The organism is Streptomyces sp. NPDC031497 (assembly GCF_055580905.1).
This window is the reverse complement of the sequence record NZ_JBVIKO010000009.1, coordinates 1-107,910: the sequence shown is the minus strand read 5'-3', so window position 1 is coordinate 107,910 and position 107,910 is coordinate 1. Positions and strand designations below refer to the sequence as shown.

General features: G+C 70.3%; 108 protein-coding genes and 14 pseudogenes (1 of these 122 only partly in view). 65 read left to right on the top strand and 57 right to left on the bottom strand.

Features of this window, described 5'->3' with window-relative positions; translation table 11 throughout:
- The 3 genes from ACZ5K7_RS20485 to ACZ5K7_RS20475 all read right to left on the bottom strand — a co-directional run.
- Nucleotides 1-468, bottom strand: the 5' portion of a protein-coding gene (locus tag ACZ5K7_RS20485) for a hypothetical protein (RefSeq protein WP_450972548.1). 645 nt of this gene lie to the left of the window's left edge; 468 of the gene's 1,113 nt are visible here — the first part of the coding sequence; the start codon lies at nucleotides 466-468; the stop codon falls past the left edge of the window.
- Nucleotides 469-517: 49 nt separating this feature from the next.
- Nucleotides 518-919 (bottom strand): SseB family protein, encoded by a 402-nt coding sequence (locus ACZ5K7_RS20480; RefSeq protein WP_351702814.1) that lies wholly within the window; start codon nucleotides 917-919, stop codon nucleotides 518-520.
- Nucleotides 920-1,101: 182 nt separating this feature from the next.
- Nucleotides 1,102-2,577: a purine-cytosine permease family protein gene (locus ACZ5K7_RS20475; RefSeq protein WP_351702817.1), complete on the bottom strand. Its 1,476-nt coding sequence runs from the start codon at nucleotides 2,575-2,577 to the stop codon at nucleotides 1,102-1,104.
- A 252-nt stretch (nucleotides 2,578-2,829) separates the two neighbouring features.
- Between ACZ5K7_RS20475 and ACZ5K7_RS20470 the strand changes: the two genes are divergently transcribed.
- Both ACZ5K7_RS20470 and ACZ5K7_RS20465 read left to right on the top strand, forming a co-directional pair.
- Entirely contained in the window at nucleotides 2,830-3,789 is a 960-nt protein-coding gene (locus ACZ5K7_RS20470; protein ID WP_351702820.1) for an ATP-binding protein, read from the top strand.
- A gap of 64 nt (nucleotides 3,790-3,853) precedes the next feature.
- Entirely contained in the window at nucleotides 3,854-4,246 is a 393-nt protein-coding gene (locus tag ACZ5K7_RS20465) for an SCO5389 family protein (protein ID WP_468915064.1), read from the top strand.
- A gap of 238 nt (nucleotides 4,247-4,484) precedes the next feature.
- Here ACZ5K7_RS20465 and ACZ5K7_RS20460 read toward each other — a convergent pair whose 3' ends face one another.
- Nucleotides 4,485-5,453, bottom strand: coding sequence for a threo-3-hydroxy-L-aspartate ammonia-lyase (locus tag ACZ5K7_RS20460; RefSeq protein WP_468915062.1), 969 nt, complete (start codon nucleotides 5,451-5,453; stop codon nucleotides 4,485-4,487).
- A 140-nt stretch (nucleotides 5,454-5,593) separates the two neighbouring features.
- Between ACZ5K7_RS20460 and ACZ5K7_RS20455 the strand changes: the two genes are divergently transcribed.
- Nucleotides 5,594-6,271: a helix-turn-helix transcriptional regulator gene (locus ACZ5K7_RS20455; protein WP_351702829.1), complete on the top strand. Its 678-nt coding sequence runs from the start codon at nucleotides 5,594-5,596 to the stop codon at nucleotides 6,269-6,271.
- Here the strand turns inward: ACZ5K7_RS20455 and ACZ5K7_RS20450 are convergent, their stop codons facing one another.
- From ACZ5K7_RS20450 to ACZ5K7_RS20440, 3 genes are read right to left on the bottom strand one after another with little or no spacing between them, the layout of a single operon-like run.
- Nucleotides 6,272-7,513 (bottom strand): vWA domain-containing protein, encoded by a 1,242-nt coding sequence (locus tag ACZ5K7_RS20450; protein ID WP_468915060.1) that lies wholly within the window; start codon nucleotides 7,511-7,513, stop codon nucleotides 6,272-6,274.
- Complete coding sequence (locus ACZ5K7_RS20445) at nucleotides 7,510-8,727, bottom strand: AAA family ATPase (protein WP_468915058.1); 1,218 nt, start codon at nucleotides 8,725-8,727, stop codon at nucleotides 7,510-7,512. Before ACZ5K7_RS20445 ends, ACZ5K7_RS20450 begins: the two co-directional genes overlap by 4 nt.
- A gap of 41 nt (nucleotides 8,728-8,768) precedes the next feature.
- Complete coding sequence (locus ACZ5K7_RS20440; protein WP_468915057.1) at nucleotides 8,769-10,217, bottom strand: hypothetical protein; 1,449 nt, start codon at nucleotides 10,215-10,217, stop codon at nucleotides 8,769-8,771.
- A gap of 218 nt (nucleotides 10,218-10,435) precedes the next feature.
- Between ACZ5K7_RS20440 and ACZ5K7_RS20435 the strand changes: the two genes are divergently transcribed.
- The 4 genes from ACZ5K7_RS20435 to ACZ5K7_RS20420 all read left to right on the top strand — a co-directional run bounded on the left by ACZ5K7_RS20435 (nucleotide 10,436) and on the right by ACZ5K7_RS20420 (nucleotide 13,979).
- Nucleotides 10,436-10,942: a SigE family RNA polymerase sigma factor gene (locus ACZ5K7_RS20435; protein WP_351703092.1), complete on the top strand. Its 507-nt coding sequence runs from the start codon at nucleotides 10,436-10,438 to the stop codon at nucleotides 10,940-10,942.
- Between the two features lie 10 nt (nucleotides 10,943-10,952).
- Nucleotides 10,953-11,510 carry a hypothetical protein gene (locus ACZ5K7_RS20430; RefSeq protein ID WP_468915055.1) on the top strand — a complete coding sequence of 186 codons (558 nt, stop codon included), beginning with the start codon at nucleotides 10,953-10,955 and terminating at the stop codon, nucleotides 11,508-11,510.
- A gap of 85 nt (nucleotides 11,511-11,595) precedes the next feature.
- The gene (locus ACZ5K7_RS20425) at nucleotides 11,596-12,729 is read left to right on the top strand and encodes a dolichyl-phosphate beta-glucosyltransferase (protein ID WP_468915054.1); all 1,134 of its coding nucleotides are present in this window, start codon (nucleotides 11,596-11,598) and stop codon (nucleotides 12,727-12,729) included.
- Nucleotides 12,726-13,979 carry a hypothetical protein gene (locus ACZ5K7_RS20420; RefSeq protein WP_468915052.1) on the top strand — a complete coding sequence of 418 codons (1,254 nt, stop codon included), beginning with the start codon at nucleotides 12,726-12,728 and terminating at the stop codon, nucleotides 13,977-13,979. The genes ACZ5K7_RS20425 and ACZ5K7_RS20420 overlap by 4 nt, the downstream gene beginning before the upstream one ends.
- Before the next feature lie 15 nt (nucleotides 13,980-13,994).
- On the opposite strand, the gene ACZ5K7_RS20415 is transcribed toward ACZ5K7_RS20420, so the two are convergent.
- Nucleotides 13,995-14,222 (bottom strand): transposase domain-containing protein, encoded by a 228-nt coding sequence (locus ACZ5K7_RS20415; protein WP_468915050.1) that lies wholly within the window; start codon nucleotides 14,220-14,222, stop codon nucleotides 13,995-13,997.
- A gap of 371 nt (nucleotides 14,223-14,593) precedes the next feature.
- On the opposite strand from ACZ5K7_RS20415, the gene ACZ5K7_RS20410 reads away from it, so the two are divergent.
- The gene (locus tag ACZ5K7_RS20410; RefSeq protein ID WP_468915048.1) at nucleotides 14,594-14,950 is read left to right on the top strand and encodes a hypothetical protein; all 357 of its coding nucleotides are present in this window, start codon (nucleotides 14,594-14,596) and stop codon (nucleotides 14,948-14,950) included.
- Between the two features lie 364 nt (nucleotides 14,951-15,314).
- On the opposite strand, the gene ACZ5K7_RS20405 is transcribed toward ACZ5K7_RS20410, so the two are convergent.
- The 4 genes from ACZ5K7_RS20405 to ACZ5K7_RS20390 form a co-directional block, all read right to left on the bottom strand.
- Complete coding sequence (locus ACZ5K7_RS20405; RefSeq protein ID WP_351702853.1) at nucleotides 15,315-15,947, bottom strand: UbiX family flavin prenyltransferase; 633 nt, start codon at nucleotides 15,945-15,947, stop codon at nucleotides 15,315-15,317.
- A 330-nt stretch (nucleotides 15,948-16,277) separates the two neighbouring features.
- Entirely contained in the window at nucleotides 16,278-16,538 is a 261-nt protein-coding gene (locus ACZ5K7_RS20400) for a non-oxidative hydroxyarylic acid decarboxylases subunit D (protein WP_468915046.1), read from the bottom strand.
- Between the two features lie 37 nt (nucleotides 16,539-16,575).
- Nucleotides 16,576-17,997 carry a non-oxidative hydroxyarylic acid decarboxylases subunit C gene (locus ACZ5K7_RS20395; RefSeq protein WP_468915044.1) on the bottom strand — a complete coding sequence of 474 codons (1,422 nt, stop codon included), beginning with the start codon at nucleotides 17,995-17,997 and terminating at the stop codon, nucleotides 16,576-16,578.
- A 31-nt stretch (nucleotides 17,998-18,028) separates the two neighbouring features.
- Complete coding sequence (locus ACZ5K7_RS20390; RefSeq protein ID WP_468915369.1) at nucleotides 18,029-18,649, bottom strand: non-oxidative hydroxyarylic acid decarboxylases subunit B; 621 nt, start codon at nucleotides 18,647-18,649, stop codon at nucleotides 18,029-18,031.
- Nucleotides 18,650-18,742: 93 nt separating this feature from the next.
- On the opposite strand from ACZ5K7_RS20390, the gene ACZ5K7_RS20385 reads away from it, so the two are divergent.
- Nucleotides 18,743-19,633, top strand: coding sequence for a helix-turn-helix domain-containing protein (locus ACZ5K7_RS20385; RefSeq protein ID WP_468915043.1), 891 nt, complete (start codon nucleotides 18,743-18,745; stop codon nucleotides 19,631-19,633).
- A gap of 173 nt (nucleotides 19,634-19,806) precedes the next feature.
- Here ACZ5K7_RS20385 and ACZ5K7_RS20380 read toward each other — a convergent pair whose 3' ends face one another.
- A complete protein-coding gene (locus ACZ5K7_RS20380) occupies nucleotides 19,807-20,607 on the bottom strand; it encodes an SAM-dependent methyltransferase (RefSeq protein ID WP_351702865.1) in 801 nt (266 codons plus the stop codon).
- Between the two features lie 260 nt (nucleotides 20,608-20,867).
- On the opposite strand from ACZ5K7_RS20380, the gene ACZ5K7_RS20375 reads away from it, so the two are divergent.
- From ACZ5K7_RS20375 to ACZ5K7_RS20350, 6 genes are all read left to right on the top strand, one after another.
- Nucleotides 20,868-21,257, top strand: a complete 390-nt coding sequence (locus tag ACZ5K7_RS20375; RefSeq protein ID WP_351702868.1) for a cold-shock protein — start codon at nucleotides 20,868-20,870, stop codon at nucleotides 21,255-21,257.
- Between the two features lie 128 nt (nucleotides 21,258-21,385).
- Nucleotides 21,386-21,568 (top strand): hypothetical protein, encoded by a 183-nt coding sequence (locus ACZ5K7_RS20370; RefSeq protein ID WP_468915041.1) that lies wholly within the window; start codon nucleotides 21,386-21,388, stop codon nucleotides 21,566-21,568.
- Between the two features lie 620 nt (nucleotides 21,569-22,188).
- On the top strand, nucleotides 22,189-22,773 hold the full coding sequence (locus tag ACZ5K7_RS20365) for a hypothetical protein (RefSeq protein ID WP_468915040.1): 585 nt from the start codon (nucleotides 22,189-22,191) through the stop codon (nucleotides 22,771-22,773).
- 100 nt (nucleotides 22,774-22,873) lie between these two features.
- The gene (locus tag ACZ5K7_RS20360) at nucleotides 22,874-24,235 is read left to right on the top strand and encodes a carotenoid oxygenase family protein (RefSeq protein ID WP_468915039.1); all 1,362 of its coding nucleotides are present in this window, start codon (nucleotides 22,874-22,876) and stop codon (nucleotides 24,233-24,235) included.
- A 120-nt stretch (nucleotides 24,236-24,355) separates the two neighbouring features.
- The gene (locus tag ACZ5K7_RS20355) at nucleotides 24,356-25,297 is read left to right on the top strand and encodes an RNA polymerase sigma factor (RefSeq protein WP_351702879.1); all 942 of its coding nucleotides are present in this window, start codon (nucleotides 24,356-24,358) and stop codon (nucleotides 25,295-25,297) included.
- Nucleotides 25,294-26,265, top strand: coding sequence for an RNA polymerase sigma factor (locus tag ACZ5K7_RS20350; protein ID WP_468915037.1), 972 nt, complete (start codon nucleotides 25,294-25,296; stop codon nucleotides 26,263-26,265). The genes ACZ5K7_RS20355 and ACZ5K7_RS20350 overlap by 4 nt, the downstream gene beginning before the upstream one ends.
- A gap of 31 nt (nucleotides 26,266-26,296) precedes the next feature.
- Here ACZ5K7_RS20350 and ACZ5K7_RS20345 read toward each other — a convergent pair whose 3' ends face one another.
- Together ACZ5K7_RS20345 and ACZ5K7_RS20340 are read right to left on the bottom strand one after the other, a co-directional pair.
- The gene (locus ACZ5K7_RS20345; protein WP_468915036.1) at nucleotides 26,297-27,817 is read right to left on the bottom strand and encodes a UbiD family decarboxylase; all 1,521 of its coding nucleotides are present in this window, start codon (nucleotides 27,815-27,817) and stop codon (nucleotides 26,297-26,299) included.
- Nucleotides 27,817-28,416 carry a non-oxidative hydroxyarylic acid decarboxylases subunit B gene (locus tag ACZ5K7_RS20340; protein ID WP_351702888.1) on the bottom strand — a complete coding sequence of 200 codons (600 nt, stop codon included), beginning with the start codon at nucleotides 28,414-28,416 and terminating at the stop codon, nucleotides 27,817-27,819. The genes ACZ5K7_RS20345 and ACZ5K7_RS20340 overlap by 1 nt, the downstream gene beginning before the upstream one ends.
- A gap of 114 nt (nucleotides 28,417-28,530) precedes the next feature.
- Here ACZ5K7_RS20340 and ACZ5K7_RS20335 point away from each other — a divergent pair, with 114 nt between their 5' ends.
- Nucleotides 28,531-28,977: a MarR family winged helix-turn-helix transcriptional regulator gene (locus ACZ5K7_RS20335; RefSeq protein ID WP_468915034.1), complete on the top strand. Its 447-nt coding sequence runs from the start codon at nucleotides 28,531-28,533 to the stop codon at nucleotides 28,975-28,977.
- A gap of 37 nt (nucleotides 28,978-29,014) precedes the next feature.
- Here ACZ5K7_RS20335 and ACZ5K7_RS20330 read toward each other — a convergent pair whose 3' ends face one another.
- Both ACZ5K7_RS20330 and ACZ5K7_RS20325 read right to left on the bottom strand, forming a co-directional pair.
- Nucleotides 29,015-29,515 (bottom strand): MarR family winged helix-turn-helix transcriptional regulator, encoded by a 501-nt coding sequence (locus tag ACZ5K7_RS20330; RefSeq protein ID WP_351702894.1) that lies wholly within the window; start codon nucleotides 29,513-29,515, stop codon nucleotides 29,015-29,017.
- A 114-nt stretch (nucleotides 29,516-29,629) separates the two neighbouring features.
- A complete protein-coding gene (locus ACZ5K7_RS20325; RefSeq protein WP_468915032.1) occupies nucleotides 29,630-31,174 on the bottom strand; it encodes a long-chain-fatty-acid--CoA ligase in 1,545 nt (514 codons plus the stop codon).
- Between the two features lie 105 nt (nucleotides 31,175-31,279).
- Here ACZ5K7_RS20325 and ACZ5K7_RS20320 point away from each other — a divergent pair, with 105 nt between their 5' ends.
- Complete coding sequence (locus ACZ5K7_RS20320; RefSeq protein ID WP_468915030.1) at nucleotides 31,280-32,542, top strand: PucR family transcriptional regulator; 1,263 nt, start codon at nucleotides 31,280-31,282, stop codon at nucleotides 32,540-32,542.
- 26 nt (nucleotides 32,543-32,568) lie between these two features.
- On the opposite strand, the gene ACZ5K7_RS20315 is transcribed toward ACZ5K7_RS20320, so the two are convergent.
- The 3 genes from ACZ5K7_RS20315 to ACZ5K7_RS20305 all read right to left on the bottom strand — a co-directional run bounded on the left by ACZ5K7_RS20315 (nucleotide 32,569) and on the right by ACZ5K7_RS20305 (nucleotide 36,035).
- Complete coding sequence (locus ACZ5K7_RS20315; protein WP_351702903.1) at nucleotides 32,569-33,348, bottom strand: crotonase/enoyl-CoA hydratase family protein; 780 nt, start codon at nucleotides 33,346-33,348, stop codon at nucleotides 32,569-32,571.
- A gap of 68 nt (nucleotides 33,349-33,416) precedes the next feature.
- Nucleotides 33,417-34,634, bottom strand: a complete 1,218-nt coding sequence (locus ACZ5K7_RS20310) for a CaiB/BaiF CoA transferase family protein (RefSeq protein ID WP_351702906.1) — start codon at nucleotides 34,632-34,634, stop codon at nucleotides 33,417-33,419.
- 123 nt (nucleotides 34,635-34,757) lie between these two features.
- Nucleotides 34,758-36,035: an acyl-CoA dehydrogenase family protein gene (locus ACZ5K7_RS20305; protein ID WP_351702910.1), complete on the bottom strand. Its 1,278-nt coding sequence runs from the start codon at nucleotides 36,033-36,035 to the stop codon at nucleotides 34,758-34,760.
- A gap of 263 nt (nucleotides 36,036-36,298) precedes the next feature.
- Between ACZ5K7_RS20305 and ACZ5K7_RS20300 the strand changes: the two genes are divergently transcribed.
- Both ACZ5K7_RS20300 and ACZ5K7_RS20295 read left to right on the top strand, forming a co-directional pair.
- The gene (locus ACZ5K7_RS20300) at nucleotides 36,299-37,288 is read left to right on the top strand and encodes a 3-hydroxyacyl-CoA dehydrogenase NAD-binding domain-containing protein (RefSeq protein ID WP_468915027.1); all 990 of its coding nucleotides are present in this window, start codon (nucleotides 36,299-36,301) and stop codon (nucleotides 37,286-37,288) included.
- Nucleotides 37,288-38,193, top strand: a complete 906-nt coding sequence (locus tag ACZ5K7_RS20295) for a DUF5050 domain-containing protein (RefSeq protein WP_468915025.1) — start codon at nucleotides 37,288-37,290, stop codon at nucleotides 38,191-38,193. The genes ACZ5K7_RS20300 and ACZ5K7_RS20295 overlap by 1 nt, the downstream gene beginning before the upstream one ends.
- Before the next feature lie 6 nt (nucleotides 38,194-38,199).
- Here the strand turns inward: ACZ5K7_RS20295 and ACZ5K7_RS20290 are convergent, their stop codons facing one another.
- From ACZ5K7_RS20290 to ACZ5K7_RS20270, 5 genes are all read right to left on the bottom strand, one after another.
- Complete coding sequence (locus ACZ5K7_RS20290) at nucleotides 38,200-39,342, bottom strand: LLM class flavin-dependent oxidoreductase (RefSeq protein WP_351702919.1); 1,143 nt, start codon at nucleotides 39,340-39,342, stop codon at nucleotides 38,200-38,202.
- Between the two features lie 34 nt (nucleotides 39,343-39,376).
- Nucleotides 39,377-40,561 (bottom strand): SfnB family sulfur acquisition oxidoreductase, encoded by a 1,185-nt coding sequence (locus tag ACZ5K7_RS20285; RefSeq protein ID WP_468915023.1) that lies wholly within the window; start codon nucleotides 40,559-40,561, stop codon nucleotides 39,377-39,379.
- 4 nt (nucleotides 40,562-40,565) lie between these two features.
- A complete protein-coding gene (ssuE, locus tag ACZ5K7_RS20280; RefSeq protein ID WP_468915021.1) occupies nucleotides 40,566-41,120 on the bottom strand; it encodes an NADPH-dependent FMN reductase in 555 nt (184 codons plus the stop codon).
- 59 nt (nucleotides 41,121-41,179) lie between these two features.
- A complete protein-coding gene (gene sfnG, locus ACZ5K7_RS20275; RefSeq protein ID WP_468915020.1) occupies nucleotides 41,180-42,301 on the bottom strand; it encodes a dimethylsulfone monooxygenase SfnG in 1,122 nt (373 codons plus the stop codon).
- 130 nt (nucleotides 42,302-42,431) lie between these two features.
- Nucleotides 42,432-42,509: a putative leader peptide gene (locus ACZ5K7_RS20270; RefSeq protein WP_350786652.1), complete on the bottom strand. Its 78-nt coding sequence runs from the start codon at nucleotides 42,507-42,509 to the stop codon at nucleotides 42,432-42,434.
- Nucleotides 42,510-42,652: 143 nt separating this feature from the next.
- Here ACZ5K7_RS20270 and ACZ5K7_RS20265 point away from each other — a divergent pair, with 143 nt between their 5' ends.
- Entirely contained in the window at nucleotides 42,653-43,573 is a 921-nt protein-coding gene (locus ACZ5K7_RS20265; protein WP_468915367.1) for a LysR family transcriptional regulator, read from the top strand.
- A gap of 24 nt (nucleotides 43,574-43,597) precedes the next feature.
- On the opposite strand, the gene ACZ5K7_RS20260 is transcribed toward ACZ5K7_RS20265, so the two are convergent.
- A complete protein-coding gene (locus ACZ5K7_RS20260; RefSeq protein WP_351702931.1) occupies nucleotides 43,598-44,071 on the bottom strand; it encodes a MarR family winged helix-turn-helix transcriptional regulator in 474 nt (157 codons plus the stop codon).
- Between the two features lie 114 nt (nucleotides 44,072-44,185).
- On the opposite strand from ACZ5K7_RS20260, the gene ACZ5K7_RS20255 reads away from it, so the two are divergent.
- From ACZ5K7_RS20255 to ACZ5K7_RS20245, 3 genes are read left to right on the top strand one after another with little or no spacing between them, the layout of a single operon-like run.
- Nucleotides 44,186-45,235, top strand: coding sequence for an LLM class flavin-dependent oxidoreductase (locus tag ACZ5K7_RS20255; protein ID WP_351702934.1), 1,050 nt, complete (start codon nucleotides 44,186-44,188; stop codon nucleotides 45,233-45,235).
- Nucleotides 45,228-46,259: an LLM class flavin-dependent oxidoreductase gene (locus ACZ5K7_RS20250; RefSeq protein ID WP_468915017.1), complete on the top strand. Its 1,032-nt coding sequence runs from the start codon at nucleotides 45,228-45,230 to the stop codon at nucleotides 46,257-46,259. Before ACZ5K7_RS20255 ends, ACZ5K7_RS20250 begins: the two co-directional genes overlap by 8 nt.
- A 30-nt stretch (nucleotides 46,260-46,289) precedes the next feature.
- Nucleotides 46,290-47,015, top strand: a complete 726-nt coding sequence (locus ACZ5K7_RS20245; RefSeq protein WP_468915015.1) for an NADPH-dependent F420 reductase — start codon at nucleotides 46,290-46,292, stop codon at nucleotides 47,013-47,015.
- Between the two features lie 75 nt (nucleotides 47,016-47,090).
- Here ACZ5K7_RS20245 and glpK read toward each other — a convergent pair whose 3' ends face one another.
- Together glpK and ACZ5K7_RS20235 are read right to left on the bottom strand one after the other, a co-directional pair.
- Nucleotides 47,091-48,611 (bottom strand): glycerol kinase GlpK, encoded by a 1,521-nt coding sequence (gene glpK / locus ACZ5K7_RS20240; protein WP_468915013.1) that lies wholly within the window; start codon nucleotides 48,609-48,611, stop codon nucleotides 47,091-47,093.
- A 44-nt stretch (nucleotides 48,612-48,655) separates the two neighbouring features.
- Nucleotides 48,656-49,423, bottom strand: coding sequence for an IclR family transcriptional regulator (locus ACZ5K7_RS20235; RefSeq protein ID WP_351702946.1), 768 nt, complete (start codon nucleotides 49,421-49,423; stop codon nucleotides 48,656-48,658).
- Nucleotides 49,424-49,623: 200 nt separating this feature from the next.
- Between ACZ5K7_RS20235 and ACZ5K7_RS20230 the strand changes: the two genes are divergently transcribed.
- Nucleotides 49,624-50,049: an ATP-binding protein gene (locus tag ACZ5K7_RS20230; RefSeq protein ID WP_468915011.1), complete on the top strand. Its 426-nt coding sequence runs from the start codon at nucleotides 49,624-49,626 to the stop codon at nucleotides 50,047-50,049.
- A 109-nt stretch (nucleotides 50,050-50,158) separates the two neighbouring features.
- Here ACZ5K7_RS20230 and ACZ5K7_RS20225 read toward each other — a convergent pair whose 3' ends face one another.
- From ACZ5K7_RS20225 to ACZ5K7_RS20210, 4 genes are all read right to left on the bottom strand, one after another.
- Nucleotides 50,159-51,478: a PP2C family protein-serine/threonine phosphatase gene (locus ACZ5K7_RS20225; RefSeq protein WP_351702952.1), complete on the bottom strand. Its 1,320-nt coding sequence runs from the start codon at nucleotides 51,476-51,478 to the stop codon at nucleotides 50,159-50,161.
- 98 nt (nucleotides 51,479-51,576) lie between these two features.
- Complete coding sequence (locus ACZ5K7_RS20220; protein WP_468915009.1) at nucleotides 51,577-52,335, bottom strand: IclR family transcriptional regulator; 759 nt, start codon at nucleotides 52,333-52,335, stop codon at nucleotides 51,577-51,579.
- Between the two features lie 187 nt (nucleotides 52,336-52,522).
- Nucleotides 52,523-52,918 carry a nuclear transport factor 2 family protein gene (locus ACZ5K7_RS20215; protein WP_351702958.1) on the bottom strand — a complete coding sequence of 132 codons (396 nt, stop codon included), beginning with the start codon at nucleotides 52,916-52,918 and terminating at the stop codon, nucleotides 52,523-52,525.
- A gap of 76 nt (nucleotides 52,919-52,994) precedes the next feature.
- Nucleotides 52,995-53,609 (bottom strand): TetR/AcrR family transcriptional regulator, encoded by a 615-nt coding sequence (locus ACZ5K7_RS20210; RefSeq protein ID WP_468915008.1) that lies wholly within the window; start codon nucleotides 53,607-53,609, stop codon nucleotides 52,995-52,997.
- 156 nt (nucleotides 53,610-53,765) lie between these two features.
- Here ACZ5K7_RS20210 and ACZ5K7_RS20205 point away from each other — a divergent pair, with 156 nt between their 5' ends.
- Both ACZ5K7_RS20205 and ACZ5K7_RS20200 read left to right on the top strand, forming a co-directional pair.
- A complete protein-coding gene (locus ACZ5K7_RS20205) occupies nucleotides 53,766-54,719 on the top strand; it encodes an alpha/beta fold hydrolase (RefSeq protein ID WP_468915007.1) in 954 nt (317 codons plus the stop codon).
- Nucleotides 54,720-54,970: 251 nt separating this feature from the next.
- On the top strand, nucleotides 54,971-55,201 hold the full coding sequence (locus ACZ5K7_RS20200) for a DUF5133 domain-containing protein (RefSeq protein WP_351702964.1): 231 nt from the start codon (nucleotides 54,971-54,973) through the stop codon (nucleotides 55,199-55,201).
- A gap of 23 nt (nucleotides 55,202-55,224) precedes the next feature.
- Here ACZ5K7_RS20200 and ACZ5K7_RS20195 read toward each other — a convergent pair whose 3' ends face one another.
- From ACZ5K7_RS20195 to ACZ5K7_RS20180, 4 genes are all read right to left on the bottom strand, one after another.
- Nucleotides 55,225-55,896, bottom strand: a complete 672-nt coding sequence (locus tag ACZ5K7_RS20195) for an HAD family hydrolase (protein WP_468915006.1) — start codon at nucleotides 55,894-55,896, stop codon at nucleotides 55,225-55,227.
- A 19-nt stretch (nucleotides 55,897-55,915) separates the two neighbouring features.
- Nucleotides 55,916-56,881, bottom strand: a complete 966-nt coding sequence (locus tag ACZ5K7_RS20190; RefSeq protein ID WP_351702970.1) for an LLM class F420-dependent oxidoreductase — start codon at nucleotides 56,879-56,881, stop codon at nucleotides 55,916-55,918.
- 52 nt (nucleotides 56,882-56,933) lie between these two features.
- Nucleotides 56,934-57,278, bottom strand: coding sequence for a hypothetical protein (locus tag ACZ5K7_RS20185; RefSeq protein WP_351702973.1), 345 nt, complete (start codon nucleotides 57,276-57,278; stop codon nucleotides 56,934-56,936).
- 572 nt (nucleotides 57,279-57,850) lie between these two features.
- Complete coding sequence (locus ACZ5K7_RS20180; RefSeq protein ID WP_468915003.1) at nucleotides 57,851-58,213, bottom strand: helix-turn-helix transcriptional regulator; 363 nt, start codon at nucleotides 58,211-58,213, stop codon at nucleotides 57,851-57,853.
- A 131-nt stretch (nucleotides 58,214-58,344) separates the two neighbouring features.
- On the opposite strand from ACZ5K7_RS20180, the gene ACZ5K7_RS20175 reads away from it, so the two are divergent.
- The 7 genes and pseudogenes from ACZ5K7_RS20175 to ACZ5K7_RS20145 all read left to right on the top strand — a co-directional run bounded on the left by ACZ5K7_RS20175 (nucleotide 58,345) and on the right by ACZ5K7_RS20145 (nucleotide 64,152).
- Nucleotides 58,345-59,070, top strand: coding sequence for an anti-sigma factor antagonist (locus ACZ5K7_RS20175; protein WP_468915001.1), 726 nt, complete (start codon nucleotides 58,345-58,347; stop codon nucleotides 59,068-59,070).
- Between the two features lie 175 nt (nucleotides 59,071-59,245).
- Nucleotides 59,246-60,202, top strand: coding sequence for an LLM class F420-dependent oxidoreductase (locus ACZ5K7_RS20170; RefSeq protein WP_351702982.1), 957 nt, complete (start codon nucleotides 59,246-59,248; stop codon nucleotides 60,200-60,202).
- A gap of 21 nt (nucleotides 60,203-60,223) precedes the next feature.
- On the top strand, nucleotides 60,224-60,835 hold the full coding sequence (locus ACZ5K7_RS20165; RefSeq protein ID WP_468914998.1) for a cysteine hydrolase family protein: 612 nt from the start codon (nucleotides 60,224-60,226) through the stop codon (nucleotides 60,833-60,835).
- A pseudogene (locus tag ACZ5K7_RS20160) lies at nucleotides 60,832-61,017 on the top strand (hypothetical protein); the annotation flags it as partial. The gene ACZ5K7_RS20165 and the pseudogene ACZ5K7_RS20160, both read left to right, overlap by 4 nt.
- A gap of 74 nt (nucleotides 61,018-61,091) precedes the next feature.
- A complete protein-coding gene (locus ACZ5K7_RS20155) occupies nucleotides 61,092-62,894 on the top strand; it encodes a thiamine pyrophosphate-requiring protein (RefSeq protein ID WP_351702988.1) in 1,803 nt (600 codons plus the stop codon).
- Complete coding sequence (locus ACZ5K7_RS20150) at nucleotides 62,891-63,124, top strand: hypothetical protein (RefSeq protein ID WP_468914996.1); 234 nt, start codon at nucleotides 62,891-62,893, stop codon at nucleotides 63,122-63,124. The genes ACZ5K7_RS20155 and ACZ5K7_RS20150 overlap by 4 nt, the downstream gene beginning before the upstream one ends.
- A 20-nt stretch (nucleotides 63,125-63,144) precedes the next feature.
- Nucleotides 63,145-64,152, top strand: coding sequence for an SDR family oxidoreductase (locus ACZ5K7_RS20145; RefSeq protein WP_468914995.1), 1,008 nt, complete (start codon nucleotides 63,145-63,147; stop codon nucleotides 64,150-64,152).
- Nucleotides 64,153-64,859: 707 nt separating this feature from the next.
- On the opposite strand, the gene ACZ5K7_RS20140 is transcribed toward ACZ5K7_RS20145, so the two are convergent.
- Both ACZ5K7_RS20140 and ACZ5K7_RS20135 read right to left on the bottom strand, forming a co-directional pair.
- Nucleotides 64,860-65,879: an aldo/keto reductase gene (locus ACZ5K7_RS20140; RefSeq protein ID WP_468914993.1), complete on the bottom strand. Its 1,020-nt coding sequence runs from the start codon at nucleotides 65,877-65,879 to the stop codon at nucleotides 64,860-64,862.
- Between the two features lie 28 nt (nucleotides 65,880-65,907).
- A complete protein-coding gene (locus ACZ5K7_RS20135; RefSeq protein WP_351703000.1) occupies nucleotides 65,908-66,804 on the bottom strand; it encodes a helix-turn-helix transcriptional regulator in 897 nt (298 codons plus the stop codon).
- Nucleotides 66,805-67,273: 469 nt separating this feature from the next.
- Here ACZ5K7_RS20135 and ACZ5K7_RS20130 point away from each other — a divergent pair, with 469 nt between their 5' ends.
- The gene (locus ACZ5K7_RS20130; RefSeq protein ID WP_468914991.1) at nucleotides 67,274-68,146 is read left to right on the top strand and encodes an aldo/keto reductase; all 873 of its coding nucleotides are present in this window, start codon (nucleotides 67,274-67,276) and stop codon (nucleotides 68,144-68,146) included.
- A 202-nt stretch (nucleotides 68,147-68,348) separates the two neighbouring features.
- On the opposite strand, the gene ACZ5K7_RS20125 is transcribed toward ACZ5K7_RS20130, so the two are convergent.
- Nucleotides 68,349-68,549, bottom strand: a complete 201-nt coding sequence (locus ACZ5K7_RS20125) for a hypothetical protein (RefSeq protein ID WP_468914990.1) — start codon at nucleotides 68,547-68,549, stop codon at nucleotides 68,349-68,351.
- Between the two features lie 484 nt (nucleotides 68,550-69,033).
- Between ACZ5K7_RS20125 and ACZ5K7_RS20120 the strand changes: the two genes are divergently transcribed.
- From ACZ5K7_RS20120 to ACZ5K7_RS20110, 3 genes and pseudogenes are all read left to right on the top strand, one after another.
- Nucleotides 69,034-70,650 (top strand): serine/threonine-protein kinase, encoded by a 1,617-nt coding sequence (locus ACZ5K7_RS20120; RefSeq protein ID WP_468914988.1) that lies wholly within the window; start codon nucleotides 69,034-69,036, stop codon nucleotides 70,648-70,650.
- 49 nt (nucleotides 70,651-70,699) lie between these two features.
- Nucleotides 70,700-70,945 (top strand): winged helix-turn-helix transcriptional regulator, encoded by a 246-nt coding sequence (locus ACZ5K7_RS20115; protein ID WP_468915365.1) that lies wholly within the window; start codon nucleotides 70,700-70,702, stop codon nucleotides 70,943-70,945.
- A 37-nt stretch (nucleotides 70,946-70,982) separates the two neighbouring features.
- Nucleotides 70,983-71,198: pseudogene (locus ACZ5K7_RS20110) on the top strand (IS110 family transposase); the annotation flags it as partial.
- A gap of 75 nt (nucleotides 71,199-71,273) precedes the next feature.
- Here the strand turns inward: ACZ5K7_RS20110 and ACZ5K7_RS20105 are convergent.
- Nucleotides 71,274-71,648, bottom strand: coding sequence for a hypothetical protein (locus ACZ5K7_RS20105; RefSeq protein WP_351703018.1), 375 nt, complete (start codon nucleotides 71,646-71,648; stop codon nucleotides 71,274-71,276).
- Between the two features lie 837 nt (nucleotides 71,649-72,485).
- On the opposite strand from ACZ5K7_RS20105, the gene ACZ5K7_RS20100 reads away from it, so the two are divergent.
- Complete coding sequence (locus tag ACZ5K7_RS20100) at nucleotides 72,486-73,322, top strand: CAP domain-containing protein (protein ID WP_468914986.1); 837 nt, start codon at nucleotides 72,486-72,488, stop codon at nucleotides 73,320-73,322.
- A gap of 235 nt (nucleotides 73,323-73,557) precedes the next feature.
- Here ACZ5K7_RS20100 and ACZ5K7_RS20095 read toward each other — a convergent pair whose 3' ends face one another.
- Nucleotides 73,558-74,250: a TetR/AcrR family transcriptional regulator gene (locus ACZ5K7_RS20095; RefSeq protein ID WP_468914984.1), complete on the bottom strand. Its 693-nt coding sequence runs from the start codon at nucleotides 74,248-74,250 to the stop codon at nucleotides 73,558-73,560.
- A 122-nt stretch (nucleotides 74,251-74,372) separates the two neighbouring features.
- On the opposite strand from ACZ5K7_RS20095, the gene ACZ5K7_RS20090 reads away from it, so the two are divergent.
- Both ACZ5K7_RS20090 and ACZ5K7_RS20085 read left to right on the top strand, forming a co-directional pair.
- Nucleotides 74,373-74,972 (top strand): hypothetical protein, encoded by a 600-nt coding sequence (locus ACZ5K7_RS20090; protein WP_468914983.1) that lies wholly within the window; start codon nucleotides 74,373-74,375, stop codon nucleotides 74,970-74,972.
- Nucleotides 74,957-75,220: pseudogene (locus ACZ5K7_RS20085) on the top strand (XdhC family protein); the annotation flags it as partial. The gene ACZ5K7_RS20090 and the pseudogene ACZ5K7_RS20085, both read left to right, overlap by 16 nt.
- A gap of 155 nt (nucleotides 75,221-75,375) precedes the next feature.
- Here the strand turns inward: ACZ5K7_RS20085 and ACZ5K7_RS20080 are convergent.
- Entirely contained in the window at nucleotides 75,376-76,242 is an 867-nt protein-coding gene (locus ACZ5K7_RS20080) for a helix-turn-helix domain-containing protein (protein ID WP_468914981.1), read from the bottom strand.
- 216 nt (nucleotides 76,243-76,458) lie between these two features.
- Between ACZ5K7_RS20080 and ACZ5K7_RS20075 the strand changes: the two genes are divergently transcribed.
- The 3 genes and pseudogenes from ACZ5K7_RS20075 to ACZ5K7_RS20065 form a co-directional block, all read left to right on the top strand.
- On the top strand, nucleotides 76,459-77,439 hold the full coding sequence (locus ACZ5K7_RS20075) for an aldo/keto reductase (RefSeq protein ID WP_468914979.1): 981 nt from the start codon (nucleotides 76,459-76,461) through the stop codon (nucleotides 77,437-77,439).
- Nucleotides 77,440-77,480: 41 nt separating this feature from the next.
- Nucleotides 77,481-77,802 (top strand): annotated as a pseudogene (locus ACZ5K7_RS20070) (aldo/keto reductase); the annotation flags it as partial.
- Between the two features lie 80 nt (nucleotides 77,803-77,882).
- Nucleotides 77,883-78,106 (top strand): annotated as a pseudogene (locus ACZ5K7_RS20065) (SDR family NAD(P)-dependent oxidoreductase); the annotation flags it as partial.
- 246 nt (nucleotides 78,107-78,352) lie between these two features.
- Here the strand turns inward: ACZ5K7_RS20065 and ACZ5K7_RS20060 are convergent.
- Nucleotides 78,353-78,571: pseudogene (locus ACZ5K7_RS20060) on the bottom strand (oxidoreductase); the annotation flags it as partial.
- 225 nt (nucleotides 78,572-78,796) lie between these two features.
- Nucleotides 78,797-79,666 (bottom strand): helix-turn-helix domain-containing protein, encoded by an 870-nt coding sequence (locus tag ACZ5K7_RS20055; protein ID WP_468914977.1) that lies wholly within the window; start codon nucleotides 79,664-79,666, stop codon nucleotides 78,797-78,799.
- A gap of 274 nt (nucleotides 79,667-79,940) precedes the next feature.
- On the opposite strand from ACZ5K7_RS20055, the gene ACZ5K7_RS20050 reads away from it, so the two are divergent.
- Both ACZ5K7_RS20050 and ACZ5K7_RS20045 read left to right on the top strand, forming a co-directional pair.
- Nucleotides 79,941-80,786 carry an SDR family oxidoreductase gene (locus ACZ5K7_RS20050; protein ID WP_468914975.1) on the top strand — a complete coding sequence of 282 codons (846 nt, stop codon included), beginning with the start codon at nucleotides 79,941-79,943 and terminating at the stop codon, nucleotides 80,784-80,786.
- Between the two features lie 69 nt (nucleotides 80,787-80,855).
- Nucleotides 80,856-81,518, top strand: coding sequence for an SDR family oxidoreductase (locus tag ACZ5K7_RS20045; RefSeq protein ID WP_468914974.1), 663 nt, complete (start codon nucleotides 80,856-80,858; stop codon nucleotides 81,516-81,518).
- 372 nt (nucleotides 81,519-81,890) lie between these two features.
- Here the strand turns inward: ACZ5K7_RS20045 and ACZ5K7_RS20040 are convergent, their stop codons facing one another.
- Entirely contained in the window at nucleotides 81,891-82,871 is a 981-nt protein-coding gene (locus ACZ5K7_RS20040) for an NADPH:quinone reductase (RefSeq protein ID WP_468914973.1), read from the bottom strand.
- 21 nt (nucleotides 82,872-82,892) lie between these two features.
- Nucleotides 82,893-83,471, bottom strand: coding sequence for a PadR family transcriptional regulator (locus ACZ5K7_RS20035; protein WP_351703048.1), 579 nt, complete (start codon nucleotides 83,469-83,471; stop codon nucleotides 82,893-82,895).
- A 261-nt stretch (nucleotides 83,472-83,732) separates the two neighbouring features.
- On the opposite strand from ACZ5K7_RS20035, the gene ACZ5K7_RS20030 reads away from it, so the two are divergent.
- On the top strand, nucleotides 83,733-84,536 hold the full coding sequence (locus ACZ5K7_RS20030) for an alpha/beta fold hydrolase (RefSeq protein ID WP_468914971.1): 804 nt from the start codon (nucleotides 83,733-83,735) through the stop codon (nucleotides 84,534-84,536).
- Nucleotides 84,537-84,979: 443 nt separating this feature from the next.
- Nucleotides 84,980-85,429 (top strand): annotated as a pseudogene (locus ACZ5K7_RS20025) (transposase); the annotation flags it as partial.
- 303 nt (nucleotides 85,430-85,732) lie between these two features.
- Here the strand turns inward: ACZ5K7_RS20025 and ACZ5K7_RS20020 are convergent.
- Together ACZ5K7_RS20020 and ACZ5K7_RS20015 are read right to left on the bottom strand one after the other, a co-directional pair.
- A complete protein-coding gene (locus ACZ5K7_RS20020) occupies nucleotides 85,733-86,245 on the bottom strand; it encodes a hypothetical protein (RefSeq protein ID WP_351703054.1) in 513 nt (170 codons plus the stop codon).
- A 586-nt stretch (nucleotides 86,246-86,831) separates the two neighbouring features.
- A complete protein-coding gene (locus ACZ5K7_RS20015) occupies nucleotides 86,832-87,116 on the bottom strand; it encodes a hypothetical protein (protein ID WP_468914969.1) in 285 nt (94 codons plus the stop codon).
- Nucleotides 87,117-87,170: 54 nt separating this feature from the next.
- On the opposite strand from ACZ5K7_RS20015, the gene ACZ5K7_RS20010 reads away from it, so the two are divergent.
- Nucleotides 87,171-87,542 (top strand): hypothetical protein, encoded by a 372-nt coding sequence (locus tag ACZ5K7_RS20010; protein WP_468914967.1) that lies wholly within the window; start codon nucleotides 87,171-87,173, stop codon nucleotides 87,540-87,542.
- Here ACZ5K7_RS20010 and ACZ5K7_RS20005 read toward each other — a convergent pair.
- Both ACZ5K7_RS20005 and ACZ5K7_RS20000 read right to left on the bottom strand, forming a co-directional pair.
- A complete protein-coding gene (locus ACZ5K7_RS20005) occupies nucleotides 87,493-87,939 on the bottom strand; it encodes a GNAT family N-acetyltransferase (RefSeq protein ID WP_468914965.1) in 447 nt (148 codons plus the stop codon). The two genes, ACZ5K7_RS20010 and ACZ5K7_RS20005, sit on opposite strands and share 50 nt — an antisense overlap.
- Nucleotides 87,940-88,420: 481 nt before the next feature.
- Nucleotides 88,421-88,663: pseudogene (locus ACZ5K7_RS20000) on the bottom strand (3-dehydroquinate synthase); the annotation flags it as partial.
- Between the two features lie 192 nt (nucleotides 88,664-88,855).
- On the opposite strand from ACZ5K7_RS20000, the pseudogene ACZ5K7_RS19995 reads away from it, so the two are divergent.
- A pseudogene (locus ACZ5K7_RS19995) lies at nucleotides 88,856-89,122 on the top strand (DNA cytosine methyltransferase); the annotation flags it as partial.
- 1 nt (nucleotide 89,123) lies between these two features.
- Nucleotides 89,124-90,173 (top strand): annotated as a pseudogene (locus ACZ5K7_RS19990) (DnaB-like helicase N-terminal domain-containing protein).
- Nucleotides 90,174-90,331: 158 nt separating this feature from the next.
- Here ACZ5K7_RS19990 and ACZ5K7_RS19985 read toward each other — a convergent pair.
- Nucleotides 90,332-90,940 (bottom strand): TetR/AcrR family transcriptional regulator, encoded by a 609-nt coding sequence (locus ACZ5K7_RS19985; RefSeq protein WP_468914963.1) that lies wholly within the window; start codon nucleotides 90,938-90,940, stop codon nucleotides 90,332-90,334.
- Nucleotides 90,941-91,047: 107 nt separating this feature from the next.
- Here ACZ5K7_RS19985 and ACZ5K7_RS19980 point away from each other — a divergent pair, with 107 nt between their 5' ends.
- The 5 genes from ACZ5K7_RS19980 to ACZ5K7_RS19960 all read left to right on the top strand — a co-directional run bounded on the left by ACZ5K7_RS19980 (nucleotide 91,048) and on the right by ACZ5K7_RS19960 (nucleotide 94,869).
- Nucleotides 91,048-92,055 carry an alcohol dehydrogenase catalytic domain-containing protein gene (locus tag ACZ5K7_RS19980; protein WP_468914961.1) on the top strand — a complete coding sequence of 336 codons (1,008 nt, stop codon included), beginning with the start codon at nucleotides 91,048-91,050 and terminating at the stop codon, nucleotides 92,053-92,055.
- On the top strand, nucleotides 92,052-92,678 hold the full coding sequence (locus ACZ5K7_RS19975; RefSeq protein WP_468915363.1) for an NADPH-dependent F420 reductase: 627 nt from the start codon (nucleotides 92,052-92,054) through the stop codon (nucleotides 92,676-92,678). The genes ACZ5K7_RS19980 and ACZ5K7_RS19975 overlap by 4 nt, the downstream gene beginning before the upstream one ends.
- Nucleotides 92,679-92,741: 63 nt before the next feature.
- On the top strand, nucleotides 92,742-93,827 hold the full coding sequence (locus ACZ5K7_RS19970; protein ID WP_468914960.1) for an alkene reductase: 1,086 nt from the start codon (nucleotides 92,742-92,744) through the stop codon (nucleotides 93,825-93,827).
- Between the two features lie 15 nt (nucleotides 93,828-93,842).
- A complete protein-coding gene (locus ACZ5K7_RS19965) occupies nucleotides 93,843-94,190 on the top strand; it encodes a VOC family protein (RefSeq protein ID WP_450972531.1) in 348 nt (115 codons plus the stop codon).
- A gap of 259 nt (nucleotides 94,191-94,449) precedes the next feature.
- Complete coding sequence (locus ACZ5K7_RS19960) at nucleotides 94,450-94,869, top strand: SPDY domain-containing protein (RefSeq protein WP_468914958.1); 420 nt, start codon at nucleotides 94,450-94,452, stop codon at nucleotides 94,867-94,869.
- A gap of 217 nt (nucleotides 94,870-95,086) precedes the next feature.
- Here ACZ5K7_RS19960 and ACZ5K7_RS19955 read toward each other — a convergent pair whose 3' ends face one another.
- On the bottom strand, nucleotides 95,087-95,506 hold the full coding sequence (locus tag ACZ5K7_RS19955; protein ID WP_468914956.1) for a hypothetical protein: 420 nt from the start codon (nucleotides 95,504-95,506) through the stop codon (nucleotides 95,087-95,089).
- Nucleotides 95,507-95,633: 127 nt separating this feature from the next.
- Nucleotides 95,634-96,420 (bottom strand): annotated as a pseudogene (locus ACZ5K7_RS19950) (IS5 family transposase).
- Nucleotides 96,421-96,434: 14 nt separating this feature from the next.
- On the opposite strand from ACZ5K7_RS19950, the gene ACZ5K7_RS19945 reads away from it, so the two are divergent.
- From ACZ5K7_RS19945 to ACZ5K7_RS19905, 9 genes and pseudogenes are all read left to right on the top strand, one after another.
- On the top strand, nucleotides 96,435-96,722 hold the full coding sequence (locus ACZ5K7_RS19945) for an SPDY domain-containing protein (RefSeq protein ID WP_468915362.1): 288 nt from the start codon (nucleotides 96,435-96,437) through the stop codon (nucleotides 96,720-96,722).
- Nucleotides 96,644-97,190: pseudogene (locus ACZ5K7_RS19940) on the top strand (IS701 family transposase); the annotation flags it as partial. The gene ACZ5K7_RS19945 and the pseudogene ACZ5K7_RS19940, both read left to right, overlap by 79 nt.
- 129 nt (nucleotides 97,191-97,319) lie before the next feature.
- Nucleotides 97,320-97,463, top strand: a complete 144-nt coding sequence (locus tag ACZ5K7_RS19935) for a hypothetical protein (protein WP_468915374.1) — start codon at nucleotides 97,320-97,322, stop codon at nucleotides 97,461-97,463.
- A 124-nt stretch (nucleotides 97,464-97,587) separates the two neighbouring features.
- Complete coding sequence (locus tag ACZ5K7_RS19930) at nucleotides 97,588-97,755, top strand: helix-turn-helix domain-containing protein (protein ID WP_468914955.1); 168 nt, start codon at nucleotides 97,588-97,590, stop codon at nucleotides 97,753-97,755.
- Nucleotides 97,756-97,788: 33 nt separating this feature from the next.
- Nucleotides 97,789-98,022 (top strand): hypothetical protein, encoded by a 234-nt coding sequence (locus ACZ5K7_RS19925; protein WP_351713999.1) that lies wholly within the window; start codon nucleotides 97,789-97,791, stop codon nucleotides 98,020-98,022.
- Nucleotides 98,023-98,028: 6 nt separating this feature from the next.
- Nucleotides 98,029-98,415: pseudogene (locus ACZ5K7_RS19920) on the top strand (transposase); the annotation flags it as partial.
- A 252-nt stretch (nucleotides 98,416-98,667) separates the two neighbouring features.
- Nucleotides 98,668-99,369 carry an aquaporin gene (locus tag ACZ5K7_RS19915; RefSeq protein WP_468914953.1) on the top strand — a complete coding sequence of 234 codons (702 nt, stop codon included), beginning with the start codon at nucleotides 98,668-98,670 and terminating at the stop codon, nucleotides 99,367-99,369.
- 129 nt (nucleotides 99,370-99,498) lie between these two features.
- Nucleotides 99,499-100,959 (top strand): catalase, encoded by a 1,461-nt coding sequence (locus ACZ5K7_RS19910; protein WP_351712823.1) that lies wholly within the window; start codon nucleotides 99,499-99,501, stop codon nucleotides 100,957-100,959.
- Nucleotides 100,960-101,051: 92 nt separating this feature from the next.
- Nucleotides 101,052-101,321 (top strand): hypothetical protein, encoded by a 270-nt coding sequence (locus tag ACZ5K7_RS19905; RefSeq protein ID WP_351712825.1) that lies wholly within the window; start codon nucleotides 101,052-101,054, stop codon nucleotides 101,319-101,321.
- Here the strand turns inward: ACZ5K7_RS19905 and ACZ5K7_RS19900 are convergent.
- The 3 genes from ACZ5K7_RS19900 to ACZ5K7_RS19890 all read right to left on the bottom strand — a co-directional run bounded on the left by ACZ5K7_RS19900 (nucleotide 101,307) and on the right by ACZ5K7_RS19890 (nucleotide 106,352).
- Entirely contained in the window at nucleotides 101,307-103,985 is a 2,679-nt protein-coding gene (locus ACZ5K7_RS19900; protein ID WP_468914950.1) for a winged helix-turn-helix domain-containing protein, read from the bottom strand. The two genes, ACZ5K7_RS19905 and ACZ5K7_RS19900, sit on opposite strands and share 15 nt — an antisense overlap.
- Before the next feature lie 109 nt (nucleotides 103,986-104,094).
- On the bottom strand, nucleotides 104,095-105,036 hold the full coding sequence (gene hemC, locus ACZ5K7_RS19895; RefSeq protein WP_468914949.1) for a hydroxymethylbilane synthase: 942 nt from the start codon (nucleotides 105,034-105,036) through the stop codon (nucleotides 104,095-104,097).
- On the bottom strand, nucleotides 105,033-106,352 hold the full coding sequence (locus ACZ5K7_RS19890; protein ID WP_468914948.1) for a glutamyl-tRNA reductase: 1,320 nt from the start codon (nucleotides 106,350-106,352) through the stop codon (nucleotides 105,033-105,035). Before ACZ5K7_RS19890 ends, hemC begins: the two co-directional genes overlap by 4 nt.
- Nucleotides 106,353-106,489: 137 nt before the next feature.
- Between ACZ5K7_RS19890 and ACZ5K7_RS19885 the strand changes: the two are divergent.
- A pseudogene (locus tag ACZ5K7_RS19885) lies at nucleotides 106,490-106,984 on the top strand (transposase family protein); the annotation flags it as partial.
- Between the two features lie 166 nt (nucleotides 106,985-107,150).
- On the opposite strand, the gene ACZ5K7_RS19880 reads toward ACZ5K7_RS19885, so the two are convergent.
- Nucleotides 107,151-107,504 (bottom strand): PRC-barrel domain-containing protein, encoded by a 354-nt coding sequence (locus ACZ5K7_RS19880; protein WP_351712833.1) that lies wholly within the window; start codon nucleotides 107,502-107,504, stop codon nucleotides 107,151-107,153.
- Nucleotides 107,505-107,910: the final 406 nt, after the last annotated feature.

Here is a 107,910-nt window from a genome sequence, read left to right as displayed (position 1 = left end):
CTCCAGTTCGCGGCGGTTGTAGGCGGCGTACAGCGTGGGGAGGTAGGAGATCTGCAGGGCGATGAAGACGGGGCCGGTGGCGGCGGCGACGAAGTCGAGCGCGGACAGCCGCAGCCGGGCGCCGCTGGCGAACCCGAGGGTGAACAGGCTGGAGCCGGCCTCCCGGAACGCGGTGCTCCAGGACAGCGGGGAGAACGCGTACAGCAGCAGGCCGAAGCCGAGGAACGCCCCACCGAGCCAGGCGGCGAGCATGCCGACCAGCATCAGCGGGGCGAGCCAGGTCTCTGCCCGGTCGATCGCCAGGTAGCCGCGCTCGCGCGCGACGAGGCAGAGCAGCTTGCGCAGGGTCCACCACAGCCGGTACACCAGCACGGAGTACAGGCCCCGGGGGACCACGAGGGTGCGCAGGATGCTGCGCAGGACCAGGATCAGTACCAGTCCCCCGGCCACCCCGGAGATCCATTCCATGGGGCCATTCTGACCCGCACGGCGACCTCCCGGTGACCGGGACCCGTCGTCAGCCCGTCGGGCGGGCCAGCAGGGTTCGCACGCCCTCCGAGGTCAGCGTCAGCGCGTGCGCCGAGCTGCCGTCGATGGCGAGCGACAGGTTGTCCTCGGGCCACTGCTGGGCGAGTGCGCCCAGCGGCACCAGGCGGTAGCGGGAGACCGTCGGCAGCAGACCGGTCAGCTCTCCCTCCGAGGTGAACACGGGGACGACGGGGTCGCCCTCGGGCCGGTCCAGGACGGGCAGCGCGATCATCGCGGGGTCGGCCGCCTCCGCCGCGTCGTCCGGAACCGGGACCAGCACGTCGCTGTGCGCGAGCGTGTCCAGTGCGTCAGGGTCCTCGGCGTTCACGGCCAGCGTGTCGAGTGCCCGCTGGGCCGGCGTCGGAAGGTCGTCGTGTGCGGGTGTCTCCATGGCAGATCCCCAGATAGTGGTGGTACGGGCCGCAGGGACCGGTGCGTACCGGGCGGCCACGGCACGCGTACCCGATCGGGGCCGGGGCATGCGTCCGAGCTCTTGCCCCGTGCGACCGAAGCGCAGCTCCGGCCGGGTGGCGGCGGGACGGGACGAGGCGGGCAGCGGGCCGGGCCGGGTGGTCAGGCCGGCGGTGCCGGGGTGGTCTCGGCCTGGGTCTCCTGGGCGCGGACCCGGCCGCGGTCCAGCGCCAGGGTGCCGAGGAAGCCGAGCGCGAGGGCGGCCAGGACGCCCAGGTTGGCGTACGCCCAGGCGCCGGATGTGCCGCCGAGACCGAACGGGCCCAGCAGATAGCCCTGCCAGGTGAGCCAGCTCGCGGAGCTGTTGGTGACCAGGCCCCAGCCGAGGGCCGTGGCGGCCAGGGTGAGCAGCAGGGGCGGCAGCGGTACGTCGCCGTAGCGGCCGTCCGGGCGGTAGAGGCCGGCCTCGTCGTAGTCGCGACGGCGCAGGGCGAGGTCGGCGAGCATGATGCCGCACCAGGCGGCGATCGGGACGCCGAGGGTGGTGAGGAACCCCATGAACTGGCCCAGGAAGTCGTCGGCGAAGAAGACGATGTAGACCGAGCCGGCGATCATCAGGACGCCGTCGACCAGGGCGGCCAGGTAGCGCGGCACCCGCAGGCCCGCGGAGAGCAGGGCGAGGCCCGAGGAGTAGATGTCCAGAACCGCGCCGCCGACCAGGCCGAGGACCGCGACGACGGCGAAGGGGACCAGGAACCAGGTGGGCAGGATGGTCGTCAGCGCGCCGATGGGGTCGGCGGCGATCGCCTTGTCCAGGGCGTCAGAGGAGCCCGCGAGCAGCAGGCCGAAGACCAGCAGGAGGAGCGGGGCCAGAGAGCTGCCGAAGGTGGTCCAGCCGATCACGCCCCGGCCCGAGGAACTCCGGGGCAGGTAACGGGAGTAGTCGGCGGCCGCGTTGACCCAGCCGAGTCCGAAGCCGGTCATCATGAAGACCAGTGCGCCGATGAACTCCTGGGCGGAGCCGGACGGGATCGCGCGCACCGTCGTCCAGTGGACGTGGTCGGCCACCAGCCCGACGTAGCCGAGGGTGAGGACGCCGGTCACCACCGTGATCACGGTCTGGAGCCGCATGATCAGGTCGAAGCCCATCACTCCGCCGATCACGGTCAGGGCGCAGACCACGACCAGGGCGACCACCTCGGTGCCGGTGCCGCCGCCCCAGCCCAGCCGGGCGAAGACGGTCGCGGTGGCCATGGTGGCGAGGGCGATGAGGACGGTCTCCCAGCCGACGGTGAGCACCCAGGAGACAGCCGACGGCAGCCGGTTCCCGCGCACGCCGTACGCGGCCCGGCTGAGCACCATCGTGGGTGCCGAGCCGCGTTTCCCGGCGACCGCGACGAAGCCGCAGAGCAGGAAGGAGACGAGGATGCCGAGGACTCCGGCGGCCAGTGCCTGCCAGAAGGAGATGCCGAAGCCGAGCGCGAAGGCGCCGTAGCTCATCCCCAGGACGGAGACGTTCGCACCGAACCAGGGCCAGAACAGGGTGCGCGGGGTGCCCTTGCGGTCGGCGTCGCCGATCACGTCGAGGCCGTGGGTCTCCACCTGGAGCTGCCGGCCGGGTTCCCGTGCGTCCGCCATCGTCGACCCATCCGTCCAGGTGTGTTGGCTGGAGGCTAGGTCTGCCGCCGACCGGGGGTCAAGGCAGGGCGATCAGGGCGGGCGGCGCTCGGCGGGCCCGGAAGCGCGGCGGCGGCCACCGCTCGCCGGATCCGGTGCTCCGTCAACTTCCCCGGACCGCGACCCGGTTGGGTCACCCCGATTTGACACCGCCCGGCACCCTCTCCAATCTATGATCATGACTTCCATTTTCAACAGGAGAGGTGACCAGCGATGCGTGTGGCTTTCGTCGGCAAGGGCGGCAGCGGGAAGACCACCCTGTCGGCCCTCTTCACCCGTCGGCTGGCGCGGTCCGGCGTGCCGGTCGTCGCGATCGACGGCGACATCAACCAGCACCTGGCCCACGCCCTCGGGCTCGACGAGGACGAGCTGTTCACGGCGCCGCCGCTGAGCGCGCGGACCGGTGCGATCAAGGACTACCTGCGCGGCACGAACCCCCGGATCGCGTCCCCGGAGGCCATGGTCAAGACGACCCCGCCCGGGCGCGGCTCACGGCTGCTGCGTCTGCTCGGCGACGACGAGGTGCACTCCCACCATGTCCAGGAGGTCGCCGGGGTGCCGTTGATGGTCACCGGGGCGTTCGCCGAGAGCGACCTCGGGGTGGCCTGCTACCACTCCAAGCTCGGCGCGGTGGAGCTCTATCTCAACCATCTGGTGGACGGACCCGGCGAGTACGTCGTCGTCGACATGACGGCGGGCGCCGACGCCTTCGCCTCCGGTCTGTTCACCCGCTTCGACATGACGTTCCTGGTGGTCGAACCGACCCGCAAGAGCCTCTCCGTGTACCGCCAGTACCGGGACCACGCGGCCGAGTTCGGCATCCCGGTCGCCGTGGTCGGCAACAAGGTGACCGGCGCGGACGACCTCGCCTTCCTGCGGGAGCGGGTGGGCGAGGACCTGCTGGCCCACTGCGAGCTGTCGTCGTACGTCCGCGCCCAGGAGCAGGGCCGGAGCGGCGGTGATCTGGAGCCGCACAACTCCCGCGCCATGGACCGGCTGCGGGCCGCCGTGGACGCGCGGGCCAAGGACTGGGACGCCTTCCAGCGGCACGCCGTGGAGTTCCATCTGCGCAACGCCACCGCCTGGGCGAACGCGGCCACCGGCCAGGATCTGGCCGCCCAGGTCGACCCGGACTTCCGGCACGGACCGGCGGCCCTGCCCGCCTTCGCCTGAGACCGCGCTTGCCGCCCGATTCCCTTTCGAGTACCGCCCCTTGAACAGAACAGGACACAGCCCTATGTCGCTCGACGTCTCCCCGCAGCTGCTCGCCGAAGCCGAGAACGGTGCGTTGCGGGAGGAGGACTTCGTGGAAACCGTCCGTGCATCGCTGCCGTACGCCTACCAGCTCATCGCCCGGCTGACCGCCGAACTGCGCGCCGGGAACGCGGAGTTCGCCGACAACCAGACCCCGCCGCCGTCGGAGAGGGAGCGCGGGCAGCTGCTGCGGGCGCTGTCCTCCGACGCGATCCGGGCCGGCCTGGAGCGGCACTTCGGGGTCGCCCTCGCCTTCCAGAACTGCCACCGGGTGGCGGTCTTCCCGCCCGAGGCGCGGGGCGGCCGGACCCACACCCGCTTCACCTCGGCGCGATCGCAGATCCTCAACCAGTCACCGGAGTTCCGCGACTGCTGAACCGGGGCGGGTAGCAAGCGGCGGCCCGACCGCCGCGCGAACTCCGCCGTCAGGGGGGGGCCGGCGGCCCGACTCGTTCTCCTGGACCACGCGCCGCAGCGCCGTCAGCGCGGGCTCCGGGAGGACGGTCGGCAGCAGGGCGCCCTCGACGGCCGCAGGAACTTGCCGACTCCTGGCCCCGCGCCCCCGCACGAGCCCCTCCGTCAGGGGCCCTGCCTGCCCCGGCCGCCGGGGTCGCTCAGCCGGCGACGATCTCGGCGAACCGTTCGGCGCCCACATTGCCGCCGGAGAGGATGACGCCGATCCGGCGCGGCAGCGGCGTCACCCGGTGGGCGAGCAGCGCGGCCAGACCGCTGGCGCCGCTCGGCTCGACGACGGTCTTGAGCCGTTCGAAGGCGAACCGCATCGCGTCCCGGATCTGGTCGTCGCTCACCAGTGAGATGTCGTCCACCAGGCTCCGGTTGACGGAGAAGGTCAGCTCGCCGGGGATGTCGGCCGCCTGGCCGTCGGCGATGGTCCTCGGCACGGGAACGGACACCCGGTGCCCCGCCTCCAGGGACCGCTTGGTGTCGTCCCCGGCCTCGGGCTCGACCCCGACGACGCGGATCCCGGGCAGCAGCCCCTTCGCGGCGGTCGCGCTGCCGGCGATCAGCCCACCGCCCCCGACCGGTACCACAAGGGCGTCCAACTCGCCCACCTCCTCGATGAGTTCGAGAGCGGCGGTGCCCTGTCCTGCGATCACGTGCGGGTGCTCGTACGGCGGGACCAGCGCGAGTCCGCGTTCGGCGGCGAGGGCCTCGCCGATGGCGACGCGGTCGCCGGTGTAGCGGTCGTACGTCACGATCTCCGCGCCGTATCCGGCGGTCGCCTCCAGCTTGGCGCGCGGGGTGTCCTCGGGCATCACGATCACGGCGGTGGTGCCGAGTTCGCGGGCGGCGAGGGCGACGGCCTGGGCGTGGTTGCCGGAGGAGTAGGCGGCGATGCCCTTGGCCAGCTGCTCGGCGGAGAGCCGGGAGGCGGCGTTGTAGGCGCCCCGGAACTTGAAGGCGCCGATGCGCTGGAGGTTCTCGCACTTCAGGAAGACCTCGGCGCCGACCAGTTCGTCCAGGGTGCGCGAGCGCAGCACGGGGGTGCGGTGGGCCACTCCCTTGATCCGCGCGGCCGCGTCCTGCACGTCCTGCAGGGTCACGGGCGGGGTGTCGGGCATGTTCGTCCTCCGTTCTGGGCGCCGCCGGGCGCCGGATGGGCGTCGAGCAGAGCCGTTCGACGCCGACCGCATGGAATTATTGTCTATCATCTGGACGGGAAGTCCAGACCCGGTCCGGGCGGGGACACGGAGGCGAGCCGATGGCACAGGAACCGACGGGTACGGCGGGCGAGGCGGCGCGCGCCGAACAGGACGCGATCATCGCCGCACTGGCCCCGGTCGTCGACGGGATCGCGGCGACCTTCGGCGCCTTCTGCGAGGTCGTCATCCATGACTTCCGGCGTCCCGAGCGCTCCGTGGTGGCCATCGCCGGGTCCGTCACCGGCCGCCGGGTCGGCGGTTCGATGAGCGAGATCGGCATGAAGCTCCTGGCGGCCGGCGACGCGGCGGCCGACGAGCTGAACTACCTCACCCGCACCAGGGACGGAAAGCTGGTGAAGTCCTCCACGATGGTGCTGCGCGACGCGGCCGGTACGGCGTTCGGGGCGCTGTGCGTGAACCTCGACGTCACGGCCGTGACCCAAGTGCACGCCCTGGTGGGCGACCTGGCCGGGGTCACGGCCGGGCCCGAGACGCCACCGACCACGACGTTCGGCGACGACATCACCGCCGTACTGGACTCGATCGTCGACGCCCGCCAGCTGCGCGGAACCAGGCCGTGGCCCCAACTCACCCGCGAGGAACGCCTGGAGCTGTTCCGCGACCTCGACCGCCAGGGCGTCTTCGCGGTGCGCGGCGCGGTCCAGCAGATCGCCGCCCGGCTCGGCATCTCCCGCGCGTCCGCGTACAACTACCTGGCGGCGACCCGGACGGACTAGTCATCCGAGGTGCACGACCCGGGCCCAGGCGGGCGGTTCGTCCGGTACGTAGTCGGGGTCGTTCTCGTCGTACGACGTGCTCGTGTACAAGCGGGGGAACAGCCCGACCACCGTCCGGCAGGGCGGCTGGGCCTGCGGCCACGGTGTCTGGCCGTCGGTCAGGGCCACCACGACGTCCGGGGCGGGGCGGGCCCGCAGCGCTCTGGCGAACCCCGCGCGCAGATCCGTACCGCCGCCGCCCACCAGCGCGATGCCCTCCGCGCGGCACAGGGGGTGCACGGTCCGGGCCGCCGCGTCGCAGGAGACCACGCTGACCAGGTCCCGGCGGCCGCCGACGGCGCGGGCGATGGCGGCCACCTCCAGCAGGGCGCTGCCCAGTTCGGCGTCGCTGACCGAGCCGGAGGTGTCGATGACGACGGAGACGCGGGGCGGTCTGCGGCGCAGGCTGGGGAGCACCACCCCGGGCAGGCTCGCCGAACGGCGGGAGGGGCGGCCGTAGTCGTAGTCGTCGCCGGCGCCCGCCGCGGAGGTCGCCGAGCGGACGGCCGCGCCCAGCAGCTCCCGCCACGGCTGCGGCGGGTGGAAGGCCTCCTCCGCCCAGCGCCGCCAGCCGTCCGGGGTGCTGCCCGGGCGCCCGGTGATGGCCTGCGCCACCCGGAACCGCACGCCGTCCCGCTCCTGCTCGCTGAGGCCGTTCGCGCCGTCCGGCCCGAGGTCCCACTCCCGTTCGCGGCCGTCTGCGCCGCTGCCGCAGTCCAGCCAGGTGAGGTCCTGGGTCAGCGGTCCCAGCCGGAACTGCCGTAGGTAGTCCTCCATCAGCTGGCCCTCGTCCAGCTTCAGGTTGCGCGGGCGGACGGCGCCCTGGGGCCGGGCGAGTCCGTCGCCGTACGCGTCGTCGTTGATCTCCAGGTCCGCCGCGATGTTCATCCGCAGCCGCTCGCCGGCCCCGGTCAGCCCGCGCTGCCTGGCGACCCGGTCGCTGCGCCCGTGGTGGTCGCGCAGCAGATGCGACACCTCGTGCACCCAGACGCCGGCCAGGTCCTGCACCGGCATCCGGTCCACGAACGCGGGCGAGACATAGCACCGCCAGTGGGCGTCGACGGCCATGGTGGGCACCTGCCGGGACTCCACCACGTGCAGGGCGAACAGCGCGGTGGCGAGGTAGGGCCGGGCCCGGGCGGCCTGCAACCGGGCGGCGTACAGCTTCTCCAGGTCCAGTGCCCCGGCCGGTGGGGCGTTCATCGTCCGGCCTTCGCGGCGACGCGCTGGGCGGCCCGATCGGCCCGACGGGAGACGGACACGGCTCCGGCGAGGCGTTCGACGGCCTCGGGCACGTCCCAGTCCTCCTGACGGAGCGAGGCGAGAGTGGTGGCGGGCACGACCACCAGATCGGGGGCGCCGGTGTCCAGCGCGCGGACGAGCAGCGCCCAGGCCGCGTCCCAGCGGGCCCGGTCGGGCCGCTCGCGCACGGCGGCGACCACGCCGTCCAGCACGGCCTGGCGCAGATCACCGCGCTCGGGCAGCTCGGCCGCGCCCGGGTCGGCGAGCAGCGTCTCGGGGTCCGGGAGCTCCATCCGGTCCACGCTCGCCAGGAGTTCGAGCCCGGGACCGTCGCCGACCGTGCCCCGCACCAGCAGGGAGAGCACGTCCCGGGAGGATCCCGCGGCCTGCGCGAAGGCGACCAGACGCAGGGTCATGTCCCAGCTTCGGGGCGACGGCCAGGCGCCGCCCCTGCGCATCTCGCCGCTGGGCAGCCGGTGGACGAGCGTGGGCCGGGTGGCGAGCAGACCGCACACCGCGCGGCGCGCGAAGTCCACGGCGGCGGACAGCTTGTCCGGGTCGAGCCGGGGCAGGGTCGCCCGCGGCCAGGTGCCGCCGAGGCCGCGTACGACGACCTCGTGGTCGTGGGCCCACTGCAGATGCACGAACCGGTTGGCCAGCGGCGGGCTCAGCTCCCAGCCGTCGGCCGCCGAGGACCGCGGGTTGGCCGCCGCCACGATCCGTACCCCCGGCGGGAGTCGGAGGGCGCCGACCCGCCGTTCGAGGACGAGCCGGAGCAGGGCGGCCTGCACGGCCGGCGGCGCGGTGGACAGCTCGTCGAGGAAGAGCAGGCCCCGGCCGGCCTGCACCAGCCGTACCGCCCAGTCCGGCGGGGCCATCGGGACGCCCTGGACGGCGGGGTCGTCTCCCACGACGGGCAGCCCGGAGAAGTCGGACGGCTCGTGGACGCTGGCGATCACCGTGGTCAGCGGCAGGTCGAGGGAGGCGGCCAGCTGGGTCAGGGCGGCGGTCTTGCCGATGCCGGGCTCGCCCCACAGCAGGACGGGCAGGTCGGCGGCGACGGCGAGGGTGAGCGCCTCCAGCTGGGTGTCGGGCCGGAGTTCGGTGGCGGAGTCGCCGAGCAGCTTCAACAGGTCTTCGGCAACGTCGAGTTGGGCAGCACTACGCGTGGGCATGTCTGATCACCTTGGGGTGTGAGTAAGCAAGTGGGCGTGAGTCAGCGCCAGGTGGCGGGGCGTGGGCCCGGGCGAGGGTCGCGGGACCGCGGTCGGTGCCGTTGCCGGGTGCGGACGGGGCCGGTGCCGGGTCCGGCGAGGCCCGCCCGGTAGAGGCCGTACGCGATCCGCCGGCGCGCGGCCGACTCCAGTTCGTCCTTCAACGGGCCGTCGCGCAGCACGGCTTCGGGTCCCAGCAGTCCTTCGACGACGGCGAGCGCGCCGGCGATGTCCCCGTGGTCGAGGCGTTCACGGACGCCGGTGAGGCAGTCCGGGCGGCGGTGAGCCTCGTCGATGATCCGCAGGCAGGGCAGCGGCGGGCCGCCGAGCGCCACCAGCAGTTCCTCGCGCCGGAGTTCGTCCGGGGCGTGGTCAAGCGGGGACAGCACCCCGTCGACCAGGCCGATCCGGTGGAGGGCACCCCGGCACTCCACGAGACGTGGCTGCCCGGCCGGGGCCGGGCGCGTGGTCCGGGCGGCCGCCGCGTAGCCGGGCACGAGTGCGCCGGCGACCAGCGGATGCAGCCGGCCGGCGTCGACCAGCCCGGCGCGCAGCAACTCCAGGTCGGGGAGAGTCCAGGTCGCCGCGTCGGGCAGCACGGGCAGCGAACCGGTGTCGCCGCCGGAGCTCGTGGTCGCCGTCCCGTCGCCCGCGAGGTGCAGGGCGAGCCGCCGCCGGCCGCGCAGGTGCACGGCCACGGTTCCGCTGTCCCGCCCCTCGGCGCGCAGGCTGTCCCGCCCCTCGGCGCGCAGCACGATCCGGGCCTCCTCCGCCCACCGGTCCGTGGCACACGACGACGGTGCGGGGCACCATCGGTCCGTGGCACACGACGACGGTGCGGGGCCGGTGCCGGAGTGGGGGCTGGGTTCGGCGGCAAGGCCCGTGCACGACCCTTCGCCGCCGGTGTGCCGGCCCGCACCGGACCGGGTCCGCAGGTCGCCGGCGGCGCTCGCGTCCCACAGATGGCGGTGCAGGTCGAAGCGGAACCGGCGGCTGGGGTGCGGATGCGGATGTCCCCGGGCGGCGGCCTCGCCCAGGTTTCCGTCCCAGAGCGCGAGGCTGACCCGCTGCCCGGCGTCCGCCCAGGCCGGCGGGGTCCGGGCCACGAGCTGTATGGATCCCTGCCCGACGTCATACCGGGCGAGCGGCATGGTCAGGCCGGGCCGCAGCAGCCCGACGGGCGCGATTCTCGGCAGGTGCCAGCGCAGCAGGTCGGGAGCGAGCCGGCGCAGATCGGCACGGACCCGTTCCCTGACGTCCCGGCCCCGGGTACGGGCCAGGGCACGCAGGTCGAGGTCGACATCGAAACCGGCGGCGGCACACGCCCCCGCCCAGTCCCCGGCGTCACGCCGGGCGGTCGCGGTTTCGATCATGGCGGGCGGTACGGCGAACTCGCGCACCCGCCGCCAGAGGGAGAGCCGGGTGTCCTCGTACACGGGGTGAGTGGCCATCAGCACTCACCATGCGTGGACGGGACCCCCATTCTGTGAACAGTGTGAGTGGTCATCGCGGGAAGGATAAGGCTGGGCCGCCCCGGTCTGCCAGGCAATTACGCGGCGTCCCGCACGTGACGCGGATCACCTCGGCCGAGTGCAGCGTTCTGTCGCTCTCAGGGCCTTTTCCCAGGTGTAGGCAGCCGGGGAGAGCGAGGACCGTGGGAACCGAGGGAATGGAGCAGGCTCGGGCCGGTGAGTACGACGAGTTCGTGGCGGCCCGCTGGTCGGGGTTGTTCCATCTGGCCCGTCTGCTCACCGGTGGCGATCGGCATCGGGCCGAGGATCTGTTGCAGGAGTCCTTGGTCAAGCTGTGGTTCGTCTGGCCGAAGATCGCCGACGAGGCACCGGAGGCATACGTCCGCAAGGTGCTGGCCCGCGCGGCCGCACGGTCGGCCCGGCGGCGCTGGTGGGGCGAGCGCCCCGTCGAGGAGCTGCCCGAGGTCGCGGCGGCCGGCGACCTGTCGGCGGCCGTCGCCGAGCGTTCCCGTCTGGAGGCCGCGCTCGCCCTGCTGACCCCGCGCCAGCGGGCCGCGGTCGTCCTGCGCTACTACCAGGACCTGCCCGACCGGCAGGTGGCCGACGTGCTGGGATGCCCGGTGGGCACGGCCCGGTCGCACGCGGCGCGCGGGGTGGCCCGGCTGCGCCGGCTGCTGGCCGACGCCATCGAGCCGGTGGGGTGAGGGAGAAGCCATGGATCACTTCGAACGGCAGTTGACGCAGTTGATGCACGGCGAGCGGGAAACGGTGGCCTTCGAGCCGAGGCACCGGGACCGGCTGCGGGCCGGCGTGCGGGCGCGGCGGCGCGTGCGCGCGGCCCAGCGGGCGGCCGGCGGTGTCCTCGCGGCCGCGGGGCTCTGCCTCGGTCTCTTCCTGTGGCCCCACTCCGGCGTCCACGACGAGCCCAGCGCGCCCCACCCGCGGCCCGCGACCAGCCCCGGCCCGACCACGGGTACGACACCGGGGCCGAGCCCCTCCCCCACCGCATCGCCCACCGGGACCACGACCTCGGCCCCGCCGCCCACGGACACCTCCTCGCCCTCGCCCACCCTCTCGGCCACGAACGGACACTCGCCCTCGTCGACCCCGTCCGGGACGACCACGCCGGACTCGGGCGCGACCTCGTCGGAGGGCACCTCCAGGGACACGTCCGGCGGCACGTCCGGGGAGTCCACCGCCACCACGTCGCCGCCGTCGGCTCCCACGACGGAGGGAGCCGACCCGTCGTCCTCGACCGGCTCGGCCGGATAGCGAGCGCGGTTCCCCGTCCCTCACCTCACCCCACCGGGCGTGCCTTCGCACGCCCCGAGAACGAGAACGAATGCGAAAAAACACCATGAAACCCTCTCAGGCCCTGTCGGCTCCGGCCTCCTTGCCGGCCCCGGCTCCCCCGCCCTCGACGCACCACGACGAGCCGGTCCTGGACCTGGCCGTGCCGGTGTTCAACGAGGAGACCGACCTGGAGCCGAGCGTGCGGCGGCTCCACGCCCACCTGCGCGAGACGTTCCCGTACCCCTTCAGGATCACCGTCGCCGACAACGCCAGCACGGACGCCACCCCGCTGATCGCCGCCCGGCTCGCCGGTGAACTCCCCGAGGTGGAGTGGATACGGCTGGCCGAGAAGGGGCGCGGCCGGGCCCTGCGGGCCGCCTGGACGAGATCGCGGGCTACCGTCCTCGCCTATCTCGACGTGGACCTCTCGACCGGACTCGCCGCGCTGCTGCCGCTCGTCGCCCCGCTGCTCTCGGGCCACTCCGATCTGGCCATCGGCACCCGGCTGGCGCCCGGCGCCCGGGTGGTGCGCGGCCCCAAGCGGGAGGTCGTCTCCCGCTGCTACAACGTCCTGCTGCGCTGCACCCTTTCGGTCCGGTTCTCGGACGCCCAGTGCGGTTTCAAGGCGGTGCGCCGGGACGCCGCCGAGCGGCTGCTGCCGCTGGTGCGGGACACCGGGTGGTTCTTCGACACCGAGTTGCTGGTCGCCGCCGAGCGGGCCGGGCTGCGGATCCACGAGGTGCCGGTCGACTGGGTGGACGACCCGGACAGCCGGGTCGCGCTGCTGTCCACCGCGCTCGCCGATCTGCGCGGCATCGCCAGGGTCGGCTGGGCGCTGGCCCGGGGCGCGCTGCCGGCGGGCCGGCGAGAACGACGGTCCGTGACCCCGGTGGCCGTCTTGGCTCTCACGCATCTCCTGCTGTACGCGGCCGTGCGCCCGGCCACCGGGGCACAGGTGGCCAACTCCCTTTCACTGCTGGCCTGTTGGACGGTCGCCCAGACGGCCCTTGGCGCGCTTCCGCTGCCCGCGCCGGCCGTCCGGCTGGCCCTCACGGCCGGTTCGCTCGCCGCTCTGCGGCACACCGTGCCCGCCGCCGGGCACCGCACCGAACTCGCCGTACTGGCCGCCGTCCATCTGGCCCTCGCGCCCGGGCTGTGGCCGCTCGGGCGGAACCGGACGGAGTCCGAGGCCTCGTGACGACACCTGGGACGATCACACCCCCGGCCCTGCCCGAGGCCCCCGCGCCCGGTTCTCCCGGAACCCCTGTCCTCCGGCGGTGGCTGCGCCGCTACGGCCCGGTCCTCGCGATGTACGGGGTGCTGAAGCTCATCGGATTCGGCTCGTTCATGTATCTGCTGGACTCGGCCGGGGACTTCCGCAGGAAGCATCCGCGCTTCGGGGGCGGCGCGCACACCTGGGACGTGCTGGGCACCTGGGACGGCTGGTGGTACCAGCAGGTCGCCCTGCACGGCTACCACCCCGCGCTGGTCCCGGTCCCCGGCGCCACCGGCCTGATCAACCTCCAGGGCAACTCGGCCGCGTTCTTCCCGCTCTACCCGGCGCTCATGCGGCTGGCCATGGAGGTCACCGGTCTCGGCCCGTTCGGTGCCGGACTGCTGGTGTCGGTGCTGGCCTCGTTCACGGCGGCGCTGGGCATCCACGCCGTCGCCGCGTGGTTCGGCGGCCGCCGGGCGGGGCTGGCGGCGGCCGGGCTCTGGGCCGTGTGGCCGGGGTCCGGCGTGGAGTGGGCGGTCTACTCGGACTCGCTGTATGTGGCGCTCGCCGCCTGGGCCCTGTACGCGGTACTCACCCGCCGTTGGCTGACGGCCGGTGTGCTGACCTTCGCGGCCGGGCTCAACCGGCCCACCGCCGCCGCCCTGATCGCCGCGCTCGCCCTGGCCGGGCTGCTCGCGCTGCGCCGACGCGAGGACGGCGTCGCCCGTCCGCTGACCGCGATGCTCGTGGCCCCGCTGGGCCTGCTCGGTTACCTCGGCTGGGTGGGCCACCGGATGGGCGACTACGGCGGCTACTTCAGACTCCAGTCGGGTGCGTGGGGGCACGAGTTCGACTACGGCAGGCAGACCCTGGACGTCCTGACGTCCGTCGCCGTGGGCCACTTCGGCTATCTGTTCGCGCTTCCGTTCGCGGACGTCATCGGGGTCGGTGTCGTACTGCTGGACCTCGCGCTGCTGCCGCTGCTGTTCCGGCTGCGGCCGCCGGCGGCGCTGGTCGTCCACACGGTGCTCACCCTGGCCCTGGTGCTCGGCAGCCAGCAGTACTTCGCGAACGTCTCGCGCTATCTGCTGCCCGCCTTCCCGCTGTTCGTCCCGCTCGCGGTCGCGCTGCGCCGGGTCGGCCTGCCCTCCCAGTTCCTGCTGCTGGGCCTCGCGGCACTGGCCTCCGGCTCGTACGCGGGGTACGCGCTGTTCGAACTCGGGGTGCCCTAGGCCAAGGCCGTGAAGTTACGGGCTGGTCGTCGGCGTGAAGATGCTGGTGCTGAGGGTGGCTTTGTAGGTGCGTCGGCCGACTTCGAGGCTCTTGTGGGCCAGGTAGACCACCACGCGGGCCGGAATCCTCCGCAGTCGTTGCTGGACGGCACCGGTCTCGGCAAGGGCCGCGTCGACCATCTCGAACGTGACGATCTGGGTGACTTCCCCCAGGTGACCGGCGGCGAACAAGCCCTTGGCCACCGTGATTTCACGCGTGGCGACACACCGATCGGACAGCGAACCCTCCGGTGCCGTGAACGGCTGTCCTGGTCGACTGCCAGTTCTACCGGGGCTCCGCTTCCCACGTCCCGAGTCACCGCAGATCAGCGCGTACTTGTCAGCACCTCCGAAGCCGTAGCTTCACGGCCTCGTGCCATAGGGCCTGTCCGGCGAATCAGAGACGGCCGGGTGATTCACTGATATGGCATCCGAAGGATCGATTTGTCATGCCTCGTAGGGGTGACACCACGTATCGTGATCCGGCGCTTGGGGATGGAGTACCCGGCGGGCCCGGACACATCCCGGGTCCCCGGGCTCCTCAGGGAGTCGCCCTCAGACGGAAGATGGTCTTCATGCGCCTTCGCCACACCGCGGCCGCCGCATTCGGTGCGCTCGCTCTCGTCGTCACCCTGCCGACCTCCGCGAGCGCCGCCACCGGTGACTTCTCCTACAAGTTCGTGGGCCTCGACGGCTCGCCTCGATCGGCCACTCTTCATGACCCGGTCAGCCCTGGCTGCCTCCCCCTGCCCGAGGTCGCGGACCCGGGCGCCTCCGAGCCCGCGTTCGCCCCGCACAATGACACCGACGAGTGGGTGATCGTGTTCACCGAGCCGGACTGCACCGGCGACTCCTGGACGCTGCGTCCGCACGGGAACCCCGCCACGGACCGCCTGACGCTGCGTTCGGTGTTCCTGACCGGCCGCCACTGAGCGAAGCCGCCGTCGCCCCTGTCGTCGAACCATCGTCCGTGAACTCCACCCGGTAATACGGGGCGACGCGTCCCACACCGCGGTAGCGGCCCAGGGCCTCGTCGGGCCGGGGCTGGGCGGGACGTGCGCGCCTGCCCGGCAGCCGCGGTGCGCGCTTTCCGGCGGCTGTGCCCAGACCGGTCAGGAGCAAGCCGGGCTGTTCGAACAGCAGCGCCGTCATGCCCGCGCCCATCCGGGTCCGTAGGGCCTTCGTCGAGCGGCGGGCGGCCCTGCTGGTCCGTCGCGGTCCTGCTCTTACCGTCCCCGGCGCCGCGGTCGCCCAGTTCGTCAGCCACGACCGTTGCAGCGCATGGGGCGGCCCGCTTCACCTCGTTCGGTCGTGCTCGCGCCGCGCCGCGGTGTCGCTGCCGTCCCACTCGTAACGGTCCGTGCCGGGCAGGCCCACGAACTGCAGGACCCGTTCCACGAACTCGTCCCGCAGCTGGGCGAGTGTCTCCGGCACGTTGTAGTACGTGGGGATCATGGGGTACACGGTGGCTCCCGCCTCGGTGACGGCCACCATGTTGCGCAGGTGGATGAGGTTCAGCGGCGCTTCCCGCAGGCAGAGGACGAGTTGGCGCCGCTGCTTCAGCATCACGTCCGCAGCCCGCTCGACGAGGCTCTCCGTCTGTCCGTGAGCGATGCGCCCGAGGACGCCGGCCGCACACGGCAGGATGATCATCGCGTCGCTCGGATAGCTGCCGCTGGTCACCGGCCCGGACATGTCGGCCGGATCCAGGAAGCGCACTTTCGGCGACGTCGCCTCCAGGGCCTGGACCACCGCCTCCGCGTCCTCTCCGGTCTGGAATTCGAAGGCGACGAGTTTGCGCCCGTTGGCCGACACCAGAAGGTCGACATGGCCGACCCGGTCATCCCGCTGAAGCGCGGCGAGCAGGGCCTTGGCCACGCCGGTGCCACCCGCACCCGTGACGGCGACCGTCACGTTCCGCTGGGTCACGATGATCCCCTTTCGTGGCGCGCCGGACGGGCAGTCGCCTGTGACTCACCGGGCCGGCGATGTCCCGCCCGCAGAGGTCGAGGACCGGCACAGTGCCCAGGTCCGGCACTCCCGCTCATCGGTACCTCACCCGGTGACCGCCAAATCCTGCTGGTCACTCGACCGGCGGCTCCTCCTCCCGCACCGATCACCCCGGTGCCGTGCGCCGCCTGCCCACGGCCGCTCCGGGCGAAAGCCTGTCCTGCCCGGTCCCCGACGCCGTGGTCTCCGCGCGCGGAGATGGTCCGGGCCTGCCCGTCGCCGGCGACGCGCGGACCGTGACCCGCTTGTTCAGGACTTCCGCAGCGGGGGGATGACGGGCAACTCCACCGCGTTGCGGATGTCCTCGACGGTCATCTTGAAGCTGTCCGGGTAGGCGTCGCGCCGGGTGCGACGGGCCGGCTCGGAGGTGCGCCAGCTGTACAGGCACTGCCGGCAGTGGTAGATCTCCCAGACCCCTGCGACGGGGGAGGCGTGGATCTGATCGAGTTCCTCGTGGCCGCAGCGCGGGCACTCGGCGGGTGTTGCGTTCTTCGGGGTCTTGGTGGTCATGGGGGTGTGGTCTCCTTTCAGAGGGGGCAGCGTGCGGTCACCGCTTGGCGAGCTGCTGCAGCTTGGTGAGCCACTCACCCATCTCGGGCAGGTCGTGTACCTGGTTGCCGTAGTTGCCGCGGTTGTCCGGCCTGACCGGGGTGGTGGCGTCGATGATGAGCTTGGCGCCGGTGCCGGGGTTGTCCGACTGGGGCGCGAGCTCCATCAGCGACAGGTGCGGCACGACGATGAGGTCGTCGCCGGGGTTCATCTTGGTGGACAGTGCCCACATCACCTGGGGGAGGTTGAACGGGTCGACGTCCTCGTCCACCACGATCACGGTGGACGCGTAGCCGAGGCCGTGCGGGGTGGTCAGCACGCGCATACCGACCGCCTTCGCGAAGCCGCCGTAGCGCTTCTTGGTGGAGACGATGATGGCCAGTCCGTGGGTGTACATCGCGTTGACGGCCTGTACCTCGGGGAAGTCTCTCTTCAACTGCTCGTACAGAGGCACGCAGGTGTTGGCGGCCATCAGGTAGTCGATCTCGGTCCACGGCATGCCGAGGTAGAGGTGCTCGAAGACCGGGTTCGACCGGTGGGAAATCTTGTCGATCCGGATCACCGGCATGTTGCGGCCGCCGGAGTAGTGCCCGGTGAACTCGCCGAACGGGCCCTCCACCTCCCGCTTGCGGCCCTCGATGACACCCTCGATCACGATCTCGGAGCCCCACGGCACCGGCAGGCCGGTCAGCGGCGCCTCGGCGATCGGGGCGGGGGCGCCGCGCAGCGCACCGGCCAGCTCGTACTCGTTCTGGTCGTACTCCATCGGCGTGGACGCCACGATCGAGATCACCGGGTCGTTGCCCAGGGTGATGGCGATCGGGAGGTCCTCCCCACGCTCCTCGGCCTTGCGCAGGTGCAGGCCGATGTCGTGCACCGGTCCGGGCTGGATGGCGAGCTTGCGCGGGCCCTTGACCTCGATGCGGTAGATGCCGACGTTCTGCTTCCCGGAGTTCTCGGGGTCGTCGGGGTCCTTGGAGACGATGCCGGCCTTGTCGATGTAGAAGCCGCCGTCGCCGTCGTTGAGCCGGACCAGGGGGAGGATGTCGAAGATGTTGACGTCCTCGCCCTCGACGGAGTTCTGTGCCCACAGCGGGTTGTCCCGCCACTCCGGCTCGACCGGGAACTCCGACCACCGGTTGATGAACTCCTCCACCTGCTCCTTGGTGCCGGTGGTCTTGGGCATGCCCAATGCCAGGGCGTGGTTGGCCCAGGAACCGTGGACGTTCATGGCGATCCGGGCGCTGTCGAAGCCGGCGATGTTGTCGAAGTACAGCGCCGGTGCCGACTCCCCCATGCGGCTGGCGGCGTTCGCGGCGGCGGCGACGTCCGGCTCCGGCATCACCTCCTCGGTGATGCGCAGCAATTGGCCTTCCTTGTCGAGTGCGTCAAGGAAGCTGCGAAGGTCGTCGTAGGCCATGTCCGTTCTCCTCCAGGGTGATGACGGTGCGTCAGGAGGCCTGAACGCCGTCGGGAATGGGTGCCGTATCGAGCGCGACTGCGCGTGCCGAGCGCATCCCCTCCCAGCGCCTGGCGGCCGGGAAGGGCAGGCCGAACTGGTCTAGGACGCGCGCGGTGACGTGATCGACGATGTCGTCGACCGATTGCGGGTGGTTGTAGAAGGCGGGCATCGGAGGCACCATCTGCGCCCCGAGGCGGGCCAGCGCCAGCATGTTGTCCAGGTGGATCTCGCTCAGCGGAGTCTCCCGGGGCACCAGCACCAGCTTGCGGCGCTCCTTGAGGACGACGTCCGCGGCGCGTCCCAGCAGGCCGTCGGCGTATCCCGCCCGGATACCGGCCAGGGTCTTCATCGAACACGGCACGATCACCATGCCGTCGGTGCGGAACGATCCCGAGGAGATCGACGCGCCCTGGTCCTCCGGGTTGTGCACCACATCGGCGAGCGCGGCCACCTCGCGGGCCGACAGACCGGTCTCCCACTCGATGGTGGTACGCGCCCAGCGCGACAGCACCAGATGCGTCTCCACCTCCGGCAGCTCCTTCAGCGCCTGCAGCAGCCGCACCCCGAACGGCGCCCCGGTCGCTCCGGTCATCCCCACGATCAGGCGCACGTCGATGCCCTCCTTCATCTGCCAGCCGGATTCCGTCTCGCTCTCCACGCTAGGTGCCTTCGCGGGTCATCGCCGGTACGGTCAGGACAGGAGGTGTTCAAAATCGGACAGTCCAGGATTGCGGAGATCCCGTTCCGCCCGGCTGCCGGCGCGCTGCCCGGCCTGGAGGTACTGCCGCTGGCCCGGCTCGCACGACGGGCCGCCGGGCACGGGGTGGATGTGCGCATGCCGGCGCGGGCCGCCTTCCACCATCTACTGACGGTCGAGGAGGGGATCCTTCGGCTCACCGTGGACGGGGAGCCGCTGCCGGTGCCGCCGAGCGCCTGGCTGTGGATCCGACCCGAACAGGTCTACCGCTTCGACGAGGGACTGGAGCACGCGCGGGGCACCCTGATCCTCTTCCAGCTCGGTCTCCTGGACCCGGCCACCATCGCCGCCGCCGGCGTCGACCCGCCCTTTCCATGGGGCCCGCTGCTGCCGTCCGCGAAGGAGGCCGAGCCGATCGAGCGGACGCTCGAACTGCTCATGGAGGCATACAAGGAGACGGGCGCCCTGCGGCTGGACGCGCAGATCGAACTCGTCCGGCATCTGTTGGCGGCGCTGGTGCTGAGGCTGTCCCACCTCTATGTCCGCGAGCGGGGTGCGTCCAGGACCAGCGAGGCGTTCCGGGCGTTCCACGCGGCGGTCGAGCGTGACTTCGCCGAGAGCCGCACGGTCGCCGACTACGCCCGGGCGCTCGGCTACAGCTCGCGGACGCTGACCCGCGCCTGCCTCGCGGCGACGGGGGGTACCGCGAAGCGGTATCTGGACGACCGGATCGTCCTTGAGGCCAGGCGCCTCCTCGTCCACACCGAGCTGCCGGCCTCGGTGGTCGCCGGACGACTCGGCTTCCCCACTCCCACGGCCTTCGCGAAGTTCTTCAAGCACCACACCGGCGAAACCCCCACCGACTACCGTTCTCACGCCTTCGGCGCAAAGCCGTGAAAGTAGCGCCGTCCGGAATGCGGAGGTGATCCTCGCCGGGGAAGCCTCGGGCTCCTCGCGCGCGACCCCGGTGGGCACGGTCGCTGCCGCGGAAGCCGCCTACGAAGTCGTCCTCACGCACGATGTCGTGCTCCAAGGTGGCCACGCGCGGCCCCGGACACCCCGGCGACGACTCAGCCCTTCTTGACGGCCACCCCGCCGTAGAAGCCGATGTCCTGGGAGCCCTCCGGCGGGGTGGCTTCCGGGCGCCAGAACGGGACCTGGATCAGGCCGGGTTCGACCAGGTCGAACCCGTCGAAGAACTGCTCGATCCGGGCGCGCGGGCGCAGGTTCATGGTGGCGGTCGCGTTGTTGTAGACGGCCTGGGCCTCGCTGCGGTCGTCGGCGAAGTCGTCCGTGGCGTGCGAGAGCACCAGGAAGCTGCCGGCCGGGAGCGCGTCGCGCAGGGTGGCCACGATCCGCTCGGGCTCCTCCGCGTCGCGGATGAAGTGCAGGATGGCGACGAGGAACAGGGCGACGGGCTGGTCGAAGTCGATGATCCGGCGGACCTCGGGGTGCTCCACGAGGGACTGCGGGTCGCGCAGGTCGGCGAGGACGATGCTGGTGGTGCCGGCCCGGTTGAGCAGCGCGTCGCCGTGTGCCTTCACGATCGGGTCGTTGTCGACGTAGGCGACGCGGACGTCCGGGGCGGCCTTCTGGGCTATCTCGTGCACGTTCGGCGAGGTGGGCAGCCCGGTGCCGACGTCCAGGATCTGGCGGACCCCGCTGTCGACGACGTGCCGGACGGCGCGCTGCAGAAAGCCGCGGTTGGCCCGTACCGAGATCCACACCTCGGGCGCGGCGGCGGCCAGCTGGTCGCCGGCCTTGCGGTCCACGTCGTAGTTGTCCTTGCCGCCCAGCAGGTAGTCGTAGATCCGCGCGGGATGCGGCTTGCTGGTGTCGATCTCCACGGGATGAGTACCGTCCTGCGTCACGTGTGCTCCTCTCGATGACCGCCCGGCCACCCTTGGCACACCGACGGCTGGCGACAGCTTTCCATATCAACTTCGGTGCCCGTGCACCGAGTTCCGGCTACGGACCGCCCCCATCGCCCCTGTCGCGACGTGGCTGTCTCCGCCGACGGCGCCGGCCGTCCCAGGCCGGCCGGTGGGCCAGGTCGCCCGGCCGGGACCGATCTGGCTACCATCTGGCCCAGGTGCCCGGGCAGGTGGCCCGGATTGGTTGGGGGTTTCTCATGGTCAGTGGACGTGTGGTGCGGTTCGACAGCACGCGCGGGTACGGTTTCATCGCTCCGGACGGTGGCGGAGAGGACGTCTTCCTGCATGTGAACGACATGCAGATGCCCGAGTCCTACGTCCGCCAGGGCGTGGCCGTGGAGTTCGAGATCGAGAGCGGCGAGCGCGGGCCGAAGGCGTCCGGTGTCCGGCTCGCCCGGGGAGCCGACGTGCGGACGCTGGGTCCGGACGACGATTCGCTCTGCGATCTGCTGAGCGCGGACGAGTTCACCCGCGAGGTCACCGAGACACTGCTGGCGTCGGCGCCCACGCTCACCGCGGAGGAGATCGTGCGGGTCCGCGGCGCCCTGGCCCAGTTCGCCAAGAACCACGGCTGGATCGAGGGCTGACCCGCCCACGGCGGGCAGGGCGGCCGGCTCAGACGTCACGGGAGCGAAGCAGCCGTCCGCCCGCCGTGAGGGCGGCGACCGCCCAGAGAGCCGGTACGCCCAGCCCCTGCCAGGGACCGATGGGCAGGGTGCCGACGCCTACGGTGGTCTGGAACGGCCGGCCCCGCCGTCATCGGCGCGAGCTGCTGGACATGGCGCTGCCAGTCCGGGTCGGCGATCACCTGGGCAAGGACCAGGAGGACGAACAGCAGGGCCAGGACGACGACGATCGCGGTGCGAGCTCCGCACAGCGAACGCCGGGCCCCAGCTGAGCAGGCCGATCAGGACCAGGCAGCGGACCGACCCGACCACGGCCCGCAGGGCCGGTCCGTCGGTCAGCGACAGGGCCGGGTATCCGCACCCTGACGGTCGCAGGTCTCGCCGCCCAGACCGTCGCCCGGTACCGCCTGGCCCGTACCGGTTCCGCGCTGCCCGCGCTGCTCCTCGGCGCGCCGTTCCTCGCCCTGGCGCCGGCGCCGTCCACGGACACCCGTGCGGTGCTGCTGGCGGCCCCCGCCCCTTGCGTCACCTGCGCCGGGCGAGAACATCCGGGTGACGGAGCCTTGCCCGGCGACGAAATCCGCGAGGAGACCGAGCAACACGGCTCAGGCGTACGGCCGTTGCGCGATCCGGCGCAGCGTCCGACGACGGTTGTCCCGCCATGCCCCCGCACGCGTCGAGCCGGTCAGTACGGCAGCGGACGCGTCCGGCGGAAAGCCGGCGGGACCTTGCGGGCCGCTGCCCGGCCACCGGAACCGTGCCGTGACGAGGGTCACACTCCCGGCGTCGAACTTTGGCTCTCGCCCTGCATCTAGTCCGCGTCGGTTCACAGAGCGGCTGCGGAGCAATCCCCCTCCGGGGCCGTCCCGTCCATTCAGCAAGGAACAACTCAATGGGTTTTGTGGCTTATCTGCGCGGCTTCGTCCCCTGGATCGTCGCCGGTGTCGTCTCGGGCGTCGTCGACTGGCGCTGGGGTGCGCTCGGCGGTCTCGTCTCGGGGCTGCTGCTCCTGCTCCAGGACCTCCGTCGAGGAGTCGACCTCGACGCGCTGATCCTCGAGGCCAGCACCATCGTGTACTTCGTCGTCATCGGCGCCGTCTCGGTGGCGGACCCGGACTCGTCGCTCCAGGACCACTCCGACGTCCTCTCGTTCGTCTGGCTGGGCGCCACCGCCTGGGGCTCCCTGGCGATCCGCCGCCCCTTCACGCTGGGCATCGCCAAGCGCCAGACGCCCCGCGAGTACTGGGACATGCCGGAGTTCCTCCAGGTCAACAACCACATCACCAGTGCCTGGGGTGCCGGCTTCACCTTCATCGCGGTGAGCCTGGCCATCGGCAACGCCGTGGACGCCCCGGCGTGGGTGGGCATCACCGCCCATGTCGTCGGCCTGGTCGGCCCGGTCGTCTTCACGAAGGTGTACCCCGAGCGGGCCCAGCGGCGCCTGCTGGAGTCCCAGGGCCTGACGCCCACCGTCTGACCGTCCGCCGCGGGCGGCCGCGGAGCCCCTCGCCGCGGCCGCCCGGCCTGATCCGGAACGCGGCCGGCAGCGCCCTGCCGGGCCCGACAAGGAAAGCAGCATGACCGAAGAGACCACCTTCCCCCTGTACCTGCGGGGCCGCTTCGCCCCGGTTCCCGAGGAGCACAGCGCCCACGACCTCACCGTGCGCGGCACCCTCCCGCCCGATCTGGACGGCCGCTATCTGCGCAACGGCCCCAACCCGCTGCCCGGCGAGGACAAGGGGCACTGGTTCACCGGCCCCGGCATGCTGCACGGCATCCGGCTGCGCGACGGCCACGCCGAGTGGTACCGCAACCGGTGGATCCGCACCCGGGAGCTGGAGGGACATCCGTTCGTCCGCGAGGACGGCAGCGTCGACCTGGCCGCGACCCCCGGCAACACCCATGTCATCCGGCACGCGGACACGGTGCTGGCCCTGTGCGAGGTCGGCCTGCCCTACTGGGTCACCCCGTCGCTGGAGACCGTCGGTCCCTACGACTTCGGCGGCCGGCTGACCACCTCGATGACCGCCCATCCGAAAGAGGATCCGATCACCGGTGAACTGCACCTGTTCGGTACCGGGTTTGCCCCGCCTTATCTCACCTACCACCGGGTCACCGCGGAAGGGGAGCTGCTCGACAGCCGGCCGATAGCGGTGCCGGGGCCGACGATGATGCACGACTTCGCCATCACCGAGCACCACATCGTCTGGATGGACCTGCCCGTCGCCTTCGACCCGGACCTCGCCGGCCGCGGCGGCATGCCCTACCGGTGGGACGACGGCTACGGCGCCCGGCTCGGCATCATGTCCCGCACGCCCGGCAGCACCGACGTGCGCTGGTTCGACATCGATCCCTGCTACGTCTTCCACGTCGGCAACGCCCACGAGGACGAGCGGGGGCGGATCGTCCTCGACGCGGTGCGCTACGACCGCCTCGGCTTCGACCACGCCTGGGGCGACATCGGCGGGCCCACCGGCCCGGCCGTCGTACCGGAACCGGGTCACACCGGCGCGACCGCCGTGCTGTACCGCTGGGCGCTGGACCCGGTGACCGGACGGGTCACCGAGTCCCAGCTGGACGACCGGGACGCCGAGTTCCCCACGCACAACGAGACCCTCACCGGCCGCGCGAACCGCTATCTGTACACCGTCTCGGGCGACGGCATCGCCAAGCACGACCTGACGGACGGGGGCAGTGAGTTGCACGCGACGCCCGGCGCCCGGTACGCGGGCGAGGCGGTGTTCGTCCCGGCGGCGGACGGCCGGAGCGAGGACGAGGGCTGGCTGCTGTCGCTCGTCTCGAACGACGACGGCGAGGCCGGCGAACTGCTCGTCCTGGACGCACGGGAACTCTCCGTCCAGGCGGTGGTGGAGCTGCCGTACGCCGTCCCGGCCGGTTTCCACGGAAGCTGGCTGCCGGAGCTCACCGAAGAGGCCTAGCAGGAAACTCCGTCACACAAGGTACGCCGGGAGTTGTGCCCGGCGTACCCGCCTGTGCGAGAGTCCCCCCACCATCAGTACACGTCCGCCAGTACACGTCCGCATGGAGGCATTCGCTTCATGGCGTTTCTCGATCCCCCCACGGATGAGGAACTCACCCGCAGGGCCCAGTCCGGAGAGACCGCGGCCCTCGGGCTGTTGCTGGCCCGCCACCAGGCGCCGATGCGCGCGGTGGCGCTGAGCCTGCTCGGCCACGGCCCCGACGCGGAGGACGCGGTGCAGGACGCCGTGGTCACCGCGCTGCGGCGGATCGGCGACGTCCGCGATCCGGCGGCCGTCGGCGCGTGGCTGCGCGCGATCGTGCGCAACACCTCCCGTATGCGGCTGCGCACCGGCCGGGAGACACCCGGTCTGGAATGGCTCGACCGGCTGGAGGCGCGCACCGACGAACCGTCGCACCCGGAGCGGGTCGTCGACCGGCACGCCATGCGGGACTGGATCTGGAACGCGATGACGGAACTGCCGCAGCAGTTGCGGCTGGTGCTGATGCTGCGGCACTTCAGCGGCATCACCTCCTACCAGGAGATAGCCGGGGCCTGCGAGATACCGGTCGGCACCGTCCGCAGCCGGCTGAGCCAGGCCCGGGGAAAGCTCGCCGAGGTACTGCTGAGGACCGCCACGGAGGCCCACGACGACGCGTCCCGTCTCGTCGAGGACAGCCGCAAGGAGGCCGAACTCACGCTGGACGGCGCGCTGCGCGGCCGTCAGCCCAGGGAGATCCTGGAGCTGTGGCCGGCGGAGACCGAACTGGTCGGCATCCTCCGCACGCCGGGTGAACGCTGCCACCCCTTCCCGGCCATGGAACGGACCCGGCGGAACGGGATCACCCAGCACCTGCGCCATGTGGTGGCCAGCCCGGACATCACCATCTGGGAAATGACGACCGTCAACCCCGACGGCATCCCGAATCCCTGCCCGCCGAACCTCGCCTGGCTCATGATCCGCAGGCCCGACAGGAGGGTCCGGAGCCTCCGCGTGGTCTTCCCGGGGCGCCCCGCGTGATCCGGGAGACCGCCGAGGCCGCCCTCGCCGAGGACACGGCGCTCACTCTTGCCGCGCAGGCGGGCGAGGTGACCGCCCTCGGCCTGTTGCTCGAACGCCATCGTGCGGGCATGCGCGCGGTGGCGCTGGGCATCCTGGGGCCGGGCCCGGACGCCGACGACGTACTCCAGGAAGCGGCCCTGACCGCGCTGCGGCGGATCGGCGACGTCCGCGATCCGGGGGCGGTCGGCGCCTGGCTGCGGATGATCGTCCGCAACGGCGCCCGATCCCTGCTGCGGGCCACGGTTCCCGCCCGCCCGGTGGACGAGGGCCTGCACCTGCCGGCGACGGAGGCCGGTCCGGAGCAGTGGCTCGAACAGAGCGCGCTGCGGGACTGGGTCTGGGAGGCCCTGGAGGAGCTGACCCCGGTGCTGCGGCTGCCGTTGGTGCTGCGCCACTTCACCACCGGGGTCAGTTCCTACGAGCAGATCGCCCATGCCTGCGGGGTGCCGGTCGGCACCGTCCGCAGCCGGCTCAGCCAGGGCCGGGCCAAGCTCGTGGCCGCGCTCGCCGCCACGGCGGACACCGCGCACGGCGACACCGGCCGGCGCGCCCGGGAGACCCGGACCCAGGCCCGGGAGACGCTGGCCGCCGCCGAGAGCGGGCACTTCGCCCGGCTCCTCGCGGAACGCTGGTCCCCGGAGATCGCCCTGCTCAGGGGGAACGACCGGGTCGGCGGCGGCGACCTCCTGGTCCGTGCCATGGACGGCGACATCGAGGCCGGGGTACGGCAGCGGCTCGCCCATGCGGTCGCCGGACGGACGCTGGCCGTCTGGGAGATGGACATCGTCAATCCGTCCGACAACCCGGAGCACTGCCCGCCCACGGTGGCCTGGCTGATGACGCTGGACGAGGCCGGACGGGTACACCGGCTGCGGCTCTTCCATCCCCGGCCGTTGCCGACCATGGAGCTGCTCCCGGTGCTGTGACCCGGCAGGGCGGCCCCCGGTGTCCGGCCCGTCAGGCGCCGGGGCCGGCTCCCGCATCGGCTCCGCCCTCGGCCTCGGCTTCGGCCTCGGCTTCGGCGGCGAGGACCTTGGCGCGTACGTCGGCCGGGAAGACGCCGTCGAAGGTGGCCTGCGGGGCGCGGCCGTGGCCCTCCGCCGGGAGCAGCGCGTCGTGGACGACGACGGCACCCCAGCCGTTGTGGAGTTCCTCCTCGGTGAAGCACGGGTACCAGGGCATGATCGGGCCGTGCCACTGTTCCTGGCGGAGGGTGGGATGCACGCGGGTGGCCAGCGCCCACAGCAGGTCCGAGTCCTTGGCCGGGTCCACGTCGTCGTCGAGGACGTAGACGACCGGGGAGAGCCGCCCGACCCGGGTGCCGTTGAGGACCTCGCCGATGCGGTGGACGAAGCGGGCGGTGTCCATGCCCGGCATCAGCTCGCGCCAGTCGGAGGGGACGGTGATGACGGTCCAGAAGCAGGCGGCGCCGAGCGGCAGCCAGGCCGTGGTGACGGGGAGTCCGGCCTTGCGCAGCTCCGAGACGACCTCGGCGGAGATCCCGGCGGCGGGTGCCACGTGGGAGTCGTCGACGGGCCGGCCGGCGGGGGCGAGCGGCCAGACGGGGTCGCTGCGGTAGGTGATGGCCTCGATGCTGAAGAGCGGCTGAGGTGAGGTCTCGGGCAGTGCCCAGCCGTGGAACTCGGCGAACGGGCCCTCGACCGCGTCCCGCGTGGCGGAGAGACTGCCCTCGATGACGACCTCGGCGGAGGCCGGGACCTCGAGGTCGTTGGTCTCGCACTTGACGACGTCGACGGGGCGGCCGAGGAGTGCGCCGAGGTAGGCGCCCTCGTCGACCTCGGTGGGTACGGTCATGCCGCCGACGACGGCGGCGCCGGGGTCGCCGCCCTGGAACAGGGCGTAGGGCATCGGCTGGCCGATGGCCTCCCACTCGCGCCAGATCATGCCGAGGTGCTGACCGGGCAGGACCAGTCCGGTCATGTGCCGATCGTCGATCATCATGATCCGGGAGATGGACCAGTTGGTCCACCGGCCGTCGGGGGTCCTGGCGACGATCACGCCCCAGGTGTTGACGTAGGGGCCGCCGTCGCCCTCGTGGACGACCGGGATCGGGAACCGGTCCAGCCGGGCCTCGTCGCCGGTGAGGACGTGCTGCTTGCAGGGCGCGCCGTCGCCGGTCACCCGCCTGGGCGGAAGCAGTTCCCCGGTGCCGGCCTGGGCGAGTCGTTCGACGAGTTCGGCGGCGGTCGTCGTGTACGGCAGGCCGAGCGAGAGGGAGATCCGGGCCAGCGGATGCCCGGGGATGCTCGACAGCGCGCCCGGGGCGCCGACCATGCGGAAGCCCTCGCCGACGCCCTTGAGGTGCTCGAAGAAGGGGGCGGGGCGGCCGTTCTCGGTGGAGCGCCGGGTGACGGCGGACGCCTCCAGGTCCGGATCGACCACACGCGAGATGCGCTGGAGGTCGCCCAGCTCTTCGAGCCTGGCGAGGTAGGACCGGAAGTCAGTGGTTTCGGACATCAGTTGATTGCACCTTTCGGTTCCGAGGGGCGGGGCATCCCGTCCCAGCGCCGCGCGGACGGCACCTGGATGCCGAGCTGGTCCAGCACGCGGACGGCGATGTGCCCGACCAGGTCGTCGATGGTCGTCGGGCGGTTGTAGAAGGCCGGCATCGGCGGCACGATCCGTACCCCCATCCGGGAGAGCGCCAGCATGTTCTCCAGATGGATCTCGCTGAGCGGGGTCTCTCTCGGCACCAGCACCAGGGGACGCCGTTCCTTCAGCGTGACGTCGGCGGCGCGCGGGATGAGGCCGTCGGCGTACCCGGTGCGGATCCCGGCGAGGGTCTTCATGCTGCACGGCGCGACGATCATCCCGTCCACCGGGAAGGACCCGGACGAGATCGCCGCGCCCTGGTCGTTCCACGCGTAGGTCACGTCCGCGAGGTCGGTGACCTCGCGGACCGAGAGGTCGGTCTCCAGGTGGATGGTCGCTCTGGCCCACTGGGACAGCACGAGATGGGTCTCCACGTCGGGCTGCTCCCGCAGCCGGCGCAGCAGTTCGACACCGAGGACGGCGCCGGTCGCCCCGGTCATTCCCAAGATCACTCGTCGAGGCATGAACAGCACCTTCCGTACGCGGTAAGTCCGTACACGGAATAACGTAGAGCACTTGGCTTGCGATGGCAAATGGTCCGCGTACGGAATGACAGTAGGCGGAGGTAACCTGAGCTCATGACGACAGGAGCGCGCTACGACGGAACGCTGGAAGACGGCATGGCCCACCAGCTACGACGCGCCTCGCAGGCGGTGAACGCCTCGTGGCAGCTGCACAGCGGCGGCGACCTGACACCGCCGCAGTTCGCCGTGCTGCATGTCCTCGACGAACAGGGAAGCCTCGATCAGAAGTCCCTCGGCGCACACGCCGCGATCGACCGGTCGACGCTCACTCCCCTGCTCGACCGGCTGGTGGCGCGTGGCCTCGTCACCAAGAACACGGATCCCGACAACCGGCGCCGGCAGCTGATCACGCTGACCGAAGCCGGGCGCGAGCGGGCGGCGCTGGGCCGCGAGCAGGTGCGGGAGACGAGCCGCTGGATCGAGGAGCTCCTCGGTCCCGACCGCCTCGCGACCCTGACCCTCCTGCTCAGGGAACTCGGGGACGCGGGCCGCGCGCAGTAGCGGCCTTCGCGTTAATCCTCAAGTCGTCGTGGCGTGCTCAGCGCACGGGCGAGTCGACGCGCTGGAGGATGCGCTCGGCGTCCTGGCCCAGCCGGCGAAGACGCTCGGGAGAGAGGTTGTCCACGACGAGATGCCGGACGTGGGCCGCGTGGCCGGGAGCGGCCGACTCCAGCTTCCGTATGCCGTCGGGCAGCAGGACCGCGTTGGTGAATCGCCCGTCGTCGGGGTCCGGTTCACGCCGGACGTAACCGCGCTTCTCCAGCCGTTTCACCAGGTGCGACAGCCGGGACAGGGACGAGTTGACGACCTCGGCCAGGGTGCTCATGCGCAGGGTCCGGTCGGGGGCCTCGGAAAGCATGGCCAGGGCCATGTACTCGACCATGCTCAGATCCGCGTCCCGCTGCAGCTGGGTGTCCAGCGCCCAGGGCAGCCGGGTGATGAGCCGTACCACCGACATCCATGCGGCCAGTTCGGCCGGCGTGAGCCACGGATCGGCAGGCTCGCCGGTCCCCGGCGACGCGTCGGAGGAGGTGGTCATTTCGGGAGCGTACCAGCCTCCGCGCGCCGTCCGGGGGCCCGCGGCACAGGTTCGAGCAGGGCGCCACACGGGATCGGGCACGGCCCGCCCGAACCGGTCGGATCACTTGCCCGTTCATGTGACCCGGCCGGATCGGGGCCGGCCGGGCCGGTCCGGTGTGCCGGGCACGTCGGCCGGCGGCACGATCTCCCTCTTGAGGATCTTGCCGGTGGGCCCCTTGGGCAGGGTGTCCACGAGCCACACCTTCCGCGGGTACTTGTAGGCGGCGACCCGGCCCTTGACGTACGCACGCAGTTCCTCGGCGGTCGTCCGGGCCCCCGGCCGGAGCACGACCGCCGCGCCCACCTCCTCGCCCAGATCGGGGTTGGGGATGCCGACGACCGCGGCGTCGGCGACCGCCGGGTGCTCGTAGAGCACGCCTTCGATCTCACGGGGATACACGTTGTACCCGCCCCGGATGATCACGTCCTTCTTCCGTCCGACGATCCAGAGATACCCGTCCTGGTCCAGCCTGCCGAGGTCGCCGGTGTGGAACCAGCCGTCCCTGATCGCGGCGGCCGTCTCCGCGGGGCGCCGCCAGTACCCCTTCATCACATTGTGCCCGCGGACCGCGATCTCGCCGGCCTCCCCCCGCGGTACCTCCCGGCCCTGGTCGACGTCGAGCACCCGCACCTGGACCCCCGGGATCGGGACGCCGACCGAACCGGGCCTGGGCCCGGCCCGCAGGGTGTTGGCCGCGACGACCGGCGAGGTCTCCGACAGCCCGTAGCCTTCGAGTACGGCGCAGCCGAACGCGGCCCGGAAGTCGAGCTGCACCTGGACGGGCATCTCGGCCCCTCCGGCGAGACAGACCCGCAGCCGGGAGAGGTCGTAGGCCTCCTTGCCGGGCTCCCGCACGAGCCTGCTGTACACCGTCGGCACCCCCGCGAAAACGGTCACCCCGTGCTTCTCGACCATCTCCAGGGCCCGCGCCGCGTCGAAGCGCGGCAGCAGCGTGAGGCACGCGCCGGAGGCCACGGCCGCGTTGAGGGTGCAGGTCTGCCCGAAGGCGTGGAACAGCGGCAGCCCGCCGAAGATCACGTCGTCGGGCGTGAGACGGAGCAGTTCGGTTGCCACGACGTCGCAGTTGCGGGCGAGGTTCGCATGGGTCAGTTCGGCGCCCTTCGGCTGGCCGGTCGTCCCCGAGGTGTAGAGAACGACCGCGGTGTCGTCGTCATGACGATCCGTCATGTCCGACGGCAGCGGGGTGGCGTCCGGCAGTTCGTCGAGGGAGCCAGGATCGACGACGACCGCCTCCGCGTCGACCTGCCGCGCACCGGCCTGTGCCTCGTCGGCGAAGTCGTGCCAGGCGAACAGCAGCCGGGCACCCGAGTCGCCGAGGTGATAGGCGACCTCCCGGGACTTGAGCAGGGGATTCATCGGTACGACGACGCCACCGGCCCGGAGTACGCCGTAGTACACGAGGGCGAACTCCGGCACGTCGGGCAGCATGATCGCGACTCGGTCGCCGGGCCGCACGCCACGATCGCGCAGCAGCCCCGCCATCCGCGCACTGCGCCGGTCCAGCGTGCGATAGGAGAGAGTGGCGTCCCCGAGGCGGAGCGCGGGGCGGTCCGGATACGTCCGGGCGCTGTCGACCACGTGGTGTGCGAGGTTCATGTGAGCCGACGCTAGGCGTGCGGCGCACGGAAATCACTGGGCCCGCGATACGACCCCGGGGCCCGAATTGGTGCCGCTGGACCATTCCGCGAGTAGCTTTGAGGAATGACTCCGGAGCACCCAGAAGTCGCAAAGCAACTGTCCGTGGTGGCGGCGAACGTAGGGTCACATCTCCCGGAGGTCGGCAACGACATCGGGCAGTATGTTCTTGCCGAGATAGCGGAACTCAGAGGCGACTCGACCATTGTCACAATGATGCAGGCGAGCGTCGTGGAAAACGCCGGCACGCTGTTGCATGTCTTCGAGAACGACATTTCCCTGGAGAAGGTCGAGGCACCCGCGGCCGCGCTCGAGTACGCCAGGAGACTGGCGCAGCGGGGAATTCCACTCAGTGCGTTGATCAGGGCCTACAGGATCGGGCACTGGCGTTTCCTGCAGTGGTGTCTGGACGAGCTCAACCGGCAGAACGCCGACGAGGAGCTGGCCGTCACGACCAACCGGCGCATGCTGCACGTGAGCTTCGGTTACATCGACCGGGTCACCGAGCAGGTCATCGCGGTCTACCAACATGAACGGGACAACTGGCTGCTCAGCCAGACCGCGGCGCGCGCCGCCCGGGTGCGCGACATTCTCGCCACGCGTGACATCGACCTCAACTCGGTGGAACCGTCGCTTGGTTACCGGCTTCGGCAGAATCATCTCGGGCTGGTGGCGTGGCTGCCCACCCTGACCGTCGAGGGTGCCGGACTCGCCCGGCTGCACCGGATCACCGACGAGATCGCCCAGCGGCTCGACTGCACCTCCAGGCCGCTGTTCGTCCCCCGGGACGCGATGGTGTCCTGGACCTGGCTGCCGCTGGGCGCGAACAGCGACGTCCCGTGGCACGAGGTGTCGGACGTGCTGGAGCGCGGTGATCCCTCCCTGCACATATGTGCCGGAAGCGTGGGATACGGAATCGAGGGATTCCGTACCACGCACCGGCAGGCACTGCGCGCACAGGAACTCGCGGCGGTGGCCGACCCGGTCCCCCGGTTCACCGAATTCTCCACCGTCGCCCCCATCGCCCTGATGGCCACGAACATCGACGACATCCGCGCTTGGGTGTGGGGAATTCTAGGCCCGCTCGCCGTCGACGACGAGAACAGCGCACGGCTTCGGGAGACCGCCCAGATCTTCCTTGACAGCGGCTGCAGTTACACCGCCACCGCCGCCGCGCAGATTCTGCACAAGAACACGGTGCAATACCGAATCCGAAAGGCCGAGGAGATGATCGGCCATCCGGTCCAGAGTGAGCACACCGATCTGGAGATCGCGCTGCGCGCCGTCCACTACCTCGGCTCGGCGCTCCTGCGCACGAGCGCCGAGTGACGTGGCCGGGCGCTCAGGGGGTCGGGTCAGCGGCGCTGCCAGTGCGGTTGGCGTCGCTCCGCGAAGGCGTGGGCGCCCTCCTGGGCGTCCTGGGACGCCAGTACGGGAGCGGTGATCAGGTCCTGGTCGACGAAGGCGTCCTGGTCACTGAAGGCCCGCCGTTCGTTGACGACGCGTTTGACGGCCTCTATGGCCAAAGGCGCGTTGAGCGCGATGCTGCTGGCCAGTTCCAGGGCCCGCGTCAGGGCCTGGCCCGGTTCGGTGAGCTCGTTGACCAGGCCGAACCGCTCGGCGCGCTCGGCGGGCAGCGACTCGCCCGTGAGCAGGAGTTCGAGCGCGATGTTGTGCGGGATGCGCTCGGGGAGCCGGACCATGCCCCCTTCGGGCGGCACGATGCCGTAACGGACCTCGGTCTGGCCGAAGGTGGCGTTCCGCGCGGCCACGATCATGTCGCAGGCGAGCGCCATCTCGGTACCGCCGCCCAGCGCGTAGCCCTCGACGGCGGCGATGAGCGGGGTCGAGATCTTGGCCCGGGTGATGCCCGCGAAACCCCGGCCCTCGATGATGGGCAGGTCTCCGGCCGCGAAGGCCTTGAGGTCCATGCCGGCGCTGAAGACACCGCCGGCGCCGGTGAGTATGCCGACCCTGAGGTCCTCGTGGGCCTCCAGGTAGTCGACGGCGGTGGCGAGGGCCCGTGCGGTGGCCCCGTCGATGGCGTTACGGGCCTTGGGCCGGTCGATCGTGATCACGAAGATGCCGTCGATCTCCTCGGTCCGCACGGTCGGTGTGTTCGAGTCCGTGGTCATGGCGTGTTTCCCTTCTCTCCCTCGCGCTGCTGGCCGTGATGTTCCCTCGCGCCGTGGCGCCGTCGGCCTCAGCCGACGGCCTCGGCCTTGTGCAGCTCCTCGATCCCGGCGGCGTCGAAGCCGAGGTCGTGGAGCACGGAATCGGTGTGTTCGCCCAGGTCGGGTGCCGGGCGCGCGGGGACCTTCTGCTCCTGTTCGAGCCGTACGGGGCTGTCGATCGTCAGGTGCGGTTCCGCGTTGCCGTCGTCGATCGGCACCAGGATCCGGTTGGCGACGAGCTGGGGGTCGTGGGCGAACTCGTCGATCGTCTGGGCGACTCCGTAGGTGAGTCCCGCGGCGTCGAGCACCTCACGCCACTCGGCCAGCGGACGGGCCGCGAACGTCTTGTCCAGCACGCCGACGATCTCGGCGGCGTGGGCGCGGCGGCTCTGCGAGTCGGCGTAGTGCGGGTTCTGGATGGCCTCGGGGTGGCCGATGGCCTGGAGGAACAGGGGGACCTGCTTGTCCTCGTTGGCGAAGGCCAGCAGCAGCCAGCGGTCGTCCGCGGTGCGGTAGGCGTTGGCGAGCGCGTTCGGCGGGTCGGTCCGGTCGACCGGCCGGGGTGCCTTGCCGCCGACCAGTACGGCCTGCAGCCACATGCCCGCCGCCCAGGCGCCCTCGGCGACCAGTGACGCGGTGACACGTGCGCCCTCGCCGGTCCGCTCCCGCCGGTACAGCGCGGTCATGATCCCGGCGAAAAGGCTGATCGCCGTCGGATGGTCGCCCGATCCGAACGCGTTGATGGCCGGCGGCGCGTCGTGCTGGCGTGTCACGTCCATGAGGCCGCTGCGCGCCCAGAACGCGGTCACGTCGAACCCGGGCAGGTGGGCGTCCGGGCCCTCCTCGCCGAAGCCGGTGACATCGGCGTAGATCAGCCGGGCGTTGAGGGGGGCCAGGTCGTCGTACTCCAGCCCCAGCTTGGCGCGGGTGCGCGGCGGGAAGTTGGTCACCAGCACGTCCGCCCAGGTCACCAGCCGTTCGACGACGGCCCGGGCGTCGGGCGACTTCAGGTTGAGGGCGATGCTGCGCTTGTTGCGGTTGTCCAGCTGCCAGGGGTAGTTGACGCCCTCCACACGGGGGTTCGGTGGCATACGGCTGAGCGACCGGTAGGCGTCGCCGGTGCCCGGCGGTTCCACCTTGACGACGTCGGCGCCGAAGTCGCCGAGGATGGTGGCCGCGGCGGGCCCGGCGATGAAGCTCGCGAGATCGACGACGTGCAGTCCCTGCAGCAGGGGCGTGTTGCTCATGACGACTCCTTGTCCTCGATGGGTCCTCGGCTTGCCCTCGATGGGTCTCGATGGGTCTCGATGGGCCGCGCGCGGCGCCCGAGGGAGTGACCGCCCTGGTGGGGCGCCGCGGCACGCGCCGGGTCAGTGGTGGCTGGGCGCCACGGGCACGAAGGCGTTGTAGCCGGTGATGTCACGGCCGACGATCAGCGCCTGCACGGTGTCGGTTCCCTCGTAGGTGTCGATCGCCTCGATGTCGCAGAGGTGCCGGGCCACGTGGTAGTCGAGCAGGATCCCGTTGCCGCCGAGCATGTCGCGGGCGTCGGCGAGGATGGCACGGGCCCGCTCGGTGTAGTGCATCTTGGCCAGCGCGACCCGGGGCATCGAGTACTCGCCCTCGTCCAGGAGCTGGCTCAGCCGGAACTGCATGCACAGCATGTCGGTGATGTCCGCGAGCATCCGGGAGAGCCGGTACTGGACGAGCTGGAACGCGGCCAGCGGCATCCCGAACTGCTTGCGCTGCTTGGCGTAGGCCAGGGCCGTCTCGTAGCCCGCGACGGCGGCCCCGATCGACTCCCAGGCGACGCAGAAGCGCGAGGCCAGCAGGACCTTCTCGGTGTCGCGGAAGGTGTGGACGTTCGCCAGCCTGTTCGCGGCCGGCACCCGGACGTCGGTGAGGGATATCTGCGCGTTCTGGACACAGCGCAGCGCCGTCTTGCCCTTGATGACCTGGGCGTCGAACCCGGGCGTGCCCTTCTCGACCACATAGCCGCCCACATGCCCGTCGTCGCCGCGGGCCCAGATGATCGAGTAGTCGGCGAAGGTCGCGTTGCCGATCCACCTCTTGTGGCCGTTGATGACATAGGAGTCGCCGTCCTGGTGTGCGGTCGTCTCCAGCTTGACCACGTCCGAGCCGTGTGTGGGCTCGGTCAGGCCGAAGGCACCGAGCTTCTCCATGCGGGCCATCGGCGGCAGGAAGCGCTGCTTCTGCTCCTCGGAGCCCAGCAGCGCGATCGACATCATGGCCAGGGCCGAGTGGACGCCCATCATGGTCGACATGCTCAGATCGCCCCGGGCCAGTTCGAGGATCACCAGGCCGGCCGTCACATTGCTCATCCCCGGGCAGTCGTAGCCGGAGATCTGGAAGCCCGCGATGTCCAGCTGCCCCAGCTTGGGGACCAGTTCGAAGGGGAACTCCGCGCGTTCCCAGTAGGGGTTGATGACCGGGATGACCTCCTGGTCCATGAACTCGCGGACCTTCTTCTTGAGAGCCCGCTGTTCGTCCGTGAGCAGGTTGTCGAGAAGGAAGTAGTCGGAGTATTCCGGTCCGCCCAGCACAGGCGGCTCGACCCCGGACGAGTTTCCGTTGGGGCTCGGGAGAGCCTGGCCCTGGCCGACCGGTGCGCCGTGTGTCGCCTTCATCTGCCGTTCCTTCCGATCGGGGGTCCGATGGAGTCAGTACGAACGACGCTAGGAGGGAGCGCGGGTACAGCCACTGGGCGCGGAACACCACGTTGCCCACCGATTTGGTGTCCGGGTACCAACGTGGAACACGCCCTGTGCCGCGGTACCAAGGAAGCATCCGAATCCTGGGCGCGCGGCCCGATGTGCCGGCTCTCCCGGCGGCCCAGGGTTGCCCCATGCACACCGCGCCCTTCTCGGACCGTCAGGAGCAGTGATCACTCATGGCAACACACAGGCCCGTCCACCGTGTGGCGATCGTCGGGACCGGGACGATCGGCGCGAGCTGGGCGACGCACTATCTCGTCCGCGGTTTCGATGTCACGGCGACCGACCCGGCCCCGACCGCGGAGGCCGCCCTGCGGTCGTACGTGGAGGGCGCATGGGACACGGCCGCCTCGATCGGACTCGCGCCCGGCGCCTCGCCCGAACGCCTCGGTTTCACCGCCGACATGCGTCAGGCCGTCGCGGACGCCGACTTCGTGCAGGAGAACGCCCCCGAACGCCCGGAGCTCAAGGTCAAGTTGTTCGCCGACCTCGACGACGCCGCACCCACGGACGCCGTCATCGCGTCGAGTTCGTCGACCATCACGATGAGCGTCATGCAGGCCGAGTGCCGGCACCCGGAACGGACCGTCATAGGCCACCCCTTCAACCCCCCGCACGTCGTCCCGTTGGTCGAGGTCGTCGGCGGCACGAGGACCGCTCCGGAGACGGTCCGGGACGCCATGGAGTTCTACGCCTCGATCGGCAAGAAACCGATCCACCTGAAGAAGGAGTTGCCCGGGCACGTCGCCAACCGCATCCAGGCCGCGCTGTACCGCGAGGTCGTGTACCTGGTCCAGGAGGGCGTACTCGATGTGGCGGACTCCGATGACGCGGTGTCCTGGGGGCCGGGGCTGCGCTGGGGTGTCATGGGTCCCCATCTGCTGTGGCACCTCGGCGGTGGAGAGGGCGGTATCCAGCACTTCATGGAGACCCTCATGCCGGTCATGGTCGACTCCTGGAAGAAGTTGGGCACCCCCGAGTTCACGCCCGAACTCGAGGAGACCATCGTGAGCGGTGTCCTCAAGGAGGCGGACGGCCACTCGGTCGACGACCTGGCCACCCGGCGTGACGCCATGCTCTCGGCCCTGCTGGCCGTGCGCGCGCAGCACGACCCGTCCGGGCCGACCGGCACGGCGGCCACACCGGACACGAAGAAGGGATCGTGATGGGCGGGAACGTGATGGGCGACAGGGAAAGGCTGTACGTGCTGGAGGCGAGCGGCGGCGGCCGCCTGTTCTCCGTGAACCCCGACGGCTCCGACAAGAAGGTTCTCGTCACCGGGTGCCGGATCCCCGACGGCGTCGCCGTGGACATGTCGGCCGGCCACATCTACTGGACGAACATGGGTGTGCCGTCGGAGAACGACGGCTCGATCGAGCGCGTGGACCTGGACGGCGGCAACCGGACGACGATCGTCCCCGAGGGTGCCACGCACACGCCGAAGCAGCTCCATCTGGAGGCCGCGGACCGGAAGCTGTACTGGTGTGACCGCGAGGGCATGCGGGTGATGCGCTGCGACCTCGACGGCTCGGGCATCGAGACCCTCGTACAGACCGGGCAGGGCGAAGAGGACAGCCGTGACGAGACCAACTGGTGCGTGGGCGTCACCGTCGATCCCGTCGGCGGAAACCTCTACTGGTCCCAGAAGGGGCCCAGCGACGCGGGACTCGGCAGGATCCTGCGGGCCGGCCTCGCCGTGCCCGCCGGGGAGACGCCCGCCCGGCGCACCGACATCGAGGAGTTGTTCGACGGCCTGCCCGAACCGATCGACCTCGAAATCGACCTCGGAGAGCGGACGTTGTACTGGACGGACCGGGGAGACCCGCCGAAGGGCAACACCGTCAACCGTTCCCCGCTGGATCCGCAGGACGGTCGGTGGACGTCCGAGATCCTGCTGACCCACCTGATGGAAGGCATCGGCATCGCCCTCGACCCGGACGGCGACCACATGTATGTGACCGACCTGGCGGGGAGCGTCTACGCGGCCGGTCTCGACGGATCGGACCGCAAGGAGATCCTCGCCGCGCAGGGCAACCTCACGGGCATCGCCCGCGCCGTGCTGCACACCTAGAGCCTGTCAGGACGCGAACGGCACCTGCGCCGACGGAGCGTCGCTCCTCCCGAAGGGATGCCGCCACAGCCCCGCCGCGGCCAGGCGGGGCAGTACGCCTTCCCCGAACCAGTACGCCTCCTCCAGATGCGGGTACCCGGACAGCACGAACTCCTCGATCCCGAGGGCCGCGTACTCCTTGATGCGCGCGGCGACCTCCTCGTGCGAGCCGACCAGGGCGGTCCCCGCGCCGCCGCGCACCAGCCCGATGCCCGCCCAGAGGTTGGGATGGATCTCCAGCGCGTCCCGTCGGCCGCCGTGCAGCGCCAGCATCCGCTGCTGCCCCGCGGACTCACTGCGGGCGAGCCCGGTCTGCACCGACCGCACGGTCTCCGGGTCGAACCCGTCGAGCAGCCGGTTCGCCTCCGCCCAGGCCTGCTCCGAGGTGTCCCGGGTGATGACGTGCAGCCGGATCCCGAACCTCAGGGTGCGCCCCTGCTCCGCCGCCAGCTTGCGGATCCAGGCGATCTTCTCGGCGACCTGTGCCGGCGGCTCCCCCCAGGTCAGATACACGTCCACATACCGGGCCGCGACCTCCCCGGCGACCGGCGAGGACCCCCCGAAGTACACCTCGGGGACCGGGTCCGGCACCCGGGCCAGCTTCGCGTCCTCGACCCGAAGGTGCTCGCCTTCCAGGTCGACGGCCTTGCCCTCCCACAACTTCCGTACGACTTCCAGGAATTCACCGGTACGGCGGTACCGCGCGTCCTTGTCGAGGAAGTCGCCGTAGGCCCGCTGCTCGTGGCTCTCGCCCCCGGTCACCACGTTGAGCAGCAGCCGTCCCCCGGTCTGCCGCTGGAACGTGGACGCCATCTGCGCGGCCAGCGTGGGCGAGACGAAGCCCGGCCGGAAGGCGACCAGGAACTTCAGCCGTTCGGTGTGCTGGCTGACCATGGCCGTGGTCAGCCAGGCGTCCTCGCACCAGGCGCCGGTGGGGGTGAGCGCCCCTACGAAGCCGAGGTCCTCCGCCGCCTTGGCGATCTGGCTCAGATAGGCGACCGTCGGCGGCCGGTCCCGGCCGGAGGCCGTCGCCGGGGTGCCGTGGCCGCCGCCGACGACGTGGCGGCTGTCCCCGTTGGTGGGCAGGAACCAGTGAAAGGTGAGGGACACGAGGAGTTCTCCGATCGAGAGGGACCTGAGGACGTCACAGCAGACCGTGGCGGGGCGGCAGGGTGCCGCTGAGCACGTACCGGCCGATGTGCTGGATCTTCCAGCGGGTCGGATCGTGCAGGGTGTGGGTGCGGGCGTCCCGCCAGTACCGGTGCAGATTGAGGGAGTTGAGCGCGGAGCGGGTCCCGGACACCTCGAAGAGCGCGTCGGCGACGGCCACGGCCGCCTCGGCCGCCCGCACCTTCGCGGCGGCCACGGCGATGGACGCCTCGGCGGCCGACTCGTCGGTGAGCCGGGCGCCCGCCGCATCGACCGCGCGGGCGCCCTCCCGCAGCAGCGCCTCGGACGCCCGTACGTGGAGGGCGAGTTCACCGAACCGCTGGATCAGCAACGGGTCCTCGGCGGCGGTCTCCGCCCCGCTCTCGAACCACGGCCGGCTCTTGGTGCGCACGAACTCCGCGGCTTCGGCCAGCGCCGCCCCGGCGATCCCCACGTCGATGGCGGCGTGCAGCAACTGGGCCACCGCGCCGTGGAGTTGCGGTCCCTGGAAGGTCAGATGGTGGGGCAGCACCCGGTCGGCTGGCACCGGCACGCCGTCCAGCCGGACGGTCCCGCTGGCCGTCGTCCGCTGCCCCATGCCGTCCCAGTCGTCGACGACGGTCAGGCCGGGCGCGTCCCGGGGGACGTAGGCGACGTGCAGGTTGTCGTCCTCGGCTCGGGCGAGGACGGGGATCCAGTCGGCGAACAGGGCACCGGTCGAGTAGTGCTTGACGCCCCGCAGCACGTAGGAGCCGTCCGCGGTGCGTTCCAGCCGGGTCCGGATGTCCTGGACGTGCCTGGTCCCCGCCTCGGACTGCGCGTTCCCGAGACGGCCGCCCGCGAGCAGCTCGGCGAAGAAGAACTTCCGCTGCTCCTCGGTTCCCTGACGGCGTATCACGTTGACGTACACGAAGTGGCTCTGCGGAATCTGGGCGAGGCTCGCGTCGGCCGAGCCGAGCAGCCGGAAGATCTCGGCGAGGGTCAGCGCGCTGACGTCCGCTCCCCCGTAACCGGCGGGGACGGTCACGGCCAGCAGACCCGAGGCCGACAGCCGGTCCAGCTCGGCGCGGGGCAGCCGGCGTTCGGCGTCCCGCTCGGCCGCCCCGGCCCGGAACTCCTCGGCCAGGGCCGCCGCCACGGCGAGGGCCTCCGCCTCGTCGGTGATGACATGTGCGGTCATCGGCTCAGCCCGCCGCGGCGAGGACGGGCCGCCGGCCGAGCGCGGCCGAGAACTGGTCCACGATCGGGTGGAGCGCCTCGGTGACGGCCGGTGCGAGGGCGAGCGTGCCGTCCTCGCGTACGGTGATGTCCTTGTCGAGGGTGAACCAGCCCTGGACTATATGGGCGGCGCCCATGGAGCTGAGCACCGGGCGGAGCGCGTAGTCGATGGCGAGGACATGCGCGGTGGAACCGCCGGTGGCCAGGGGCAGCACGGTCTTGCCGGTGAGCGCGTACTGCGGGAGCAGGTCGAGGAGGGCCTTGAGCACACCGGAGTACGACGCCTTGTAGACCGGGGTGGCGACGACGACCCCGTCGGCGCGGGCGAACAGCTCGGTCGCCTCGACGATCGCGGGGTGCCGGAAGTCCGCGCCGAGCAGCGCCTCGGCGGGGACGGTACGGATGTCGAGCGGGATCACCTCGTGCCCGTGGGCCGTCAGCCGCTGGTCCAGATGGCGCAGCAGTCGCGCGGTGCGGGAGGAGGCGGAGGGGCTGCCGGAGACGGAGAGGACGGTGGCCATGGGTGCCTCTTTCTGGGAGCCCGGACACCCGTACGGCACGGGCACCCGGCGGGGGACGGTCAGGCGTGGGCCGGGGCGGACTCGGGCGCGCGGTCCGGGAGGCCCGCCTCCAGTTCGCGGACCAGGGGCAGCACCCGCTTGCCGAAGTACTCGACCTCCTCGTGGTAGTGCAGGAAGCCAAGCAGAAGGAGGTCGACGCCGAGCCGCTTGTAGGCGACGATGCGCTCGGCGATCTGCTCGGGGGTGCCGATCAGCCCAGTGCGGAAGCCGTCGTTGTACTGGACGAGGTCCTCGAAGGTGGAGTCCTGCCACATGCCCTTGCCGTCGGCACTGGACTGGCCGGCCTGTTTCACGGCCGCGCCGAAGCCCTCGACGGCCTCGCTGTCGGCCTTGGCGATGATCTCGCGGAGGGTGTCGCGGGCCTCGGCCTCGGTGTCACGGGCGATGAGGAAGCCGTTGAGACCGAACTTCGGCGCCGTACGGCCGGCTTCGGCGGCGGACTCGCGGACGTCGTTGATCTGCTCGGTCACCCCGTCGAAGTCCTTGCCGTTGGAGAAGTACCAGTCGGAGACCCGGCCGGCCATGGCGCGCGCCGCGGTGGAGTTGCCGCCCTGGAAGATCTCGGGGTGCGGGCGCTCGGGGGTGTTGAGCGGCTTGGGCTTGAGGGAGAAGTCCCGCAACCGGTAGAAGTCGCCGGCGAGTTCGGTGTGGTCCTCGGTCCAGACCTGGCGCAGGGCACGGATGAACTCCTCGGCCCGGCGGTAGCGTTCGTCGTGCTCCAGCCAGGGCTCGCCGAGCGCGGTGAACTCGCCCTTGAACCAGCCCGACACGACGTTCACGGCGAACCGGCCGTTCGAGAGGTGATCGGCGGTGGCACCGAACTTGGCGAGCACGCCCGGATGCCACAGACCGGGATGGACCGCGGCGATCACCTTCAGGCGCTCGGTGGCGAGCAGCAGCGCGAGGCTGAAGCCGGTCGACTCGTGCTGGTACTCGGCGCCGTAACTGGCCATGTAGCGGACCTGGCTGAGCGCGTACTCGAAGCCGTTGTTCTCGGCGAGCACGGCGAGTTCCCGGTTGTAGTCGTACCCCCAGTCGGTGCGCTGCTCGATCTTGCTGGTGACGAGTCCTCCGCTGACATTGGGAACCCAGTAGGCGAATTTCAAGGGCGCGGCGGGCATGCGGAACTCCTGTTGCGAGTTTTTCGGGCACGCCGGAATTCAGCGCCGCCCCACGCGGCGTGGGCGTGGGCACGGTGAATTCAGGCGGGAAAAGGAGAGGGCTAAGACGCGGCGGATCTTGGTGGGGTGATCAGGCCGCGGCGCAACAGGAGGCGCTGGAGACGCGCGCGAGGTCGACGTGGCGTCGCCGCGTGAGGTCCAGTCGCATCTTCATGCCGTCGATGGTGGCAGCCGCCGCGGAGAGGCGTCAAGGAAAACCCGACCGGTCTCGCATCGCGGACCATTGAATTTCACGAACGTGTGACAGGGAAACCCTTGAACACCCGCTGAATGGCGACGCATTCTGCGGGGGTGCGGACCGAACAGCTGGAATACATAGCGGCCGTGACCCGGCTCGGCTCACTGCGCCGGGCGGCCGACGAACTGCGTCTGTCGCAGCCCGCGTTGAGCGAGACCGTGCGGAACCTGGAGCGGGAGCTGGGCGTCGACCTGCTGGAGCGCAAGCGCACCGGGGCGACCATGAGCGCCGCCGGGCAGGAGCTGCTGCCGCGCATCGTCGAGGTGCTGGAGGCGGTGGACCGGCTGCGGGTGGCGGCGGGCGAGCAGCACCGCATCAGCCGTATGGTGCGGGTCGGCACGGTCAACGCGGCGACCGTGCCGCTGCTCATCCCGGTGCTGCGGGACTTCCGGGCCACGCATCCGGTCACCCAGGTCGAGGTGGTGGGCGTGCAGCAGACGGAGATCCACCGGGGGCTCGCCGAGGGCGGTTTCGACCTGGGGCTGGTGAACCACCTCGACGGTGACGACGTGCCCGCCGGCTTCGAGTCCACCGAGCTGCTGCGCGGACGTCCGGTCGTGTGCGTACGGCCGGACAGCCCGCTCGCCGGCCGGGCCGAGGTGTCGGTCGACGACCTGCTGACCGTGCCGCTGATCGCCATGCGCACGGGCTATGTGATGCACCGCTATGTGCACCGGCTGCTGGCGGACCGCACCCCCGTCTTCTCGTACTCGACCGACGGGGCCGAGATGGGGAAGCTGATGGTCGCGGAGGGGCTCGGGGCGACGGTGCTGCCGGACTTCAGTGTGGTCGGGGACCCGCTGGAACGCGCCGGGACGATCGTGTGCCGGCCCCTGGCCGGGGACACCACCAGGGTGGTGCTGACGCTCCGGCGCCGGCGGGCCGAGGCGGTGCCGCAGGCGGCGCGGGATCTGTTGGAGACGTTCGTACGCCGGGCGGGCGAACTGGGCGGAGCGGTTCGGCAGCGCCCGTGACCGTGACGGCTCGCCGCGCGACCCTCAGGTGTCACCCGGTGCCTTCAGGCGGCTGCGCAGGGCCGTGGTGATCTGTTCCGCCGCGGCGAGTCGGTCCGGGCCGAGAGGGGACACGAAGAGTTCTCGTACGGCGCGCAGGTGGGGCAGGGTCGCGTCCCGGAAGGCCTCCGCACCCTCCGGCGTGAGCACCACCTCGGCACCCCGGCTGTCGGTGACGCACTCCTCGCGCCGGACCAGCCCTCGCCGCTCCATGCGCCCGATCTGGTGCGAGAGCCGGCTGCGCTCCCAGCCGACGCGGGCCGCCAGGTCGGAAGAGCGCAGCCGCCGCCCGTCCGCCTCTCGCAGTGCGAGGAGCACGGCGTAGTCGCCCGGCGACAGGGACGTCTCGCGCTGCAGGCGTGAGGAGAGCTCGGAGCGGAGCGCTTCCGTCGTCTCGATGAAGTCCCGCCAGATGCGCAGCTCATCAGCGGTGGGGTAGTCCTTCCGTCGCGCTGCCATCGTGCCGCCGCTCCTCTCTAGTTGACACGTCAATCATATCGGGATGATGATTGACGCGTCAACCAATCGTGCGGCCGTGTCACACACAGCCGGAGGACGCGGCAGGAGGGCTCCATGACCGCCCAGGGGTTCGAACTGGGGCTCAACTCGTTCGGGGAGATCGCGACCGATGCCGACGGCACGCTGAGCGACGCCGAGACCGTGCGTCTGATCGTCGAGGAGGCCGTGCTCGCCGAATCCGTGGGGCTCGACGTGTTCAGCATCGGTGAGCACTACCGCCGAGGCCACACCGACAGTGCCACCCCCGTCCTGCTCGCCGCGATCGCCACCGCGACGCAGCGCATCCGGCTCGGCACCGCGGTGACGGTGCTGAGCACGAACGACCCGGTGCGGCTGTACACCGAGTTCGCCACCCTGGACGCCGTCTCCGACGGGCGCGCCCAGCTCGTGCTCGGCCGGGCATCGGCCACCGACTCGTTCCCCCTGTTCGGCTACGACCTCGCCGACTACGAGGAGCTGTTCGAGGAGAAGCTCGACCTTTTCATGCGTCTCCAGCGCGAGGAGACGGTGACCTGGTCGGGGCGGTTCCGGCCGCCGCTCGTAGGGCAGCGGCTGCATCCCCGGATGCCGCCCGGTGGCATCCCCACCTGGATCGGCGTGGGTGGCAGCCCCGACTCCGTGCTTCGCGCGGCCCGCTACGGTCTGCCGGTGATGCTGGCCGTCATCGGCGGGCGCCCGCAGCGCTTCGCCGGCCACGTCGAGCTCTACCACCGCGCACTCGACCGGTTCGGGCACGCCAGGCGACCGGTCGCCCAGCATTCCCTGGGACTCGTCGCGGACACCGACGAGGAGGCGGTCGAGACCTGGTGGACGTACTGGCAGCCGGCCGTGGCCCAACTCGCGGCGGAGCGTGGCTTCTACCAGCCGACCCGTGAGCGCTACCTGCGGGAGGTCGACACGGGCGCGCTCTTCGTCGGCTCGCCCGAGACCGTCGCCCGCAAGATCGCCACGATGGCCCGCGACCTGCGCCTGAGCCGTTTCGACCTCAAGTACGACGTCATGAACCTGCCCCGCGAGGCCCGGGCCCGCACCATCGAGCTGCTGGGCCGTGAAGTCGCCCCGCGGGTGAAGCAACTGCTCACGAAGGAGCCCATCCATGTCTGATCTCGTCTTCGGACTCGACACCTTCGGCGATGTGCCCCAGGACGACTCGGGACAACCGGTGTCCGACGCGCGCGCCATCCGGCAGGTCGTCGACGAGGCCGTCCTCGCGGAGGAGAGCGGCGTCGACGTCATCGCCCTCGGTGAACACCACCGCCCGGAGTTCGCGATCTCGACCCCGGAGACCGTCCTCGCCGGCATCGCCACGCGCACCCACCGCATCCGGCTGGCCTCCGGCGTGACCGTGCTGAGCTCCGACGACCCGGTCCGCGTCTTCCAGCGCTTCGCCACCGTGGACGCCCTCTCGAACGGCCGGGCCGAGGTCATTCTCGGGCGCGGCTCCTTCACCGAGTCGTTCCCCCTCTTCGGATACGACCTGAGCGATTACGACGTGCTGTTCGAAGAAAAGATCGAGATCTTCGCCAAGCTGCTGGAGGAGAAGCCGGTCACCTGGAGCGGCACCAAGCGGGCACCGCTCGAAGACGCCGACGTCTTCCCGAAGACCGAGTCCGGTCATCTGAGCACCTGGGTCGGCGTCGGGGGTACACCCCAGTCGGTCATCCGCACCGCGCGCTACGGTTTCCCGCTCATGATCGCCATCATCGGCGGCACCCCAGAACGCTTCGCGCCCTATATCGACCTCTACGAGCGCGCCGCCGACCAGTTCGGCACGACCGCCCATCCGGTGGGGATGCACTCGCCGGGCTTCATCGCCGACACGGACGAGGAGGCCCGGGAGCTGCACTGGCCGTACTACCGGGTCATCCGTGACCGCATCGGCGCGCTGCGGGGCTGGCCGCCGGTCCGCAAGGCGGAGTACGAGGCCGAGATCGAACACGGCTCCCTCTACATCGGATCTCCCGAGACGGTCGCCCGCAAGATGGCCCGCGCCGTCAAGGCGCTCGGCGTCGGCCGGTTCGACCTCATCTACACCAGCGGGACACAGCCGATCAGCGCCCGCCTGCGCGCCGTCGAGCTGTACGGCACCAAGGTGATCCCGATGGTGCGCGACCTCCTCGCAGGCTGACGCCGAGAACGGACAGGAAACGGAGAAGAAATGGACACCACCACCGCGGCCGCCGTGCGCACGGTCGGCATCCTGGGCGCGGGGAAGGTCGGGACCGTCCTGGCACGGCTCGCCCTGGCGGCCGGTTACCGCGTGCTCATCGCCGGGTCGGGCGACCCCGCCGGGATCGCCCTCACCGTCGAGGTCCTCACCCCCGGCGCTGTCCCGGTCACCGCCGCACGGGCCATGGCGGAGGCGGACGTGGTCGTCCTGGCGCTCCCGCTCGGCAAGTACCGCAGCGTGCCCGCCGAGGCGCTCCGGGGCAAGCTCGTCATCGACGCGATGAACTACTGGTGGGAGGTCGACGGCAACCGCGAGGACCTCACCGACCCGCTCACCTCGTCGAGCGAGACCGTGCAGGCGTACCTGCCCGGTGCGCGCGTGATCAAGGCGTTCAACCACATGGGCTACCACGACCTCGAGGACGGGGCGCAGCCCGCGGGGACGCCGGGGCGCAAGGCGCTCGCGATCGCCGGCGACGATCCGGACGGCCTCGCCATGGTCGCCCACCTCGTCGATGCTCTCGGCTTCGACCCCGTCCTGGCGGGCCCGCTCGCCGAAGGGGTACGGCTCGAACCGGGTACCGAGCCCTTCGGCGCCGACGTCGGCGCCGACGAACTGCGCGCGATGCTCGACCGCTTCCCGGCATCCGACCGCGGACGCACCGTGATCAGCGCACGGACCGCTGCCGGGACGTCGACCGAACACGCCGCCTGAACTGGCCCGATCCGGCCGGCCGCGGGCCTGGTGAAGGGCCCCGACGGCCGTCACTCACCGTGATTGGCTGTGCGGTCAGGGAGATCCGGGCGGTCTGATCCAGCCCAGCGACCGTTCGACGGCCCGCTGCCAGTTGTCGTACTCCGACTCCCGGTGGCCGGGGTCCATTCCGGGCAGCCAGCGAGCGGCAGGGTGCCAGTTACGGCGCAGGACCTCGAGGTCCGGCCAGTAGCCGGCGGCGAGCCCGGCGGCGTAGCCGGCGCCCAGGGAGACCGTCTCGGAGACCATGGGCCGTACGACGGGCACGTCGAGTACGTCGGCGACGAACTGCATGAGCAGGTTGTCCGCCGTCATGCCGCCGTCCACCTTCAGCTCCTTCAACGCGACCGAGGAGTCGGCGTTCATGGCGTCGACGACCTCACGCGTCTGCCACCCCGTGGCCTCCAGGACGGCCCGGGCCAGGTGCCCGCTGGTGATGTAGGAGGTGAGGCCGACGATGACGCCGCGTGCGTCGCTGCGCCAGCGGGGTGCGAACAGGCCGGAGAAGGCGGGGACGATGTAGCAGCCGCCGTTGTCCTCGACGGTCCGCGCGAGCGTTTCGATCTCCGGCGCGCTGTTGATCAGTCCCAGCCGGTCGCGGAACCACTGGACCAGTGCGCCGGTGACGGCTATCGACCCTTCCAGGGCATAGACGGGTTTCCGGTCCCCGATCTTGTAGGCGACCGTCGTCAGCAGTCCGTGCCGGGACCGTATGACCTCGGTACCGGTGTTGAGCAGCAGAAAGCTGCCCGTTCCGTACGTGCACTTGGCCTCTCCCGGGGAGAAGCAGGTCTGGCCGAAGAGCGCCGCCTGCTGATCTCCGAGTGCGGCTGTGATGGGAACGCCGGGGAGCAGCGCGTGGGCCTCGTCGTAGGTCTCCGCGTTGGACCGGATCTCAGGAAGCATCGGACGGGGGACACCGAAGAACGCCAGCAGTTCCGGGTCCCAGGTGAGGGTACGGATGTTCATCAGCATGGTGCGACTGGCGTTGGTCGCGTCGGTGATGTGCAGACCGCCGTCGACACCGCCGGTGAGGTTCCAGATCAGCCAGCTCTCCATCGTGCCGAACAGCACCTCACCGTCCTTCGCGCGCTGTTCCAGGCCCTTGACGTGGTCGAACAACCAGCGGATCCGCAGCGCCGAGAAGTAGGTGGAGGGCGGCAGACCGCACCGGTCGAGGAAGAACTCCTCTCCGGGCCGGTTTCTGAGCTCCTCGACGAGCGGCGCCGTGCGCGTGTCCTGCCAGACGATCGCCCGGCCGAGCGGGGCTCCCGTACGCCGGTCCCAGAGCACCGTCGTCTCCCGCTGGTTGGCCACGCCGATGGCGGCGACCTGTCCCGCGTCGACGGCCGTTCCGGCTCCGGCCATGGCCTCGGACACCACACGTCGCACGTTGTGCCAGATCTCCACGGCGTCGTGCTCGACCCAGCCGGGCCTGGGGAAGTGCTGCTGGTGCTCTCTCTGCGCGACGGACACCAGGCGCCCGCCCCGGTCGAACAAGATGCATCGCGTGGAATTGGTGCCCTGATCGATGGACATCACATACCGTTCCACCATGATCGGGTCCGCCTTCCGATGGATCGCGGAGGTAGCCGGGGGCCTTACCAGCGGGCGGCGCCCAGGTCTCTGGAGATCGCCCGTGCCGCCTCACGGATCAGCGTGATCAGGCCGGTCCGGGGGTGGCCCTGGCTGTCACAGACCCGCTCGACCGGGCCGGACAGCCCGATGGCGCCGACGACCAGACCGCCATGCCCGCGGATCGGCACGGCGAGCCCGGCCTCACCCATGCTCATCTCCTGTATCTCGGCGGCCCAGCCCAGTTCCCGGACCTCGGCGAGTGCCCGGCTGAGTTGCTCCTGGGTGACCAGGGTGTGCCGCGTGTAGGCCTCCAGCCCAGAATCCAGGGCGGACTCGAAGGGCGCGGTCCCATACGCCAACAGCACCTTGCCCAGCGAGGAGGCGTGCAACGGCAGGAGCGAGCCCACGTCCAGAGTCTGGAGCGTGTCGTCGGGCCGGAACACATGGTGGACGACCAGGACCATGCCTTCCAGGGGAGTGCCCAGGCGTACCGCTTCCCCACTGCGGGCGGCCAGGGCGTCGGCCCAGTTGATGGATCGGGACCGCAACTCGTTCACGTCGAGATAACTCGTGCCGAGGTGCAGCAAGGCAGCTCCGAGCTGGTACTTTCCGGTCGTCGCGTCCTGCTCCACGAAATCCACGTGCTGGAGTGTGCGCAGAATGCCGTGCGCGGTTCCCTTGGCCAGCCCGAGGGAGGCCGCCACCTCTCCGAGCCCGAGTCGGCGGGGCCCACCTGCGAGCAGGCGCAGAATCGCAGCCGCCCGTTCGATCGACTGGACCGGACCGGCCATGAGGCGAGCTTATTACCGTCGTGGAGGGTCTGCCGTACGTGCTGGTGGCCGCCGCGGCCCCGGAGCGGGCGGCGGCGTTCGGTAATGCCGACCGCCATTCATTGACCGACCCGGCGTGGCTCCTTAGCGTGCTAGGAGGCCCGGCAAAGCGCCGAGGCGTCTGACGCGGGGCCCGTGGCGCTCACCTCTGGAGACACAAGATGGCGGTAAAGCTCAACACCCTGGTACGGGGGGCATCCGAACAGGTCCTGCCGTTGCCGCCCGTCGCCGCTGCCGTCCCGGACGTACGTCGACGGGCGGGCGCTGTCCTGGCCGCCTGGAAGGTGTCACCGGAGATCGTCGAGGACGCACTGCTGGTGGTGTCGGAACTCCTCACCAACGCGATCGTCCATGCCCTGCCCCCGGCTGTGCTGCGGCTTTCGTGGGTCCGCGACGCCGGGATCGGCACCCTGCGCATCGAGGTCACCGATGCGGGGCCCGCACGTACGGCGGGACAACCGCCCGCGGGGATCGACCCGGACGAGCACGGCCGGGGCGAGGGAATCGTCCACGCGCTGGCCACTCGCTACGGCATTGACATCCGTCCGGGCAGGATCTCCCGGTGGGCCGATCTCGTCGCGGTGTGAAACGGCTCGGTGCTGCACCGAGCGCCGGCGGTTCGCCACGGGGAGGGTTCCACAGTCCAGCCGGCCGGTCCCGGTCGCTCAACGGGTGCCGACGCCGGCTCCCGTACCGTCAGCGGTCCTGACCCGACGAGAACGCGGCGCCGCTCCGCTCGGCCGATCGCCCTCCACCGTCCGGGCCCCGGCGGCGGACCCGGCAGCTCGACACCACGGCAACGGACCCGCGTCCGACCTGGTCTCCCGGTTCCGGGACGGCCGCTCCCGGTACCGCCGATTCGGACGTGACCGGTTCGTCCAGGGCCTCCATACGGAGCAGCAGCAGCGCCGCGTCATCGTGCAGCCGACCACCCACATGTGCCAGCAGTTCGTCATGGACCGCGGAGAGGGTGTGTTCCGGCTCGTCGGACACGTGGTGGGCCACTCTTTGGGCCAGCGGGTAGAACTCGCGGGCACGGTCGCGGGCCTCGGTGACCCCGTCGGTGTAGAGCAGCAGCTGATCTCCGTCGGAGAAGGGCAGAATCTCAAGGCAGGGGGGCTCGTCGACGAGGGCGCGCAGGCCGAGGGGCGGGGCCGGACGGGTGGCCTCGACCGCGACGACGCTTCCTGACGCGGGTATCAGCAGGGGAGGCGCATGTCCGCAGTTGACGACTTCCAGTTGCCCCGGCCTCGGGTGTCCGACGACCACGGCGGTGACGAAGTCGTCGGGCCCGAGGTTGCGCGCCAGACTCCGCTCGATCCTGCCGACGACAGCGAGCAGATCGGGCTCGTCATAGGCTGCCTCGCGAAAGACACCGAGGACGAGAGCGGCGATCTCCACCGCCGTCAGCCCCTTGCCACGTACGTCGCCGACGATCAGCCGTACCCCGTGCGGGGTGGGCACGAGGGCGTAGAGATCACCGCCGATTCGGGCTTCCGCCGCCGCGGCGCTGTAGCGGACCGCGACTCGGAACGGGCCCACGGTCTCCGGGATGGGTTTGAGAACCGCGTGCTGGGCGGCCTCGGCGACCGAGCGGACGGCGGCGAGTACCCGTTCCCGACGTCCGCGCAGTGCGCTGGCCAGGGCACTCGCCAGAGTGACGGCCAGCAGGGCCGAAAGCACCGCCGCCAGCTCGTGCCCCGGACCTCCCTCCCTGGTACCCAGGGTCGCGCCCAGCACCCCGGCGAGGAGTCCCACGCACAGGACACCCCGGGGACCGTTGGTGCTGGCGGCCAGAGCCGGCCCGGCCGCCAGCAACGGCAGCCAGAACATCCCTGATCCGCCGAAGGCGTCCACGAACACGATGCCGGAGACGACCAGGACCGGCACAACGGGAATACCGGCGGTCAAGGGGGCGGCGGCACGTTTGGGAACCGGCGCCCCCGGGCCCGCCAGTCGTTCGCTGAGCGGCCGCAATGGCCAGGGGCCGCCACCATGGTCTCGCGCCTGCCTCATGTCGCTGTCCGCAATCCTCACCTGTGGGGGACGTACTCCTGACTTGTCCGTTTCATCCAGGAAAGGGGTTCGGTCAGTAAGCCACAAGGAGTGGATTTTCAGATAGTGAGCGAGAGGCCTCTGGTCACACGGTCGGCGATCGGGAGCAGTCGGGCCCCGATCTCCGTGAGTCGGGAGAGCCGATCCGCCGGGAGCGAGACACCGAGCGAGCCGAGGACGTCACCACGGTAGATGGGTACGGCGACGCACACCGTGCCGAGGGCGTACTCCTCGACATCCGTGACGACCGGAGCCATGGGGGAAGTGTCGAGCCTGCGGAGCAGTTCCGGGAGGCTGGTGATGGTCCGTGGCGTCAGATCGGCGAGATCGTGCCGGGAGAGGTAGTCACGGCGGGCGTCGTAGTCCAGTTCGCGCAGTACGGACTTGCCCAGCGCGGTGGCGTGTCCCGCGTCCTCGAATCCCACCCAGAGGTCGACCCGGGGCGCGCGGGGGCCATCGACGATCTCGGCGACACTGATCTCGCCCTCCTCGTAGAACGTGAGGTAGGTGGCGGCGGCCAGCTCGTCGCGCAGCGCGGCGAGTGTCGGCCGGACACGGCTGAGCAGCGCCTGCGCGCGACCCGCGGTGTGCAGCGTCTGCAGCTTGTCACCCAGGATGAAGCCGCCGTCGCCCAGCTTCCGCAGGTATCCGTCGTGGACCAGCGTCCGCAGCAGGTGATAGGCGGTCGCCAGAGGCAGCTCCGTCTCACGTGCCAGTTGTTTCGCCGGCGCGCCGTTCTCGTGGGCGCTCACCGCCTCCAGCAGGCGGAAGGCACGCTGCACCGACATGATGAGCGTGGGGCTCTCGTGAACGCTCATGCCACCAGCGTGCGCCGGTCGCCCGCCGCGAGCAAGGCGCAGCTCTCGCGAACAGCGTCTGGCACCGTTTGCCGCCGGCCGTTCCCGACCATGCGCAGCACCCAGGGCGGCGAGGCCGGAGCAGGTGCTTGCCCTTTCCGCCCGCTCCCCCGGACGCCGGAACCCTTCCGGCCGCCCCCGAAAGAGGTCACATCACGGCGTCGGTCCGGAGCGGGCCCGCGGTGACGCGGAGCGCCCGGACGCGGACCGGCTCCTCCCGGTCGAGGTAGAAGATGTGCATGAACGGGGCACGCACCACCCGGTCCGGCTCGCTCTTCTTGGCCATGGTCGCCTCGCCGCGAAGCAGGCGAACGCCGTCGGCGGCCCAGAACTCCAGGACCTCGTGGGTGATGTTCAGCGGCGCGTCGATCTTGACGAAGAACGCCTTGATGGCCTCGACACCGTGAATGTGTGCGGTGCCGAAGTGCATGTCGGTGTCCTCGGTCAGCGGCGCGAAGCCCTCATCGAAGTCCAGGGTGTCGATGGCCTCCATGAACTTCAGGACCCAGTCGGGTACGGCAGTCGCGTGTGCGGTGTCTGTCATGGTGCTGGTCTCCTGATCAGGCGGCGGTGGACAGGGTGGCGAGGTGGGCCGTGTGCCGCAACACGCGGATCCGTTTTCAGGAATCGCCCTCACCGTTCACGGATGCTGTCCGGGCGAGGGTGTCCGCCACCGTCGTACACGCGAGCCGGGCCACGGAGCGCAGCTCGGCGTCCGAGGTGCCGGCACGGCTCAGTACGGCCAGCGACTGGTTGACAGCGACGACGAACGTGGCCAGCTCGCCGATCGTCCGGCTGTCGGCAGAGGAATCCGCCAGTGCCGCGCGTACCCGTTGACGCTGCATGTCGAGCAGGCAACGCACCTGGGCACTGTTCTCCTCCTTCAGCGTCAGCGACTGCGCGGCGGACTGGGCGATGAGGCACCCCACGGGGACCGACGGGTCGGCGATCCGGCCCAGGACGACGTCGAAGAACGCCTCGACCGCCCGCACCGGATCACCGGGATGCGCCGCGAGCGCCTGCTCGTACTGCGCACCGTAGATCGACGAGTAGCGGTCGAGGCACTTGCCGAAGAGCGCTTCCTTGTTGCCGAAGGCGCCGTAGAGGGAGCCACGTCCGAGGCCGGTGGCCGAACCGAGGGCATCGAGTGAGGCGTCCGCGTACCCGCGCTGCCAGAACACCCGCATGGCCTGGTCCAGCGCCGCACTGATATCGAACTGCTTTCGGCCGGACACAGCGTGCACCTCCTCCTTCACGTGCCTGTCACGGCTGTGCTGGGAGCCTACTCGCATCTTGGATCGATCGGTCGAGTTATCCTTGACCGATCGATCCAAGATGGTTGGCGTAAAGGTCCTGGTTCTCCCACTCGAAAGCACTCGAAAGGCCGCACGATGATCGACGACATCGCGTCGCACGTCCGCCCTGCAATCACCGCCCGAGTCTCCGACAACCCTGTCCGCGACCTGCCGATGCACGACCTGGCCGGCTTCGCCCACCGCTGGGTCGAGGCGGGCGGTATCCGGCTTCACGCGGTTGAGGGCGGTCAGCCGAACGGCCCAGCCGTCGTGCTGCTCGCCGGATTCCCGCAAACCTGGTGGGCATGGCGAAAGGTGATGCCCCACCTGGCCGACCGATTCCACGTCATCGCGATCGACCTGCCGGGCCAGGGCCATTCCGAACGCCCGGACGGCAGCTACGACACGCACACGGTCGCCGCGTACGTCCACACCGCGGTGCGTGCACTCGGAGTTTCGGCATACTGGTTGGTCGCCCACGACATCGGCGCATGGGTCGCCTTCTCCCTCGCCTTGAAGTACGAGAGCCGGCTGCGTGGCGTCGCACTGCTCGACGCCGGAATCCCGGGCATCACACTCCCCGACGCCATCCCGACCGACCCCGAGGTGGCGTGGAAGACCTGGCACTTCGCATTCCATCTGGTGCCCGACCTGCCCGAGACACTGCTCTCAGGCCGCGAACGCGAGTACGTCGGCTGGTTCCTGAAGGCCAAAACCCTCTCCCCCGACACCTTCGACGCCGCCGAGATCGAGCAGTACGCCGCGGCCGTCGCCGCTGACGGCGGACTCCGCGCTTCCCTGGCCTACTACCGGGACGCCGCCGAATCGGCGCGGAAGAACCACGAGGCCCTTGAACAAAAGCACCTGACGGTGCCGGTTCTCGGGATTTCCAGCAGCCACGGCTCCATCCCTGACATGGCAGCTTCCCTCAGCATGTGGGCCGACAACATCACCGGGATTGTCGTGCCGGACGCCGGACACTTCATCCCGGACGAACAACCCGACGCCGTCGCCGCCGCTCTGGCCGCCTTCATCACTCAAGGCGAGTGACACCGACCAAACTCGCCTGCCACGCAGGCGTCGCGCTGCTGTTTCGCGGGCCTCCGAGTTTCCGGCACAGACGAGCGAGAGTTCCTCGCGGACACCTCACCGGACGGCGACGAGGACAGCCCCGCCCGTTCTCCCAGGCCCGGCACGCACGCCCGCCTCGCGATCCGCTGTCATCCCGACCGACCGCATAGGCGAGTGGGCCGGGGGTAATCGCATCGCGAACAGCGGGTTCACGTGAATGGAGACTCCTGGTGCTGATGGCTCACCCCGCGGTATTGAAGGACCTGGTCGAGCAGTACGAGACCCTGCGCGCACTGCACGCCGAGAACGGCAGCCTCACCGCACGGCGGCGGATGGACGACGTCGCCTACACGCTGTGTGTCTCCACCGGCACGCGGGATGTCGATGTCGCCCTCGTCGCTGCCCGGCACCAACTGCCCGGCGCCCGCCCCCAGGACGACTCCCTACTCACCGCGGGCTGACCTCGTACCTCCGCGGCCTTCGGTCACTCCATGTCGGCGAAGACGCTGGAGTCCAGGTGTCCGAGGACGTCGGCGGGATCCCGGTACACCGCCTGAGCTCCGGCGGTCTCCAGGTCCGAGCGCGGGATCCCGCCGGACAGCACCGCCACGGGCGTCACTCCGTCCCGTACGGCGGCCTCCATGTCCCAGACGGTGTCTCCCACGAAGACGGCCCGTTCGCCCGGCACCCCGGCCAACTCTCTGGCCTGGCGCACAGGGTCGGGGGCGGGTTTGCCGTCGGCGACGTCGTCCGCGCTGGCCGCCCCGAGGATGACGTCGTCCGCGTCGATGGCACGCCGTAGTGCGGACAGTTCCGCACCGCTCGCCGACGTCGCCAGGACGATTCCCCACCCCCGCCCGGCCAGCGCGCGCAGCAGATCGCCCGCCGCGTCCAACGCCGGCAGCCGCTCGAAGTACGTGGCGTAGAGAGCGTGGTGGGCCGCGGCGAGCTGCTCGCCCTCATCGGGATCGCGGTCGTCACCGAGCAGGCGGTCCAGCAGGTCGCCGCCGCTGAGACCCACGGCCCGGTGGATGTCACGCATGGGGACGTGGTGGCCCGCCTGCCGGAACGCCTCCCACCAGGTGACGACATGCAGGTGGTTGGTGTCGACGAGCGTTCCGTCCACGTCGAAGATCGCGGCGCGTCTCGTGGTCATCACGGGTTTCCTCGCCCTCTCACAGTTCGCGGAGGGCGGGCAGCAGCTTGTGCTCGGCCCACTCCAGGTACGGCTCCTGGTGCTCGCCACCGATCTGGACAAGGGCCACCTCGGTGAACCCCGCGTCGACGTAGGGGCGTACGGCCTCGACGACCGCCTGCACGCCGTCACCGCAGGGAATGGACTCGGCCACGTCCTCAGGCCGTACGAACTGGGTGGCACCCGCGAACGCGGCGGGTCCCGGCAGCTCGGAGTTGACCGGCCAGCCGCTGCCGAACCAGCGGAACTGGTCGTGGGCGCGGGCGATCGCCGCGTCGCGGTCGGTGTCGTAGCAGATCGGCAACTGGCCGATCCTGGGCTTGCCCGTGCCGCCGTACCGGTCGAACGCGGAGATCAGTTCCGGCCTGGGTTCGGTGGCGATCACCAAGTCGGCCAGACGTCCTGCCAGTTCGCAGGAGCTGTCGCCGGAGACGGCGACACCGATCGGCAGGGGCGTGTCGGGCAGATCCCACAGTCTGGCGTTCTCGACGTCGAAGTGGGCACCGTGGTGGTTGACGTTCTCCCCCGCCAGGAGCGAGCGGATGATCCCCACGGCCTCTTCCAGCATCTCGAGCCGGACGTGCGCGGCGGGCCAACCGCCGCCCACCACGTGCTCGTTGAGGTTCTCCCCGGAGCCGAGTCCCAGGCGGAACCGCCCCTGGGAGAGAAGTTGCATCGTGGCGGCCTTCTGCGCGACGACGGCCGGGTGATAGCGGGTCGTCGGGCACGTCACGTACGTCATCAGCGGAATGCGTTCGGTGGCCTGCGCGGCGGCACCCAGCACGCTCCACGCGTAGGAGGCGTGGCCCTGGGACTCCAGCCAGGGGAAGTAGTGGTCGGAGGTGACCGAGAAGTCGAAACCGGCGCGCTCCGCGCCGACGACATGCTCCACCAACTCCCGCGGACCGGCCTGCTCGGTCATCATCGTGTACCCGATCTGCACCATCGCGCTCGTCTCCTCGTGGGTCGGGGTTGTGCGAGAAGGGTCCTTGGTCCCGTCACCGCTTGGTCGTGAGCCGCAGGTCGACCTCCTGCTCCTGGTCTCCCGACGCCGTGCCCCGCTCGTCCACGGCGAACGCGACGCCGAGGGCTGCGCGGAGCTGATCCACGGCGACGTAGCCGCCCTGCACCGTGGCGGAGACCGAGCCCTCCAGAGGGATCGGATCGGTGGGGATCCACTCCTGCGTCGGCTCGAACTCCGCGGTCCACACAGCGGAGCGGCCGCCCGGCTGCTCCTGGGGCACGTCGTCGGAGGAACGGTCGGTCGGGAACGCGTTCCGCAGGACGCCGAAGACGGCGGCGGCGTCCGCCCTGGACGCTCCGGTGAGAGACACGGTGGCCATCAGGATCACTCTCCTTCAATACGACGGGACGGGGATGATCAGACCCACCCGCTCACGGTGTCGGCGCCCGGCCCGGCCAGCCGCGTCCATGTGGACAAGGCGGCACGGTCACGCGCCGGCCGGGAGGATCCGGGCCTGCTGCCGGGAGCCGGGCCAGGCACTGGGCCAGACGCGCGCGCCCAAACCGAGTCATCTCCGGCGGCCCGTCTCCTGGTGACGGTCGGGGGCGCCCCTTTCAGCGTCACCCGCCTCGGCTCCCACGGCGCGCGGAGCGTCGGGCGGTTCGTCGGTGAGGACTGGTGTCAGGCGCGGGTACCCCGATGGCCGACGATGATGCCGGCCTCGACGTCCCGGACCTGGGGTGTCGACGACGATGTACGCGGCTCCGACGTCCTCCGGCTTCACCTCCGCCGTACGCGTCGAACTCCTGCACAGGGGCAGCGACGTACGCATCACCGTGGCCGGCCGGCCCACTCGCTGGTCCGGGGGAAGGCGCCCGATGTGCGGGAGCAGAGGTTCAGCGCGCCGAAGTCTTGCGGCCGAAGGGTGGTCGGCCTGTCGCGACCGGCGCTTCAGGAGAGCGGCAGGCCTTCGTCGTCCGGCTGGCCCTCGGCGGACGGCGGAGTGGCGGCATGGGGTTCTACCCGGGCGATCAGAGCCAACAGGGAGGCTACGGTGAGCCCGGCTTCAGCCGGGTGCCGAAGTACCGTTCCCGGTTCGATCCGGTAGATGTTGCCGCGCCCCTCACGGGTGTGGGAGAGGAAGCCGCTCTGCTCCAGATCAGAGATGATCTTCTGGACGGCTCGCTCCGTGAGCCTGCAGTGTGCGGCGATATCACGGACGCGGACGTTCTGATCATCCGCGATAGCGGCCAGTACACGGGCGTGGTTGGTGATGAACGTCCACCCCGTGTGCGGTTCCGGTGCTTCACCCATGGGTACATCATACGACCGGCGTTTCGCGCTAAAAAACACGCGAATTTTGTTTCCTGTTTTTCTTGACGTGTATCGACGCTCGGGGCGAGTCTGGATCTGGAGAGCGCAGGAAGGGCGCGGGGAGCGGGACCATGCGGGAAGCAGAACAGTCCGGCGCCGGACAGACGCCCGACCGAGCCGGTGCACGCGAGCTGCCGGGTCTCATGATCCGCAGCCGCGACGAGGGCGACCGGACCGTCGTCACGGTGAGCGGTGACCTCGACCTCACGTCGGACCAGCAGCTCCAGTGCGCCTTGCGTTCGGCGCTCCTCCGCTCGCTGCGCGGAATCGAGCTGGACCTCGGCGGTGTGGGGTTCTGCGACTGCTCCGGGCTCAACGCTCTTCTGAACATACGGCGGCAGGCGCTCAAGGACTCCAAGGACGTCACGATCCGCCGCCTCAGCCCGGCCGTGGAACGGATGCTGGAGATCATGGGCGCCCTGCCGCTGTTCGCCCTCGACACCGTGCCGGACGGGCAGGAACACCGCGACGGCGCCGCGAACGCCCCGTCCCCTGTCGACGGTCGAGGAATCGACATACGCGCCGAGGTCGTACAGCTGCGGCGGGCGCTGCAGACTCGGGAGACCATCGATCTGGCCCGCGGCATCCTGATGGCGGCGTTCGTCCTCACCCCCGAGGAGGCGTGGAGCGTTCTGGTGACCACTTCCCAGAACACCAACACCAAGCTCCACCTGACCGCCAGGCTGCTGGTGGACTCCATCAGGGGCGGCCCGCTGCCCGCGGCTACGCAGGAGCAGTTGTCCGCCGCGGTCACTCAGGTCGCCGCCGCGCGCGGGACAGCCGAGAACCCCCCATGAGCGGCCGGGCCGCCCGGCTGCGGTCCCCTGCGCGACGGACGCGGCACAGGCCCGGTCGGTCGAGAACCCGTCCCCCGGTACCCCTGCTCAGCCGGGCGGCACGCCATGCACAACCCGGTGGGCACCGGGGTACTCGTCAGCGGTCCCCAGTCACACACGCGGTTCAGGAGAGACGATGGCGGGCTTCGGATACTTCCTGTCGTGCGAGGAGCACACCCCGGCGGAACTCGTCGACCAGGCTCGCATGGCCGAGCAGGCCGGTTTCGAGTCGCTGTGGATATCGGACCACTACCATCCCTGGCACGACGGCCAGGGGCAGAGCCCGTTCGTGTGGTCGGTGATCGGCGCGCTGTCCCAGGCGGTCTCGCTGCCCGTGGAGACGGCGGTGACCTGCCCGCTGGTGCGCACCCACCCCGCCGTGATCGCCCAGGCGGCGGCGACCGGCGCGGTGCAGCTGGGCGGGCGCTTCCGCCTGGGCGTGGGCACGGGTGAGGCGCTCAACGAGCACATCCTCGGCACCGTCTGGCCCGAGGCGACGGTACGCCTGGAGATGCTGGAGGAGGCGCTCCAGATCATCCGGCGGCTGTTCACCGGCGAGCAGATCAGCCACCGGGGCCGGCACTACACGGTGGAGAACGCCCGCCTGTACACACTGCCCGACGAGCCGGTGCCCATCGACGTCTCGGCCTTCGGCCCGCAGGCCGCCGAGGTCGCCGCGCGCATCGGCGACGGGCTGATCACGATGATGCCCGACGCCTGCGTGGTCGAGCGGTTCCGGCGCGGTGGCGGCGGCACCAAGCCGGTGTACGGCGGGCTCAAGGTGTGCTGGGGCACCGACGAGCGGGAGGCGGTTCGCACCGCGCACCGGCTGTGGGCCAACGAGCAGCTGCCCGGCGAACTCCCGCAGGTCCTGCCCACCCCGGCCCACTTCGCGCAGGCGTCCCGGCTGGTCACCGAGGAGCAGGTGGCCGAGGCCGTGACCTGCGGCGACGATCCGGATGCCCATGTCGAGGCGCTGTCGGCGTTCGTCGACGCGGGATTCGACACCGTGTACGTCAACCAGATCGGCAAGGAACAGCAGGGCTTCTTCGACTTCTACCGCACCAAGGTCCTGCCGAGGCTGCGGGACTGACCGCACGAGGTGGTGGACGCCGTGTCCGGACCGGGAGAGACCGACGGCAGCGCGCTCGTCGTGATCGACATGATCAACACCTACGAGCACGAGGACGCCGAGCTGCTGCTGCCCGCGGCCGAGCGGGTCGTGCCGGTCCTGGCGGAGCTGATCGGCCGGGCCCGGGCCGCGGACGTGCCGGTGATCTACGCGAACGACAACTTCGGCCTCTGGCGCTCCCACCACGGCGAACTGGTCGAATCGGCGCTGTCCCGCCCGCACGCCGGCCTGGTCGAGCCGATCCGGCCCGACGACGCCTCCCTCTTCGTGGTGAAGGCCCGGCACTCGGTCTTCTACGACACACCCATGTCGTATCTGCTGTGGCAACTGGGCGTCGGAACAGTGGTGCTGAGCGGTCAGGTCACCGAGCAGTGCGTGCTGTACTCCGCCTTGGACGCGCACATCCGCCACCTGGACGTCACCGTGCCGAGGGACGCCGTCGCCTCCATCCACCCGCATCTGGAGGCCGCCGCGCTGGAAATGATGGAGCGCAACATGGCTGCCCGGATTGTCCTGGCGGAGGAAGTCGACTTCCGGGGTACCCGGTGGCCCGTACCGGAGGAGACCGCGCACCAGCCCGGAGGTCGGCCATGAGCACACGCGTCCCCGGGGACCCCCTCGACGGCCTGGTCACGGCCCTGCGCGCCGGGACCGACGCCGAGGTCCGGTTCGATCCCGGCAGCCGCGGCGTCTACTCCACGGACGGTTCCAACTACCGGCAGGTCCCGCTCGGCGTGGTCGTCCACCGCACGGTCGAGGCCGGTGCCCGCGCGGTCACGGCCGCCCTGGCAGCCGTACGACAGCTGCGCCGCGCATGACGCGTACCCCAGTCCAGGAAAGGTCTTCCACCATGTCGACGAAGGTCTCCGACTACATCCTCCAGCGGCTGCGCGAGTGGGACGTGGAGCATGTCTTCGCCTACCCGGGCGACGGCATCAACGGTCTGCTCGCGGCCTGGGGACGAGCGGACAACAACCCCCGTTTCATCCAGTCCCGGCATGAGGAGATGTCCGCGTTCGAGGCCGTCGGCTACGCCAAGTTCTCCGGCCGGGTCGGGGTCTGCGTGGCCACCTCCGGGCCGGGTGCCATCCACCTCCTCAACGGTCTGTACGACGCAAAACTGGACCATGTGCCGGTGGTGGCGATCGTCGGTCAGACCAACCGCAGTGCCATGGGCGGCTCGTACCAGCAGGAGGTCGATCTGCTGACCCTGTACAAGGACGTCGCCTCGGACTTCTGCGAGATGGTCACCGTCCCGGAGCAGCTCCCGAACGTCCTCGACCGGGCGATGCGCACCGCCATGGCACGCCGCTCGGTGACCGCCGTGATCATCCCGGCGGACGTCCAGGATCTGGACTACTCGCCACCCGGGCACGCCTTCAAGATGGTGCCCTCCAGCCTCGGTATGCCGCACTACGCCCCGGTACCGGACGACGATGATCTGCAGCGGGCCGCCGAGGTGCTCAACTCCGGCGGCAAGGCGGCCATCCTGATCGGTCAGGGCGCGCGCGGCGCCCGGGCGGAGGTGCAGGAGGTCGCCGACCGGCTCGGCGCCGGGGTCGCCAAGGCGCTGCTGGGCAAGGACGCCCTCGACGACGACCTGCCCTACGTCACCGGGGCGATCGGGCTGCTCGGCACCCGGCCGTCGTACGAGCTGATGCGGGAGTGCGAAACCCTGCTGGTGATCGGCTCGTCCTTCCCCTACACGCAGTTCCTGCCGGAGTTCGGCAAGGCGCGGGCCGTGCAGATCGACATCGACCCGCACATGGTCGGACTGCGCTACCCCTTCGAGGTCAACCTGGTCGGCGACGCCGCCCGGACGCTGCGCCGGCTGCTGCCGCTGCTGGAGCAGATGGAGGACACCTCCTGGCGGACGAAGATCGAGAACAACGTCAAGGACTGGTGGGAGGTGATGCAGCGGCGGGCCGATGTCGACGCCGATCCGATCAACCCGGAGTACGTCGTGCACGCCCTGAACGGGCTGCTGCCGGACGACGTCATCCTCTCCGCCGACTCGGGCTCCGCCGCCAACTGGTACGCCCGCCATCTGAAGCTGCGCGGGACGATGCGGGGCTCGCTGTCGGGGACGCTGGCCACCATGGGTCCGGGCGTGCCGTACGCCATCGGCGCCAAGTTCGCGCACGGCGACCGGCCGGCGATCGCCCTGGTCGGCGACGGGGCGATGCAGATGAACGGCATGGCCGAGCTCATCACCATCGCCAAGTACTGGCAGGACTGGGAGGATCCGCGGCTGATCGTCGCCGTCTTCAACAACCGGGACCTCAACCAGGTGACCTGGGAGATGCGCGCGATGGAGGGCGCCCCGCAGTTCCTGCCCTCGCAGTCGATCCCGGACGTCCGGTACGCCGACTTCGCCCGCTCGCTCGGTCTGACCGGCCTGCGGATCGACGAGCCCGGCGGGGTGGCCGGCGCCTGGGAGGCCGCGCTCGCCGCCGACCGGCCGTGTGTGCTCGACTTCGTGACCGACCCCGCCGTACCGCCGATCCCGCCGCACGCCACCCTCGACCAGATCGAGGCCGCGGCCTCGGCCGTCCTCAAGGGCGACAGCGACCGGGCGGGGATGGTCCGGCAGGGCTTCAAAGCCAAGATGCAGGAGTTCCTGCCGCACCGGCACGAAGCGGGGCGAGGGTGAGCGACCTGCCGATCATCGAGCGGGTGGCCAGCGCCGTCTACACCGTCCCGACGGACGCGCCGGAGGCGGACTCCACTCTGACCTGGGACAGCACCACGCTCGTCCCGGCCACCGTCCGCTGCGGCGGACCCGTACCGCACGCGGGCGCCCTGTCCGTGGCCGGTTCCGGGGTGCCCGGTCTGGGCCCGAGCCTCGACGCCGAGCGGGCCCGCCCCTTCCGCATCATTTGACCGACCCGAAGGGAAGGACCATGCCGCAAGTCGTCGTCATCACCGGAGCCAGCGCCGGCATCGGCCGTGCCACAGCCCTGCTCTACGCCGAGCGCGGCGCGAGCATCGTCCTGATCGCGCGGGGCAGGGCCGGACTCGAAGCGGCGGCGCAGGAGGTCGCGGAACGCGGCGGTCACCCGCTGATCCAGCAGGCCGACACCGCGGATCCCGGCCAGGTGGAGGCGGCCGCCGACGCCGCCGAACGGCTCCTCGGGCCCATCGACGTCTGGATCAACTGCGCCTTCACCAGCGTGTTCGCGCCCTTCACCGAGATCGGCCCGGAGGAGTACGAGCGGGTCACCACCGTCGCCTACCTCGGGTTCGTCAACGGCACCAGGACTGCGCTCGCCCGGATGCTGCCGCGCGACCGGGGCACCATCGTGCAGGTCGGCTCCGCGCTCGGCGAGCGGGCCATCCCGCTCCAGTCCGCGTACTGCGGTGCCAAGCACGCGATCAACGGCTTCACCTCCGCCGTACGCGTCGAACTCCTGCACAGGGGCAGCGACGTACGCATCACCGTGGCCCAGATGCCCGCCGTGAACACCCCGCAGTTCTCGTGGGTCCGCTCCCGGCTCCCCCGGCATCCGCAGCCGGTGCCACCGATCTACCAGCCCGAGGTCGCCGCACGAGGCGTGCTGCACGCCGCCGATCACCCCCGGCGCAAGCAGTACTACATCGGCGCCAGCACGGCCGCCACCATCTGGGCCAACCGCTTGGTACCGGCCGTCCTCGACCGCTACCTGGCCCGCACCGGCTTCTCCTCCCAGCAGACCGACGCCCCGCGCCCGGCGGGCCCGGACAACCTCTTCACCCCGGCCGACGACTCACCGGCCACCGATCACGGCGCACACGGCTCCTTCGACGACCGTGCCCACGCCCACTCCTGGCAGGCCGCACTGGCCCGCCACCCGGCCGTCACGGTCGCCACGGCGACGGCGGTGGGAGCGGCCGCGATCGGGATCCGGCACCGCGCGGGACGCCGGCGGTGAACCCGTGGCGGCCCTGGCGGACGAGAGAAACCCCTGACCGCCGACAGCGTCGGCACGAACCCCGACGCGACAATGACCCGGGCCGCGATGAGGCTCGTAAGGGCGTCCGGTCGGCCGCCTTGCACGTGCGGGCGTCACGCTGGCGCACGCGGACCGCTTGGAGCGGCCGCGCCGGCAGGAATCACGCGCGCCATGTCGACGACAGGACCGTCCTCCTGGCGAAGTGGGGCGCCGGACACCAGGACAGGCTCGGGCCATGGCCTGTGGCGCACGCTGCCGGGGCTGAACCAGGTTTCACGCCGGGCCCGTTGGACACTCGGGACAAGAAGAAGAACGGGGGCGAAAAAGGATGAATCGGCCCCCAACAGGCCGGACTTGGAAGGAAGATGATCCGCCGTGACTGCGGAAGCCAGCAACCCGACCGCTGTTCGCCGTCCCGAAACAGGCTGGGCGAAGGCGCGCCGCCTGCGCGGGCAGGGTATACGCACCTGTCGGCGCGCGACGCTCGACAACAACGCGGGACGGTCGCGACAGCGGGACGACTGGAACGTCGTCGTAAGGGGCGAGGACTGAGCCTCCCCAGGCGGACGCCTGGGGAGGGCGCTCTCACCCCGTCCTGCGCACCGTCACGAGCCGGTTGGTTCCTCTCCCGGAATGACGAAAGCATCCGACCCCGGCCCCTACCGTGACCTGCCTAGCGACTCGCCTCACCGCCGCCGCTGGTCGGCGCGCAGCTCGAAGTCGCCGTAGCTGTTGTCGACCGGGTTGACCGTGACCCCGGGGGCGACGATCTCGTCGATGGCGTCGAGCACGTCGGCCGTCAGCGTGACATCGGCGGCGGGCAGGAACGCCTCCAGCTGTTCCATGGTGCGGGGCCCGATGATCGCCGAGGTGACGCCGGGGTGATTGATGACGAAGGCGACGGCGAGCTCGATGAGCGTGAGGCCGGCCTTCTCCGCCAGGACGGCGAGTTGTTCGGCGGCGTCCAGCTTGCGCTGGTTGGCGGGGGTGCTCATGTCGAAGCGGGCCTGGGGACGGGCCGTGGAGGCGGGCCCCTCGGTGGCGTGCTTGCGGTAGCGGCCGGAGAGCCAGCCTCCGGAGAGCGGGCTGTAGGTGAGGGTGCCCATGCCATGGCGGCGCACAGTGGGAAGCACGTCCTCCTCGATGCCGCGGACCAGGATCGAGTACGGCGGCTGCTCGGTCACGAACCGCTCCAGGTTCCGCTCGCGCGAGACCCACTGGGCCTCGACGATCTGGGAGCCGGAGTAGGACGAGGATCCGATGTAACGGATCTTGCCCTGGTGGACGAGGTCGGAGAGGGCGCCGAGGGTCTCCGAGACGTCGGTGTCGGGGCTGGGGCGGTGGACCTGGTAGAGGTCGATGTGGTCGGTGCCGAGCCGCCGCAGGGAGTTCTCGACCTCGCGGATGATCCAACGCCGCGAGCCGCCCCGTTGGTTGGGGTCGTCCTGATCCATCGGCATGAAGAACTTGGTCGCCAGGAACACGTCCTCGCGGCGGTCTTTCAGGGCCTTGCCGACGATCTCCTCCGAGACGCCGGCGGAGTACACGTCCGCGGTGTCGACGAAGTTGAGTCCCGCGTCGAGGGCGCGGTGGATGATCCGGATCGAGTCGGTCTCGTCCTCGTTGCCCCAGGGGCCGAACATCATCGCGCCCAGGCAGAGCGGGCTGACCTGGACGCCGGTGCGGCCGAGCGGTCGGTACTGCATGGAACTGTTCTCCTCGATCGTGTGGTGGTCAGTCGTGCACGGTGGGGACGACGGTGCCGGAACTCGCCCAACTGGCGAGCAGGCCCAGGGCCTCCCGCTCCCGGGAGTCCGGTTCGGGGGTGTAGAAGTTCAGGCGCAGGCCGGGATCGGCCGGCAGGTCCATCGCCTCGTAGGGCAACGCGAGATCACCGACCAGCGGGTGGTGCAGGTTCTTGACGCCGGAGCGGTGGAACTTCACGTCATGGCGGGCCCACCGGCGGGCGAAGTGGTCGCTCTTGGTCGTCAGCTCTCCGACCAGATCGGTGAGCGCCTTGTCATGGGGTGCCCGGCCCGTCTCGGTGCGCAGGAAGGCGACCGCGTCATTGGCGGCTTTTTCCCAGTCCATCCAGAACTCCTGGCCGGCGGGGTCGAGGAACATGAAGCGGGCGGTGTTGACCGGACCTCGCCGGGCGAACAGCGGCGAGTCGAAGACCGGTGCGTACAGCGCCCGTCCCAGCGTGTTGGCGGCCAGGATGTCGAAGCGCGCGTTGCGCACGTACGCCGGCACGTCGGTCATCGAGTCGAGCAGCCGCAGGATCGTGGGCCGCACGCGGGACGCGGTCACGGTGGGCCGCCGGCCCGACGGTGTCGCCGCGCGGGCGAGGTCGTAGAGGTGGGTGCGTTCGGCCTCGTCCAGCTGCAGTGCCTGCGCGAGGGCGTCGAGCACCGAGTCCGAAGCGCCGGTGAGATTCCCGCGCTCGAGCCGGATGTAGTAGTCCACGCTCATGCCCGCGAGCAGGGCGACCTCCTCGCGGCGCAGGCCGGCGACGCGACGGTTCCCGCCGTAGACCGGCAGCCCGGCCTGCTCCGGGGTGATCCGAGCCCGCCGGGTGCCCAGGAACTCGCGGACCTCGGCGGCCAGGGTCTTCCTGTCGGTGTCAGCCATGCTCAGGACCCGGAGCTACTGCGGTGGCAGCGAGGGCGGACATGCGGGGGCTCCTCCTGATCGTCGTGTCCTGATCGTCGTGCTTCCTGTGTCGGTCCCCTCACGGTAGATCCGTCGGCAGGTGCCTGCGAGGTACTGCCATTACCTGGAAGAGCAGTGACTCCCACCTGCGGGCCGAGGCGCGGTTCGCTGGAAAGGACCGAGGTCCCGGCCCACCACGACCGGGCCCGAACCAGAGACCGATCTGCCTGAAGGAGCACCGTGGGCACAGCGCCTCCGTCCGCGACCGGCGGCGTCCGCACCGGGCGCACAGTCGGCCCGGGCCCTCGGGGAGCCGGCGAAACGCCAGGTGACCGGAGCATCTCCGCGCCGCGCCCGGCGGCGCAGCCGCACCGGCCCCCGGTCCACGCGACACTGATCCTGGCGATCATCTGCGTCAGCTATTTCATGGTCGTTGAGGGTGCCGGCGGTGCGTTTACTGCCGGAGACCGACCTGCGGCGGGGCCGCTTCGACGTTCCCGGCGTGCTCCTGGCGACGCCGGGTTCGACCGCTCTGGTCCTCGGCAGCGTCGACGCGTCCGATCTCGGCTGGACCGCCCCGGCCACCCTGGTCCCGCTGGTGGCGGGTGCGGTGATGCCGGGCCTGTTCGTCCGGGTGGAGCGGCGGGCCGCACAGCCGACGATCAGCGACTACGGGTACGACGAGACCCTGCACGGTTTCGACAAGAGCGCCGCCAAGCTGGGCGTCGACCGGATCGACCTGCTCATCCTGCACCAGGCCCTCCCGTCGGACTTCGACAGGACCATCGCCGCCTACCGCGCCCTGGAGAAGCTCCTGGCCGACGGCAGGGTCCGGGCCATCGGCGTCAGCAACTTCGTGGTCGACCACCTGACCGCGCTCCTCGACGCCACCACCGTCGTCCCCGCGGTCAACCAGCTGGAGATCCACCCATACTTCCAGCAGCGCGCCGTCCTCGACTTCGACGACGAGCACGGCATCCTCAACCAGGCGTGGTCCCCCATCGGCGGCATCACCTTCTACCCGGGGTACGGCGAGAACCGCAGGAGTGTCCTGGAGGACTCCGTCGTCACCGGCATCGCCGAGGCGCACGGCAAGAGTCCCGCCCAGGTGCTGCTCCGCTGGGGCGTGCAGCACGGCCGCTCGGTGATCCCCAAGTCGACCAAGCGGCACCGCATCGCCGAGAACATCGACGTATTCGACTTCGAGCTGACCGTAGATGAGCTGAAGGCCCTGGACGCCCTGGAGACCGGCCGCCGCGGCGGCCCCGAGCCCGAGAACATCACCCTCGCCGCCTACGGCCGCGCCATCCCCGAAGCCTGACCTCACCTCTTACCCACGCACAGGAATCCCCGGATCCACCACTGTCAACGCGTTCGGCCCACGAAGCGGGCAAGCCGCTCACCGCCCTGACCATCGACCGCCGAGACGTCGGCCCGCACGATGTCAGGCTCGCCATCCTCTACTGCGATATCTGCCACTGCGACGTCACCTTCGCCGGCGGCGCGTTCGTATCCTTCGCTCACTACTCCCAGTCGTCGCGCTCCGGCAGTTGAACCCACCTGCCCGGCGCGCCGACCACCGCGCGGGCATCCGTCAGACGCAGGCCCGCGCAGGCGTAGGCGATCGGCTTGCGGGCGTAGAGGTAGGCGAGCGGTACTTCCTCCGAGGCGGCGTCCGTGCCGGGCTCGCGGCCGGGGCGCAGGTCCCAGCCCTCCGAAACCATGTTGCGGGTGATGCTGCCCTCGTCACCGCACTTGGGGTTGATAGAGGCCGTAGCAGACGGTGCCGGATGACAGACGGTCCACTACATCGGACATGGCCGGGGCGTAGCCCCAGGGCTGGGTGATGACGCAGCCGCCTGGGACTGTCGTGACGCCGATTCGGACGCCTTCGCGGCGACGGCCTGGTTCCATCACTGATCGGGCTCGGTTCAGGCGCGGGGGCCCGTCTCGGCGGCGGCGGGCCTGCACACCTCATTGCGTACGCTGAGCGCGGCGGGAAGGAAGGCGTTCAGGCAGGGAACTCGGTAGTGACCTTCGTGAACGGGTCCAGGCCGCCTGACAGCGATCGGACCATCAACGCTGTTCCCAAAGGCGCTAAACCACAAGGGAGTTGATGGTCCGTCACACCCACTGTCGCTCCGCTATGCTCGGCCGCGTTCGAACAGATGACCGTCGGCGGCCCTTCCGCGCCGCCGGAAGAGAAACATGAGAGAGCGTGTGATGTCCCGAGACGGCGATCACCAGGCGGCGCCCCGTTCGGACCGCGAGCCGGAGCAGCTGATCGCCAGCCGCTACCGTCTCCACGACGTCCTCGGCCGAGGCGGCATGGGGACGGTCTGGCGCGCTCACGACGAACTGCTGGACCGGCCGGTCGCCGCCAAGGAGCTGCACGTCCTCGCCCAGGACCACGAGGAGCAGCGCACCCGTGTGCACCGGGCCGTCCGCGAGGCCCGCGCCGTCGCCCGGGTGCCGCATCCCCATGTGGTCGGCGTCCACGACCTGGTGGAGTCGGAGCGCGGGCTGTGGATCGTGATGGAACTCGTCGAGGGCCCCTCCCTCGCCCAACGGATCGCCGGCACCGGACCGCTCACCCCCCGGCACACCGCCGCCCTCGGGCTGCAACTGCTCGACGCTCTGGAGGCCGTGCACGCGGCCGGCGCCCTGCACCGCGACGTGAAACCGGCCAACGTCCTGCTGCGCCACGACGACAGTGCCGTCCTCACCGACTTCGGCATCGCGGCGCTGGACGACGGCCAGTTCCTGACGAACACCGGTGAACTGGTCGGTTCCCTGGAGTTCATGGCGCCCGAGCGGGTGATGGGGGCGGAGGTGGGCCCGGCCTCCGATCTGTGGTCCCTGGGCGCGACCCTCGCCACGGTCTGCGGCGGGCAGTCCCCGTTCCGCAGAGCGGCGGCACCCGCGACGCTGCACGCCGTGGCGTACGAGGAACCCGCCCTGACGGAGCGGCTCGGCCCGCTGCGGCCGGTCGTCGAGGCGCTGCTGCGCAAGGCCCCCCAGGAGCGCCCGCAGTCGGCCGTCGTACGGTCGGCGCTGTCGAGTGTGGCGTCAGGGGCCACGTATGCCGAGCCACTGCCCACACCGACCGTGCGCGTGTTCGCGCCCTCCCCGACACAGGCCACAGCAGCCACCGCGTCGTTCACGGCCCCGGCCGCCTACGCGGACACCGTGACCGGCGGCCACCACCAGCTCCGTCCCTCCGGGACGGCGGGGACGACCGGTACGGCGATGACGGCACGCCACACCACGTCCCTCGGCGCCCCGCTCGCCCCACCGTCCCCGCGGAGAGGGCCGAGGCGACTGCTGTGGGCGCTGGCCGGCACAGTCGTCCTCGCGGCCGGTGTCGTGGGCGGTCTCTTCCTCACCGGCGTACTGCCGCCCGAGGACGGCCCGAGCACGACGACCGTCAACCAGGTCGTCGAGTCGGCGACCGGCTGGCAGAAGGTGCCGGGAGCCTCGGTCGCCAAGGACGACCAGGTCACGGTGCGGTTCGTCGCCGGGGAATGGACGGCCGACACCCGGAACATGCCCATGACCGGGCCGGCCGGGTACGACGCGGAGACCAACCAGCGGCTGGACGGGGCGGAGGACTGCAAGGTCAAGGCCTCGGCTCCGTTCGGCACCCTGGTGGCGCGTCTGGTGGGCGCCAAGGACTTCCCCATTCACACCGTCGGAACGGAGCTGACGTTCCGGGCCACCGGGGACGGGGACCTGGAGCTGGGGATGAACGACACGGCCGGGTCCTGCTCCGCGGACAACAGGGGCTCGCTGACCGTGCGGGTGAGCGTCACCCACGCGTCCTGACGGCGATGCCGCAAGCCCAACGGAACAGCGTGGCCGGAAAACTACCGACATCAAGCGGCGACTCGAGGGCATCACCCAGCGAGTTCTCACCCAGACACTGCGCCGCTTGGAGCGCAACGGCATGGTCGTGCGCACGGTACTGCCCACATCCCCCGTGGGAGTCGAGTACTCGTTGACCCCGTTGGGGCACTCCCTCCGTGAGCCGTTCAGCCACCTTTACGTGTGGACCGTCGAACACGCCGGCCAGATCCAGGAAAGCCAGGCGGTGTACGACCGCCGAGGCCTGAAGGAATGAAGTCACCTCGAAGGGCACCGAGACAACCCCGAGCGTCCGGCGGGGGAACAAGCAGCTCAAACGGGCTTTCTTCCTCTCCGCGTTCGCCGCCCTGGGCGACCCGGAGTCGCGGGCCCACTACGACAAAAAGATCAGCCAGGGCAAGCACCACACCCAGGCCCTGCTCTGCCTCGCCAGACGCCGGGCCGACGTCCTCTTCGCGATGCTCCGCGACGGCACCTTCTACGAACCCCCGCCTGCAGCAGTGACTTGAGATCTGCATGTCCTCCGACCCAGCACGTGACCAGCGTCGGAGAGGAGGTCTTCTCTGCGCCAAGTTCCGTGGGGCTTACCGCTCACACGGCAAGTTGCGCTGCGCGGTCGTCGAGAGAGGCGACTCGCAGTCGAACTCGAACGTCTCCAGGGCGGCGTCGGCGGGGAAATCCGGGTGGTCGTGCCAGACCTGAGCGAAGGCAACCAAAAGGTTCCATGAGGCAGCTGCATGCAGCTCGGTCTCCGCCGCGCGCTCAGGCGGAGAGGTTCGGTGGTAGCGCACTGCCGCGATCTGCTTGTTGGCGGCCAGACGCAGAGCCATGGCCGTGCGACGGGCTTCACCTTCGAGTGGGGCGGTGTCGGGGATGCGTGAAAACACGAAACGGACCACCTGCGCGATCTGGTCCTCGCTGATCCGCTCCACTCTTCCCCCTCCGGCCAGCACGCCCATTCGCCTGGTGTGGCGCCAACTATCGCACCTGAGATCGCTCCTCGATCTGGAGGGTCTCGGTCACGGACGTGCGACGCACCCAAGGGCGCCATTCAGACACCCAGACGGCTTGACCAAAGAGATAGGGGCGCCCCCCGGCTACGAACGGAATCCCCGCAACTCCGGGCCTTTCTCGCACTGGCCGCCGCCATCTGCTGCTCCAAGCGCCTCGTCCGCCTCACCACGTAGGACACCGCCCTGGCAGCTCGGTTTCTGGCACGGTTCCAAGGTCGGCGAGGTCTCACGCTTTCTGGTCCCGCCGTCCCCTCTCCTCATTCCTGGTCCGTCCGCCCGTACCCGTCTGGCGCGCGAGGCCCTCCCAGGCCGTTCTGGTGGGCAGGCGGTTTCCTGGCCGCCGTATCCCTGCTGTAGGGGGCTTACCCGACGAGCTTCGCCCCTTCCGCACTCTGACCCGCGGCATCCAGGTCAGGCCAGAACCAGAACGCATGATTCCGTGACATCCATCACAGCAGATCCGGATCTACGCGTGCCGGATAGTAGAGGCCACTCTGACGACATATGGGATTTGTCCGTCTTGGGGCACGCATGCGCCGCGCCTGGATTCACGGCTCTCCGCCCGCGAGACACCCCCATCCGTTCTGCGCGCACGTAGGGATTCTGACGGGGCGACAGAATTTCGCCGAGGCTCCGGAAACCGGACCAGCCCACCCACTCCTATGACAAGGGCCGCCGAAGCCTACGAAGCCAGCTAGTACTGAGGCCCTTTGCGCTCCATGTGAAGGCGTCCTAAGAATGACGACCCGCAGGACGCCGCCGCAGCTCAGGAGCGGGTTACGCATGGGTAGACATCGTAAGAACACGCATTACCGGCGGATAGCCATCGCTGTCGTCGCCGTGGGCACCGTGGGCATACCGTCCGCCGCCGTGGCCTGTACCAACTGGCCCGACAGCGGCGCACACCGGTCCAACAGCGCCGAGAACAGCGCAACCAAGATTTCGTTGAACAAGAAGGACTGGTGGAACGACGCGAACTGGGGCCGCCCCTGGAACGCCAACCAGACCGGCGAGCCCTCGTGGACGGCATCGGCGGCGCCGAGCGCCGCGAAGACTCCTCGCGCCCCTGCGAGCACCGGGAAGACCACCGCGCCGAGGTCGAAGGCCACAGTGCCTTGGCACACCGCACGGACCACCGCTCCCAAGCCGAGCACCACCGCGTCGCCCAGCACGCGTCACACCACCACCGCCGCTTCCGCGGCCCCCAAGCCGTCGAGCACCCCAAAGGCCGTCGGCACGGCGTCCGGAGTCGTCGCTCGCGTCCTGGAACTCGTCAATGTCGAGCGCGGCAAGGTCGGCTGTTCGGCCCTGACCCTGAACACCACCCTGTCCAAGGTCGCCCAGGCACACAGTGACGACATGGCGCTGCACCAGAACATGTCGCACTTCGGGTCCGACGGCTCCTCCCCCGGAGACCGGATCACCAGGGCCGGGTACACCTGGAGCGCCTACGGCGAAAACGTGGCCTACGGTTACGCCTCTCCCGAGCAGGTCATGGCGGGCTGGATGGCCAGCCCTGGCCACAAGGCCAACATCCTCAACTGCACGTTCAAGGAGATCGGCGTCGGTCTCGCCCAGCCCAACAGCTACTGGACCCAGGACTTCGGCACCGCCCGTTGAGCTGGTGCCGCCTGCCGTCGCCGTACTTCCCCACCGAGTCGCCTCCGGCAGGCGGGGCGACGGTCACAGGGCGTGAGCGGTGACGGCCTTACGGACCCGCAGTTCACCCGTTTCGTGTTCTGTCACTCCTCGGTGCCGTAGTCGATGCCTGCCGGTGTTTGGCTCCCGCGTCCTGGCTGAGGGTGACCGCGCCCCGGCCCACTCGGCGCGAGCGCGGCCGGTCGTGCCGCGGCCGCTACGCGCTGGGCGGCGAGCACTCGATGTCGGAGACCGTCGCGGCTGCCGCAGGTGCCTGGTCGGGTGCGGGGGCGGCGCCCTCGTCGAGCCCACGGGCGGTGTGGACCCGCAGCAGTCCTTCGATGCCGCGCAGCAGGGTCTCGCCAGCCATGACGGGGTCGCCGAGGTAGCCGGCACTCATCGCGCCGTCGCGGAGCATGACGAAGTGCCGCCCTGCGTGCTCGGCGGACGCGTCCGTGATCTCGGCGAACAGTCCGGTGATCGTCTGCAGGAACCACTCGCGATGTTGCACGACGGCCCGGTGGACCGGGTGGTCGGGAACGGGGAATTCCGCTGCCGCGTTGAGGAAGGCGCATCCGCGGTAGCCGGGCGAGCGGATCTGCTCGACCAGAGACGCACCGATGCCCCGCAGGATGCCGTCGGTCGGCACGTCCGCGGCCATCAGGGAGCCGATCTGGGTGCGGATCGCCTGGTCGACGCTTCCGATGTAGGCGACGGCCAGGTCTTCTTTGCTGCGGAAGTGGCGGTAGAAGGTGGCGTTGGTGACCTTCGCCTCGGTAACCAGGCGGTCGACCCCCACCGTGTGGATGCCCTCGGTGTAGAAGAGCTGCCCGGCGGTTCTCAGGAGCCGCTCTCGGGCCTCGGAGACTCTCCTGCCGGTGCCGGGTTCCGTCTGCGTCATATCGCTCATCGTAGCAGGTAGAACGCTCTCTCTATCGATTAGGTAGAACGTTCTCTCTTGTCTCAGTGGAAGGGGTGTGTCAGGCTGCAGACAAGAGAGATCGTTCTCTCTACTTCGAGATGAGGTTTCCCGTGATCCGTCCTGCCGGCCGTCCCACACTTCGGCGCTCCGCCGCCTCCGCCGAGCACGTCAGCGCCACGCCCGCCCTGCGTCGGCTGTACTTCATCCGCTTCGTCTTCGCCGCCGCGTGGGCGGCGCTTCTGCTGGTATCCGGATCCGATCTCACCGCCGTGACCAAGCTGCTGCTGTTCGTCTATCCCGCCTTCGACGTGGCCGCGGCCGTGGTCGACGCCAGGTCGACGCGCCCCGCCGGGCCGGTCAAGGGCCTGTACGCCAACATGGCCATCAGCGGCCTCGCCGCCGTCGGAGTCGCGGTCGCCAGCACCTCGGGCGTCGCCGACGTGCTGCGCGTCTGGGGAGCGTGGGCGGTCGTCTCCGGCCTGGTCCAGCTCCTCGTAGGGGTCGCGCGCCGGCCGATGGGCGGCCAGTGGGCCATGATTCTCAGCGGCGGCATCTCCGTGCTGGCCGGCGCGTCCTTCGTCCGAAGCGCCACACAGGACGACCCCTCGCTGACCACCCTCGCCGGCTACGCGACGCTCGGAGGGATCTTCTTCCTCGTCTCGGCGATCCGCCTGTCCCGCTCGACCCCCAGGGACTGCACCACGTCGTAACGGTCGATCGAGGACAGAGGGTTGGCGATGGACGGCCTCGCATCTGCGTCCTGTTCGCGGACGTTGCGGGCGACCGTCTCGTCGTAGTCGTCGGAGTAGGGGGCGACGGCGGATCGCGGCGGGCCCACGACCACCGGCTGGGCGCGCTACGTGAACTCGGCGTATCCGAGGACGAGCCGGCTCGCCCGCGCTCCCCGATCGGACTCGATCTCGGCGCCCACACCCCGGAAGAAACAGCCGTGTCCATCACGGCCGAGATCATCGCCCACGCACACCAGGGCACCGGCCTGCCCCTGTCCCGCGGTACCGGGCCCATTCACCGCCCCGCGCCGGGTGCTCTTTCATCGGCCGCGCGAACAGCCGCGGACAACCGACCTGACCGCCTCGACCGGATGGCCCGGAGTCAGCCGACGGTGCCGGCGCTGGACCGGTGGGTGGTGGCCCAGGACGCGAGGAAGCGCAGAGCCTCGTGCGAGGGAGTGCCGGGTTCCGCGGTCAGGACGGTGAGCTGCTGGTCGGGGTCGGTGGGGCAGGCGAGGGTTTCCCAGTCGAGGGTGAGGTCACCGGCCACCGGGTGGTGGAAGGCCTTGGTGCCCATGGCGTGGTGGGCCACGTCGTGAGCGGCCCACCACTCGCGGAACTGAGGATCCTGAGCGGAGAGCTCCTCGACGAGTTCATTGAGCCGGGGGTCATCCGGGTTGTCAGCGGCTTCCATACGCAGAAAAGCGACGGTGGTACGGGCGACTTCTTCCCAGTCCGTATACAGCTTTCTCATCGCGGGGTCGGTGAATACCAGCCGCACAGAATTACGCTGCTTTTCCGGGATCTGGGAGAAGTCCGTCATCAGGGCCGCGGCGAGGGGATTCCAGGCGAGAATGTCCATGCGTCGGCCGAGGACGAGAGCGGGGGTGTCGACGAGATTGTCGAGGAGCCGTCGCATCTGCGGACGGACGTTCTGCGCCGGGCGGCGACGTGGCCGTGCGTTTTCCTTTCCGGCCAGTCCGAGCAGGTAGTCGCGCTGGTCGTCGTCCAGGCGCAGCACCCGGGCCAGGTTCATCAGGACCGGGGCGGAGGCCTCTATACGGCCTTGTTCCAGGCGGGTGTAGTACTCGGTACTGATCGCCGCCAGCAGCGCCACTTCCTCCCGGCGCAGGCCCGGGACCCGGCGCAGGGTCCCGTTGTCGGGCAGCCCCATGGATGGCGGGCTCAGCTCGGCACGGCGGGCCTTGAGGAAATCCCCCAGCTCGTTGAGGTGTGCGTCCCTGCTCATGCGCGCCACGGTACTGCCGGATCCGCTCCGGCACAGCACGGCTGGGGGGTAGAGATCTCTACCTGGAACATTCATTCCCGGTAAGAAACCCTCCCCTTTGCAGAGGTCTCTGGGCATGTGACGCTGAATGCGCGACCGGGCGAAAACGAGGCGGCGGCGTCTCAGAAATAACCGCCCGAGTTTTCCCGTAACGAAACTGAGAAGCGGAGTTCTGTGATGAAGCACATCTCTCTGGGTGGACTCGATGTCTCTCGGATCGGCCTGGGAGCCATGACCATGTCCGGCACCTACACGACGGGCGGGGGACTCGATGACACCGAGTCGATCCGCACCATCCACCGGGCGCTGGACCTCGGAGTCACTCACATCGACACCGCCGAGATCTACGGCCCCTTCCACAGTGAGGAAATCGTGGGCGAGGCCATCAAGGGCCGGCGCGACGACGTCGTCGTGGCGACGAAGTTCGGTCTCGTCTCCCACGCCGGTGGCGGCCCCGGTGTCGTCGACAGCAGCCCCGCGAACGTGAAGGCCGCGGTCGAAGGCTCGCTCAAGCGGCTCGGTACCGACCACATCGACCTCTACTACCAGCACCGCGTCGACCGCAGCACTCCCATCGAGGAGACCATCGGTGCGCTGGGCGAGTTGGTCGCCGAGGGCAAGGTGCTCCACATCGGACTCTCCGAAGCCGGACCCGAGACGATCCGCCGGGCACACGCCGTGCATCCGGTGGCCGCGCTGCAGACCGAATACTCACTGTGGACCCGCGACGTCGAGGACGAGATCCTCCCGCTGCTGCGCGAGCTGGGTATCGGGTTCGTTCCCTACTCGCCGCTCGGGCACGGCCTGCTGACCGGCCAGATCCGTACCGTCGACGATTTCCCCGACGACGACTGGCGCAAGACCAACCCGCGTTTCACCGGTGAGAACTTCCAGCGCAACCTGCGCATCGTCGACGAAGTGCAGGCCATCGGCGCCGAGATCGGCGCCACCCCGGCCCAGACCGCGCTGGCATGGCTGCTGACCCGCGGCGACGACATCGCCCCCATCCCCGGCACAAGGCGCGTTGCACGCGTCGAAGAGAACACCGCCGCCGACGGCATCGAACTCAGCGCCGCTCAGCTCGACCGCCTCAACAACCTCACGCCGGCCGCGGGCGAGCGCCACGACGAGGCGAACATGGCCAGCATCGACCGCTGACCGCCGACGCTGTCCCCCGCGCACTCCGGAAAGCCGAGGCCATGCAATACACACGTCTGGGGTCCTCGGGCCTCAGCGTCAGCCGTATCGCCCTGGGCACCATGGGTTTCGGCGACGGATCCCGGGAGATGTGGGCCCTCGGCCACGACGCTGCCGCACCGTTCTTCCGGAAAGCACTCGACCTCGGGATCACCTTCTGGGACACCGCCGACATCTACAGTTTCGGCGCCTCGGAAGATCGTCGGCCGGGCCGTCAAACAGTTCACGCGGCGCGACGACATCGTGCTGGCGACCAAGGTCCATCAGCACATGCATGACGGTCCCGGAGGTTCGGGGCTGTCACGCAAAGCGATCATGGAGCAGGTCGACGCGTCGCTCACCCGGCTCGGCACCGACTACATCGACCTGTACCAAATCCACGCTTCGACCCGGGGACCCCGGTCGAGCGTGCCGGCACGTCGGTCGCGTTCGCCGCCGAAAGCGCCTACGCCCGGATGCTCCACGACGCGCTCGCCGACGACAACGTCCACGTCGGGCAGCTCATCATTCCCGGCGCGATCGTGCCCGGCGACCGAACACGGATCCCGCCATCCTGGCCCGCACGCTGTGGGGCATGCACGGCGACCGGAAGGGATTCCGGCACTACGCATACGACTTGGGCTCCTGACCGCCTGATGGGTACGGGCCGTCGAAGTGCTCGACGGTCCGTCCGGCTTGGAACACGCAGGCCGAACCCGCGCTCGCTACCCGATCGCGCCGGTCGGCCACCCCCAGGGCTGCTTCCAGGACAGCAGGACTGCGTGCTGCCGCCCTCACCGACGCCGTGCCGACCTCGGCGGCATCGTCTGCGTGGGTCGGTGTTCTCTGCTCTGCAACGCCGCGGCTTGACGGCTGAGGCAGCGGCCGAGGGGGTAGGGGTGATGCGCCCGTCAGGCCGTATCCCGGTCGCCTCGGCCATCACCAGCCCGGCCCCGCCGACGGCCCGGCTGGACAGGTGGGTCAGGAGGAAGTCGGTCGGCACCCCGGTCTCCGGCCCGTCCGAAGCGGCCGAGTACATGCACATCGGCGACGTCCAGACGCGGTTGGGGATCTCAAGCGACCTCAGGGTCAGGGCAGTGAACAGGGCACTCACGAGTGGTTCCTCATCGGTTGGGGGGTGTACTGGCACAGCGGCGAACAACGGCCTGGACCTACGGTCGGCCGTTGGGCGCACGAACCGCACGAGACGTCAGTGGCACGACGGCGCGCCAGGACACGGCCTTGCCGCAGGACAGCCCAGGTGGGTGCGCCTCGCCGACGGTGATGACGGCTGCGCCGCGTTGCGTCGGCCGTCGCAGGTCGCCCCGTACTGGCGCGGTCAGGTGGCGGCGTCGGGTGCGGGCTGCTGGTGGCCCGTGGCCCAGGAGGCGAGGATGCGCAGCGCGTCGTGGGAAGGGGTACCGGGTTCGGCGGTCAGCACGACGAGTTGCTGCTCGGCGTCGATGCCGGCGGTGAGGGTGTCCCAGTCGAGAGTCAGCTCGCCGGCCACGGGGTGGCGGAAGGTCTTGGTGCCCATCGTGCGGGCGGCGACGTGGTGGTCGCCCCACCAGCTGCGGAAGTGCGGATCCTGCACGGACAGCTCTCCCACGAGGGCGGCCAGCCGGGGATCGTCGGGATACTTGGCAGCCTGCATCCGCAGCTGCGCCACTGTGGTGTGAGCGACCTCCTCCCAGTCCGCGTACAGCGTCCTCATCGCGGGATCGGTGAAAAGAATCCGCGTGTGGTTTCTTTTCTTCTCCGGAATTTCCGCGTAATCGCTCATCAGGGCGGCGGCCAGGGAATTCCAGGCGAGGATGTCCGTACGGCGGCCCAGAACAATAGCAGGGGTGTCGATCAGGTTGTCCAGGAGGCGCTGCAGCGTCGGCTGCACTTTCTGCACGGCACGGCGGCGAGGCCGGGCCTGGTCCTTGCCGGCGAGTTCGAAGAGGTAGTCCCGTTGGTCGTCGTCCAGACGTAGTACCTGCGCCAACGCGGACAGCACCGGCCCCGATGCCTGGATGCGGCCCTGCTCAAGGCGCGTGTAGTACTCGGTGCTGATGGCGGCGAGCTGAGCGACTTCCTCACGGCGCAGTCCCTTCACCCGCCTCAGGCCGCCCGTCTCGGGCAGGCCCACGGCGCGGGGGCTCAGTTCGGCCCGGCGGGTCTTGAGGAACTCGCCCAGCTCGTTGAGATGCGCGTTGCGAGTCATACCGGCCAGCGTGGCACCGAAAGGACCGACATTGGGGGGTAGGAATTTATACCTGGAACCTTTTATACGGGTAAGGAATTCTCCCCTTACGGATGCGTGTGAACGTGCGAAAGTCGGTGAGGTAGCCGGCAGAAACCGGCCAGGGCATCGGCAGCCCCCTCTGCGCAACCTGATCGGTCCCGATGCCCGGGAGGCCTGGCCTCGCCGGCGACGCCGCGCATCTCATCACCGCACGACTCCGGGTGCCGGATTCGGCATCTGAAAGGAATCCCTCATGAGCAAGGTCATTCTCGTCACCGGCGCCGGACGCGGCCTGGGCACCGACATCGCCCGCGAGGCCCTCAAGGCGGGCCACCAGGTCGTCGCCACCGGACGGCGCCCCGAAGAGGTCGAGAAGACCCTCGGCGGACCGCAGGACAACCTGCTGGTCACCAAGCTCGACGTCACCAGCCTCGACGACGCGCAGGCCACCGTCCAGGCAGCCGTCGACCGCTTCGGCCGCATCGACGTCCTCATCAACAACGCCGGAAACTTCTACGCCGGCTACTTCGAAGAGATCACGCCCGACCAGATGCGCCAGCAGATCGAGACCAACCTCTTCGGCCCGATGAACGTCACCCGCGCCGTCCTGCCCGTCCTGCGCAAGCAGCGCGCCGGCCACGTCATCACCCTCTCCTCCTCCGCCGGAATCATCGGCCAGGAGTTCTGCGTCGCCTACGCCGCATCGAAGTTCGGTGTCGAGGGCTGGATGGAGTCGCTGCGCTACGACGTCGAGCCGTACAACATCCACACCACGGTCGTGGAACCCGGCTTCTTCCGCACCGAACTCCTCGTCGACGGCTCCACCATCTGGCCCGAGCCGACCATCGACGACTACGCCGAGCGCACCACCGCCACCGTCGCCGCCTGGAAGAGCATGAACGGCCGGCAGACCGGCGACCCCGCCAAGCTCGCCCGCGCCCTGCTCGCCATCGCCGACCAGGACAAGCCCCTGCAGCGCTTCGTCGCCGGCGCCGACGCCATCGAAGGCGTCAAGGCCAAGGCCGACGAACTCCGCGCCCAGGCCGAAGCCTCCCGCGAACTCGGCGGCGACCTCGCCCACGACGACACCACCGCCTGACAGCCCCGGAAGGCCGGCTGTCACGTTGCCGCCTGAACAGCGGCAGCGGCACTCTTCGAAGAAGGCACGATGGAGATCCTCAACCAGCCGCCATCCGCCAAAGGCCCGGCGGACATGTTCGACGGTGATGTCTGGTTCGACGTCATCTACCAGGGTCAGAAGCCCTCGCGAGTACGGGCGAACATGGTCAGATTTGCGCCCGGTGCCCGTACCGCCTGGCACAGCCACGGCCTGGGCCAGACCCTGTACATCGTCGAGGGCATCGCCCTGATCCAGTCCCGTGGCGGCGAGATCCTCGAAGCCCGCCCCGGAGACGTCATCTACACGCCACCGGGCGAGGCGCACTGGCACGGCGCCGCCTCCGGCCACTTCATGTCACACGACGACACCCACACCGCACTCGCCCGTATCAGCATGAAGCACGAACTGCGTCAGATGCGCGCGCAAGGCAGCCGTGTCATCGTCAACTGCTCTTCGATGGGAGGGCTCTTGGGCATGCCACAACGTGCTGCTCACCACGCCTCCAAGCACGGTGTGATCGACACTCCCATGGCCGCGGACATGGTCGAGAACCAGGCCGATGCCATGGCAGAGATCATGAAAGACCAGTCGATCGGACGGCTGGGGCGCGCGGACGAAATCGCGGCAGCCGTTCTCTGGCTGTGCAGCCCAGGCGCCGGCCTCGTGGTCGGCGTCGCTCTTCCGGTCGACGGTGACTTCACCGCTCACTGACCAACTGCGAGGCGCGCAGCGGGCACCTGACGATCAGTCCGCCGGTCGGCATCTGCGGCTATTCGCCGACATACTGCCGGATCTGCGAATCCACCGCATCGCCCATCGAGTCGACAGGGGCAAGCGACACGGTGGTCCCGACCACGGCACGTTCAGAAGGCCGTACGACAGCCCCCCGGCGTGCCCCCGACACCCCTGCCGACCCTCGCGCCGGGTCCGCACCGCTGCGACGCCACCCGTGACCCGCCACATCTCATGACCACTGCCTCCGACTGTGCACGCTTGATCTCGTGCACCATCAGCCATCGGCGGCTGCCGCCTGCATCTCGGTAGCACCGGCCATCACCGCGAAGGCAGTGTTCCGACTCCGCGTCATTGGGGGACGGTGAGCAGGACGCGGCCACGGCCTCCCGCGTCGACGCGGTCGTGGGCCTTGGCGATGTCCTCCAGCGGGTAGCGGTCGCCGACCTCGACGCTGAGAGCGCCGACAGCGGCTGCGGAGGTCAGGTCGCGGGTGGCCTGGCTTCTGGCCTCGGCCGGGAAGTCGTCGCTGCCGAGCAGCCGCACGGTGACGTTGTTGAACAGCAAGGGCCAGAACGGGATCTCGGTGCGGTCGGCGCGGGTGGCGTAGGCCGCGATCACGGCGTTGTTCGCGGCGACGGCGTTGTCGAGGTCGGCGTTGTCCGACAGGGCCACCTCGATGATCCGGTCGACGCCGTGGGATGCGTACGCGCGGATCGCCGCCGCCGGGTCCTCCTGGTCCAGGGCGACGGCGTGGGCCACGACGGCCGGGTCCACAAGGTCAAGGTCCGCACCACGGCGGACGGTGGCAAGCACGGTGGCGCCTGCCCAGCGGGCGAGCTGGGCTGCCAGTGAACCCACTCCTCCGAGCACGCCGTGCACGAGCACGAGCTTTCCCTCGACCGGTCCGTCGGCGAAGACGGTGCGGTGGGCGGTGATCCCGGGGATGCCCAGGCTCGCGCCGAGTTCGTCACCCAGGTGGTCGGGCAGGGGCACAGTCTGGCTGTCGGGTACGACGGTGTACTGGGCGGCGGTGCCGAAGGGACGGTAGGACTGGGTGCCGTACACCCAGACCCGCTGCCCGAGTCGGCGGGCGTCGACCCCGTTGCCGACCGCGTCGATGACGCCGGCGGCGTCGCTGTGCGGGATCACCCGCGGGTAGGGCATGGACGAGCCGAGCCAGCCGCGCCGCTTCTTGGTGTCGCCGGGGTTGACGCCCGAGAGGGTGACACGGACGCGGACCTCGCCGGGGCCGGGCTGGGGATCGGGCAGTTCACCGACGCGCAGGACGTCGGCGGCGGGGCCCTGTTCGTCGTACCAGGACGCAAGCATGGGCAGTACCTCCGGGGCCGGTCAGCTCGCGGGTTCTTCGAGCCTGGGGGGATCGTTGTCGGTGCGCGCCGTGAAGGGCGCGGGCGGCTCCTCGCCGAGGACCTCACGCAGCCAGGTGCGTTCGGCCTTGCTGATGGCACGGGCGGTGAGCAGCATGCCTCGCCGGTACGGATCGGCGACCCCCTCCGCGCGCAGCGGCCGCTCGCCGTCGTAGAAGAAGCTCGCCGGCTCCTCCAGGAACTCCAGCCGCCTGCGAAGCACCGCGTGCTGCTCGGCCACGTCGGGCAGCTGGGAGAGGAAGGCCAGGACGGTGAAGAACCGGGTGAAGTCGGTGATCTCGTGGTCGGCCGGCTTGCGCAGGCGTCCGAGCAGCTCGCTGCGCCCGGCCTCGGTCAGGCTCAGCACATACCTCGCGGCACCTGCGGCCGGGTCGGCGCGCCGCTCCAGCAGACCCGCCTTCGCGAGGCGGTTGATCGCCGGGTAGAGGCTGCCGTCGCTGACCGGCCGCGTGTAACCGGTCAGCTGCGAGACGCGGCGGCGCAGCTCGTGTCCTGGCAGGTGCCCCTCGGCCAGGAAGCCCAGAATCGCTAGTTCCAGCATGGCTCCATCATCGCACGACTGCATCGAATCGATGTACACATCGATTCGATGTTATGGTTTGAGTCCTGATCGTCACTGCAGGCTGGGGTCCCCTCGCCAGCGCCATTGCCGCCGCCATTGCCTCGCCGCCCCTCCGCCCCTGTCGCGCCTTCCGCGAAGGGCACGCCTCCGCACCGGCCGCCCGTCGGAGGAACCACCCCTGGCCTGCCCTCACAGGCGAGTCGGCATCGCCCCACCGCGCCCCCTTGAAGGATGAGAGACATGACCGACACACACCGGCAGACCTTCGTCACCTCTGCCGACGGCACGAAGATCGCCGTCGCCGTCACCGGCCGGGGACGCCCCCTCGTGGTCTCCCCGGGAGCCCTGAACGCGGCCCAGGACTGGCAGCCGCTGGCCGATGTCCTCGCACCGCACCTGACGACCTACGCGGTCGACCGCCGCGGCCACGGCTCCAGCGGTGACAGCCTCGACCACGGCATCGAGCGCGAACAGGAGGACATCGCCGCCGTCCTCGACCTGGCCGGCCCGGACGCGATCCTGCTGGGCCACTCCTACGGCGGGCTCGTGACCCTGGGCCTCGCCCTGCGCCGGCTCCCCGCGGCCTTCGTCCTCTACGAGCCGCCGGTACCGCTGCACGGTCCCATCGGAGGGGATGCCATCGCACCCTTCGAAGAGGCCGTGGCCAAGGGCGACCTGGACCGTGCGCTCACGCTGGGCACGCGCAACTTCCTGCAGATGCCGGAGGAGGCGATCGACGAGTTCCGCCGCAGCCCCGTGTGGTCCTGGCGCGCGTCGATGACGCCGACCTGGGCGCGGGAGGTCCGGGCCATCGACGCCTTCGGCGACGACCTCGACCGATTCACCGGCCTCACGACCCCGACGCTCCTCGTCACGGGCGAGCTCAGCCCGCCCGTCCTGCTCGACATCTCCCGGCGCCTTGATGATGCACTGCCGAACAGCCGCCTCGTCCAGATTCCCGGTCATGCGCACGAGGCCTACCTGACCGCACCCGAAGCACTGGCTGAAGAGATCCTCGCCTTCGCCCTGAAGGCCGCTGCATAGCCGACGAAGACGTTGATCGCTTCCTTCCCCGGGTCCGGCCGGTGGGGTTGGGCTGTCGGTCGCGGATCACGCAGTAGAGCACCCTGAGTGCTGCTTCACCGTTCGGGACGTGCGCACGCCTGCGACCGGCCTTACCGGAAGCGGGAGTCGAGACTGCCGACCCTGGTCGGCGCGTAGACGATCTTCATGATCTCGAACGGGAAACGCCTGAGGCGCTCCCCCTCTGCGGCACGCCGGCGACTCGTTCCGGGGCGATGAGCCGGGCTGCGACCCCACGGCCCGCGCATCGACCCGTTGTCACGTTGCAGCTCGTCGATCAGTCGGACGTCTCGGCGGCCTGTTCGGAGTCGTCAGCCGACGCGGAGAACTCGACTACGTCGGTGGCGCGGCCTTCGCATGATCCTGAACTCAGCCAAGAGGGGGAACTTGACGCGTAGGCCGTAGTGGTGAGTGTGGTTGAGCAGGGTGTGCAGTGCGTGCAGTGCGAGCCATTCGCGGAACTGTCCCCCTTCCGAGGGGTCTTCTACGACTGCCTGACCGGACGGCGCGACGCGTTGTTCGAGTTGACCGACGCACTGCTGTACACCGACGGGCCGGTAAGAACGCTGGTCGATCCGGCGCTCGCGCCCGAGCACCGGCCGGGACACGGAGCCCTGTACGGCACCCTGAACCGGGGCCGCCCGGACATCGACCGGCTGCGGACCGCGCTGGCCGGCCTGCCGCTGCTGCGCGCCGCCGACGGCCGCCTGGTGCTCGCGGTGGACGTCTCTCGGTGGCTGAGGCCGGACACGGCGACTTGCCCGGACCGGTCGTTCTGCCACACCTACGGCCGCGGCGACGCCAAGCACCAGATGATCCCCGGCTGGCCGTACTCGTTCGTCGTCGCGCTGGACGACGACATCGCAGCTCACACGGTCATAGGAGCGCGAGTTGCCGGGACGGTCCGCCGGTGGGTTGTGAGGCGAGCTGTTCCGAGTTGTCACTGATCGGCTCCATCCACGGAGTCCGGCAGCAGGTAGAACAAGTCAGGCCCAAGCGAGCCGAGGGCGAGGTAGTTGCGCCAGGTGTGGCAGATCTCGCCGATTTCCTGACATCGGCCGGATCCACGCCGACCCCTGGGCACACCGAGCCGGACCGCAGCCGTTCGGCGGTGTTCTGAGCGGCCTTCAGGTGAACGTACCAACAGGCATGGGAGTTCAGCCCAGATATCCCGGAAGACGGTCGCCAACCTTGAGATCCTCGATGCGGATCGGGCAACTGGCGGTGTCGGCGGAGATGTCGGTGGCCTCGCAGTAGGCACGCAACTCCAACGCTTCGCTCTGCCCGAGGCCCGTCACGCCGAGCCAGTGCGTCAGGCCGTTGCCCGGGCCGGAGACCACCCGGACGTCGTGGTGCCTGATGCGAAGCCGGTCAGTGGGCTGCCCCCACGGCGCCTCGACCCACGAGCCGTCCTTCGGCACGTCCCAGAACCCGCTGGGGTTGACGTCCGGATGCCCGACCATCTCCGCTCCGACGGGAGTGTTCGGGATCAGGAACTCGATGTAGATCATGGCTGTACCGAAGTACACGCTTGTGTAGGTTTCGGGTGCCAGGATGTCGATGTACATCTGCACGGGGACTTCTGGATTGTCGAGAGTCTTGAGCCCCGTCGAGCCGACGAAAAGAATCTTGGACTTGCAGTCGGGGTTCTCTTTGACATACGTGGCCATGAGATGGCTCCCTTCAAGCGCAAGACCACGCCTGCTGGCCCTGGGCATATCTGGGGCGGAAACCAGGGCAGTTCAGAGGCCCGAGGTCCCATGAAGACAAGCGACCCGGCTTCGGCACCTTCACAAAGCCGGCTCAATAGAACATGACTTCATTCAAACACCGGTCCTGTGGCCCCGCCACCGTAACTGGTCTCGGCGCCGGACGGGCGACAACTGCCCTGCGCCCCTGCGGAATCCTCATTGACACCAGGTCATGTCCCACGCGTTCTGCCACGCCGGCCTCCCCGCGCCTGACAGGTCATCGAGATCCAACGACCAAGATCAGGGGAAGCAATAGGTTGATTCTCTGCGAACCCAGCCGGGCGGAACTGGCTCGTCAGACGGCTGTCGGACCGCAAGACGGAGCACGGAAGCCGGTCCGGCGGCGGGTGGTCATCGGTCGTGACGCCCGCTCCGACGCTGCCCAAGCGGTCGGCACCCGTGCCTCCGCGCTGCGGGTGCCCGCCGGACACAGGCGATTGAGCGCAGTTCGGTAGGAGCGGGGAAGGTGCGCCTCATGGCGTTGTCCGCATGCCTAGGCGCGCGATCACCGAGCAGGGCCATCGGTCGCTGTGCCGTCCCGCCGGGGCCGGCCGCCGTCGAGATGGCTCCCCGTCTCGTCCGCGACCCGCAACAGTTGGCGTCCCTCCTCCGTCATCCCGTTCAGCGCGAGCCACTCCAGTTGGGCCCTCACGGCACGACGTACCCCGTGGTCGGTGTCTTCCGCGGCGCCGGAGGCGAGCAGGTGACCGGTCAGTGCGGGGCCGGGTGGCTGCCAGGACAACAACAGCCGGGCTGTGCGCCGGGTGTCGGCGCGCTCATCGTCGGTCATCCGTAGGGACAGGACTGTGGACACGAGCCGGTGCACCTGGAGGGCGCCTGAGCGATGGTCGATCCGAGCGAGGGCACTGCGGCTGATGTCCCTGACCGCCCGGCCTACTTGCACGGCGTCGCCGACCGGCAGTTCATGCGACGACAGCAGGCCCTCCTCACCGGTCTTGAACAGCCCAACGGGACCGACGGCCAGATCGGCATCCGTCTCCATAAGATCGGGATCCGATCAAAACAGGATCGCTCCACCGCACTGTTCACTCTCGCGACCGAACTCCCCGCTGCGATCCTCGCCCGGATGCTCGGTGTCCACATCAAGGTCGCCGTCCAGTGGCAGCAGGCATCCGCCGGGGACTGGGCCGCCTACGCAGCCGAAGTCAGCCAGCGGCCGGTGAGGACAGATCAACACCCAGCATCGAATACATGATCATGTCCCGACGCTCCTCGCCCACCTGCTGCCAACTGCGGAGCAGGCCCTCACGCTGGAAGCCCACACGCTCAGCCGTCCGCTGTGATGCGACATTCCACGGCTCGACATGCAGCTGAAGGCGAGGAATCCGCAGGTCACTAAGGGCCCAGCGGACAACCGCCCGGAGGGCTTCCGCGGCAATCCCTTGACCACGGGCGGACCCGGCAAGCCAATAACCCAGCGACGCTCGTCCCTCGCCCCGCTCCCTCACCCAGAGACCGACCATCCCCAGCGGGCGGCCGTCCTCGATCCGCACGATGACGAACGGATACCCGCTACCAGTAGACGCCCGCTCCCACTGTCGCCGGACGAAGGCTTCGCCCGCCGCCTGCGAGTACGTGGGGGGAACGGTCATGATCAACGGGATGTAGTCGTCGCTCGACGCCTCCCGGACGAGAGGCAGATCCCCGAGCTTTCCCAGGCGCGCAGCAGAACACTGTCGCCGGCAGTCAGGCGCGGGACAACCAAGGGGGCAACCATGCCCGCATCCTGCCGGGATTGTCGCCTCGACGCACGTCACTTTCTGCTGCCACCAGGGCATTCGGACAGTTCCAATACCCGACTCCACCATTAGCGCGTCCGGGCGGCGCTCAGGCGAAGCTCCTCGCCGAGATCAACGAACTCGACGAAGGGCGCAACATCGGAATTCTGACAGACGTCTATCGCGACTACCAGCGCGGGATCATGCCGTCCGGTCCCGGCGCCCGCGATTTGATCAGCCTCTTCATCAGCGTCGACGGACGGCTCCACGAGCTCTCCGAGCACGCGCCCCAGATCGTCGACAGCGACCAGGAGGTCGTCACCATGCTGTCGGCCCGGGCCCGCACCCTCCACCCGGTCTTGGCCTCCTCCGCGGTGGGCACCTGGATGGCGACGGCCTCGTAGCCCTGCCCGGCCAGGTCAGCCCACAGCGCGTTCCCGGTCTCGGCAAGTGCCTCGGGGTGGATCACGGCTACGCGCCTGGCCTTCTCCCGCACCAACCCAGCCACGTCGGCATGCAGTTGACCGTCCACCAGAACCACGTACGGGTCGCTGCCCGCGCTCCCGCCGACCTGAATTTTCGTCACCCGTCCAGCCATAACGTCCTCCGGGCGGGATCCCGGTGTCGCTGCCCCCCCCGGGAGTCGAAGTGAACTCCCATGCGTCCAGGGCGACTTAGGTGACTTCAGCAGGCGTACGGTTGTCGGTGGCCACCACCGCCGTGGCGACCTCCCCTGGGCCTGACGCGGCGACGCCGACGCACTGGCGCAGGACGGCTTCGGGCTGGCCACGTGATACTCGACCTCTTCGCGGGGCCGGGCGGCTGGAGCAGGGCACTGCACGTCCTGGGCGTGCGCGATGTCGGGCTGGAATGGGACCGGTGGGCGTGCAAGGCCCGTTCTGCGGCGGGGCAGTTGACGGTCCGGACAGACGTGGCACGGTATCCGACCTGGCAGTTCGTCGGCCGCACGCACGGTGTGATCGCCTCGCCGCCGTGCCAGGCGTGGAGCATGGCCGGCAAGCGCCTGGGCCTGCTACACCAACACACCGCCGCAGCCGGTGTTCCACGTCGAGCAGGCCCTCCTCGGAGCCCTCCTGCTCGACCTGCACCGTCTGGACGATGTGAGCGGCATCGCAGCCGACTCGTTCTCCACCGCCGCGCACACTGCTGTGTTCGCCGCGATCAGCGCCCTGCCGCCGCCCGACTCTACGGAGCACGCGAAGAACGCGACGTGGCTCGACCTCGTGCTCACCACGGCACGCGAGCGGGCGCGCGGGCTGACCGCTTCCGACCTTCACGCGCTCGTCCAGGTCTGTCCCTGGCCCAGCCACGCCCCGGCGTACGTGCGGATGGTCGAGGCCGAACATGCCCGCCGGCGCCTTGAGACAGCCGCGGAACGCCTCGTGCACACCGTCCACGACGCCTCCCTCCCCCACCCCGTCCAGACGGTGCTCACCGAGGCCGACGCGCCCGCCACGGTCGTGGACGACATCGCAGCCCGCTTCCCGCCACGCGCAGGCGTCCTGCCCCGGACCGCGGCTCCGCCGCCGCCCGCTGCGCGCGACTGCATGGAGGCCATCGAGGAGGAGCGGCTGCTGCTCGCGACCGCCACCGCCTACCCGGCCGGCATCGACGCCGTCCCCTGGCTGCTCCCCGGCGATCTCTTCGTACCGCTGCACGCGGGCGTGTGGCAGTGCCTGAGCGCCCTGGCCCGCCGCCGGGAGCCCGTCGACCCCGCCACGGTCCTGTAGGAAGCCCAGCAGCGCGGCCTGCTCGACGGAAGCGGCCCGGGTGAGGTACTCCGGATGCTGGCCGAACCAACGGGATCCGTGGAGCACTGGGGCGAGCGCATCCTGCAGCGCTCCCTCCCGACCACCGCCGAGCACACCGGCCGGCACATCTTGGCGTACGCCGGCGACCCGGCGAACACCCTCTTCCAGCTCGTCGTCGGCTCACGTCGCGCCCTCGCCGACATCGGCGCCGTTCGCTCCCGCCGACAGCACGCCACCGCAGCGCTCCCGACACCGCGACCGGCGCCCTCGACCCGCGCCGGCCCGGCGACCACCACGGCCGCGCACGTCGCCCGGTCCACACGAGCAACCCGGTAGCCCCGCCTACGCCGGTGGCCGGACCCCAAGGGCCGGCCACCGCCGACCTGGCGGAGCGCGAAAAGTCAACCGGGATCCGACCCGGTGATCCGATTCTGCGGCCGGGCCGTCTATCTCGAACGCCTCAGCTCCACCTCCCGCAGCGGCCCTGAGTCGCATCAGTCGAGGGCGTGGCTGCGGCCGGTCTGCAGGATCTCGTCGGAGAGCTCGGGCTCGACGTGGCGTACGGCGCGGGCGAGCATCAGCGCGCCGACCATTTCGCTGAGGAGGCGGATGGCCCTGTGGCGGGCCTCGGCCGGGTCGAGCTCGTGGCCCTTCTCCTCGGCTTCGCGCAGGAACTCGGCGGCGAAGCCGGTGAGGTAACCCTCGACGCCTTCGGCGTACGCGCTCTGCACGGCTTCGCTGTGCCGTCCGGCGTCGGTGACCAGGGAGGCGGAGGGGCAGCCACCGTCCGGGGCGTCACGGTGCGCGGTGGACAGGTACCCGGCCACGACCCGCTCCAGCGGAGAGCCGGCCTGGCCCGGACCGTCCTCGATCGTCCGGGCCAGGCCCCCGAGCGAGGCGGCGAAGGAGGCGCCGCACACCTCCACGGCCAGGTCGTTCTTGGAGGCGAAGTGGTTGTAGAAGCCGCCGTGGGTGAGTCCGGCTTCCTTCATCAACTCGGCGATGCCGACCGCGTCGATGCCCTGCGAGCGAAACATGCGGCCCGCCGCTTCGAGGATGTTCTGCCGGTTGCGGGCCTTGTCCTCCTTGGTGATCCGCGGCATGGCCGTCCTCTCGCGTCGCTCTCGATTTGACCTTTTCAATGATGCCTCTCATCATAACAGGAGTTCCAATGATGCCCATCATCAATAATTCGTGGAAGGGGAGCGTCATGCGCGCCATCGCCTACGACCGGCACGGAGAAGCCGGGCAGGTACTACGCCTGAGCGAGCAGCCGCCCCCTGCTGCGCCCGCCGCCGGGCAGGTGCAGGTGCGGGTGCTGTCCCGGCCGATCCACCCCGGCGACCTGGCGGGAGTGGAGGGCCTTCCGGGTGGGCCGCGGCAGCGGTTCGCGATGCCACGGATTCCCGGCGTGGAGGGGATGGGCGTCATCGAGACCGTCGGCGAGGGTGTGCAGGATCTGCGGCCCGGTCAGCGGGTGGCGTTCTTCCCGGTGCCGGGCGCGTGGAGCGAACTCGTCACGGCGCCGAGCGATCTGGTGGTGCCGGTGCCCGAGGACCTCAGCGACGAGACCGCGGCTCTGATGCTGGTCAACCCGCTGACCCTGCTCACCTTGCTGCGGGCGGTCGAGGACGCCCAGCACGGCCAGGCCGGTCCGGTGGTGCAGACGGCCGCCGGTTCGTCGGTGGGAAAGCTGGTCAGCGCCGCAGCGCTCAAGCACGGCATCCCCCTGGTCAATCTGGTACGCAGCGCCACGGGGGCGCAGGCGTTGCGGCAGCGCTTCCCCGGACTGCCGACCATCTCGACGGCCGACGCGGACTGGCGCACTCAGGTCCGGGACGCGACCGGCGGCCGGGGTGCTCAGGTGGTACTGGACGCGGTGGGCGGATCCCTGACCGGTGAGCTGGCCGGGCTGCTCGCCGACGGCGGAACGCTGATCACCTACGGACAGCTCGGTTCTGGCAGCACGCCGCTGGAGTCGCTCGCGCTGACCCCGCGGGCCCTGACCGTGCGGGGCGTGTCCATCGGCCAGTGGATGGCCCGCGCGCCTGAGGAACGGGCCGCGGACGTCGCCTTCGCCTCCCGTCTGGCCGCGACCGCTCCGGAACTCTTCGAGGTCGCCGCCGGCTACGACCTCGCCGACTTCCCGAAGGCCATCGACCATGTCCGCCGCCCCGGCAAGGGCGGAACCGTCCTTCTCACCAGCCCCGCATCCTGAACTCCACGAAGGGCACTGCCATGAAGATCGGAACCCTCGGCGCCGGAACCGTCGCCCAGGCCATCGCCCGCCACGCCGTGGCCCACGGCCACCAGGTCGTACTGAGCAACAGCCGCGGCCCCGCCTCCCTGACCGGCCTCGCCGACGAACTCGGACCGCTCGCCCACGCCGGCACCCCGGAGGAAGCCGCCGCGGCGGAACTCGTCGTGCTCGCAGTCGGCTGGCCCCAGATCCCGGGCGCGGTAGCCGGCCTGCCACCCTTCGACGGGCGCATCGTCATCGACGCCACCAACCAGTTCGCCTCCCCGCCCCCGCACACGAAGATCGCCGACCTGGGCGAGCTGACCGGCAGCGAACACGTCGCCTCACTGCTGCCCGGAGCCCGCGTCGTCAAGGCCTTCAACACCCTCTACGGCCAGTACATCGCCGCCGACCCGCGCCACCAGGCCGGCCGCCAGGTGTTGTTCCTCGCCGGTGACGACGCCGACGCCAAGACGACCGTCAAGGACCTCACCGCCGCCTTCGGCTTCGCCCCCGTCGACCTCGGCTCCCTGCGCGAGGGCGGACGCCTCATGCAGCTCGGCGGCCCACTTTCCGGCCTCCACGCCCTCAAACAGGACTGAGCCGGGCCCTCGCCCATTCCTCGCTCTCCTCCTCATCCGACCCTCGGCACAAGGAAGTTGCTCATGACCACCCAGCCCCTGCTGCAGCCCGTCCGCCTCGGCGCGCTGGAGCTCCCCAACAGCGTCGTCATGGCCCCCATGACCCGCGCCCGCGCTCAGAACGCCGAGCTGACCCCCACCGACCTGATGGCGACCTACTACGCGCAGCGCGCCGGCGCCGGCCTGATCGTCACCGAGGGAACCTGGGTCAGCCCCGACGCGATCGGCTTCATCAACGTCCCCGGCATCTACACCGACACGCAGACCGCCGGCTGGGCGAAAGTCACCGAAGCGGTCCACGAGGCGGGCGGGCGGATCGTCTCCCAGTTCGGCCACGTCGGCGCGGCCTCCCACCCCGACCACCTCGGCGGCCGCCTGCCCGCCGGCCCCTCGGCCATCAACCCCGGCGAGAAATCCTTCACCCCCTCCGGCCCGAAGGACACCCTCACCCCGCGCGCCTACACCGCCGCCGAGATCGCCGACACCATCGCCGACTACCGCCATGCGGCCGAGAACGCCCGCCGCGCCGGCTTCGACGGCGTGGAAATCCATGCCCAGGGGTCCCACTTGATCCCGCAGTTCCTCAACCCCCGTCTCAACCAGCGCACCGATGCCTACGGAGGCAGCAGCGAGAAGCGGGCCCAGTTCCTCCTGGACATCCTCGACGCCGTCAGTGACGTGTGGGGGAGCGACCGCATCAGCGTGAAGCTGTCCCCGGGCTGGGTCAGCGGAACCGCGTTCACCGCGGACGAGGAGACACTCGCCGACTACGACCAGCTGCTCAAGAAGCTCAACGACAGCAACCTGGCGTACCTGCACCTCCTGGGCACCCCCGGCACCATCGAGGAGCGCATCGCCCTCTTCTCCCGCTACCGCGCCCACTACCTGGGCAACATCGTCGCCAACCTCGGCTTCACCCCGGCCCTCGGCAACGAGATCCTCGACCACGGGATCGTCAACGCGGTCTCCTTCGGCGCCCCCTTCATCGCCAACCCCGACCTGGTCGAGCGCTTCGCGCAGGGCCACCCGCTGGCCGAGGGCAACCGGGACACCTACTACGCCGGTCACACCGAGGGCTACACCGACTACCCCGCCTTCACCGCCAACTGAGCAAGGAAGATCGCCGTGAGCAGCAACATCCGAGCGATGATCGCAAACGTCGAAGTCGAGAACCTCGAAGACGCGATCCCTCTCTACCAGGACCTGGCCGGGGACGTGGAGGTCCGCCGATTCCCCTACCGCGAACTGGAGTTGGCACTGGTAGGACCTTTCCTGCTCTACTCCGGCCCGCTGGAGAAGTACGTGTCGCAGAACGCGACCGTCATCGTCGAATCCCTGACCCCCGTTCTCGACGCCCTCGGCAAGGCCGGCGCCGAGATCCTCGAAGCACCCAACGAAGTACCCAACGGCACCAGGATCGTCGCCCGCCACCCGGACGGCTCTGTCTTCGAGTACATGCAGCCCCGAGCCTGATCCCCAAGCGCTGCAGCACCACTTCACTGCTCGTGAGGCCGGCATCGGGCCGGCCTCACGAGCACCGACAACACCCACGGACGGGAAGAACTCGTTACTCCGGCTGGTGCTCCCGAAGCCGCCACGAAATGCCATCGCTCCAGGCGCTGGCGACGCCGTCGCGGCTGTACATCCGCGCGCCTTCCGCCAGCTACAGACCGCGTCTTCGGCCTCTCGAGTAGCTCTGCGCGACCGTGGACAGGAGGGGAGGAGCTGGACCTTGGGCCAGTGGCGCTGGCGAACGGCAGTTCAACAGGCAGAACTTGACAGGGAACGGACCTGGTCGGATGACACGACCCACGCCATTCACGAGTCGCAGACCCTGCGCATCGAACGCGTCCACGACACCCGCGCCCACGAGACCGCCTGGACCGTGGCCGCCTACGAGACACCCGTCTCCGACCGCACGTGGGTCCTCACCGCGACCGGCGCCACCCCCGCTCCGGTGCTGCAGGATCTGCTTACCCACCTCGCCGACGGAGACTGCTGGGACACCCACGTCGGCGCCCCGGTGGACGAGAAGATGGTCACCGCAGCAACCAGCCGCTCTCCGACGCCGGATGGAAGCACACCGTGGACGGGCGATGGATCCGCTGGACGTCCTCCGACGGCGCTGCGGGCGTCCACTTCGACGCCTTAGACGCCGTTTCATTTGGGGAGTCGGCGGAGCAGATCACGGGGCGATCTCGTCCGTCACGACACCGTGTGCCTCAAGCCACGTCGTCTGGTCCGACGCCGGCGCCGTTACCACCGCCAGCGCCTCGATCAAGAGACGCCGGAGAAACGAGGAACCTGGAGTATCCACGGATGATCCCAGTCCTCCCTGAGCAAAAGATCCGCCTGTTCGACCGCCCCGGTCAGCGGCGGCGGGACGCGGCTCGCTCCGCCTGCCGGCGCAGGGCAGCGACCCGGGCCGGGCGTCGGCGCGGCGCCGGAACCGGCCGGTTGCGTACCGCCGACAGGGGTGCCGGGCGGGTGCTGTCGGCGTTCTCCTGACCGAACAGGACGAGGAGCGCCGCCACCAGGGTCGCCGCCAGCAGGAGGACCAGGTCGACCCATGCGACCCAGTTCCAGCCGTCCTTCCGGCTCGTCTCGTAGGGCGCGGCGACGTCGATGAAGAGGAGGTAGCCGAAAGCCAGGTACCGGACGTGCCTCTTCTTCGATGCCGTGTCCGCGAGGAAGCAGACGACCACGACGAGGAGGAAAGGAAGGTTGACGTACCAAGCCACGTGCGGCGCCAGCAGGATGAACACTGCAGCCGTGACAACTGTGAACACCTGATACCCCCCCGTATCTCGATCAACAGGACCTTAGCACCGGCTGCTCCCGGCCCAAGTGGGCTCGGACAAAGGGAAGTCGGCGATCATGGCGAGGTGACGAAGCAGACAGCAGCTAAGCCCCGTTTTACTTGGTGAGGCGGCGGTAGCCGATGAGGGCTGCGGCTGTGCCGACGAAGGCGAGGAAGTGTTCGGCCTTGCGTTCGTAGCGGCGGTGCAGGCGGCGGCATCCTGCGAGCCAGGAGACCGTTCTTTCGACGACCCAGCGGTGGCGGCCCAGCCGTGCGGAAGACTCGATGCCCTTGCGGGCGATGCGAGGGCGGATACCTCTCTCGCTCAGCCATCGGCGCAGGTCGTCGTAGTCGTATCCCTTGTCGGCGTGGAGCTTGACCGGGCGACGGCGGCGTGGGCCACGTCTGGAGCGGACGGGTGGGATGCCGCGCACGAGTGGTTGCAGGCCGAGGCTGTCGTGCATGTTGGCGCCGGAGATGCCCAGAGACAGGGGCAGTCCGTTCCTGTCCGTGAGCAGGTGGATTTGCGATCCCGGCTTGCCGCGGTCGGTCGGATTCGGTCCGGTCAGTGGCCCCCTTTTGCAGCGCGGACGCTGACGGAATCGATCACGCACCGCGACCAGTCCAGCTCCCCCCGGGCGCCGAGTTCGTCAAGGACGACGCGGTGGAGCCTGGCCCAGACGCGGTCCCGGCTCCACTGCGCGAAGCGCCGGTAGACGGTGGGCCAGGCCGGCCCGAAGACCGGCGGCAGCTGCCGCCAGGTGCAGCCCGAGGTGGCCACGAAGATGATCGCTGCCAGGCATTCGCGATCGCCGGCCCGCCGTCGCCTCCGCCTTGCGGGCATATGACCGGCGCCGGCGGAACCACTCGCCGAAACAGAGTCCACAACTCGTCCGGCGCCAACGAACGAGCACGCCATAAGAAACGGCGCCTTAGCCGCGCAGCACCCGAATCAGAGCCTGGCCACCTGGACCATCTGGGCCGGCCCCGGTTCGGACCGGCCCACCTGGACCGTCACAGCGTCCCCCCACATCCCGAGTTCGCTGCTGGCAGGTCTCTCCGAGTCCCTCGCCCACCAGACCGGCACGCGCCAGGCCCAGCCGGGCCGCGAGCACCAGAGTGTCAGGACACGCAGCGCCGCACTCGTGCCGGGGTGCCCGACCAGACGCAGTTCGCAACCAAGCCCACGCTGGCCGGGCAGATGATCGCGGCAGCGCTGGACGCCGGGATCGACGCCTCATGGGTGACCGGCGACGAGGCATACGGCCAAAACCCGGGCCTGCGTGCCCTGTTGGAGTCCCGCCGGATCAGCTACGTCCTGGCCGTCGCCTGCAGCATGCGAGTACGGATCAACCAGGGACGAACCGCTGTTCGCGCGGACGCCGTGGCCGACCGCCTGCCCGCCTCGGCCTGGCACCGGCAGAGCGCCGGAGCCGGAGCGAAGGGACCGCGCTACTACGACTGGGCCTGGATCGAGATCAGTGCCGACCGGCACCGGCACCTGTTGATCCGCCACAACCCGGGCAGCGGCGAACTCGCCTTCTACCTGTGCTGGTCACCGAGGCGGGTCCCGCTGTCCGGGCTGGTCAAGTGGCCGGGCCAGGCGGTGCATCGAGGAGTCCTTCCAGGCTGCGAAAGGCCAGGTCGGCCTCGACCACTACCAGGTCCGCCACGACGCGGAGGCGTTCCTCACCCCCTGTGAGGATCTTGCTGTCCGTCGCGGACGCCGGTCCGCCCGGGCCCGCCTGGGCCTCGCTCGTGGCCGGCTGACCGCCGCGCGCGGTGACGTCGACGCCGCTCGCATGGAGTTCGAGCAGGCCCTCGCGCACCTGGAACATCTTCCCCTCCCGTACGACCGTGCGCGGGTCAACTTCGCCAACGGACAGACCATGCGCCGGGCCGGCAAGCGCCGCGAGGCCGACACCGTTCCTGAAGAACGCTCGTGACGGCTACGCCACCCTCGGCGCCCACACGTACGTCGAGCGCTGCGAGCGGGAGCTGCAGGCCGGCGGTCTGCACAGCACCCGGCTCACCCCCGGCATGTCCCAACTCACCCCACAGGAACAGGCCGTGGCCCGCTTGGTCGCCTCCGGGGCGACCAACCAGCAGACGGCGCTGGAACTGTTCATCTCGGTCAAGACCGTGCAGTACCACCTGACCCACGTCTCTTCCAAGCTCGGCATCCGCTCCCGCAGCGAACTCGCCGCGAGCTTCCGAGAGTTGCCACCTCCCGAGTGATCAGCGGCCGCTACGACGAGGGCTTTGGCCGCCGTGGCAGCGCTGATCAAGCGCGGTAACGCGACGAACTTCGGAGAAAGCGAACCGGCGGTCAGCGCCGTCGCCGGCGCCGATCCCTACGCGCTGGCCGTCTCAGCGCCCAGTTCACGGTCGGCGTCCGCACGGGTGAACGAACTCGTCGACGAGATCCGTAGGACGGCCCGCCTGCTGAGTGACACCTCCGCGATGGCCGCTAGCGCGTGTCTCTTTGATGTGTTGGTCAGTTGATCGGATATATCCGTCAGATTAGTGATCACCGATGCGATGTGGGACCGGATCAGGCCGTTGATGCCAGCGGATCCGGTCCGCGGGCGGCGGTGGGCCGACCACCGCCGCACCCTGGAAGCCATCGCGTGGAAGTACCGCACCAACTCGCCTTGGCGGGACCTTCCCGAGGAACTCGGCTCATTCCTGACCGCTCCCAAGCGGCTGATCACATGGGCCATCGACGGCACCTGGGAAATGATCCTCGCCGTCGTTCTGGCGTCTGCAGACGCCGACTACGACATCGACTGGACGGTGTCAGTGGACTCCACAGTCGTCCGGGCCCACCAGCGGCCTCGGCGTCTGCCACGCCGGGTGGCGGGCGGCCGGGAACCAGGCGTCGCAGCAGATCGCGAAGCCGATCCGCCCCCCCTGCTGGCCGCACCCGCCGGTTTCACCAAGTTTGCATGACGCGTGCCTCACCAAGGGGCAGTCAGCTGTCAGCCCCGCCGTCAGGGCATCCGTTGTCGCTTTCCGCGGCAGACAGCTCGGCCCGCATTTCGGACATTAATGATGAAAACCACCAGAACCATGTGATGCCGGTTCACCAGAGCGGACGTGAGGCTGAGTGCGTCGGTCAGGCCGAGCAGCAAGAAACGGAGCACCACCATGGCAGCAGCAACAACCACGCGCGAGGGAGCGACCGCTTATGCGGTCCCTCTCCCGCAGTACGGGGTGGCGGCGCGGAAATACGTCACCGAGTTCATCGGCGCGTTCTTCCTCACGTTCGCGGTCGCGATGGCCGCATTGAGCGGCAGCACATTCGTGCCGCTGGCGGCGGGCGCCACCCTGATGGTCATGATCTACGCCGGCGGGCACATCTCCGGCGGCCATTACAACCCGGCGGTAACGCTGGCGGCGCTGGTCCGCCACCGGATCGGAGTCCGAGACGCGGCCGCGTACGTGGTCGCGCAGGTGGTCGCCGGCATCGTCGCCGGGCTCATCGCCCGCGCCGTGGTCAATCCCGGGACGGTCAGGACCCTGACGCTGTCCGGGCACACCGAGGCGGCCACCGCCGTGGTCGAGCTGCTGGTCACCTTCGCGCTGTGTTACGTCGTGCTGAACGTGGCCACCAGCAAGGACCAGCCCGGCAACGGGTTCTACGGGCTCGCGATCGGTTTCACCGTCGCGGCCGGCGCGTTCGCCGTCGGCGGCATCTCCGGCGGTGTGTTCAACCCGGCCGTCGCGCTGGGCGGCGCCACCGCAGGATTGTTCGGCTGGTCGACGATCTGGGTCTACCTCGTCGTCCAGCTGGCCGCCGGCATCGCGGCGGGGCTGGCGTTCCTGGCGCTCAACCCCGGCGACAAGTGACCGAGCACGGGCCGTCACCGGCCTTGTACCCCTCGGAGCGGCCGGCCCCGCGTCGGTTGCCGCCCCGCTTTCCGGCGCCCCACTCTCCATCACCCGCATTCCACCACCCCCACAGAGGAGAAACGGCCCATGACCAGCATCCAGCCCAAGCCGACGACCAACGATGCCGGCATCCCGGTGGCCAGCGACGACCATTCGCTGACCGTCGGCCCCGACGGCCCGATCCTGCTGCAGGACCACTACCTGATCGAGCAGATGGCCAACTTCAACCGGGAGCGGATCCCGGAGCGTCAGCCGCACGCGAAGGGAGCGGGAGCGTTCGGACACTTCGAAGTCACGAACGACGTCAGCGCCTACACCAAGGCCGCGGTGTTCCAGCCGGGCACCCGCACCGACACGCTCATCCGGTTCTCCACCGTGGCCGGGGAGCAGGGCAGCCCGGACACCTGGCGGGACCCGCGCGGATTCTCGCTGAAGATGTACACCTCCGAGGGAAATCTCGACCTCGTGGGCAACAACACCCCGGTGTTCTTCATCCGCGACCCGCTGAAGTTCCAGCACTTCATCCGGTCCCAGAAGCGCCGCGCCGACAGCGGGCTGCGGGACAACGACATGCAGTGGGACTTCTGGACCCTGTCCCCGGAGTCGGCGCACATGGTGACCTGGCTGATGGGTGACCGGGGCATCCCGCGGACCTGGCGGCACATGAACGGGTACTCCAGCCACACCTACTCCTGGCTCAACGCCGACGGTGAGCTGTTCTGGGTGAAGTACCACTTCATCACCGACCAGGGCATCGAGTTCCTCACCCAGGCCGAGGCCGACGACCTGGCCGGCAAGGACGGCGACTACCACCGGCGTGACCTGTTCGAGGCGATCAAGCGCGGGGAGTACCCGAGCTGGACGCTGAAGGTGCAGATCATGCCGTTCGAGGACGCCAAGACCTACCGGTTCAACCCGTTCGACCTGACCAAGGTGTGGCCGCACGGCGACTACCCACTGCACGAGGTGGGCCGGCTGACGCTGGACCGCAACGTGAACGACTTCCACACCGAGATGGAGCAGGCCGCGTTCGAGCCGAACAACCAGGTGCCCGGCACCGGGCTGTCGCCGGACAAGATGCTGCTGGCCCGAGGGTTCTCCTACGCCGACGCGCACCGCGCCCGGCTCGGGGTCAACTACAAGCAGATCCCGGTGAACTCGGCGAAGGTCGAGGTGCACTCGTACTCCAAGGACGGCGTGATGCGTGTCCGCAACGTCTCCGACCCGGTGTACGCGCCGAACTCCTACGGCGGCCCGCAGGCCGACCCGGTTGCGGCCGCGGAGGTGCACTGGTCCGCCGACGGCGACATGGTCCGCCAGGCGTACACGCTGCGCCGTGAGGACGACGACTGGGGGCAGGCCCGCACCATGGTCCGCGAGGTCCTGGACGACGCCGAGCGTGACCGGCTGGTGTCCAACATCGCCGGCCACCTGCTGGGCGGCGTGTCCGAGCCGGTGCTCGAGCGCGCCTTCCAGTACTGGAGGAACGTGGACCAGACCTTCGGCGAGAGGGTCGAGAAGGCCGTCCGCAGCGGGCAGCAGTCCTGACCGGCGACACGAACCACCCATGGGCCTGGCGTCGACAGGCACCGGGCCCATGGCCCCTCAACAGCCCAGAATCTGGGCGGAACGCTGGCGCCATGAACGATCCGACGACATCCGCGTGCTACGAGATCCGTGTGTGTGGGCACCTGAGCCAGACTTTCCTCAGCGCGTTTCCCGGCCTGCGTGCCGAGTCCCGGCGAGCCGAAACCCTGCTCACCGGGACGCTGCCCGATCGTGCCGCGCTGTATGGCGTGCTGGGCCAGATCGAGGCGCTCGGCCTGGAGCTGATCGAGCTCCGTCGCTGCGGCGGCCAGCCTGCCAGCAGTCGGGCCGGCGGCGAGCGACCCGGCTCACGATCCTCGTGAAGAGGGTGCGAGCAGGCTCAGGGCCCGAGCTCGCTCCACTGCTTGGCTACGGCTGTGTGTGCCGAGTTTCGCGTAAAGGTGCCGCATGTGTGTCCGCACGGTGTTCACCGACAGGGACAGCTCGTCGGCGATCTCCGGGGCCGGCAAGTTCGTCGGCAGGTACCGCAGGACGCGGATCTCACTGTGGGTCAACGGCTCGCACAGACGCGCCGGTGCGTCGACCGCCGGCGCTTCCTGCTTCCCGGCCAGGAGATCGAGGATCTCGGAGATCAAGGCGGCATGAGCGGTGCCGGCCCGGGCATGGCGCTCCAGCACCTCCGGCGCGGGGTGGAGGAGGAAGGGCAGCACCACGGCGTCGGGTTCTGCGAGATCGAGCGCATGCTCCAGGGCGCGCCCGGCGGCCGCCTGGTCACCGAGCGCGTCGCGTGCGATCGCCTCGAGCAGGAAGACTTGCACCAGCCAGCCACGGGGTTCCATGAGAGGGGCGGAGCCGTCGAGGATGGGCGCCAGCACGGCGGTCGCCGCCTGCGGATCGTCCTGGGCGAGCCGCAGCGCCGCCAGAGCGGCCCGGGTTTCCCCCCTCTCGCGCTCGGCCGGATCCATCTCGGCCAGCGCCTGTTCGACACGCTGTGCTTCACCGAGCCGCACCCACGTGTGCAGCTGGAACGCGCGTGCCTTCGTGGCGAGCGGATGACGGGCGGCGACCAGACCGCTCACGTGCTCGGCCGAGCGGAGACCGGCCAGCGCGTCCTCGTCCCGGCCACGGGCCAGCTCCAGCAGCCCGCGGCCGTAGTACAGGATCAGGACCGTCACCGGATCGGCCTCCTGGCGCACCGCCCGCTCGGCTCGCTCCAGCCACGGCTCCGCCTCGTCGAGCCGTCCCCGCCAGAGCATGTGCAGGCCGAGCGCCACATGAGCGGCCGTGACAATCCGCTCGTCGGTCCAGCCGTGCCGACGGGCCAGCTCCATGGCCTGCCGCCCGCGCTCGGCGGCCACAGCGAGTTCTCTGCCGAGCGCCACGACCGCCCAGTGCGCCAGCCCCAGGATCTCCAGATACGGCCGCCCGATCCGGTGGGCCAGCGCGACGCCCCGTTCGAGGTGCCGGTCGGCGTCTTCGTACCGCTGGCACCAGGTCTCGGCGATGCCCAGACTGATCAGCGCCAGGGCACGCAGCTCGGCCCCGCGTTCGAACTCCGCCGCGTCCAGGGCGTCACCGGAGGCGAGCAGCCGCTGCGCTTCCTCGACCACGACCGGCAGGTCGCCGCGCTGGCGAGCCAGCAGGAGCCGCACCACGGTGACCATCAGATCGACATGCTCCCGCCGCTCCGGGGACACCGACGCCGAGCCTCCGGTGGCCAGGGCCAGCCGAAGCTCAGCCTCCGCCAGCGATCCGTTCGCGGCTTCGTCGAACGCGGCCAGTGTCGTGAGCTCCCCGTCGGCCGAGATCATCTCGGCGGGGAATCCGGCCAGCAGTGCATGGGCCGTGGCGGCCTGTCCGTCCAGGCCGACACCGATCCAGTGGTCCGACAGCAGGCGGCCCGCCGGACCCCAGTCCCCCGCCGCCTGGGCGTGCCGAATCGCCTCCACCGGATACCCGTGGTCTGCGTACCAGCCGGCCGCGGCCCGATGCACCGAGGGCACCTCGTCCGGAGCGGTGCGCCGCAGTTCCAGCTGAAGCAGGTCCGCGAACATCCTGTGGTAGCGGAACCAGGACCGCCGCGCGTCCAGCGAGATGACGAACGCCCCAGACTCCTCCAGGTCCTGCAAGGCCCGTTCCGTGCCGGAACTCCCCGTCAGGAGGTCGGCGAGCTCGCCATTGACCCGTTCCAGCACGCTGGTCCGCAACAGCAGTCGCCGGACCTCCTCGCTCTGCCGCTCCATCACCTCGGCCAGCAGGTAATCGGCCACTGTCCGCTCGCTGCCGGCGAACCCGGCCGCGAATCCCTCCGGGTCCGGATGCCCCTCCAACGAAAGCGCGGCCAGCCGCAGGCCCGCAGCCCATCCCTCGGTCCGCTCGTGCAGCCGCGCGAGGGTGGCCCCGGACAGCTCCACCCCGGCACCGTGGAACAGCGCTTCCGCCTCGTCCAGGCTGAACCGCAGACCGTCCGCACGGATCTCGGTGAGGCCCGCCTCCAGTCGCAGCCGGTGCAGGCCAAGGCGCAGATCCCGCCGGGTGGCGAGCACGAACCGCAGCTCCGGCGGCGCGCGCATCAGCAGCAGTTCCAGCTGGCGTCGCGCCTCCGTCGAGCGCAGCTCGTGCAGGTCGTCGATGATCAACCAGACCGGTTCCTCCAGCGTTGCCAGGTCCTTGAGCAGCCGCTCCACGACGGTCCACCCGTCCAGGTCCGGCGCCTGCGTCAACGGCTGCACCAGGTCGGACCCGGGGTCCGTGGCCCGCAGCGCGTCGCACACGCTGATCCAGAACCGTTGTGGGTCGCGCTCCTCGCGCTGCACCGAGACACTCGCGGCACGTTCCGCCAGACCTGTCTCGCGGACCCAGGACCGCAGCAGGAAGGTCTTCCCGCTGCCGGCCGGCGCCGACACCGTGGTGACACGTGCGGCCCCGGCAAGCCGTGCGTACAGCGCGGGGCGGGAGACGATCCGACCCCGGACAGCAGGTGCCGTCCGAGCATCGGCGCCCTGGGATCGGCCTGCATTTCTCATGGCGGTCACAGTGAAGTGGGCAGGGGCACGGTGCGCACTTCCGACCATCGCACAGGTCAGTGGTGAATTCCCTCCAGCGGGTATCCCACCACCGGAGGGCGAGCGTGTCTCAGAGCCCCGAAGCGGTCACTTCCATGAGATCGCGCGCCCCGGCGCAGAGCAGCTCCGCGGCCAGTTCGCGGCCGAGTCGCAGGGCTTCGGTGAAGGAGGCCGAGGACTCGCGCGGGGCGGCACCGTGCGCGCGCAGCACCTGCCGTCCGTCAGTGCCGAAGACGGCGGCCCGCATCCGGAGCGGCCGCGTGCCCGTCGCGTAGACGCCGACCGAGGCAGTGCACCCGGCCCCGAGCGCCTGGAGCAGGCTGCGCTCGGCGGTCACCGCGGCCAGGCTGGCCGGACAGGTCAGGGCGCCGAGCAGGGCCGCGAGCTCGAGCTCGTCGGCACGGCATTCCACGGCGAGGGCTCCCTGGCCGGGGGCTGGGAGCATCTCGTCCGGCTCGAAGACCTGGGTGACGGCGTCGGCATGGCCGATCCTGGCCAGCCCGGCACGGGCCAGCAGCACCGCATCGAGCTCGCCGGAGATCACCTTGCCCAGCCGGGTGCCTGCGTTGCCGCGGATCGGCACGCATCGCAGGTCGCCGCGCAGGCGCAGCACCTGCGCGGCCCGCCTCGGCGAGCCGGTGCCGATCGTGGCGCCGGGCCGCAGGTCGGCGAGCTTGGCACCGTCCCGCGCGACCAACGCGTCCCGCGGGTCCTCGCGGGGCGGCACCGCCGCGAGTGCAATGCCCGCCGCCGGCCCGGTCGGCAGGTCCTTCAGCGAATGCACGGCCACGTCAACCTCACCACCGAGCAGCGCCTCGCGCAGCGCGCCGGCGAACACTCCGTTCCCGCCGATCCGATCCAGTTGCGCTCGGCTGACGTCGCCCCGCGTCGTCACCTCGACGACCTCCACCAGTCGGCCGGTCAGCTCGGTGATCACGCCGGCCACCCGCCCGGACTGAGCCATGGCCATCGGGCTCCTGCGGCTGCCGAGTCGCAGCGTCTGCGCGTTCACGGGAGCCCCTCCTGCCCTGGGGTGGGTGCCCGGGTGACCACCTGGACCGCGCGTGGCTCGAGATCGAACAGGACTCGCAGCGCCGCCGCGTAATCCTCGCCCTTCGGTGATCCCGCGTGTTCCTTGACCCGGACGGTCGGCTCGTGCAGGAGCTTGTCCACCACTCGCCGCATCGCCTGGGCCAACTCGTCGAGGGAAAGGCCGCTCGCCGCCTCGGAGGTCAGTCGGCCGGCCAGTCTGGCCAGTTCAGCGTCGACCACGCAGGCCGCCTTGGCGCGCAGCGCAACAACGACGGGAGCGACCTGGGCGGCGTCGACCGCCGACCGGTAGGCGGCTAGTTCGGTCTCCAGGATCGCCCGCACCGCGGCGACGTCGTCGGTATCGGCGCCCGTCCGGTGCTCGCTGAGCGCGTCCATGCCGAACACCGTCACGCCCGGCAGCTCGGCGACGGCGGGCTCCACGTCGCGGGGCATCGCCAGGTCCAGGAACACCAGGCCGCCGCGTCGCCAGGCGGGGACCATGTCGGCGGTGATCACGTACCCGGCTGCACCGGTACAGCAGATCACGACGTCCGCTTCCGCCATGGCGGCGGGCAGGTCCCCCAGGCCGACGACCCGGGTCACCGCCGCACCCGGCCGGGCAGCCAGCCGCTCCGCCTTCCGGCGTGTCCGGTTGGCCACCACGATCGCGGCCGCCCCGCTCCTGGCCGCGGTCGCCACGGCCAGCGCGCTCATCGACCCGGCCCCGACCACCAGCACATCCCGGCCCGCCAGACCCTGCTCGCCCAGGCTCGGGGCGGCCAGCTCCACTCCCAAGCCCAGCAGGCCGGCCCCGGCTCGGCCGATCCCGGTCTCGGCCCGGGTTCGCTTGCCCGCACGCAGCGCGGCCCGGCCGAGGTCGCCCAGGACCCGTCCGACGGTGCCCTGCCGGGCGGCCAGCTTGATCGCCGCGCGCACCTGGCCGACCACCTGCTCCTCGCCCACCACCACCGAATCCAGCCCGCAGGCCACGGCCAGCAAGTGGCTGACGGCGCGGTCCTCGTAGTGCACGTACAGGTGGGGGGTCAGATCATCGAGCGGGACCCCGGAGTGCCGCGCGAGCAGCTCGCAGATCACCGTCACGCCGGCGTGAAACCGGTCGACGTCGGCGTACACCTCGATCCGGTTGCACGTCGAGACCACGAACACCTCGGCCACTGGCTCGGCCTGCGCCACGTCATGCAGCAGCTTGCCGAGCGTGTCCCCGCTGACCGCGGCCCGTTCCAAGACGGCCATCGACGCACTCTTGTGACTCAGGCCGACCGCCAATACGCTCACCGCTCCTCCTCGTGTCCTTCAGCCACACCCCAGCCTCCGGCGCGGCTTGGTGAACGCACATCGCCCGATCCTGGTGATGTGGCCTTTTCGCCGCGGCGGGCGAGGCATCGCGGCGCCTACGAGATTTCGGTGGCAGGCTGGGCCGGATTTCAGGGCCGAGATCGTCGAGCTGTGCCGACGCGGTGACCGCTCAGTTGGTCAGGTCGCCAAAGACTTCGACCTTACGGCGACGCGGTGCTCGACTGGTTCGGCAGGCCGAGGTCGATGCCGGCGAGCGTGACGGCCTGACCAGCAGCGAACGCGCGGAACTGGCCCAGCTGCGGCCAGGTCCGCCGACCATCGGCCGCGGCGGACGGCGCGCATTCGTTTCCGGGAAGAAGAAACAGAACACCATGAAGGCCACCGTCATCGCTGACTGGCGCGGCCGCACCTTATGGACCGACACCCTGCGGCCTGGTCGTATGCACGATGCCACGGCCGCCCGCAACGAAGGCATCGACGTCTGCTTCCAGCACTTCCCCGACGTCCAGGTCCTCCTGGACGACGGCTACCTCGGCCTGAGCCGCGACCGCCTCCCCGACACCTACCGCGCCATCGCCAACCTCGTCTCCGACCGCACCGCCACGACCTGAGAACGGCCGTGAGCAGGACGAGCACACCTCACCCGCTATCACGCACCAACTCGTTAGACCGAGGCCGGTGCACCCGATAGGCACGGTCTGCGGTCGGGGCTGAGCAGCACAGTTGGGGCCCACCAGAGAACGCTCTGGTGGGCCCCAACTGTGCTGCGGCGTGAGGTCAGATGCCCCGGTGGGTCTGGTAGTAGCCGCCGACCTGCTCGTGGTAGCCGGCGTCGCCGAGGTGCTTATCCTTGTCGAACTCCGGGGAGTCCTTGATCTGGTCCTTGGTGAGGTCGACGTAGATCTTGCGTTCGGCCTGATCGACCGTTCGCACGGTGCCGGCGGGCAGCAGGACGTGCTTGCCGAAGATCCACACGCCGGTGTCGACGACCAGGTAGGCGGAGTTGACGTCGTCCGAGTGCTTGTCGACCTTGCCGATGCTGCCGTCGGTGGCCTCGACCTTGTAGCCGGTCAGGTCGGTGCCCGCGGTGTAGCCGGTGGTCGGCTGGTAGCCCCAGATGCTGTCACTCATATTGCACGGCTCCCTTGTAGAGACTCACTACTTCCCACAGCTGTACTGCAGGTTTTTCCGGGACGCCATCTATCGGTGACGTTCCCTCAGAATGCCGGGTTCCCCGGCTTTTGCGGCCCACACATTCGCGTCCGGGAAAAGCGGGACGGCCGGAGACGGCGCGCTGGAGGCCGTGGTTCCCGGCGTCACGGTCATCTCCGGCCGTTTTTCTTCTGTACCCCGGATCGACAGAAAAACCACTCTCGTCACGGCAGTCGCGCGCAGACGCGGCCAGGGGTGGGGGGGGGGGGGGGGGGGGGGGGGGGGGACCACGGGGGGGGTGGGGGGGGGGGGAAGGTTCCCCCTAGGGTCAACTACTGGCCTTTCTCCCCCCTGGGGGGGGGGGGAGGCCAAAAAAAAAAAACAA

Bases quoted from the DNA above. Each gene is read 5' to 3' on its own strand.
- ACZ5K7_RS20480 (WP_351702814.1), bottom strand. From the start codon at position 919: ATGGAGACACCCGCACACGACGACCTTCCGACGCCGGCCCAGCGGGCA.
- ACZ5K7_RS20475 (WP_351702817.1), bottom strand. From the start codon at position 2,577: ATGGCGGACGCACGGGAACCCGGCCGGCAGCTCCAGGTGGAGACCCAC.
- ACZ5K7_RS20470 (WP_351702820.1), top strand. From the start codon at position 2,830: ATGCGTGTGGCTTTCGTCGGCAAGGGCGGCAGCGGGAAGACCACCCTG.
- ACZ5K7_RS20465 (WP_468915064.1), top strand. From the start codon at position 3,854: ATGTCGCTCGACGTCTCCCCGCAGCTGCTCGCCGAAGCCGAGAACGGT.
- ACZ5K7_RS20460 (WP_468915062.1), bottom strand. From the start codon at position 5,453: ATGCCCGACACCCCGCCCGTGACCCTGCAGGACGTGCAGGACGCGGCC.
- ACZ5K7_RS20455 (WP_351702829.1), top strand. From the start codon at position 5,594: ATGGCACAGGAACCGACGGGTACGGCGGGCGAGGCGGCGCGCGCCGAA.
- ACZ5K7_RS20450 (WP_468915060.1), bottom strand. From the start codon at position 7,513: ATGAACGCCCCACCGGCCGGGGCACTGGACCTGGAGAAGCTGTACGCC.
- ACZ5K7_RS20445 (WP_468915058.1), bottom strand. From the start codon at position 8,727: ATGCCCACGCGTAGTGCTGCCCAACTCGACGTTGCCGAAGACCTGTTG.
- ACZ5K7_RS20440 (WP_468915057.1), bottom strand. From the start codon at position 10,217: ATGGCCACTCACCCCGTGTACGAGGACACCCGGCTCTCCCTCTGGCGG.
- ACZ5K7_RS20435 (WP_351703092.1), top strand. From the start codon at position 10,436: ATGGAGCAGGCTCGGGCCGGTGAGTACGACGAGTTCGTGGCGGCCCGC.
- ACZ5K7_RS20430 (WP_468915055.1), top strand. From the start codon at position 10,953: ATGGATCACTTCGAACGGCAGTTGACGCAGTTGATGCACGGCGAGCGG.
- ACZ5K7_RS20425 (WP_468915054.1), top strand. From the start codon at position 11,596: ATGAAACCCTCTCAGGCCCTGTCGGCTCCGGCCTCCTTGCCGGCCCCG.
- ACZ5K7_RS20410 (WP_468915048.1), top strand. From the start codon at position 14,594: ATGCGCCTTCGCCACACCGCGGCCGCCGCATTCGGTGCGCTCGCTCTC.
- ACZ5K7_RS20400 (WP_468915046.1), bottom strand. From the start codon at position 16,538: ATGACCACCAAGACCCCGAAGAACGCAACACCCGCCGAGTGCCCGCGC.
- ACZ5K7_RS20395 (WP_468915044.1), bottom strand. From the start codon at position 17,997: ATGGCCTACGACGACCTTCGCAGCTTCCTTGACGCACTCGACAAGGAA.
- ACZ5K7_RS20375 (WP_351702868.1), top strand. From the start codon at position 20,868: ATGGTCAGTGGACGTGTGGTGCGGTTCGACAGCACGCGCGGGTACGGT.
- ACZ5K7_RS20365 (WP_468915040.1), top strand. From the start codon at position 22,189: ATGGGTTTTGTGGCTTATCTGCGCGGCTTCGTCCCCTGGATCGTCGCC.
- ACZ5K7_RS20360 (WP_468915039.1), top strand. From the start codon at position 22,874: ATGACCGAAGAGACCACCTTCCCCCTGTACCTGCGGGGCCGCTTCGCC.
- ACZ5K7_RS20355 (WP_351702879.1), top strand. From the start codon at position 24,356: ATGGCGTTTCTCGATCCCCCCACGGATGAGGAACTCACCCGCAGGGCC.
- ACZ5K7_RS20345 (WP_468915036.1), bottom strand. From the start codon at position 27,817: ATGTCCGAAACCACTGACTTCCGGTCCTACCTCGCCAGGCTCGAAGAG.
- ACZ5K7_RS20340 (WP_351702888.1), bottom strand. From the start codon at position 28,416: ATGCCTCGACGAGTGATCTTGGGAATGACCGGGGCGACCGGCGCCGTC.
- ACZ5K7_RS20335 (WP_468915034.1), top strand. From the start codon at position 28,531: ATGACGACAGGAGCGCGCTACGACGGAACGCTGGAAGACGGCATGGCC.
- ACZ5K7_RS20330 (WP_351702894.1), bottom strand. From the start codon at position 29,515: ATGACCACCTCCTCCGACGCGTCGCCGGGGACCGGCGAGCCTGCCGAT.
- ACZ5K7_RS20325 (WP_468915032.1), bottom strand. From the start codon at position 31,174: ATGAACCTCGCACACCACGTGGTCGACAGCGCCCGGACGTATCCGGAC.
- ACZ5K7_RS20320 (WP_468915030.1), top strand. From the start codon at position 31,280: ATGACTCCGGAGCACCCAGAAGTCGCAAAGCAACTGTCCGTGGTGGCG.
- ACZ5K7_RS20315 (WP_351702903.1), bottom strand. From the start codon at position 33,348: ATGACCACGGACTCGAACACACCGACCGTGCGGACCGAGGAGATCGAC.
- ACZ5K7_RS20310 (WP_351702906.1), bottom strand. From the start codon at position 34,634: ATGAGCAACACGCCCCTGCTGCAGGGACTGCACGTCGTCGATCTCGCG.
- ACZ5K7_RS20305 (WP_351702910.1), bottom strand. From the start codon at position 36,035: ATGAAGGCGACACACGGCGCACCGGTCGGCCAGGGCCAGGCTCTCCCG.
- ACZ5K7_RS20300 (WP_468915027.1), top strand. From the start codon at position 36,299: ATGGCAACACACAGGCCCGTCCACCGTGTGGCGATCGTCGGGACCGGG.
- ACZ5K7_RS20295 (WP_468915025.1), top strand. From the start codon at position 37,288: ATGGGCGGGAACGTGATGGGCGACAGGGAAAGGCTGTACGTGCTGGAG.
- ACZ5K7_RS20285 (WP_468915023.1), bottom strand. From the start codon at position 40,561: ATGACCGCACATGTCATCACCGACGAGGCGGAGGCCCTCGCCGTGGCG.
- ssuE (WP_468915021.1), bottom strand. From the start codon at position 41,120: ATGGCCACCGTCCTCTCCGTCTCCGGCAGCCCCTCCGCCTCCTCCCGC.
- sfnG (WP_468915020.1), bottom strand. From the start codon at position 42,301: ATGCCCGCCGCGCCCTTGAAATTCGCCTACTGGGTTCCCAATGTCAGC.
- ACZ5K7_RS20270 (WP_350786652.1), bottom strand. From the start codon at position 42,509: ATGCGACTGGACCTCACGCGGCGACGCCACGTCGACCTCGCGCGCGTC.
- ACZ5K7_RS20260 (WP_351702931.1), bottom strand. From the start codon at position 44,071: ATGGCAGCGCGACGGAAGGACTACCCCACCGCTGATGAGCTGCGCATC.
- ACZ5K7_RS20255 (WP_351702934.1), top strand. From the start codon at position 44,186: ATGACCGCCCAGGGGTTCGAACTGGGGCTCAACTCGTTCGGGGAGATC.
- ACZ5K7_RS20250 (WP_468915017.1), top strand. From the start codon at position 45,228: ATGTCTGATCTCGTCTTCGGACTCGACACCTTCGGCGATGTGCCCCAG.
- ACZ5K7_RS20245 (WP_468915015.1), top strand. From the start codon at position 46,290: ATGGACACCACCACCGCGGCCGCCGTGCGCACGGTCGGCATCCTGGGC.
- glpK (WP_468915013.1), bottom strand. From the start codon at position 48,611: ATGGTGGAACGGTATGTGATGTCCATCGATCAGGGCACCAATTCCACG.
- ACZ5K7_RS20235 (WP_351702946.1), bottom strand. From the start codon at position 49,423: ATGGCCGGTCCGGTCCAGTCGATCGAACGGGCGGCTGCGATTCTGCGC.
- ACZ5K7_RS20230 (WP_468915011.1), top strand. From the start codon at position 49,624: ATGGCGGTAAAGCTCAACACCCTGGTACGGGGGGCATCCGAACAGGTC.
- ACZ5K7_RS20225 (WP_351702952.1), bottom strand. From the start codon at position 51,478: ATGAGGCAGGCGCGAGACCATGGTGGCGGCCCCTGGCCATTGCGGCCG.
- ACZ5K7_RS20220 (WP_468915009.1), bottom strand. From the start codon at position 52,335: ATGAGCGTTCACGAGAGCCCCACGCTCATCATGTCGGTGCAGCGTGCC.
- ACZ5K7_RS20215 (WP_351702958.1), bottom strand. From the start codon at position 52,918: ATGACAGACACCGCACACGCGACTGCCGTACCCGACTGGGTCCTGAAG.
- ACZ5K7_RS20205 (WP_468915007.1), top strand. From the start codon at position 53,766: ATGATCGACGACATCGCGTCGCACGTCCGCCCTGCAATCACCGCCCGA.
- ACZ5K7_RS20195 (WP_468915006.1), bottom strand. From the start codon at position 55,896: ATGACCACGAGACGCGCCGCGATCTTCGACGTGGACGGAACGCTCGTC.
- ACZ5K7_RS20190 (WP_351702970.1), bottom strand. From the start codon at position 56,881: ATGGTGCAGATCGGGTACACGATGATGACCGAGCAGGCCGGTCCGCGG.
- ACZ5K7_RS20185 (WP_351702973.1), bottom strand. From the start codon at position 57,278: ATGGCCACCGTGTCTCTCACCGGAGCGTCCAGGGCGGACGCCGCCGCC.
- ACZ5K7_RS20180 (WP_468915003.1), bottom strand. From the start codon at position 58,213: ATGGGTGAAGCACCGGAACCGCACACGGGGTGGACGTTCATCACCAAC.
- ACZ5K7_RS20175 (WP_468915001.1), top strand. From the start codon at position 58,345: ATGCGGGAAGCAGAACAGTCCGGCGCCGGACAGACGCCCGACCGAGCC.
- ACZ5K7_RS20170 (WP_351702982.1), top strand. From the start codon at position 59,246: ATGGCGGGCTTCGGATACTTCCTGTCGTGCGAGGAGCACACCCCGGCG.
- ACZ5K7_RS20155 (WP_351702988.1), top strand. From the start codon at position 61,092: ATGTCGACGAAGGTCTCCGACTACATCCTCCAGCGGCTGCGCGAGTGG.
- ACZ5K7_RS20145 (WP_468914995.1), top strand. From the start codon at position 63,145: ATGCCGCAAGTCGTCGTCATCACCGGAGCCAGCGCCGGCATCGGCCGT.
- ACZ5K7_RS20140 (WP_468914993.1), bottom strand. From the start codon at position 65,879: ATGCAGTACCGACCGCTCGGCCGCACCGGCGTCCAGGTCAGCCCGCTC.
- ACZ5K7_RS20135 (WP_351703000.1), bottom strand. From the start codon at position 66,804: ATGGCTGACACCGACAGGAAGACCCTGGCCGCCGAGGTCCGCGAGTTC.
- ACZ5K7_RS20125 (WP_468914990.1), bottom strand. From the start codon at position 68,549: ATGGTTTCGGAGGGCTGGGACCTGCGCCCCGGCCGCGAGCCCGGCACG.
- ACZ5K7_RS20120 (WP_468914988.1), top strand. From the start codon at position 69,034: ATGAGAGAGCGTGTGATGTCCCGAGACGGCGATCACCAGGCGGCGCCC.
- ACZ5K7_RS20105 (WP_351703018.1), bottom strand. From the start codon at position 71,648: ATGGGCGTGCTGGCCGGAGGGGGAAGAGTGGAGCGGATCAGCGAGGAC.
- ACZ5K7_RS20100 (WP_468914986.1), top strand. From the start codon at position 72,486: ATGGGTAGACATCGTAAGAACACGCATTACCGGCGGATAGCCATCGCT.
- ACZ5K7_RS20095 (WP_468914984.1), bottom strand. From the start codon at position 74,250: ATGAGCGATATGACGCAGACGGAACCCGGCACCGGCAGGAGAGTCTCC.
- ACZ5K7_RS20080 (WP_468914981.1), bottom strand. From the start codon at position 76,242: ATGAGCAGGGACGCACACCTCAACGAGCTGGGGGATTTCCTCAAGGCC.
- ACZ5K7_RS20075 (WP_468914979.1), top strand. From the start codon at position 76,459: ATGAAGCACATCTCTCTGGGTGGACTCGATGTCTCTCGGATCGGCCTG.
- ACZ5K7_RS20055 (WP_468914977.1), bottom strand. From the start codon at position 79,666: ATGACTCGCAACGCGCATCTCAACGAGCTGGGCGAGTTCCTCAAGACC.
- ACZ5K7_RS20050 (WP_468914975.1), top strand. From the start codon at position 79,941: ATGAGCAAGGTCATTCTCGTCACCGGCGCCGGACGCGGCCTGGGCACC.
- ACZ5K7_RS20045 (WP_468914974.1), top strand. From the start codon at position 80,856: ATGGAGATCCTCAACCAGCCGCCATCCGCCAAAGGCCCGGCGGACATG.
- ACZ5K7_RS20040 (WP_468914973.1), bottom strand. From the start codon at position 82,871: ATGCTTGCGTCCTGGTACGACGAACAGGGCCCCGCCGCCGACGTCCTG.
- ACZ5K7_RS20035 (WP_351703048.1), bottom strand. From the start codon at position 83,471: ATGCTGGAACTAGCGATTCTGGGCTTCCTGGCCGAGGGGCACCTGCCA.
- ACZ5K7_RS20030 (WP_468914971.1), top strand. From the start codon at position 83,733: ATGACCGACACACACCGGCAGACCTTCGTCACCTCTGCCGACGGCACG.
- ACZ5K7_RS20020 (WP_351703054.1), bottom strand. From the start codon at position 86,245: ATGGCCACGTATGTCAAAGAGAACCCCGACTGCAAGTCCAAGATTCTT.
- ACZ5K7_RS20015 (WP_468914969.1), bottom strand. From the start codon at position 87,116: ATGACCGACGATGAGCGCGCCGACACCCGGCGCACAGCCCGGCTGTTG.
- ACZ5K7_RS20010 (WP_468914967.1), top strand. From the start codon at position 87,171: ATGGTCGATCCGAGCGAGGGCACTGCGGCTGATGTCCCTGACCGCCCG.
- ACZ5K7_RS20005 (WP_468914965.1), bottom strand. From the start codon at position 87,939: ATGACCGTTCCCCCCACGTACTCGCAGGCGGCGGGCGAAGCCTTCGTC.
- ACZ5K7_RS19985 (WP_468914963.1), bottom strand. From the start codon at position 90,940: ATGCCGCGGATCACCAAGGAGGACAAGGCCCGCAACCGGCAGAACATC.
- ACZ5K7_RS19980 (WP_468914961.1), top strand. From the start codon at position 91,048: ATGCGCGCCATCGCCTACGACCGGCACGGAGAAGCCGGGCAGGTACTA.
- ACZ5K7_RS19970 (WP_468914960.1), top strand. From the start codon at position 92,742: ATGACCACCCAGCCCCTGCTGCAGCCCGTCCGCCTCGGCGCGCTGGAG.
- ACZ5K7_RS19935 (WP_468915374.1), top strand. From the start codon at position 97,320: ATGGAGTTCGAGCAGGCCCTCGCGCACCTGGAACATCTTCCCCTCCCG.
- ACZ5K7_RS19915 (WP_468914953.1), top strand. From the start codon at position 98,668: ATGGCAGCAGCAACAACCACGCGCGAGGGAGCGACCGCTTATGCGGTC.
- ACZ5K7_RS19910 (WP_351712823.1), top strand. From the start codon at position 99,499: ATGACCAGCATCCAGCCCAAGCCGACGACCAACGATGCCGGCATCCCG.
- ACZ5K7_RS19905 (WP_351712825.1), top strand. From the start codon at position 101,052: ATGAACGATCCGACGACATCCGCGTGCTACGAGATCCGTGTGTGTGGG.
- ACZ5K7_RS19900 (WP_468914950.1), bottom strand. From the start codon at position 103,985: ATGAGAAATGCAGGCCGATCCCAGGGCGCCGATGCTCGGACGGCACCT.
- ACZ5K7_RS19880 (WP_351712833.1), bottom strand. From the start codon at position 107,504: ATGAGTGACAGCATCTGGGGCTACCAGCCGACCACCGGCTACACCGCG.